The organism is Jatrophihabitans lederbergiae (genome assembly GCF_031845305.1).
Lineage (GTDB): Bacteria > Actinomycetota > Actinomycetes > Mycobacteriales > Jatrophihabitantaceae > Jatrophihabitans_A > Jatrophihabitans_A lederbergiae.
The window spans coordinates 1-115343 of the sequence record NZ_JAVREH010000006.1 but is presented as its reverse complement, the minus strand read 5'-3'; the positions used below and the strand labels follow the sequence as shown (position 1 = coordinate 115343).

105 protein-coding genes and 8 pseudogenes (1 of these 113 running past the window's edge) are annotated in these 115343 nt (G+C 69.3%); 62 read left to right on the top strand and 51 right to left on the bottom strand.

The annotated features are described in order from the left end of the window. The 5 genes from RM423_RS06995 to RM423_RS06975 all read left to right on the top strand — a co-directional run. Positions 1–121: the 3' end of a hypothetical protein gene (locus tag RM423_RS06995; protein WP_311422292.1), read on the top strand. It extends 158 nt beyond the left edge of the window; 121 of the gene's 279 nt are visible here — the last part of the coding sequence; its start codon lies beyond the left edge, outside the window; its stop codon occupies positions 119–121. A 61-nt stretch (positions 122–182) separates the two neighbouring features. Then, positions 183–2879, top strand: coding sequence for an alanine--tRNA ligase (gene alaS, locus RM423_RS06990; protein ID WP_311422291.1), 2697 nt, complete (start codon positions 183–185; stop codon positions 2877–2879). Positions 2880–2890: 11 nt separating this feature from the next. Beyond that, positions 2891–3364: a Holliday junction resolvase RuvX gene (ruvX, locus tag RM423_RS06985; protein WP_311422290.1), complete on the top strand. Its 474-nt coding sequence runs from the start codon at positions 2891–2893 to the stop codon at positions 3362–3364. Between the two features lie 114 nt (positions 3365–3478). Then, a complete protein-coding gene (mltG, locus tag RM423_RS06980; protein ID WP_311422289.1) occupies positions 3479–4669 on the top strand; it encodes an endolytic transglycosylase MltG in 1191 nt (396 codons plus the stop codon). Continuing rightward, positions 4666–5568 (top strand): shikimate dehydrogenase, encoded by a 903-nt coding sequence (locus RM423_RS06975; RefSeq protein ID WP_396327626.1) that lies wholly within the window; start codon positions 4666–4668, stop codon positions 5566–5568. The genes mltG and RM423_RS06975 overlap by 4 nt, the downstream gene beginning before the upstream one ends. Positions 5569–5701: 133 nt before the next feature. On the opposite strand, the pseudogene mobA reads toward RM423_RS06975, so the two are convergent. After that, positions 5702–6583 (bottom strand): annotated as a pseudogene (gene mobA / locus RM423_RS06970) (molybdenum cofactor guanylyltransferase); the annotation flags it as partial. A gap of 73 nt (positions 6584–6656) precedes the next feature. Here mobA and aroC point away from each other — a divergent pair. From aroC to RM423_RS06910, 12 genes and pseudogenes are all read left to right on the top strand, one after another. Continuing rightward, positions 6657–7862: a chorismate synthase gene (gene aroC / locus RM423_RS06965; protein ID WP_396327625.1), complete on the top strand. Its 1206-nt coding sequence runs from the start codon at positions 6657–6659 to the stop codon at positions 7860–7862. Next, positions 7862–8380, top strand: coding sequence for a shikimate kinase (locus tag RM423_RS06960; RefSeq protein WP_311422287.1), 519 nt, complete (start codon positions 7862–7864; stop codon positions 8378–8380). The genes aroC and RM423_RS06960 overlap by 1 nt, the downstream gene beginning before the upstream one ends. Beyond that, positions 8377–9462, top strand: coding sequence for a 3-dehydroquinate synthase (gene aroB, locus RM423_RS06955; protein ID WP_311422286.1), 1086 nt, complete (start codon positions 8377–8379; stop codon positions 9460–9462). The genes RM423_RS06960 and aroB overlap by 4 nt, the downstream gene beginning before the upstream one ends. 8 nt (positions 9463–9470) lie before the next feature. Continuing rightward, positions 9471–9962 (top strand): type II 3-dehydroquinate dehydratase, encoded by a 492-nt coding sequence (aroQ, locus tag RM423_RS06950; RefSeq protein WP_311422285.1) that lies wholly within the window; start codon positions 9471–9473, stop codon positions 9960–9962. 50 nt (positions 9963–10012) lie between these two features. Further along, positions 10013–10963, top strand: a complete 951-nt coding sequence (locus tag RM423_RS06945; RefSeq protein WP_311422284.1) for a bifunctional riboflavin kinase/FAD synthetase — start codon at positions 10013–10015, stop codon at positions 10961–10963. A gap of 129 nt (positions 10964–11092) precedes the next feature. After that, positions 11093–11362, top strand: a complete 270-nt coding sequence (rpsO, locus tag RM423_RS06940; protein ID WP_311422283.1) for a 30S ribosomal protein S15 — start codon at positions 11093–11095, stop codon at positions 11360–11362. 351 nt (positions 11363–11713) lie between these two features. After that, complete coding sequence (locus RM423_RS06935) at positions 11714–13981, top strand: polyribonucleotide nucleotidyltransferase (RefSeq protein WP_311422282.1); 2268 nt, start codon at positions 11714–11716, stop codon at positions 13979–13981. A gap of 240 nt (positions 13982–14221) precedes the next feature. Beyond that, positions 14222–14683 carry an RrF2 family transcriptional regulator gene (locus RM423_RS06930; RefSeq protein ID WP_311422281.1) on the top strand — a complete coding sequence of 154 codons (462 nt, stop codon included), beginning with the start codon at positions 14222–14224 and terminating at the stop codon, positions 14681–14683. Then, positions 14652–15041: pseudogene (locus RM423_RS06925) on the top strand (O-acetyl-ADP-ribose deacetylase); the annotation flags it as partial. The gene RM423_RS06930 and the pseudogene RM423_RS06925, both read left to right, overlap by 32 nt. Positions 15042–15124: 83 nt before the next feature. Next, a complete protein-coding gene (locus RM423_RS06920) occupies positions 15125–16435 on the top strand; it encodes a M16 family metallopeptidase (RefSeq protein ID WP_311422279.1) in 1311 nt (436 codons plus the stop codon). A gap of 90 nt (positions 16436–16525) precedes the next feature. After that, positions 16526–17278, top strand: a complete 753-nt coding sequence (gene dapB, locus RM423_RS06915; protein WP_311422278.1) for a 4-hydroxy-tetrahydrodipicolinate reductase — start codon at positions 16526–16528, stop codon at positions 17276–17278. Beyond that, the gene (locus RM423_RS06910) at positions 17275–17751 is read left to right on the top strand and encodes a tetratricopeptide repeat protein (protein ID WP_311422277.1); all 477 of its coding nucleotides are present in this window, start codon (positions 17275–17277) and stop codon (positions 17749–17751) included. The genes dapB and RM423_RS06910 overlap by 4 nt, the downstream gene beginning before the upstream one ends. A 77-nt stretch (positions 17752–17828) precedes the next feature. On the opposite strand, the gene RM423_RS06905 is transcribed toward RM423_RS06910, so the two are convergent. Further along, the gene (locus RM423_RS06905) at positions 17829–18479 is read right to left on the bottom strand and encodes a DUF2461 domain-containing protein (RefSeq protein WP_311422276.1); all 651 of its coding nucleotides are present in this window, start codon (positions 18477–18479) and stop codon (positions 17829–17831) included. Positions 18480–18495: 16 nt separating this feature from the next. After that, positions 18496–19035, bottom strand: a complete 540-nt coding sequence (locus RM423_RS06900) for a GNAT family N-acetyltransferase (RefSeq protein WP_311422275.1) — start codon at positions 19033–19035, stop codon at positions 18496–18498. A gap of 52 nt (positions 19036–19087) precedes the next feature. Here RM423_RS06900 and RM423_RS06895 point away from each other — a divergent pair, with 52 nt between their 5' ends. The 4 genes and pseudogenes from RM423_RS06895 to RM423_RS06880 form a co-directional block, all read left to right on the top strand. Beyond that, complete coding sequence (locus RM423_RS06895; RefSeq protein WP_396327624.1) at positions 19088–20323, top strand: winged helix-turn-helix domain-containing protein; 1236 nt, start codon at positions 19088–19090, stop codon at positions 20321–20323. A gap of 124 nt (positions 20324–20447) precedes the next feature. Continuing rightward, positions 20448–21101 (top strand): nucleoside/nucleotide kinase family protein, encoded by a 654-nt coding sequence (locus tag RM423_RS06890; RefSeq protein ID WP_311422273.1) that lies wholly within the window; start codon positions 20448–20450, stop codon positions 21099–21101. Between the two features lie 4 nt (positions 21102–21105). After that, entirely contained in the window at positions 21106–22008 is a 903-nt protein-coding gene (dapA, locus tag RM423_RS06885; protein WP_396327623.1) for a 4-hydroxy-tetrahydrodipicolinate synthase, read from the top strand. A gap of 72 nt (positions 22009–22080) precedes the next feature. Beyond that, positions 22081–24657, top strand: a pseudogene (locus tag RM423_RS06880) (DNA translocase FtsK 4TM domain-containing protein); the annotation flags it as partial. A 118-nt stretch (positions 24658–24775) separates the two neighbouring features. On the opposite strand, the gene RM423_RS06875 reads toward RM423_RS06880, so the two are convergent. Then, complete coding sequence (locus RM423_RS06875; RefSeq protein ID WP_311422270.1) at positions 24776–24925, bottom strand: hypothetical protein; 150 nt, start codon at positions 24923–24925, stop codon at positions 24776–24778. 73 nt (positions 24926–24998) lie between these two features. Continuing rightward, positions 24999–25523, bottom strand: a complete 525-nt coding sequence (locus tag RM423_RS06870; RefSeq protein ID WP_311422269.1) for an amino-acid N-acetyltransferase — start codon at positions 25521–25523, stop codon at positions 24999–25001. 170 nt (positions 25524–25693) lie between these two features. On the opposite strand from RM423_RS06870, the gene rimO reads away from it, so the two are divergent. From rimO to RM423_RS06840, 6 genes and pseudogenes are all read left to right on the top strand, one after another. Next, a complete protein-coding gene (gene rimO / locus RM423_RS06865; RefSeq protein ID WP_311422268.1) occupies positions 25694–27109 on the top strand; it encodes a 30S ribosomal protein S12 methylthiotransferase RimO in 1416 nt (471 codons plus the stop codon). Then, complete coding sequence (gene pgsA / locus RM423_RS06860) at positions 27106–27708, top strand: CDP-diacylglycerol--glycerol-3-phosphate 3-phosphatidyltransferase (RefSeq protein ID WP_311422267.1); 603 nt, start codon at positions 27106–27108, stop codon at positions 27706–27708. Before rimO ends, pgsA begins: the two co-directional genes overlap by 4 nt. Next, positions 27705–28287 (top strand): annotated as a pseudogene (locus RM423_RS25455) (CinA family protein). Before pgsA ends, RM423_RS25455 begins: the two are co-directional and overlap by 4 nt. A gap of 74 nt (positions 28288–28361) precedes the next feature. Next, a complete protein-coding gene (locus RM423_RS06850) occupies positions 28362–28709 on the top strand; it encodes a helix-turn-helix domain-containing protein (protein WP_311422266.1) in 348 nt (115 codons plus the stop codon). Positions 28710–28799: 90 nt separating this feature from the next. Continuing rightward, a complete protein-coding gene (locus tag RM423_RS06845) occupies positions 28800–29459 on the top strand; it encodes a TetR/AcrR family transcriptional regulator (protein ID WP_311422265.1) in 660 nt (219 codons plus the stop codon). Between the two features lie 99 nt (positions 29460–29558). Then, positions 29559–30398 carry a PspA/IM30 family protein gene (locus RM423_RS06840; RefSeq protein ID WP_311422264.1) on the top strand — a complete coding sequence of 280 codons (840 nt, stop codon included), beginning with the start codon at positions 29559–29561 and terminating at the stop codon, positions 30396–30398. Between the two features lie 27 nt (positions 30399–30425). Here the strand turns inward: RM423_RS06840 and RM423_RS06835 are convergent, their stop codons facing one another. The 3 genes from RM423_RS06835 to RM423_RS06825 form a co-directional block, all read right to left on the bottom strand. Next, positions 30426–31214, bottom strand: coding sequence for a DNA-formamidopyrimidine glycosylase family protein (locus tag RM423_RS06835; protein ID WP_311422263.1), 789 nt, complete (start codon positions 31212–31214; stop codon positions 30426–30428). 3 nt (positions 31215–31217) lie between these two features. Continuing rightward, a complete protein-coding gene (locus tag RM423_RS06830; RefSeq protein WP_311422262.1) occupies positions 31218–35876 on the bottom strand; it encodes an ATP-dependent helicase in 4659 nt (1552 codons plus the stop codon). 265 nt (positions 35877–36141) lie between these two features. After that, a complete protein-coding gene (locus RM423_RS06825) occupies positions 36142–36780 on the bottom strand; it encodes a GNAT family N-acetyltransferase (protein WP_311422261.1) in 639 nt (212 codons plus the stop codon). A 54-nt stretch (positions 36781–36834) separates the two neighbouring features. Between RM423_RS06825 and RM423_RS06820 the strand changes: the two genes are divergently transcribed. The 5 genes from RM423_RS06820 to miaB all read left to right on the top strand — a co-directional run bounded on the left by RM423_RS06820 (position 36835) and on the right by miaB (position 42500). Further along, positions 36835–37026, top strand: coding sequence for a DUF3046 domain-containing protein (locus tag RM423_RS06820; protein WP_311422260.1), 192 nt, complete (start codon positions 36835–36837; stop codon positions 37024–37026). Positions 37027–37245: 219 nt separating this feature from the next. Then, the gene (gene recA, locus RM423_RS06815; RefSeq protein ID WP_311422259.1) at positions 37246–38286 is read left to right on the top strand and encodes a recombinase RecA; all 1041 of its coding nucleotides are present in this window, start codon (positions 37246–37248) and stop codon (positions 38284–38286) included. A gap of 11 nt (positions 38287–38297) precedes the next feature. Continuing rightward, positions 38298–38894: a regulatory protein RecX gene (locus RM423_RS06810; RefSeq protein ID WP_311422258.1), complete on the top strand. Its 597-nt coding sequence runs from the start codon at positions 38298–38300 to the stop codon at positions 38892–38894. A 281-nt stretch (positions 38895–39175) separates the two neighbouring features. Then, complete coding sequence (rny, locus tag RM423_RS06805) at positions 39176–40903, top strand: ribonuclease Y (protein WP_311422257.1); 1728 nt, start codon at positions 39176–39178, stop codon at positions 40901–40903. A 127-nt stretch (positions 40904–41030) separates the two neighbouring features. Then, on the top strand, positions 41031–42500 hold the full coding sequence (gene miaB / locus RM423_RS06800; protein WP_311422256.1) for a tRNA (N6-isopentenyl adenosine(37)-C2)-methylthiotransferase MiaB: 1470 nt from the start codon (positions 41031–41033) through the stop codon (positions 42498–42500). Between the two features lie 22 nt (positions 42501–42522). Here the strand turns inward: miaB and RM423_RS06795 are convergent, their stop codons facing one another. Continuing rightward, complete coding sequence (locus RM423_RS06795; protein ID WP_311422255.1) at positions 42523–43707, bottom strand: DUF349 domain-containing protein; 1185 nt, start codon at positions 43705–43707, stop codon at positions 42523–42525. A gap of 58 nt (positions 43708–43765) precedes the next feature. Between RM423_RS06795 and miaA the strand changes: the two genes are divergently transcribed. From miaA to tatA, 4 genes are all read left to right on the top strand, one after another. After that, positions 43766–44710 (top strand): tRNA (adenosine(37)-N6)-dimethylallyltransferase MiaA, encoded by a 945-nt coding sequence (miaA, locus tag RM423_RS06790; protein ID WP_311422254.1) that lies wholly within the window; start codon positions 43766–43768, stop codon positions 44708–44710. Further along, positions 44707–45558, top strand: coding sequence for a diaminopimelate epimerase (gene dapF / locus RM423_RS06785; protein ID WP_311422253.1), 852 nt, complete (start codon positions 44707–44709; stop codon positions 45556–45558). Before miaA ends, dapF begins: the two co-directional genes overlap by 4 nt. A gap of 57 nt (positions 45559–45615) precedes the next feature. Next, positions 45616–47142: a GTPase HflX gene (gene hflX, locus RM423_RS06780; protein WP_311422252.1), complete on the top strand. Its 1527-nt coding sequence runs from the start codon at positions 45616–45618 to the stop codon at positions 47140–47142. Positions 47143–47252: 110 nt separating this feature from the next. Further along, the gene (gene tatA / locus RM423_RS06775; RefSeq protein WP_311422251.1) at positions 47253–47615 is read left to right on the top strand and encodes a Sec-independent protein translocase subunit TatA; all 363 of its coding nucleotides are present in this window, start codon (positions 47253–47255) and stop codon (positions 47613–47615) included. A gap of 29 nt (positions 47616–47644) precedes the next feature. On the opposite strand, the gene lexA is transcribed toward tatA, so the two are convergent. Continuing rightward, positions 47645–48463, bottom strand: a complete 819-nt coding sequence (gene lexA / locus RM423_RS06770; RefSeq protein ID WP_396327622.1) for a transcriptional repressor LexA — start codon at positions 48461–48463, stop codon at positions 47645–47647. A 1271-nt stretch (positions 48464–49734) separates the two neighbouring features. On the opposite strand from lexA, the gene nrdR reads away from it, so the two are divergent. Next, a complete protein-coding gene (gene nrdR / locus RM423_RS06765; RefSeq protein WP_311422249.1) occupies positions 49735–50229 on the top strand; it encodes a transcriptional regulator NrdR in 495 nt (164 codons plus the stop codon). Between the two features lie 272 nt (positions 50230–50501). Continuing rightward, a complete protein-coding gene (locus RM423_RS06760; protein WP_396327630.1) occupies positions 50502–53288 on the top strand; it encodes a vitamin B12-dependent ribonucleotide reductase in 2787 nt (928 codons plus the stop codon). A 231-nt stretch (positions 53289–53519) separates the two neighbouring features. Here the strand turns inward: RM423_RS06760 and RM423_RS06755 are convergent, their stop codons facing one another. The 3 genes and pseudogenes from RM423_RS06755 to RM423_RS06745 all read right to left on the bottom strand — a co-directional run bounded on the left by RM423_RS06755 (position 53520) and on the right by RM423_RS06745 (position 55383). Further along, positions 53520–54197 carry an MFS transporter gene (locus RM423_RS06755; RefSeq protein WP_311422247.1) on the bottom strand — a complete coding sequence of 226 codons (678 nt, stop codon included), beginning with the start codon at positions 54195–54197 and terminating at the stop codon, positions 53520–53522. 74 nt (positions 54198–54271) lie between these two features. Then, positions 54272–54808: pseudogene (locus tag RM423_RS06750) on the bottom strand (MFS transporter); the annotation flags it as partial. 110 nt (positions 54809–54918) lie between these two features. Next, positions 54919–55383 (bottom strand): rhodanese-like domain-containing protein, encoded by a 465-nt coding sequence (locus RM423_RS06745; protein WP_311422246.1) that lies wholly within the window; start codon positions 55381–55383, stop codon positions 54919–54921. Positions 55384–55454: 71 nt separating this feature from the next. Between RM423_RS06745 and RM423_RS06740 the strand changes: the two genes are divergently transcribed. The 5 genes from RM423_RS06740 (at position 55455) to RM423_RS06720 (ending at position 61512) form a co-directional block, all read left to right on the top strand. Further along, positions 55455–56414, top strand: a complete 960-nt coding sequence (locus tag RM423_RS06740; RefSeq protein ID WP_311422245.1) for a helix-turn-helix domain-containing protein — start codon at positions 55455–55457, stop codon at positions 56412–56414. 351 nt (positions 56415–56765) lie between these two features. Then, the gene (locus RM423_RS06735) at positions 56766–58397 is read left to right on the top strand and encodes a DUF3352 domain-containing protein (RefSeq protein WP_311422244.1); all 1632 of its coding nucleotides are present in this window, start codon (positions 56766–56768) and stop codon (positions 58395–58397) included. A 226-nt stretch (positions 58398–58623) separates the two neighbouring features. Beyond that, on the top strand, positions 58624–59742 hold the full coding sequence (locus RM423_RS06730; protein WP_311422243.1) for an LLM class flavin-dependent oxidoreductase: 1119 nt from the start codon (positions 58624–58626) through the stop codon (positions 59740–59742). A gap of 128 nt (positions 59743–59870) precedes the next feature. Continuing rightward, positions 59871–60698, top strand: coding sequence for a formate/nitrite transporter family protein (locus RM423_RS06725; RefSeq protein WP_311422242.1), 828 nt, complete (start codon positions 59871–59873; stop codon positions 60696–60698). 4 nt (positions 60699–60702) lie between these two features. After that, the gene (locus RM423_RS06720; RefSeq protein WP_311422241.1) at positions 60703–61512 is read left to right on the top strand and encodes an exodeoxyribonuclease III; all 810 of its coding nucleotides are present in this window, start codon (positions 60703–60705) and stop codon (positions 61510–61512) included. 16 nt (positions 61513–61528) lie between these two features. Here RM423_RS06720 and RM423_RS06715 read toward each other — a convergent pair whose 3' ends face one another. Further along, complete coding sequence (locus RM423_RS06715) at positions 61529–62851, bottom strand: FAD-dependent oxidoreductase (RefSeq protein ID WP_311422240.1); 1323 nt, start codon at positions 62849–62851, stop codon at positions 61529–61531. A 106-nt stretch (positions 62852–62957) separates the two neighbouring features. Here RM423_RS06715 and RM423_RS06710 point away from each other — a divergent pair, with 106 nt between their 5' ends. Beyond that, a complete protein-coding gene (locus RM423_RS06710) occupies positions 62958–63881 on the top strand; it encodes an aminoglycoside 6-adenylyltransferase (RefSeq protein ID WP_311422239.1) in 924 nt (307 codons plus the stop codon). Here RM423_RS06710 and RM423_RS06705 read toward each other — a convergent pair. The 9 genes from RM423_RS06705 to RM423_RS06665 form a co-directional block, all read right to left on the bottom strand. Continuing rightward, positions 63821–64630, bottom strand: coding sequence for a nucleotidyltransferase domain-containing protein (locus RM423_RS06705; protein WP_311422238.1), 810 nt, complete (start codon positions 64628–64630; stop codon positions 63821–63823). The genes RM423_RS06710 and RM423_RS06705 overlap by 61 nt on opposite strands. Beyond that, positions 64627–65832 carry a cytochrome P450 gene (locus RM423_RS06700; protein WP_311422237.1) on the bottom strand — a complete coding sequence of 402 codons (1206 nt, stop codon included), beginning with the start codon at positions 65830–65832 and terminating at the stop codon, positions 64627–64629. Before RM423_RS06700 ends, RM423_RS06705 begins: the two co-directional genes overlap by 4 nt. Continuing rightward, positions 65829–67058, bottom strand: a complete 1230-nt coding sequence (locus RM423_RS06695; protein ID WP_311422236.1) for a nucleotide disphospho-sugar-binding domain-containing protein — start codon at positions 67056–67058, stop codon at positions 65829–65831. Before RM423_RS06695 ends, RM423_RS06700 begins: the two co-directional genes overlap by 4 nt. Then, positions 67055–68116 carry a histidinol-phosphate transaminase gene (locus tag RM423_RS06690; protein WP_311422235.1) on the bottom strand — a complete coding sequence of 354 codons (1062 nt, stop codon included), beginning with the start codon at positions 68114–68116 and terminating at the stop codon, positions 67055–67057. Before RM423_RS06690 ends, RM423_RS06695 begins: the two co-directional genes overlap by 4 nt. Then, a complete protein-coding gene (locus RM423_RS06685) occupies positions 68113–69843 on the bottom strand; it encodes a prenyltransferase/squalene oxidase repeat-containing protein (RefSeq protein WP_311422234.1) in 1731 nt (576 codons plus the stop codon). The genes RM423_RS06690 and RM423_RS06685 overlap by 4 nt, the downstream gene beginning before the upstream one ends. Next, entirely contained in the window at positions 69836–70873 is a 1038-nt protein-coding gene (locus tag RM423_RS06680; RefSeq protein WP_311422233.1) for a UbiA family prenyltransferase, read from the bottom strand. Before RM423_RS06680 ends, RM423_RS06685 begins: the two co-directional genes overlap by 8 nt. A 2-nt stretch (positions 70874–70875) precedes the next feature. After that, positions 70876–71892, bottom strand: a complete 1017-nt coding sequence (locus RM423_RS06675; protein WP_311422232.1) for a polyprenyl synthetase family protein — start codon at positions 71890–71892, stop codon at positions 70876–70878. Beyond that, on the bottom strand, positions 71889–72650 hold the full coding sequence (locus RM423_RS06670) for a glycosyltransferase (protein ID WP_311422231.1): 762 nt from the start codon (positions 72648–72650) through the stop codon (positions 71889–71891). The genes RM423_RS06675 and RM423_RS06670 overlap by 4 nt, the downstream gene beginning before the upstream one ends. Positions 72651–73025: 375 nt before the next feature. After that, positions 73026–74099: a methyltransferase gene (locus RM423_RS06665; RefSeq protein ID WP_311422230.1), complete on the bottom strand. Its 1074-nt coding sequence runs from the start codon at positions 74097–74099 to the stop codon at positions 73026–73028. 126 nt (positions 74100–74225) lie between these two features. On the opposite strand from RM423_RS06665, the gene RM423_RS06660 reads away from it, so the two are divergent. Then, positions 74226–75095, top strand: a complete 870-nt coding sequence (locus RM423_RS06660; protein WP_311422229.1) for a TauD/TfdA dioxygenase family protein — start codon at positions 74226–74228, stop codon at positions 75093–75095. A gap of 36 nt (positions 75096–75131) precedes the next feature. On the opposite strand, the gene RM423_RS06655 is transcribed toward RM423_RS06660, so the two are convergent. Next, the gene (locus tag RM423_RS06655) at positions 75132–76355 is read right to left on the bottom strand and encodes a cytochrome P450 (RefSeq protein WP_311422228.1); all 1224 of its coding nucleotides are present in this window, start codon (positions 76353–76355) and stop codon (positions 75132–75134) included. Positions 76356–76507: 152 nt separating this feature from the next. Between RM423_RS06655 and idi the strand changes: the two genes are divergently transcribed. Together idi and RM423_RS06645 are read left to right on the top strand one after the other, a co-directional pair. Then, positions 76508–77047 carry an isopentenyl-diphosphate Delta-isomerase gene (idi, locus tag RM423_RS06650; RefSeq protein WP_311422227.1) on the top strand — a complete coding sequence of 180 codons (540 nt, stop codon included), beginning with the start codon at positions 76508–76510 and terminating at the stop codon, positions 77045–77047. A gap of 4 nt (positions 77048–77051) precedes the next feature. Further along, positions 77052–78080 (top strand): zinc-dependent alcohol dehydrogenase family protein, encoded by a 1029-nt coding sequence (locus tag RM423_RS06645; RefSeq protein WP_311422226.1) that lies wholly within the window; start codon positions 77052–77054, stop codon positions 78078–78080. A gap of 37 nt (positions 78081–78117) precedes the next feature. Here the strand turns inward: RM423_RS06645 and RM423_RS06640 are convergent, their stop codons facing one another. The 3 genes from RM423_RS06640 to RM423_RS06630 all read right to left on the bottom strand — a co-directional run bounded on the left by RM423_RS06640 (position 78118) and on the right by RM423_RS06630 (position 80408). Next, the gene (locus RM423_RS06640) at positions 78118–78765 is read right to left on the bottom strand and encodes a VOC family protein (protein ID WP_311422225.1); all 648 of its coding nucleotides are present in this window, start codon (positions 78763–78765) and stop codon (positions 78118–78120) included. Between the two features lie 108 nt (positions 78766–78873). After that, positions 78874–79665: a YaaA family protein gene (locus RM423_RS06635; protein ID WP_311422224.1), complete on the bottom strand. Its 792-nt coding sequence runs from the start codon at positions 79663–79665 to the stop codon at positions 78874–78876. A gap of 44 nt (positions 79666–79709) precedes the next feature. Continuing rightward, positions 79710–80408, bottom strand: coding sequence for an NUDIX hydrolase (locus RM423_RS06630; protein ID WP_311422223.1), 699 nt, complete (start codon positions 80406–80408; stop codon positions 79710–79712). Positions 80409–80661: 253 nt separating this feature from the next. Between RM423_RS06630 and RM423_RS06625 the strand changes: the two genes are divergently transcribed. Both RM423_RS06625 and RM423_RS06620 read left to right on the top strand, forming a co-directional pair. After that, positions 80662–81267: a hypothetical protein gene (locus tag RM423_RS06625; RefSeq protein WP_311422222.1), complete on the top strand. Its 606-nt coding sequence runs from the start codon at positions 80662–80664 to the stop codon at positions 81265–81267. Between the two features lie 97 nt (positions 81268–81364). Beyond that, positions 81365–82564 (top strand): DUF4192 domain-containing protein, encoded by a 1200-nt coding sequence (locus tag RM423_RS06620; protein WP_311422221.1) that lies wholly within the window; start codon positions 81365–81367, stop codon positions 82562–82564. 8 nt (positions 82565–82572) lie between these two features. On the opposite strand, the gene RM423_RS06615 is transcribed toward RM423_RS06620, so the two are convergent. Further along, the gene (locus RM423_RS06615; RefSeq protein ID WP_396327629.1) at positions 82573–83238 is read right to left on the bottom strand and encodes a metal-dependent transcriptional regulator; all 666 of its coding nucleotides are present in this window, start codon (positions 83236–83238) and stop codon (positions 82573–82575) included. A 134-nt stretch (positions 83239–83372) separates the two neighbouring features. Between RM423_RS06615 and RM423_RS06610 the strand changes: the two genes are divergently transcribed. Beyond that, positions 83373–84269, top strand: coding sequence for a sulfurtransferase (locus RM423_RS06610; protein WP_311422219.1), 897 nt, complete (start codon positions 83373–83375; stop codon positions 84267–84269). Between the two features lie 35 nt (positions 84270–84304). Here RM423_RS06610 and RM423_RS06605 read toward each other — a convergent pair whose 3' ends face one another. The 5 genes and pseudogenes from RM423_RS06605 to RM423_RS06585 form a co-directional block, all read right to left on the bottom strand. Beyond that, positions 84305–85312, bottom strand: coding sequence for a PHP domain-containing protein (locus RM423_RS06605; RefSeq protein ID WP_311422218.1), 1008 nt, complete (start codon positions 85310–85312; stop codon positions 84305–84307). A 154-nt stretch (positions 85313–85466) separates the two neighbouring features. After that, positions 85467–86468 (bottom strand): annotated as a pseudogene (locus RM423_RS06600) (RNA polymerase sigma factor); the annotation flags it as partial. Between the two features lie 271 nt (positions 86469–86739). Next, on the bottom strand, positions 86740–87174 hold the full coding sequence (dtd, locus tag RM423_RS06595; RefSeq protein ID WP_311422216.1) for a D-aminoacyl-tRNA deacylase: 435 nt from the start codon (positions 87172–87174) through the stop codon (positions 86740–86742). Between the two features lies 1 nt (position 87175). Further along, entirely contained in the window at positions 87176–88753 is a 1578-nt protein-coding gene (locus RM423_RS06590; RefSeq protein WP_311422215.1) for a DUF7782 domain-containing protein, read from the bottom strand. Positions 88754–88755: 2 nt separating this feature from the next. Then, a complete protein-coding gene (locus tag RM423_RS06585; RefSeq protein ID WP_311422214.1) occupies positions 88756–89532 on the bottom strand; it encodes an alpha/beta fold hydrolase in 777 nt (258 codons plus the stop codon). Between the two features lie 110 nt (positions 89533–89642). Here RM423_RS06585 and RM423_RS06580 point away from each other — a divergent pair, with 110 nt between their 5' ends. Beyond that, the gene (locus RM423_RS06580) at positions 89643–90053 is read left to right on the top strand and encodes a DUF3099 domain-containing protein (RefSeq protein ID WP_311422213.1); all 411 of its coding nucleotides are present in this window, start codon (positions 89643–89645) and stop codon (positions 90051–90053) included. A 34-nt stretch (positions 90054–90087) separates the two neighbouring features. Further along, positions 90088–90318, top strand: a complete 231-nt coding sequence (locus tag RM423_RS06575; RefSeq protein WP_311422212.1) for a DUF3039 domain-containing protein — start codon at positions 90088–90090, stop codon at positions 90316–90318. Here the strand turns inward: RM423_RS06575 and RM423_RS06570 are convergent. Then, positions 90285–91220, bottom strand: coding sequence for a YihY/virulence factor BrkB family protein (locus RM423_RS06570; protein ID WP_311422211.1), 936 nt, complete (start codon positions 91218–91220; stop codon positions 90285–90287). The genes RM423_RS06575 and RM423_RS06570 overlap by 34 nt on opposite strands. Continuing rightward, positions 91217–91345 carry a hypothetical protein gene (locus RM423_RS06565; protein ID WP_311422210.1) on the bottom strand — a complete coding sequence of 43 codons (129 nt, stop codon included), beginning with the start codon at positions 91343–91345 and terminating at the stop codon, positions 91217–91219. Before RM423_RS06565 ends, RM423_RS06570 begins: the two co-directional genes overlap by 4 nt. 142 nt (positions 91346–91487) lie before the next feature. Between RM423_RS06565 and RM423_RS06560 the strand changes: the two genes are divergently transcribed. Then, positions 91488–93251 (top strand): DEAD/DEAH box helicase, encoded by a 1764-nt coding sequence (locus RM423_RS06560; RefSeq protein ID WP_311422209.1) that lies wholly within the window; start codon positions 91488–91490, stop codon positions 93249–93251. A gap of 196 nt (positions 93252–93447) precedes the next feature. Continuing rightward, the gene (locus tag RM423_RS06555; protein WP_311422208.1) at positions 93448–93684 is read left to right on the top strand and encodes a DUF7455 domain-containing protein; all 237 of its coding nucleotides are present in this window, start codon (positions 93448–93450) and stop codon (positions 93682–93684) included. 195 nt (positions 93685–93879) lie between these two features. Here the strand turns inward: RM423_RS06555 and efeB are convergent, their stop codons facing one another. The 3 genes from efeB to efeU are packed head-to-tail and all read right to left on the bottom strand — an operon-like array spanning position 93880 to position 97256. After that, on the bottom strand, positions 93880–95112 hold the full coding sequence (gene efeB, locus RM423_RS06550; RefSeq protein ID WP_311422207.1) for an iron uptake transporter deferrochelatase/peroxidase subunit: 1233 nt from the start codon (positions 95110–95112) through the stop codon (positions 93880–93882). A 49-nt stretch (positions 95113–95161) separates the two neighbouring features. Next, on the bottom strand, positions 95162–96343 hold the full coding sequence (gene efeO / locus RM423_RS06545; RefSeq protein ID WP_311422206.1) for an iron uptake system protein EfeO: 1182 nt from the start codon (positions 96341–96343) through the stop codon (positions 95162–95164). Positions 96344–96383: 40 nt separating this feature from the next. Beyond that, positions 96384–97256 carry an iron uptake transporter permease EfeU gene (gene efeU, locus RM423_RS06540; protein WP_311422205.1) on the bottom strand — a complete coding sequence of 291 codons (873 nt, stop codon included), beginning with the start codon at positions 97254–97256 and terminating at the stop codon, positions 96384–96386. A gap of 282 nt (positions 97257–97538) precedes the next feature. Between efeU and RM423_RS25445 the strand changes: the two are divergent. From RM423_RS25445 to RM423_RS06500, 7 genes and pseudogenes are all read left to right on the top strand, one after another. Then, positions 97539–99616, top strand: a pseudogene (locus RM423_RS25445) (glutaminase domain-containing protein); the annotation flags it as partial. Between the two features lie 227 nt (positions 99617–99843). Beyond that, positions 99844–100944: a LamG domain-containing protein gene (locus RM423_RS06525; protein ID WP_311422203.1), complete on the top strand. Its 1101-nt coding sequence runs from the start codon at positions 99844–99846 to the stop codon at positions 100942–100944. Between the two features lie 109 nt (positions 100945–101053). Beyond that, on the top strand, positions 101054–101824 hold the full coding sequence (locus RM423_RS06520; protein ID WP_311422202.1) for a DeoR/GlpR family DNA-binding transcription regulator: 771 nt from the start codon (positions 101054–101056) through the stop codon (positions 101822–101824). A gap of 173 nt (positions 101825–101997) precedes the next feature. Further along, positions 101998–103098: an ABC transporter substrate-binding protein gene (locus tag RM423_RS06515; protein WP_311422201.1), complete on the top strand. Its 1101-nt coding sequence runs from the start codon at positions 101998–102000 to the stop codon at positions 103096–103098. 42 nt (positions 103099–103140) lie between these two features. Continuing rightward, entirely contained in the window at positions 103141–104706 is a 1566-nt protein-coding gene (locus RM423_RS06510) for a sugar ABC transporter ATP-binding protein (protein WP_311422200.1), read from the top strand. Further along, positions 104703–105665 carry an ABC transporter permease gene (locus tag RM423_RS06505; protein ID WP_311422199.1) on the top strand — a complete coding sequence of 321 codons (963 nt, stop codon included), beginning with the start codon at positions 104703–104705 and terminating at the stop codon, positions 105663–105665. The genes RM423_RS06510 and RM423_RS06505 overlap by 4 nt, the downstream gene beginning before the upstream one ends. Further along, positions 105662–106678 carry an ABC transporter permease gene (locus RM423_RS06500; protein ID WP_311422198.1) on the top strand — a complete coding sequence of 339 codons (1017 nt, stop codon included), beginning with the start codon at positions 105662–105664 and terminating at the stop codon, positions 106676–106678. The genes RM423_RS06505 and RM423_RS06500 overlap by 4 nt, the downstream gene beginning before the upstream one ends. Positions 106679–106699: 21 nt before the next feature. On the opposite strand, the gene RM423_RS06495 is transcribed toward RM423_RS06500, so the two are convergent. Both RM423_RS06495 and RM423_RS06490 read right to left on the bottom strand, forming a co-directional pair. Further along, positions 106700–107131 (bottom strand): SRPBCC family protein, encoded by a 432-nt coding sequence (locus RM423_RS06495; RefSeq protein ID WP_396327628.1) that lies wholly within the window; start codon positions 107129–107131, stop codon positions 106700–106702. Positions 107132–107268: 137 nt separating this feature from the next. Continuing rightward, a complete protein-coding gene (locus RM423_RS06490) occupies positions 107269–107640 on the bottom strand; it encodes an ArsR/SmtB family transcription factor (protein ID WP_311422197.1) in 372 nt (123 codons plus the stop codon). A gap of 218 nt (positions 107641–107858) precedes the next feature. Here RM423_RS06490 and RM423_RS06485 point away from each other — a divergent pair, with 218 nt between their 5' ends. Next, complete coding sequence (locus tag RM423_RS06485; protein WP_311422196.1) at positions 107859–108347, top strand: DUF1360 domain-containing protein; 489 nt, start codon at positions 107859–107861, stop codon at positions 108345–108347. 434 nt (positions 108348–108781) lie between these two features. Here the strand turns inward: RM423_RS06485 and RM423_RS25440 are convergent. The 11 genes and pseudogenes from RM423_RS25440 to RM423_RS06425 form a co-directional block, all read right to left on the bottom strand. Next, a pseudogene (locus tag RM423_RS25440) lies at positions 108782–109494 on the bottom strand (PIG-L deacetylase family protein). Then, complete coding sequence (locus tag RM423_RS06470; RefSeq protein WP_311422193.1) at positions 109491–110297, bottom strand: MFS transporter; 807 nt, start codon at positions 110295–110297, stop codon at positions 109491–109493. Before RM423_RS06470 ends, RM423_RS25440 begins: the two are co-directional and overlap by 4 nt. A gap of 5 nt (positions 110298–110302) precedes the next feature. Then, entirely contained in the window at positions 110303–110773 is a 471-nt protein-coding gene (locus tag RM423_RS06465) for an MFS transporter (protein WP_311422192.1), read from the bottom strand. After that, positions 110770–111654: a methyltransferase domain-containing protein gene (locus RM423_RS06460; RefSeq protein WP_311422191.1), complete on the bottom strand. Its 885-nt coding sequence runs from the start codon at positions 111652–111654 to the stop codon at positions 110770–110772. The genes RM423_RS06465 and RM423_RS06460 overlap by 4 nt, the downstream gene beginning before the upstream one ends. After that, positions 111618–112145: a DinB family protein gene (locus tag RM423_RS06455; RefSeq protein ID WP_311422190.1), complete on the bottom strand. Its 528-nt coding sequence runs from the start codon at positions 112143–112145 to the stop codon at positions 111618–111620. Before RM423_RS06455 ends, RM423_RS06460 begins: the two co-directional genes overlap by 37 nt. Beyond that, positions 112142–112672: a hypothetical protein gene (locus RM423_RS06450; RefSeq protein ID WP_311422189.1), complete on the bottom strand. Its 531-nt coding sequence runs from the start codon at positions 112670–112672 to the stop codon at positions 112142–112144. The genes RM423_RS06455 and RM423_RS06450 overlap by 4 nt, the downstream gene beginning before the upstream one ends. Before the next feature lie 164 nt (positions 112673–112836). Beyond that, complete coding sequence (locus RM423_RS06445) at positions 112837–113571, bottom strand: ATP-grasp domain-containing protein (protein WP_311422188.1); 735 nt, start codon at positions 113569–113571, stop codon at positions 112837–112839. A gap of 82 nt (positions 113572–113653) precedes the next feature. Further along, complete coding sequence (locus RM423_RS06440) at positions 113654–113860, bottom strand: hypothetical protein (RefSeq protein WP_311422187.1); 207 nt, start codon at positions 113858–113860, stop codon at positions 113654–113656. A 162-nt stretch (positions 113861–114022) separates the two neighbouring features. After that, positions 114023–114268 carry a hypothetical protein gene (locus RM423_RS06435; protein ID WP_311422186.1) on the bottom strand — a complete coding sequence of 82 codons (246 nt, stop codon included), beginning with the start codon at positions 114266–114268 and terminating at the stop codon, positions 114023–114025. Between the two features lie 238 nt (positions 114269–114506). Next, entirely contained in the window at positions 114507–114740 is a 234-nt protein-coding gene (locus tag RM423_RS06430) for a hypothetical protein (RefSeq protein ID WP_311422185.1), read from the bottom strand. After that, positions 114719–115237: a hypothetical protein gene (locus RM423_RS06425; protein ID WP_311422184.1), complete on the bottom strand. Its 519-nt coding sequence runs from the start codon at positions 115235–115237 to the stop codon at positions 114719–114721. Before RM423_RS06425 ends, RM423_RS06430 begins: the two co-directional genes overlap by 22 nt. Positions 115238–115343 lie beyond the last annotated feature (106 nt).

Genomic DNA, 115343 nt, shown 5'->3' with positions numbered 1-115343 from the left:
CGACGTGCGCTCGGCCATGTCGGCGCATGAGTCGGAGCTGCGCGCAGCCGCCGGCATCGATGCCCCCGCCGCAATCCTGGGCGACAGCTCGGCCGGCCGCGCGAGCGGCACCGCGGGCTGATCCCCGCGCAGCCGGCTCGGCAGCTCTCAGCACAGTCACCGAAGCGAGAAGGAGCACCACCATGCGCACGGCCGAGATCCGTCGGCGGTTCCTCGCGCATTTCGAGGCCCACGGCCACATCGTGGTTCCCAGCGCGCCGCTGCCCTTCGACGACCCGAACCTGCTGTTCGTCAACGCAGGCATGGTGCAGTTCGTGCCGTACTTCATCGGCCAGCAGGCGGCGCCCTGGCAGCGGGCCACCAGCGTGCAGAAGTGCATCCGTACCCAGGACATCGAAGAGGTCGGCAAGACCACCCGGCACGGCACCTTCTTCCAGATGAACGGCAACTTCTCCTTCGGCGACTACTTCAAGCTCGACGCCATCAAGCTGGCCTGGGAGCTGTCCACCAAGCCGATCGCAGACGGCGGCTTCGGCCTGGACCCGGAGCGCATCTGGCCCACCGTTTACCTCGACGACGACGAGGCATTCAGCATCTGGCGCGACGTGATCGGCGTGCCGGTCGAGCGGATCGTCCGGCGCGGCAAGGAAGACAACACCTGGGACATGGGCATCCCGGGACCGGCCGGCACCTGCAGTGAGCTGTTCTACGATCGGGGCCCCGAGTACGGTCCCGAGGGCGGTCCCGCCGTCGACGAGGACCGGTTCATGGAGTTCTGGAACCTGGTCTTCATGCAGTACGAGCGCGGCGCCTCGACCGGTCCGCACAAGGGCGACTACGAGATCCTGGGCGATCTGCCCAGCAAGAACATCGACACCGGCATGGGCCTGGAGCGGATGGCCACCCTGTTGCAGGGCGTCGACAACCTGTACGAGATCGACGAGACGCGTCCCATCCTCGAACGAGCGGCGACCCTCACCGGCAAGCGCTACGGCGAGCACTCCGGTCACGCCGCGACTCAGTCCCATCCCGATGATGTTCGGTTGCGGGTCATCGCCGATCACGTCCGCACCGCCCTGATGCTGATCGGGGACGGGGTGACGCCGTCCAACGAGGGCCGCGGTTATGTGCTGCGCCGGATCCTGCGGCGGGCGATCCGGTCGATGCGGCTGCTCGGCTGGGCAGACCGCGCGCTTCCCGAACTGCTGCCGGTAGCTCGGGACTGCATGTCCGAGTCCTATCCGGAGCTGGCGACCAATTTCGAGCGGATCGCCATGATCGCGTACTCGGAGGAGGACACCTTCCGGCGAACGCTGGAGTCCGGAACCACGATCTTCGAGAACGCCGTCGGGGCGATCAAGCGCGACAACGGCGCGGTGCTGCCCGGTGAGCAAGCCTTCAAGCTGCATGACACCTACGGCTTTCCGGTTGACCTGACCCTGGAGATGGCCGGCGAGCAGGGCCTGTCGGTGGACGTCGAGGGCTTCCACCGGCTGATGACCGAGCAGCGTGAGCGGGCCAAGGCCGACGCCCGGGCGAACAAGAGCGGGCACGGCAACTCCCCGGCGTACCGGCAGCTGCGCGATCTCGGCGAGACCGTCTTCATCGGTTACACCGACCTCAGCGGCGAGAGTGCGGTGCGCGGCATCGTGGCCGACGGCGAGCTGGCGAGCACTGCCCGGCAGGGCCAGATCGTCGAGGTCGTGCTGGACGAGACACCGTTCTATGCCGAGTCCGGCGGCCAGATCGCCGACGAGGGCGTGATCACCTCGGACGGCGCCCGGCTGCGGGTGCTGGACGTGCAGAAGCCGGTCAAGGGCCTGATCGTGCACCGGGTCGAGGTCATCGAGGGCGAGCTGGGCAGTGGCGCTGTCGTCCGGGCCGAAGTCGACCCGGAATGGCGGCGATCCGCGCGCCAGGCACACTCCGGAACCCACGTGGTGCACGCCGCTCTGCGAGAGGTGCTCGGCCCGACAGCCCTGCAGAGCGGCTCGTACAACCGTCCCGGCTACCTGCGGCTGGACTTCGCCTGGGGCTCGTCGCTGAACGAGGCCACCAAGCGGGACCTGGAAGAGGTCGCCAACCGGGCGCTGCGGGCGGACCTCGCGGTGTCGGTGCAGTACCTGCCGCTGGCCCGGGCCCGTGAGATCGGCGCGCTGGCGCTGTTCGGCGAGAACTACGACTCCGAGGTGCGGGTCGTCGAGATCGGCGGCCCCTGGTCGCGCGAGCTGTGCGGCGGCACCCACGTCGACCACTCCTCGCAGGTCGGCGCGATCACCCTGGTCGGCGAATTCTCGGTCGGTGCCGGTGTGCGCCGGGTCGAGGCCTACGTCGGCCTGGAAGCACTGCGCTACCTGGCCACCGAGCGGGCGCTGCTGAACTCGGTATCCGAGACGCTGAAGGTTCCCCCCGCCGAGGCTCCCGAGCGGGTGGCGGCCCTGGTGGAGCGGCTCCGAACCGTCGAGAAGGAGCTGGAGCGTGGCCGGGTCGCGGCCGTGCTGGCCGGAGCCGGACAGCTCGCGGCCCAGGCCGAGGACGTCAACGGCATCCAACTGGTAGCGGTCAACGCCCCGTCCGGGGTCTCCGGAAACGACTTGCGGACGCTGGCCATGGACGTCCGCGGCCGCTTGGACCAGGGGCGCCCGGGGGTGGTCGTGCTGCTGTCCGACGTCGACGGCAAGGCGGCCTTCGTGGCGAGCGTGAACGCGGCGGGTCAGCAGGCAGGGCTGTCGGCGGGCGCTCTGGTCAAGGAGTTCGCGCCGATCCTCGGTGCCCGCGGGGGTGGCAAGGCCGAGCTGGCGCAGGGCGCCGGCGGCGATCCGGCACGGTCGGCGGACGCTCTGCGAGCGGTGCTCCGGTCGGTGGCGAGCGCGGCTTGAGCGAGTCCGGTGTGAGCGAGTCGGGAACTACCGGTCCGCCGGTACTCGGCGTCTGGCTGGGAGTGGACGTGGGCTCGGTCCGGGTCGGGGTGGCCCGCAGCGATCCACGCGGGGTGCTGGCCTTTCCGGTCGAGACGGTGCGCAGGGACGCCCGCGAGCACACCGACCTCGACCGGCTGGGCACCCTGATGGCCGAGCACGAGGCGGTCGGGGTGGTCGTCGGCCTGCCCCGCACCCTGGCCGGCCGCGAGGGCCCCGCCGTCGTGGCCGCTCGCGAATTCGGCGACGGCCTGGCCGCCCGGATCGCTCCCGCCGAAGTGATCTTCGTCGATGAGCGGCTGACCACGGTGGTGGCGCAGCGTAATCTCAGCACGAGCGGAGTCCGGGGCAGGTCCAAACGAGCTGTGGTGGACCAGGCCGCCGCCGTCGAGATCTTGCAGTCGTTTCTGGACCGTGCCCGTGCGGACCGGCAGGGTCGCCCATGAGCCAGTCGCCGACGAAACAGTCGTCCGTGAGCCAGTCGCGGACGAAACAGTCGCCGATGAACGAATCGCTGATGAACCAATGCCGATGAGCCAATGCCGATGAACGAGTCGCCGATGAACGAGGAGAGGACACGCGAGGTGGAGGGTCCGTTCAGCGATCACCCGGATGACGACCATCCGCTGTTCGGCTCCGTGGAGCCCACCGCACAGGTGGCCGGCTCCCGTCAGCGGTCCCAGCGCCGGCAGAAGTCCCGCCGCAAGCGCCGCCACCGCATCGCGCCGCTGATCGCCTTTGTGGTGATCCTCGTTCTGATCGGGTCCAGCTATGCCCTCGTCCGTTCCATCCGCGCCGACTTCGTGACCCCCGACTACCAGGGTGCGGGCCAGGGTTCCACCAGGGTCAAGGTGGCACCGGGTGACGGTGCCGACGACATCGCCGCGACCATGCTGAAGGCCGGCGTCGTGAAGTCGACCCGCGCGTTCGTGAACGCGGCGAAGAAGTCCGGCCGGTCCAGTGACATCCAGCCGGGCGTCTACAAGGTGCCACTGCGGGCCTCCGGTGCCGCCGCCGTGACGGCTGTACTGAACCCGGCGAACAAGCTGGTGTCGCAGGTGACCATTCGCGAGGGGTTGTCCGAGACCCAGGTGCTCAGCCAGTTGGCGTCCAAGACCGGGCTGCCGCTGGCACAGCTGTCCGCGGCGGCGAAGCAGGTAGCCAACCTGGGCCTGCCCGCGGCGTACAAGCCGACCACGGCCGAGGGCTTCCTGTACCCCTCGACGTACGACATCGACCCCGGTACCAGTGCTGAGGCGGTGATTCAGACCCTGACCACCCAGTTCGGGGCCGAGGACGCCAGGCTCGGGTTCCAGGCGGCGGCGAAGGCGATCGGCCTAACGCCGTACCAAGCGCTGATCATCGCCTCGATCGTCGAGGGCGAGGCCAAGTTCGACGCGGACCGGGCGAAGGTCACCCGGGTGATCCTGAACCGCATCGCCAAGCACCGGCCGCTGCAGATCGACGCCACCAGCGTGTACGCGGCCAGGATCGCAGGCATCGACCCGGCCAAGGTCAACTTCGCCACGATCAACTCGCCGTACAACGGCTACACCCACGTCGGCCTGCCGCCCACGCCCATCAACAGTCCCGGTGCGACGTCGCTGCAGGCGGCAGTGCATCCGGCGGCCGGTTCCTGGCTGTTTTACGTCAACGGCGACGCGGCCGGGCACCTGAGCTTCTTCACTGACGAGGCTTCCTTCGTCGTCGCCGCCAACGTCTGCCGCGCGAAGGGCTGGGGCTGCGCTTGATCGGCACGCCCGGACCGGCGGGCGGACCCTCGGCAAGGCGGGGCGGGTTCCCAGTCGTCGGCCGGGCAGCCGTCCTCGGCCGACCGGTCAACCATTCGCTGTCACCGGTGCTGCACCAAGCCGCCTACGCCGCACTAGGGCTGGACGGCTGGCGCTACGAGGCGATCAAGTGTGACGAGTCCGGGCTCGCGCCCTTGCTCAACGCCAGCGGGCCCGAGGTCGTCGGATACTCCTGCACCATGCCGCTGAAGCGCGAGGTGCTGCGGGTCGCCGGCTCGGTGAGCGCCGAGGCAGCCGCGATCGGCGCCGGGAACACGCTGGTGCGCCATGCCGGACGTGCGCCGGGGTGGTTGGCCGACAACACCGACTGGATCGGAATCCGCGACGCGCTCGCCGCCCGCGGCATCTCGCCGGCCGGCCGGGTGGCGGTCCTCGGCGCGGGTGGAACGGCGCAGGCCGCGCTGGCCGCGCTCGCGGATGCGCACCGGGTGACGGTGCTGGTGCGGGATCCGTCCCGCGCCACCGACCTGGTGAACACCGCTGGACGGCTGAACCGGGACGTGCGCGTCGGCCGGTTCTCCGAGCCGGCTGACCTGGCCGCGCTGCGGGACGCGGACCTGGTGCTCTCGACCCTGCCGCCGGGTGCGGCGGACTTTCTCGCGACGGTGGTGGGGGAGCGGACGTGGGCACCCGGCCAGGCGTTGCTGGACGCCGTGTATGTCCCGTGGCCGACCGCGCTGGCCGGGGCGGCCGCCGCGGCCGGTGCCGCGATCGTCAGCGGCGCCTCGATGCTGCTCTACCAGGCGGTCCGTCAGGTAGAGCTGATGACGGGGCGTGCAGCGCCAGTCGAGGCCATGCGAGCGGCGTTGCTGGTAGCTGCCCCGGGGTGTGCCGCCTGATCCGCTCGTCCGCCACTTGCAGGTCCGCCGGCGTGTCGCAGTCGGCGCCGAGCGCGTCGAAGTCCGCCAGCAGTGTCACGTCCACGCCGTCGTACAGGCGCCGGACGGGGGCGTTCGCCGGGTTCCCGAGGAGTTCGAGCGCCCCGAACAGGGCGGCGGTCCGCCACACCGACGCGAGGTAGTTGACCCGTCCGGTGCTGTCCACCAGGACGGCCGCGTCCGTGCCGTCCATCGCGACACTGCGCCGGAGCTCGGGCAACGCCGCCGCGATGAACGGCAGGTCGGCGGCGAGCACCGCCACCACCGGCTGGCGCACTTGGGCCAGCCCGGCGTCGATGCCGGCCGCCGGCCCGGAGCCCGCCGGCTGCTCGCGGCAGAACACCGGGTCCGCCAGGCCGATCCGGGGTGGCCCCACCACGATCCGATGGCCGGCACCGCTCACCGCGAGCAGCACGTGGTCGACCAGCGGCCAGCCCGCCAGCGGAATCCCCGGCTTGCCCGGACCGCCCAGGCGCTGCCCGCGCCCGCCCGCGAGCACGATGGCGTCGTAGCCCAGCAGGACCCGGGTCCGGTTCAGGGCCGACTCGCTGCTCGCGATCAGGTGCTCGGCGGCGAAGCCTCGCCGCAGGGTCAGGGCCAGTTCGAAACTGGCCGCCGCCGCGTCGAGGTGGCCCTGGTCGAACTGCCGCTTGCCGATGTGCTGCAGGGTCGTGCCCTGGCGGTCCCGGCTGCCGCGGGTGTGCTTCCAGGCCAGGGACTGCGCCCGCTCCGCCGCCGCGAAGTCGCCGCGCCACCGGTGCAGGTCCGCGGTCAGCAGGAGCGTCCGCCACGGGTCCTCGGCGATGACCGGATCGGTGGCCAGGGTCGCGCTCTCGACCAGTCCCTGATCGACTTCGCCCAGCAACCGCAGCAGGAACAACCGTTCGACGGGTTCGGCGCAGGCCAGTTGTGCCTGGATCGCCGCCGGGTCGGTGACGACCTCGCGCAGCGTCTCCGGATCGATCGCCCAGCCCATCGGTTCGCGCACGCCGTCCATTCTGGCGGTCTCCTGCGAGAAGGTACCGGGCGGCATCTGCGAGAATCGTCGGGTGCTGCGTTGGATGACTGCTGGCGAGTCCCACGGCCCTGCCCTCGTGGCGATACTCGAGGGCCTCCCCGCCGGGGTCGAGATCAGCACGCCCGAGATCGGCGTCGACCTCGCGCGCCGGCGGCTGGGCTACGGCCGTGGCGCCCGGATGAAGTTCGAACAGGACGAGGTCGAGTTGACCGGCGGCGTCCGGCACGGCGTGTCGATGGGCGGCCCGATCGCCGTCCGGGTCGGCAACACCGAGTGGCCGAAGTGGCAGACCGTCATGGCGGCGGACCCGGTCGATCCCGAGGCGCTGGCCGCCCAGGCGCGTAACGAGGCGCTCACCCGGCCTCGTCCTGGCCACGCCGATCTGGTCGGCATGCAGAAGTACGACCTGGACGACGCCCGTCCGATCCTGGAGCGGGCCAGCGCCCGTGAGACGGCCGCCCGGGTTGCCTTGGGCACGGTCGCGAAGAAGTTCCTGCTGCAGAGCGTCGGCGCGCAGGTGCTCAGCCACGTGACCGCGATCGGCGCGGTCGCCGCCCCGGCGGGATCGATGCCCGTAGCCGCGGACCTGCCCCGGATCGACGCCTCGCCGGTGCGCTGCCTCGATGACGATGCCAGCGCGGCGATGGTCGCCCACATAGATGAGACCAAGCGGGCCGGCGACACCCTCGGGGGAGTGGTAGAGGTGGTCGTGCATCACCTGCCGCCCGGTCTGGGCAGCCACATCCAGTGGGACCGGCGGCTGGATTCGCGCCTCGCCGCCGCCTTGATGGGCATTCAGGCGATCAAGGGAGTCGAGGTCGGTGACGGCTTCGAGCTGGCCCGAACCCCCGGTTCGCTGGCCCACGACGAGATCGAGCGCGGCGAGGACGGCGTGATCCGGCGCCGGTCCCACCGGGCCGGCGGCGTCGAGGGCGGCATGTCCACCGGTGAGGTGCTGCGCGTCCGAGCCGCGATGAAACCGATCTCGACGGTGCCCCGCGCGCTGGCGACCATCGACGTGGCCACCGGCGAGAAGGCGGTCGCGATCAACCAGCGCTCGGACGTCTGCGCGGTTCCGGCGGCCGGCGTCGTGGCCGAGGCGATGGTCGCGCTGGTGCTGGCCGAGGCCGTCCTGGAGAAGTTCGGTGGCGATTCCGTCGCCGAGACCCGCCGCAACGTAGCAGGCTACCTGGCCCGGCTGACCGAGCGGAAGCTCGTCTCGGGCGACGCGTTCTGATGCCGCCCCGGGTGGTGCTCGTCGGCCTTCCCGGAGCGGGAAAGTCCGCCGTCGGCGCCGAGCTCGCCAGTCGGCTGGAAGTCGCGTTCGCCGATTCGGACGACCTCGTGGTCTGTGCCGCCGGCCGTTCGGTCGCGGCCGTCTTCGCCGACGACGGTGAGCGGGCGTTCCGCGTGATCGAGGCACGGGTCATAGCCGACGCGCTGGCCGGTTTCGACGGCGTGCTGGCGCTGGGCGGCGGGGCCGTGACCACCGAGTCCGTGCGCCGGGCGCTGGCCGCGGCGTCCATCCCGGTCGCGCTGTTGACGGCCCCGCAGCACGAGTTGCTCGGACGGATGGCGGGCACCGACCATCGGCCGCTGTTGACGGCCGATCCGGCGGCCCGGCTCGCCGAGCTGTCCGAGAGCCGTGATCCCCTGTACAGCGAGGTCGCGACGCTCACGATCGACACCGCCGGACGGTCCATCGCGGCCGTCGCCACCGAACTGCGCCACCAGCTGACAGGGGACATGTCGTGACCGAACCCGCCACCCGGATCCAGGTGACCGGTGCGCAGCCGTACGAGGTCGTTCTCGGGAGCGGCCTGCTCGGCGAGCTGCCGCCGCTGCTCGCCGGCGCCCAGCGGGTCGCCGTGCTGCATCCGCCGACCCTGCGCGCGACAGCCGAGGCGGTGCGGAAGGACCTCAACGACTCCGGCTTCGAGGCCCACGTCATCGAGCTTCCCGACGGCGAGGAGGCCAAGGCGCTCGCGGTTGCCGGGTTCTGCTTCGACGTGCTGGGCCAGATCGGCTTCACCCGCAGTGATGCCCTGGTCGGTCTCGGCGGCGGCGCCACCACGGACCTGGCCGGCTGGGTGGCCGCGTCCTGGCTGCGCGGTGTGCGGATCGTGCAGATCCCGACGACGCTGGCCGGCATGGTGGATGCGGCGATCGGTGGCAAGACCGGCATCAACACCGAGCGCGGCAAGAACCTGGTCGGTGCCTTCCACCCGCCGGTCGGGGTGCTGTGCGACCTGTCGGTGCTGTCGAGCCTGCCGGTGAACGACTACATCGCGGGGCTGGCCGAGGTCATCAAGTGCGGCTTCATCGCCGACCCTCGGATCCTGGAGCTCATCGAGGCCGACCCGGCCGCGGTCACCGTTCCCGGAAACCGGGTCGAAGGCGAGCTCGTGCGGCGCTCGGTGGCGGTCAAGGCCCGGGTCGTGTCGGAGGACCTGCGTGAGCAGGGGCTGCGCGAGATCCTGAACTACGGTCACACCCTCGGCCACGCCATCGAGAAGGCTGAGCGCTACACCTGGCGGCACGGGGCGGCGGTATCGATCGGGCTGGTGTACGCGGCGGAACTGTCCCGGGCGCTCGGCCGGCTGGACGACACGACGGCTGACCGGCACCGGGCGATCCTGACCTCGGTCAAGCTGCCGGTGAGCTACCGGGCCGGCGTGTTCCCGCAGTTGCTGGAGACCATGAAGGTGGACAAGAAGTCACGCGGCAACCGCCTGCGCTTCGTGCTGCTGGACGGCCTCGCCCGGCCGATCACGATCGACGATCCCGACCCCGCGCTGCTGGCCGCCGCCTACTCCGAGGTGTCCGATGACAACTGAGGTGTCCAATGACAACTAATGAGATGCTGCAGCGGGTGCTGGTGCTCAACGGCCCGAACCTCGGCCGGCTGGGCGCTCGCGAGCCCACCGTCTACGGCAGCACGACCTATCCCGAGCTCGTCGCGCTGTGCGTCCGCGGCGGTGCCGAGCTGGGCCTGGACGTCGACGTGCGCCAATCCGATTCCGAGGCCGAGCTGATCGGCTGGATCCACGAGGCGACGGACGAGGACCTGCCGGTCGTGCTCAACGCCGGAGCGCTCACCCACACCTCCATCGCGCTGCGTGACGCGGTTGCCGCCCGCACCGCGCCCCTGGTCGAGGTGCACATCTCGAACGTGCATGCCCGCGAGGACTTCCGGCACCACTCCTACCTGTCCGCGGTCGCGTCCGGCGTGATCGTCGGCCTGGGCGTCGAGGGGTACGTGCTGGCGCTGAGCTGGCTCTCGTCCACCTTGGCCGGCGAGGCCACAGCCGCCACCGCCAGCACCGCCGACCTATGACCGATCGCGACCGCCGGCGCCGAAAAAGAAGCAGCCCCTAGACTCCACCCGTGCAACGTTGGCGTGGGCTGGACGCGATCCCGACCGGCTGGGGCCGGTGCGTGGCGACGATCGGCGTCTTCGACGGCGTGCACCGCGGTCACCAGCAAATCATCGGCAGGGCGCGGAAGGTCGCGGACGAGCGCGGGCTGCCGACGGTGCTGGTCACCTTCACGCCGCACCCCTCCGAGGTGGTGCGTCCCGGCAGTCATCCGGCGCTGTTGAGCACGAACACCCGCAAGGCCGAGCTGGCCGAGGAACACGGCGTCGACGTCGTGGTGTTCGTCCCCTTCACCCCCAACTTCTCCAGGCTCAGCCCGCAGCAGTTCGTCCACGAGGCGGTGGTCGCCGACCTGCACGTGTCCTCGGTGGTGGTCGGTGAGAACTTCCGGTTCGGGCACAAGGCCGGTGGCGATGTCGCCGCCCTGGTCGAGCTCGGCCAGCGGTGGGGCTTCGACGCGGAAGGCGTCGAACTGCTCTCCGAGGGTGGCCGCCCGATCTCGTCCACCTACATCCGCTCCTGCGTGGCGTCCGGCGACCTGGCCGCGGCCAACCACGCGCTGGGGCGGCCGCACCGGGTGGACGGCGTGGTGATCAAGGGCGATCAGCGCGGCCGCGAGCTCGGGTACCCGACAGCAAACCTCCGTGCCGAGACGCTGGTGGCCGTGCCGGCGGACGGCGTCTACTCCGGGCGGGTGGTGAGCCTGGACGAGTGGGGCAACACCCGGACGGACGTGCCGGCACGCACCGCGGCTATCTCGATCGGCACGAATCCGACCTTCGACGGCAGGCACCGCTCGGTCGAGGCCTACCTCCTGGACTTCGAGGGCGACCTCTACGGCCAGAACCTCGGGGTGGAGTTCACCCATCGGCTGCGCGGCATGGTCAAGTTCGACTCCATCGCCGACCTCGTGGTGCAGATGGCCGCCGACGTCGACCGGACCCGCGAACTGCTCGACTGAGCGGCCAGTGGCTGCTGGTAGAGTGGCCGCCAGAGGTGCGGCTCAGCCACGCCCCAGCAGTGTGCGTTAACCACCCGGCGTGATTCAAACCGTCGGGGCGCGCCCGCAATGACCAACAGGAGAACCGTCGTGCCACTAACGAATGACGTCAAGAAGCAGCTCATCGTCGAATACGGCGCCTCCGAGACGGACACCGGTTCCGCCGAGGTCCAGATCGCGATGCTCAGCAGGCGGATCGCCGACCTGACCGAGCACCTCAAGCTGCACAAGCACGACCACCACAGCCGCCGCGGGCTGCTGCTGCTGGTGGGCCAGCGCCGCCGGTTGCTGAACTACCTCACCAAGACGGACGTCAACCGTTACCGCTCCATCATCGAGCGTCTCGGCCTTCGTCGATAACGCCATCGGGAGTGGTCCTTACCGGGACCGCTCCCGCTGTTGTTTCCGGCTGGCTTTCCACACCAGATGAAAGCCAGCAGCAATACCAGCAGCTAGACAACTGAATCCCTATCGCCGGAGCTGACACTCAGACAACGCAGGCACGTGTCGTGCCGAAGCAGTGCGGCTCAACGAGGTCGGTCCTCGGTAGTGGCGCCTGACAAGCCGGGTCTTCCCGTCGCCCGTCGTGCGCTTCGATCGAAGACCGGCACCGCACCGGCCGGCTCAAGTCGGCAGATCGACGTGCGTGCGCAGTGTTCCGCCCGGCTCCAGTAACAGCGCACAGCGCTGCCTACAGAGAGGCGGACTCCTATGTCCGAAACCGACGCCATCAGTGGCATCACCGAAACCGTGGCCGTGATCGACAACGGCTCGTTCGGAACCCGCACCATCCGATTCGAGACCGGCCGGCTGGCCAAGCAGGCCGCCGGGTCGGTCGTTGCCTACCTCGACGACGACACCATGCTGCTGTCGGCCACCACGGCCGGCAAGAGCCCGAAAGAACAGTTCGACTTCTTCCCGCTGACGGTGGACGTCGAAGAGCGGATGTACGCGGCCGGCCGCATCCCCGGGTCGTTCTTCCGCCGCGAGGGACGCCCGTCCGAGGACGCGATCCTGACCTGCCGGCTCATCGACCGCCCGCTGCGCCCCACGTTCATCAAGGGCCTGCGCAACGAGGTCCAGGTCGTCATCACCGTCATGGCGCTCAACCCCGACCACGCCTACGACGTGCTCGCGATCAACGCCGCGTCCGCGTCCACCCAGATCTCCGGCCTGCCGTTCAACGGCCCGATCGGCGGCACCCGCGTCGCGCTGATCGAGGGCCAATGGGTCGGCTTCCCGACGCAGACCGAGCTTGAGCGCGCCACCTTCGACATGGTCGTCGCCGGCCGCGTGGTCAAGGGCGCCGACGGCGCCGCCGACGAGGTCGCGATCATGATGGTCGAGGCCGAGGCCACCGAGAACACCATCGAGCTGGTCGCCGGTGGCGCGACCAAGCCGACCGAAGAGGTCGTCGCGGCCGGTCTCGAAGCCGCCAAGCCGTTCATCGCCGCGCTGTGCCGGGCCCAGTCCGAGCTGGCTGCCGCCGCGAAAGAGACCCGCGAGTTCCCGGTCTTCCTCGACTACCAGGACGACGTGTTCACCGCCGTCCAGGCCGGTTACAGCGAGCCGACGGCTGCGGCGCTCACCATCGCCGACAAGCAGGAGCGCGAGAACGAGCTCGACCGCATCAAGGAACTCGCCAAGGCTGAGCTGTCAGCTCAGTTCGCCGGCCGTGAGAAAGAGATCAGCGCCGCCTACCGGTCGCTGAACAAGAACCTGATCCGCCAGCGCGTGCTGCGCGACAAGGTGCGCATCGACGGCCGTGGCCTGACCGACATCCGGACGCTGTCCGCCGAGGTCGAGGTGCTGCCGCGGGTGCACGGCTCCGCGCTGTTCGAGCGTGGTGAGACCCAGATTCTGGGCGTCACCACGCTGAACATGCTGGGCCTGGAGCAGAAGCTCGACACCCTGAGCCCCACCCGCACCAAGCGCTACATGCACAACTACAACTTCCCGCCCTACTCCACCGGTGAGACCGGCCGGGTGGGTTCGCCCAAGCGCCGCGAGATCGGGCACGGCGCGCTCGCCGAGCGTGCGCTGATTCCGGTGCTGCCCAGCCGCGAGGAGTTCCCCTACGCGATCCGTCAGGTCTCCGAGGCCCTCGGCTCCAACGGCTCCACCTCGATGGGTTCGGTCTGCGCCTCGACGCTGGGCCTGCTGAACGCCGGTGTGCCGCTGAAGGCGCAGGTCGCCGGTATTGCGATGGGACTCATCTCTGACACGGTCGACGGGAAGACCGAGTACGTCGCGCTGACCGACATTCTCGGGGCCGAGGATGCCTTCGGTGACATGGACTTCAAGGTTGCCGGCACCAAGGACTTCGTGACCGCGCTGCAGCTGGACACCAAGCTCGACGGCATTCCGTCGGCGGTGCTCGCCGCCGCGCTGTCGCAGGCCCGCGACGCCCGGCTGCACATCCTGGACGTGATGGCCGAGGCGATCGACCGTCCGGACGAGATGAGCCCGTTCGCTCCCCGCGTCACCGTCGTGAAGATCCCGGTCGACAAGATCGGCGCGGTCATCGGCCCCAAGGGTCAGATGATCAACGCGATCCAGGATGAGACCGGCGCGCAGATCAGCATCGAGGATGACGGCACCATCTACGTCGGTGCCTCCGACGGCCCGTCGGCAGCCGCGGCGGTGGATCGCATCAACGCGATCGCCAACCCGCAGATGCCGAAGGTCGGCGAGCGCTTCCTCGGCACGGTCGTCAAGACCGCCGCCTTCGGCGCGTTCGTCTCGCTGCTTCCCGGCAAGGACGGCTTGGTGCACATCTCCAAGCTGGGCAACGGAAAGCGGATCGGCAAGGTCGAAGACGTGGTCAACGTCGGTGACAAGCTGCAGGTCGAGATCACCGAGATCGACCAGCGCGGAAAGATCAGCCTCGTCCCGGTCAGCGATGAGAACGCTGCCAGCGATGCGGATGCCACTCCCGTGGCTGCCGAACCCGCCGTCGCCGAGTCCGCCGCGGAGTAACGACGGGCCGGCTCGTCGGGTAAGACGACAGCTGGTCGATACGACAGCAGCTCGCGGGGCGGGCGTCCGGGTCTCTTTTCCGGGCGCCCGCCCTGCCGCATATCCGGGCGCCCGCCCTGCCGCATATCCGGCACTGTCCGGTCCGGCGCAGGTACTGCCGATAGGCCGCCCTGGCGCTCAGGGAGCCGCGCTGAGCCAGCTCCTTTCCACATTTCTCCCACGGTGCGGCAGGATGGCGCGGTGGAGATCTCAGCGAAGAGTGACTACGCGGTGCGGGCCCTGCTCGCCCTGGCGGCACAGGCGCCGAACCTGGTGAAGATCGACGTCGTCGTGGGGGAGCAGAAACTGCCGCGCAAGTTCGTCGAAGCCATCCTCGGGGACCTGCGCCGGGCCGGCATCGTCCGTTCGATGCGGGGCGCGGACGGTGGGTACGCCCTCGCGCGGCCGGCGACCGACATCTCCATCGGCTCGGTGATCCGCGCGGTCGACGGGCCGCTGGCCGAGGTGCGGGGACTGCGGCCCGACGAGATGAACTACTCCGGCCTCGCCGAGCACCTTCCCGGGCTGTGGGTGGCCGTGCGGGCGAGCCTGCGTGCGGTGCTGGACGAGACGTCGCTGCAGCAGTTGCTCACCGGCGAGCTTCCCGAGCACGTGCGCAAGATGGTCGACGATCCGCAGTCCTGGGCGCGCCGCACGCCGTAATGGACCTCGACTCGTCCTCGGCGACATCACCGGCCAGCAGGTCGACGCGATCGTCAACGCCGCCAACTCCAGCCTGCTCGGCGGTGGCGGCGTGGACGGCGCAATCCACCGTCGGGACGGTCCGGAGATCCTCGCCGGCTGCCGCGCGCTGCGGGCGGGGCAGTACCGCGACGGCCTGCCGACCGGTCAGGCGGTGACCACCGCTGCGGGCAAACTGCCGGCCCGCTGGGTGATCCATACCGTCGGACCGGTGTACGTCCAGCGCGAGGACCGGAGCCCGCTGCTGCGTTCGTGCTACCGGGAGTCGCTGCGGGTGGCCGCCGAATTGGGCGTCCGGTCGGTGGCGTTCCCGCGCATCATGGCTGAGCGCATCATGGCTGAACGGCGTCGGTGAGGGCTGCTGCGCAAGGGCTCCGGCGGGGTACCGCATAGGCTGAGCGGGTGACTTCACGCGCCTCGACCCGAACCCTGCCCAGCTCCGGCGGCGGAGTGATCAAGCGGACCGTCCTGCCCGGCGGCCTGCGCATCGTGACCGAGGCGATGCCGGGGGTGCGCTCGGCCAGCATCGGCATCTGGGTGGGCGTCGGGTCCCGCGACGAGTCGCCGTCCGTCGCGGGTGCCAGCCATTTCCTGGAGCACCTGCTCTTCAAGGGCACCCGCAACCGCTCGGCCCTGGAGATCGCCACGGCGATGGATGCGGTGGGCGGCGAGTTCAACGCGTTCACCGAGAAGGAGCACACCTGCTTCTACGCCACGGTGCTGGACCGTGAACTCGGCCTGGCGGTCGACATGATCTCCGACGTGGTGCTCAATGCCACCATCGCCGCGGCCGACGTCGACGTCGAGCGCACCGTCGTCCTCGAAGAGATCGCGATGCGCGATGACGACCCGTCCGACCTCGTGCACGACGAGTTCTCGCTGGCGGTGTTCGGCGACACCCCGCTGGGCCGGCCCATCCTGGGCACCGAGGATTCCATCAACACCATCAGCCGGACCCAGGTCAACGGCTACTACAGCCGGCGCTATCGGCCGTCCGAGATGGTGGTGTCGGTTGCGGGCAACATCGACCACGCCGAGGTGGTGCGCCTGGTCCGCAAGGCCTTCGACGGACGGCTGGACTCCACGGCCCAGGCGAACGGCCTGCGATCGGACCAGAGCCGGCACCGGGCGCCGGCCAAGCCGGTCCACATCGTCCCGGACGACACCGAGCAGGCCAACATCGTGCTGGGCTCGACGGGGCTGTCGCGCTTCGATGACCGCCGTTTCGTGCTGGGCGTGCTGGCCACCGCGATCGGCGGGGGAATGTCGTCGCGGTTGTTCCAGCAGATCCGTGAGCAGCGCGGCCTGGCGTACTCGACGTACTCCTTCACCTCTTCCTACGCCGGTGACGGGATGTTCGGCCTGTACGCGGGGTGCCAGCCGGGCAAGGCCGACGAGGTGGTCTCGATCATGAAGTCCGTCCTGGAGTCGGTGTCGGCCGACGGGATCGGCGCGGACGAGGTTCAGCGCGCCAAGGGTCAGTTGAGCGGCGGAATGGTGCTGGGCCTCGAAGATTCCGGCTCGCGGATGACGCGGATCGGCAAGGCCGAGCTGACCTACGGCGACGTGCTGGGCCTCGATGATCTGCTGGCCCTGGTGGACGCGGTCACCGCCGCCCAGGTGAACGACCTCGCGGCCGAGCTCACCGCACAGCCGAGTTGCCTCACGGTCGTGGGGCCCTTCGGCGAGCACGACTTCGATGCGGCCGTTTAGCCTTTCCCCACAACGAGAAGCCACCAGGCAGCGACTCCGACGAGCGCGTCCGAACAGACGGCGGGAACCCCGGCCGGGAAGAGAGCTGACATGACCGAGCCCATCCGGGTAGCTGTCCTCGGCGGTCGTGGTCGGATGGGCGAGCAGGTCTGCGGTGCCGTCCGCGGTGCCGACGGGCTGGAGTTGGCCGCCGTCGTGGATGCCGGCGACGAGCTGACGGCGGTAATCGATGCGCGCGCGCAGGTTGTCGTCGACTTCACCCATCCCGACGCCGTGCTGGACAACCTCGCGTTCGCCATCGAGCACGGCCTGCACGCGGTGGTAGGGACCACCGGGTTCACCGAGCAGCGGTTGAACACGGTTCGAGGGTGGCTTGCCGAGCACCCCGAGGTGGGCGTGGTGATAGCCCCGAACTTCGGAATCGGAGCGGTGCTCTCGATGAAGTTCGCCCAGCTCGCGGCGCCCCATTTCGAATCCGTCGAGATCATCGAACTGCACCATCCGGGCAAGGCCGACGCACCGTCGGGCACCGCGACCCACACCGCTGCGCTGATCGCCGAGGCGCGCAAGGACGCCGGCCTGGGTGCCGTTCCGGACGCCACCACCTCGGAGGTTCCCGGCGCCCGCGGCGCGAACCTCGACGGTGTTCGGGTGCACGCGGTGCGCGCCACCGGGCTCGTCGCTCACCAGGAGGTGCTGTTCGGCACCGAGGGCGAGACGCTGACCATCCGGCACGACTCCCTCAACCGCTCGTCGTTCATGCCCGGCGTCGTGCTGGCAGTGCGCGAGGTGGGTCACCGGCCGGGGCTCACGGTGGGCCTGGACCCGCTGCTCGGCCTGTGACCCGTCCGCAGCGGCAGGCGTCGGGGCGGCGCCGCGGCAACCCGCTCTACACGGTCGGGCTGCTGGTGTTCGCCATGGCGGTGTACTTCGCCCTGATCGGCTATCGCGGCGTCTACCTGATCAGCCAGCACCAGTGGACCCTGAAGGTGCTGGGTGCCGCCGTCCTGGTACTGCCGCTGATCGGGATCTGGGTGGTCGTTGCCGAGATCCGTTTCGGCATGGCGAGCGAGCGACTGGGCCGCCGGTTCCGGGAGTCGGGTGCGGCCGCTGACCTGCCGGAGCTGCCTCGGCTGCCGTCCGGTCGTCCGGATCGCAAGGCCGCCGACGCCTGGTTCGACCGGCAGCGGGCGGTCGTGGAGCGGGCGCCCGAGGACTGGCGCGGCTGGTTCCGGCTGGCGCAGGCCTATGACCTCGCCGGCGACCGCCAGCGCGCCCGGTCGGCGCTCCGAACGGCGATCAGCAAGGCTGGTTAGCTCGGCGCCGCGGTCGAGGCATGGAGCACCAAGATCGCCCAGCCATCCCATGAACCACTTCAGCGCCTGCGCCTGATTCAGCGTCCCTGCTGGAGAGGCGCGTCGGAGGCGCCGACGTGCTTGTCGAGCCAGTCGATCAGCGGGTCCATCGCACGCCAGGCCCGCACGATCTCCGCCTTCGCCTCGGCCGTGGGCAGCCAGTCCGGAAAGCCGAAGTCCCGGGTGGCCACCACCGACTTGCGGCGGAGTTCCTCCTGGCGCGGGTGATCCTTGGGATAACCGGACGGCACCCGGGTGAGCTGCTCACCACCCACGACGAGTCTCGCCTTCTCTGCCCTGCTGATCGCCGTGAGCAGCAAGGCGCCGGCAACGTCGTCGGCGACCGCTCGCCGGTAGCGCGGCACCTGGTCGGATTCCAGCTGGAACATGCCGCCGCTGACGTACAACCCCGCGGCGGAGACATGAAAGTAGCGGCGGGACTCGGCGAAGTAGACGCCCTGGTGATCCTTGTACGGCGTCTTGTCCTTGGCGAAGCGCACGTCGCGGTAGGGCCGGAAGAACTTCGGCGCACCGAACTCACGTTCCAGTTCAGCCGCCAGCGCGGTCAGCGGCGCCTTGACGTGCTCGTCGTACAGGTGCTTGTGCGCGGTCCAGAACGACTTGGAGTTGTCGGCCTCCAGATCCTCGTAGAAGTCCAGCGCCGCAAAGGGGATTCCGGTGAAGCTCATAGCGGTCCTCGACGGATCAGTCGGCCAGCGACGCGTGCAGGCGGAGCTCGGCGACCGTACCGGCGCCGGTGTCCAGCTCGCGGCGCAGGCCGTCGGACTCCCAGCCGGCGCTGCGGTAGAACTCCAGGGACGCGGTGTCACCGGCCGCCACCCACGCGACCAGCCGGGTGACGCCGTCGGCCCGCGCGAGGTCGACCACCGCGGCGAGCAGCCGCGAGCCGTGCCCGCGCCGGCCCCACCGGGGCTCCACCAGCAGCACGGTGATGGCCGCGGTCGTCTCGGGGTCGGGGTCCTCCGGCTGCAGGTCGGCATCGGGCCCGAAGGCGGCGAAGCCCACCCGGGACTCGCCCTCCATCGCGATTAGGATGTGATGACGCATCGACGGCGGCTCGCTGACCGAGGCCAGCCACTGCGCCGCGAAGGTGTCCTGGTCCAGCGAGGCGAGCACCTGCGCCGGCAGGATGGTCTGGTACGCCGTCCGCCAGGTCTCGAGCTGGATCCGCGCTATCTCCGGCGCGTCGGTCGGGGACGCCGGACGCACGCTCACATCAGCCACCCCGACAGCCTACGGACGCGGCCTGCCGGCCGAGCGCGGGTGTCGGCGGTCCATGGTCAAATGGCGCGTGCCCCGATCCGATCTCTCCGCCGCGGCCGCCCGACGCATCGCGCTGGCCGCGCAGGGTTTCGGGCTGCCCCCCCCGCCCGACCCCAACACCGCCAGGCAGCTCCGCAAGGTCGTGAACACCATGGGGCTGCTGCAGTTGGACTCGGTCAACGTGCTGATCCGCTCCCACTACCTGCCGGTGTACGCCCGGCTCGGCCCCTATCCCCGCGACGTGCTCGACCGGATGACCGCGCACACCGCCGGATCGTTCAAGCGTGAGTACGTCGAGTACTGGGCCCACGAGGCGTCCCTGATCCCGCTGGACACCCATCCACTGCTGCGGTGGCGGATGGCCCGGGCCGTCGACGAGGCCTGGGGCAGCATCCAGCGCATCGCCCGCGAGAAGCCACTGCTGCTCGACGAGGTGCGCCGCAGGGTCGCCCAGGACGGGCCGATCCGCAGCGCCGACCTGGGCATCGAGCGCGCCCCCAGGGCGCCGGGGCAGATGTGGAACTGGCACGACGGCAAGGTGGCGCTGGAGCACCTGTTCTGGGCCGGCGAGGTCGGAGCGGCCCGCCGGGTGAATTTCGAGCGTCACTACGACCTGATCGAGCGGGTGCTGCCGGCGGCCGTCCATCAGCGGCCGACGCCGGCCAGGGAGGACGCCCAGCGGGAGCTGGTCCGGATCGCCGCCAGGGCGTACGGCATCGCCACCGAGGACGACCTGGGCGACTACTTCAGGCTGTCCAGGACGGACTCCAAGCGCCGGGTCGCCGAACTGGTCGAGGCGGGGGAGCTGCACCCGGTGACGGTGGCGGGCTGGAGCGCGCCGGCGTACCTGCACCCGCCGGCGCGCCGGCCGCGCCGGGTGCACGCGCGTGCCCTGCTGAGCCCGTTCGACCCGCTGATCTGGTACCGCGACCGGGCTATGCGGCTGTTCGGGTTCCACTACCGGATCGAGATCTACACCCCGGCGGCGCAGCGGCGGCACGGCTACTACGTCCTGCCGTTCCTGCTCGGCGAGACGCTGGTGGCTCGGGTGGATCTCAAGGCTGACCGGCAGGCGGGTGTGCTGAGGGTGCAGTCGGCCTGGGCCGAGCCCGACGTCGACATCCGCTACGTCGCCGAGCAACTGGCCGAACAGCTGCGCGAGCTGGCCGGTTGGCTCGGTCTGGACGGCATCGACGTGACCGGGCGAGGTGACCTCTCACCCGCACTGGCCGCGGTTGTCAGCGGCTGAGGCCAGCGGCTGAGGGTGAGCGGCTGACGGTCATCGGTGACGACACTGGAACACTGGCTGCAGGACCAGGCAGCCGTCCGAAAAAGCTCGAGAGCGTCGCTGTGGACGCTGGTTCGGAGGCACGATGCTCACCACCTTCGCCGAGGCCGTCAGTTCCGCCAGCGCGCTGGCGGAACTGGGCGGCCGACGAATTCTCGGGCTCACCGGGCCACCTGGGGCGGGCAAGTCGACCCTGGCCGGCCGGCTGGCGGACGTGCTCGGCCCTGGCCGGGTTGCCCTCGTCGGCATGGACGGCTTCCACATCGCCGATCAGGAGCTGCGCCGAATCGGCCTGCGCGACCGCAAGGGCGCGCCGGAGACCTTCGACCGCGCCGGTTACGCCGCGCTGCTCCGGCGACTGCGTTCCGAGCCCGGCACCGTCTACGCGCCCGCCTTCGACCGGGACATCGAGGACTCCATCGCGGCGGCCGTCGCGGTTCCCGCCGAGGTGCCGCTGGTGATCACCGAGGGCAACTACCTGCTGCTGTGGCCCGAGCTGCGGCCCTCGCTGGATGAGGTCTGGTACCTCGACCCGCCGGCCGGTGAACGCCTCGACGCCCTCATCGCCCGGCACATCGCGTTCGGCAAGACTCCGGAGCAGGCGCGGGACTGGGTACTCGGCTCCGACGAGCGCAATTCCCAGCTGGTCGCCGGGCACCGCCGCGGAGCGGACCAGGTGCTCGGCTGGTTCGACACCAGCACGGCCGCGCTTGATGATCGCGACGGGGCACGACGGTAGCGTTATGGCCATGTCGACGACTGCCCCCTCACGTCCGCTGGGCCGCCTGCTCACCGCGATGGTCACGCCCTTCGACGTGGCCGGCGATCTCGACCTGGCGGCGGCCGTCGCGCTGGCCACGCACCTGGTCGACGAGCAGGGCAACGACGGGCTCGTGCTGAACGGGACGACCGGCGAGGCGCCCACCACCAGCGATGTGGAGAAGGCCGAGCTGGTGGCCGCGGTGGCCGACGCGGTGGGGGACCGGGCCGTCATCGTGGCGGGCGTCGGCACCTTCGACACCGTGCACTCGATGCACCTGGCCGACCAGGCCGCGAAGGCGGGGGCGCAGGCGCTGCTCGTCGTCGCGCCGTACTACTCCCGCCCGCCGCAGGACGGACTGCTCCGCCACTTCCGCGCCGTCGCGGACGCCACCGACCTGCCGGTGGCGATCTATGACATTCCGAAGCGGTCGGGCGTTGCGGTCGAGACCGAGACCATGATGGCCCTCGCGCAGCACGAGCGGATCGTGGCCGTGAAGGACGCCAAGGGCGATATCGCGGCCGCGGCCCGGGTGCTGGCCGAGACCGGCCTCGCGTACTACGCCGGCGACGACGCGATGGTGCTGCCGATGCTGTCGATCGGCGGAGCGGGCGTGATCGGCACCTCCACGCACTTCTCCGGTGCCGGCACCAAGGCGCTGATCGAGGCCTACGACCGCGGCGATGCCGCCGAGGCGCTCCGGCTGTACCGCGAGCTGCTGCCCATCTACACCGGCATCTTCCGTACCCAGGGGGTGATCCTGGTGAAGGCGGGGCTGACCCTGCGGGGGCGCTCGGCGGGACCGGTCCGGCTGCCGATGGTCGAGGCCACCGAGCACGAGCTGAGTCACCTGCGCCAGGATCTGGCCGACGCCGGGCTCGGATAGCCCCAGCAACCCGCGCCTGCCCGCGCCGGTGTCGTGGCTCCTCAACTTGGGGTTGAGCGTTACGGTTACCGGGTGGCAGGCACATCTGGAACCAAGACTCGTTCGTCGGCGCCGAAGAAGGCGCCGGCCGCTGGCCGTTCCCGGGGCGCGAGCACCCGCCCGCCCGCCGGCCGGTCCAGCCGCGGGGCGACCGCGGCAAAGCCCGGTCCCCGCAAGAAACAGCCACCACTGGCGGGTGTCGCCCGAGCCGTCAGCCAGGTGTGGCACGGCCTCGGCATGGCAGCCGGCACCCTGGCCCGCGCGGTCGGCAGGAATGCCGCCAGTGCCCGCGAGCTCGATCCGGCTCACCGCCGTGACGGTGCCGGCCTCGCTGTCTTCGCGCTGGCGCTGATCTCCGGCGTCGCCCTGTGGTTCCACGCAGCCGGCGCGTTGGGCGATGCCATCACCGGCCTGTTCCGCCTGATCATCGGCAATGCCGCGATGGTGCTGCCGCCACTGCTGCTGGCCTGGTCGATCCACCTGCTCCGTCAGCGCCCGCAACCGGAACGGCGCGGCCGGCTACTCGTCGGATGCGGCGCAATCCTGCTGACCCTTACCGGCATGCTGCACCTGTGGGCCGGTTCCCCGCAGCGCGAGGCCGGCTGGGCCCACGCCGGCGGCGTGATCGGCCTGCTGGCGGGTGAGCTGGAGCGGGTACTGCCGGCGAGCCTCGTCCTGCTGGTCCTGTTCCTGCTCGGGGCGTTCGGCACCCTGGTGGTCACCGCGACGCCCCTCAACCAGCTGCCCGAGATCGTCCGGGGACTGTTCGTCCACTCCGCCGGGAAAGGCGAGGACGCGCCCCACCAGAGCGTCGCGGAGCGGCTGCACCTCAAGCGGCACCCGGCTCAGGATCAGGACGAGCAGCCCGGCGACGATGCGGCCGACTCGGAGATCGACCCGTTCCTGGCGGACCCCTTCCCGGCCGCGGGTCGCCCCGCCACCAAGCGCCGTGCGGCCAAGGCCGCGCAGCAGGAGCAGGACCCGGCCGAGTTCGACGCCGCGACCGAGATCCTGCCGGACCCGGCCACCGCGGAGGTCGACGCCGAGGCCGCCCGCAAGCCGCGGCGCCCACGCGTCGTCAAGGCACCGGTCGAGGAGGACCTGCCCCCGATCAGCCGTCCCACCCAGCTGGAGCTCAACGGCGGGGCCGGGATGTACACGCTGCCCTCCGCCGACATCCTGGGCGCGGGCAGCCAGCACCTGGAGCACACCAGGGCGAACGACGAGGTCATCGCGGCGCTGTCCCAGGTCTTCGACGAGTTCAACGTCGACTGCGCGGTGACCGGTTTCAGCCGCGGCCCGACAGTGACCCGGTACGAGGTCGAACTCGGCCCCGGTGTGAAGGTCGAGCGGATCACCCAGCTCACCCGCAACATCGCCTACGCCGTCAAGAGCCCGGACGTCCGGATCATCAGCCCGATCCCCGGCAAGTCGGCGGTCGGCGTCGAGATCCCGAACACCGACCCCGAGATCGTCATGCTCGGTGACGTGCTGCGCTCCAACGTGGCGTTGCGTGACCACCACCCCATGCTGGCCGCGCTGGGCAAGGACGTCGAGGGCGGCTTCGTCGTCGCCAACCTGGCCAAGATGCCGCACCTGCTGGTGGCGGGAGCCACCGGAGCCGGAAAGTCGTCCTGCATCAACTCCCTGATCCTGTCGGTGCTGACCCGAGCCACGCCGGACCAGGTACGGATGGTGCTGATCGATCCCAAGCGGGTGGAGTTCGCCGCCTACCAGGGCATTCCGCACCTCGTCACCCCCGTGATCACCAATCCGAAGAAGGCCGCGGACGCGCTGGCCTGGGTCGTGCGCGAGATGGACATGCGCTACGAGGACATGGAAGCCTCCGCCGTCCGGCACATCGACGACTTCAACCGCAAGGTGCTCAACGGCGAACTCACCGCCCCGCCCGGCAGCGAGCGCGTCTACACGCCCTACCCCTACCTGCTGGTGATCATCGACGAGCTCGCCGACCTGATGATGGTCGCCCCGCGCGACGTGGAGGACGCCGTAGTCCGGATCACCCAGCTCGCCCGGGCCGCCGGCATCCACCTCGTCATCGCGACCCAGCGGCCCTCGGTCGACGTCGTCACGGGGCTGATCAAGGCGAACGTGCCGTCCCGGCTCGGCTTCAAGACCTCCTCGGTCACCGACTCCCGGGTCATCCTGGACCAGCCGGGTGCTGAGAAGCTGCTCGGCAAGGGGGACGGGCTGTTCCTGCCGATGGGCGCGTCGAAGCCGGCCCGGATCCAGGGCGCGTACGTCACCGACGCCGAGATCAACGCGATCGTCGCGCACTGCAGGGAGCAGTTGCAGCCGACCTACCGCGAGGACGTCACCGCACCGGTCGCGGCGAGCAAAGAGATCGACTCCGACATCGGCGACGACCTCGACGTGTTCCTGCAGGCGGTCGAGCTGGTGGTGTCGACCCAGTTCGGATCGACGTCGATGCTGCAGCGCAAGCTCCGCGTCGGTTTCGCCAAGGCCGGCCGACTGATGGACCTGATGGAGTCACGCTCCATCGTCGGCCCGTCTGAGGGCTCCAAGGCCCGGGACGTGCTGGTCAAGCCGGACGAGCTCGCCGGCCTGATGTACACCCTGCGCAACGGCGGTACGGCCGACGACCTGGTGGACGACGAGGGCGACGACCCGGACGAGGACGGATCCAGCGAGCCCGCGCCGTTCTGATAGCCGTTCTGATCAAGCCGTTCTGATCAAGCCGTTCTGATCAGCGGGCGAGGTGGCGTGCCAGGTAGCAGACCCGGCGCAGGGTGAGCCGGGCGCGCTGGGTGCAGGCGTGGCGGCCGACGCTTGCCCGTACCTTCGCGGGCTCCGTCCACCGTGCCGACTGCGGGCGGGTCAACTGGATCTCGGTCACTACCAACACCTCCGGGCCACACCGTAGCGGCACCGGTGTCCTCGGTCGCGTTCCGACGGCGGCGTGTCGCCGCTCAGAGCACCAGCAGCATCCGGGCGTTGCCGAGCGTGTTCGGCTTGACGTATTCCAGGTCCAGGAACTCCGCGATCCCGGCGTCGTAGGAGCGCCGGAGCTGGGAGTAGACCTCGGGCTCGACCGGCGTCCCCTCGATCTCGCAGAAGCCGTGCCGGGCGAAGAACCGGGTCTGGAACGTCAGCGCGAACAGCCGCTCCAGGCCCAGCTCGCGGGCGGTGGCGATGAGCTGGGACAGCAGCTGGTCACCGATCCGCTGGCCACGGCACTGCGGGGCGACGGCCAGCGTGCGGATCTCGGCGAGGTCCTGCCACAGCACGTGCAGCGCGCCGCAGCCGACCACCTCCCCGTCCAGCTCCGCGACGAGGAACTCCTGCACCATCTCGTACAGCGTGACGGTGTCCTTGGCGAGCAGCAGCCGCTGCCCGGTGTAGGTGTCGATGAGGCCCTTGACCGCCGGGATGTCGAGGGTGCGGGCGCGTCGCACCCGCACTCGCTCGGCGACGGGGACGCTGCTGTCGGGCATCACCGCACCATACTCAGCGGCGATCTTCACGGTCCCAGCCAGCCGATCCCAGCCGGCCGGTCCCAGCCGGCCGGTCCCAGCCAGCCGGTCTGTCGGCAGCCGCGCTCGCGATGAGATCGGAGTGCCGTAGCCGGACGGCGGCACGGCCAAGCCCAGGTAACCTCGTGTTTGTGTCTCATCCGCCCCCCGGGGTGCAACCCAGCAGCGTCGCCATCGTCACCCTCGGCTGTGCCCGAAACGAGGTCGACTCCGAGGAACTGGCCGGAACGCTGGCCGCCCGCGGCTGGCAGCTCAGCGAGTCCGAGCTGGCCGACGTGGTCGTCGTCAACACCTGCGGTTTCATCGACTCCGCGAAGAAGGACTCGATCGACACCCTGCTCGCCGCTGCCGAAGGCGGCAAGAAGGTGGTCGCGGTCGGCTGCCTGGCCGAGCGTTATGGCGAGAAGCTCGCCGACGCCCTGCCCGAGGCCGACGCCATCCTCGGCTTCGACTCCTACGCGAGGATCGACGAGCACCTGGACGACGTCCTCGCCGGGCGCGCGATCGCCCCGCACACCCCGGCGGATCGCCGCACGCTGTTGCCGATCAGCCCTGCGCAGCGTCCCCGGGCGGTGACCGAGGTAGCCGTTCCGGGGCATCAGTGGGGCCCGACCACGGCACGCAAGCGGCTGGACGACTCGCCGGTGGCCTATCTCAAACTGGCGTCCGGCTGTGACCGCCGCTGCACGTTCTGCGCCATCCCGTCCTTCCGTGGCGCGTTCGTCTCGCGGGCGCCGGAGGACATCCTGGGTGAGGCCAGCTGGCTGGCCGACCATGGCGTGCGTGAACTGGTGCTGGTGAGCGAGAACTCGACGTCCTACGGCAAGGACCTCGGCGACCTGCGTGCGCTGGAGTCGTTGCTGCCTCGACTGACGGCCGTTCCGGGCATCGAGTGGGTCCGGGTCTCCTACCTGCAACCGGCTGAGCTGCGGCCGTCCCTGCTGCAGGCTCTCGGCTCGACACCGGGCGTGGTGCCGTACTTCGACCTGTCCTTCCAGCATGCGTCCACCCCGGTGTTACGCCGGATGAAGCGCTTCGGTTCCACCGAGTCCTTCGTCGGCCTGCTGGACCAGGCGCGGGCACTGGCGCCGGCGGCCGGCTCACGCAGCAACGTCATCGTCGGCTTTCCCGGTGAGACGGAGGACGACGTCGCAGAGCTGGAGCGCTTTCTCACCCTCGCCCGCCTCGATGTCGTGGGTGTGTTCGGCTACTCCGACGAGGACGGCACCGAGGCCGAGCAGTTCGACGGCAAGCTGGCCGACGACGTCATCGCGTCGCGGGTGGAGCGGGTGGCCGCCCTCGCCGACGAGCTCGTCAACCAGCGTGCCGAGGACCGGATCGGCGAGACGGTCGAGGTTCTGGTCGAGCTGATCGAGGACGGTGAGGTGACCGGACGGGCCGCCCATCAAGCTCCTGAGACGGACGGCGCGGTGACGCTCACCGGAGCCACCGACGGGCTGCGGCGCGGGCAGCTGGTGAGCGCCGTGGTGGTGGACAGCGAAGGAGCTGACCTGATCGCCGACGTGGTGCCCGGCTCGGTGCGATGACTGGGGTCGATCCGGTGGCGGACCCGCTGGCGCTTCCGGCGACCACCGTGTCAGCGTGGAACATCGCCAACGGATTGACCATGCTGCGGCTGGTGCTGGTGCCCTTCTTCGCCGCGGCGCTGTTCCATTCGGGCGGCCGTTCCGAGGGCTGGCAGGTGATCGCCTGCGTCATCTTCGCGGTGGCCAGCCTCACCGACCGGATCGACGGCGATCTGGCCCGCAAGTACGGGCTCATCACCGAGTTCGGCAAGCTGGCCGACCCGATCGCCGACAAGGCGCTGATCGGCACGGCGCTGGTCGGCCTCTCCATGCTGGGCGAGGTGTCGTGGTTCGTGACCGTGGTCATCGTGGTCCGTGAGGTGGGCGTGACCCTGCTGCGATTCTGGGTGATCCGGCACGGGGTCATGCCGGCGAGCCGGGGTGGCAAGGTGAAGACGCTGGTGCAGGCGGTGGCGATCGGACTGCTGGTGCTGCCGCTCTCGGGCGGCTGGCACACGGCCGCCACCGGCGTGATGGTGGTGGCGGTGCTGCTCACGGTGATCACCGGCCTGGACTACGTCGCCCGCGCCCTGAAGATGCGCAAGGTGGTGCGCGCATGACGCCCGAGCAGTGGAGTGACCGGTTGGCCGAGCTGCATGCCGCGCTGTGGACCAGGCACCAGACGGTCGCCGTCGCTGAGTCGCTCACCGGCGGCCTGCTTGCCGGCGAGCTGACCCGGACGCCCGGCGCCAGCGCGTCGTTCCGGGGCGGGCTGGTCGTGTACGCGACCGACCTCAAGTCGCGGCTGGCCGGGGTGAGCGAGAGCCTGCTCGCCGAGTGCGGCGCGGTGGACCCGAAGGTGGCCTATCGAACTGGCCCGCGGCGTCCGGGAGCGGCTGTCCGCTACCTGGGGCGTCGGAGTCACCGGTGTGGCCGGTCCCGAGCCGCAGGACGGCCGTTCCGTGGGCACCGTGTTCGTCGGCATCGTCGGCCCCCGCGACGGTGCGCTTCACGAGTCGGTGTCCGAGCTGAATCTCGCGGGCGACCGGAACACCATCCGGTCCGAAACCGTTGAACAGGCAGTTGCTCTTCTGGGCGGCTTGGTTCTCGACCGCGCCGGAAGCTCGGCGAACTTTAGCGACGTTCGCTTTGAGCAAACTAATGAACTGGCCGAGCACCGACGCGGGTGCGCGGACTAGCATTGAGTCAGACGGCGAGCACTCGCCGTTTGTCTTTGACGGGCACGTGATCGACTGACGAAGGGGTTCGCGAGATGGCAGTTCTGCGCCATGTGGTTGGCGAGACCCTCCGTGCGGTCCGCCTTCGGCAGCGCCGCACGTTGCGCGAGGTGTCGGCGGCGGCTCGGGTGAGCCTTGGTTACCTGTCAGAGATCGAGCGTGGCCACAAGGAGCCATCGTCGGAGTTGCTCGCCGCGATCTGCGACGCGCTCGACGTGCCGCTGTCCGAGGTGTTCCTCTCGGTCTCCGACACGCTGCGCCGTCAAGAGCTCATGGCTGAGCGCGCGACCGTGCTGGGATCGCGCCGTGGCGCTCCGGTGCTCGCCCCCACGATCGGCTCAGACGGCCCGAAGGTCCGGTCGCTGCCGAACGTCGCCGCCTGACCTGGCGAAGTCTCAGGCGCGGGTCTAGACCCTGGGCGTGTCGCGCGTCGACCTACCCGGGCTGAGCTGCTATCCGCCTAACTTCGAGACATGGCATCCCAGAGCTCGTCCCACCGGCGGGACCCCATGGCCGACGCACTGTTCCCCACTACCGGCTCCGGAGTCGCTCCGCTCGGCGCACCGCCGCGATCGGCCGTCTCGCGGGTCGCCGCGTCCCGCGCCGTCGCGGGTGCGTCCCGCTCAGCTCATGCGATGGCCCGGAGCCGGACCGCGATCCTCGACGGAGCGCGCCAGGCGGTCGCTGCCGACGGCGGGAAGATCACCATGGCCCAGGTCGCGACCACCGCGGGTGTCGCCAAGGCCACCCTCTACAACCACTTCCGCACCCGTGAGGACGTGCTCACGGCCCTGCTGATGGACGAACTGCGGGGCCTGGCGGGCTCGCTGGCCGGCCTGGAGCTCGACGAGGCGCTGACGAAGGCCGCGACCGCTGTTTCGGAGCACCCGCTGCTCGAGGCGCTCGGTGGCCAGGACATGACCACGCTGGCCGCGCTCGCCCGGGTGGACGTGCGCACCCCTGGCTGGGCGCTGGTCGCCGAGGCGGTCGAGCGGATGCTCGTCGAGGCCGGTCGCGGCGGTACGCCGACGGTGCTGCGCTGGCTCTCGTCCTTCGTCATCGCCCCGGCTGAGGACCGCGATATCGCCGGTGACGTGGCGGTCCTGCTGGCCGGGTTGCCGTCCACCCGCTGAGCCTGAGCCGTAGGCTTTGGACCGTCGCCGCCCTCATGAGGCAAACTGGGTAGGCACGATCAATCGACATCGGGCTTGACTGGAAGGTCGAAGAGGACAATGGCAAACGGTTTCGCCAAAGCCTGGAACTACGTGGCTGCCTGGTTCGGCGCCAAGGTCGACGAGAAGGCCGACCCGAAGATCCAGATTCAGCAGGCCATCCAGGACGCCCAGCGCCAGCACGCCCGGCTCTCCCAGCAGGCGGCAGCGGTCATCGGCAACCAGCATCAGCTCGAGTTGAAGCTCGATCGCCAGCTCGCCCAGATCGAGGACCTGCAGGCGCAGGCGCGGCAGGCGCTGGTACTCGCTGACCGGGCTCGCGCCGGTGGGGACGAGGCCAAGGCGGCGGAGTTCGAGCAGACGGCGGGGGTGCTGGCCAACCAGCTGGTCACGGCGGAGTCCTCGGCGGCCGACCTGAAGCAGCTGCACGACCAGTCGATGGGCGCTGCCCAGCAGGCGCGCCAGGCGGTGCAGGACAACTCGATGCTGCTCCAGGAGAAGCTCTCCGAGCGGACGAAACTGCTCAGCCAGCTGGAGCAGGCCAAGATGCAGGAGCAGGTGTCGGCGTCGCTGAACTCCATGAGCGAGCTCGCGGCACCCTCGAACACCCCCTCGCTGGAGGATGTCCGGGACAAGATCGAGCGCCGGTACGCCAACGCGCTGGGCCAGGCCGATCTGGCGACCAACTCGGTGCAGGGCCGGATGCTGGAGGTCAAGAAGGCCACGACCAACATGGCCGGACAGGCGCGGCTGGAAGAGATCCGGGCCTCGCTGGCGGGCGGATCGGCGTCGGGAAACGCCGGCGCGGTACAGGCGGAGTCACAGCCGGCCATCGAGAACCACGGCACGGCGCCGGGTCAGAGCCAGTCGGCCGCCCAGCGGGCCGAGACCCAGGACTAGCCCCAGCTCACTCAGTGGGTCGCACGGTCAGCTCGGCGGTTGGCAGCTCGGGCAATAGAAGGTGATCCGCTCGGTGGCGGGATCGCGGCCCTGCTCCACCTGCACGATCGGCGTGCCACACCGTCGGCAGCCCTTGCCGCGCCGGCCGTACACCCAGTATTGCTGACCCGGCTGACGCCAACCGGTGGTGGAGCGGTTGTAATCGCCGAGGTTGCCGCGCAGCAGCCTGGCTGAATCGTCCAGCACCGTCCCCAGGTCGGGCACCTCGCCGACCGGCAGGTACGGGTTGATCTTGTTCAGGAACAGCACCTCGCTCTTGTAGACGTTGCCGATTCCGGCCGCGAGCCGCTGGTCGAGCAGGGCCTCGCCGATGGGCGCATCCGGCCGCTCCGCGAATCGGCGCAGCGCCTCGGCGCGGTCGAAGTCGGGCGTGACGAGGTCGGGTCCGAGGTGACCGACGAGCTCGTCCTCGGCTGAGGTCTGCACCAGTTTCAGGTCATGCAACCGGAATCCCGCGGCGAGCCATTGAGCGTTGCCGACCAGCGCGCGGATCTCGAAGTCCCTGCCCTTCGGACGGCTGCGTGCCGGACCGACCCGCCAACCGCCGTCCATCCTGAGGTGGCTGTGCAGCGTGCTGCCGTCGGAGAAGCGCATCAGCACGTGTTTGCCGCGCGGGGTCACGTCCAGGACGGTGGTGCCGACCCGATCCGCGAGGGCCAGCGTCGGCACGCGCAGATCGAACGTGGTGACGGCACGTCCGGCAAGCGCGGAGTGCAGCCGCCGGCAGGTGACAAAAACGGTATCGCCCTCGGGCACGGGTCAGGCCCGCATTCTCAGACCTCGGGGCGACGGCCGGAAGCCCGCGGCCTGCAGCGCCTCCCCCAGCGGGGACCCGGTGATCGGATCGCCGTTGTCGGATTCGACGTGCAGCCTGCCCAGCGCGCCGGCCCGGGCGCTCATCGCCAGGGCCTCGGCCGCCATGCTGAGGATCGAGGCGTCGGTGGTGAAGGACAACAGGGTCTTGGCGCCGCGTTCGACGTACAGCGCGCAGTCGCCGTCGACCAGGACCACAAGGGCACCGGCCTTGCGGGCCGGCTGGTGCCCCCGCTTGCCGGCGTCCAACTCGGGCTGGTGGACCCGCTCCGGCCAGTCCAGGGCGGCGCCGTACGGATTGGCGGGATCGGTCGCGGCCAGGACGATCGCCTCGCCGGGGGGACCGGAGCGCCGCTCGTGGGCCGCGACCAGGCCGCGCAGCCGGTCGATCGCCCCGGTCAGCCCGAACTGAGCCGCGCCCAGCCCCTCCACGAAGTACCCCCGCCGGTAGCGGCCGGCGTCCTCGGCTTGGCGCAGCACCGGGTACACGGCGGAGAACCCGCCGACCACACCTTCGGCCGCGACCTCGCCACGCGTCAGGATTCCGTAGCGGTCGAGCAGCACATCCGTGCGCATCACGGCGCGCCGGGTCTCATCGAGGGACCGCTCCGGCAGCCGCGACCACCGGCCGGGCAGCGCCGACGACGGTGGCCGGCTCTCCGGGACCGGCCCTGGCCCGGGTCGGCCCAGCCGGCCGTACCGGGACCGGGGCGCCGCCGGCCGCCGGTTGTGCGCGGTCTTGCCGCCACTCAGCCGGGCTCGCACCGGAGCCAGCGTGTCGTTGGTGACCGCGCCACAGAACACCAGGTCCCAGATGGCTCGGGCGATGTCGGCCTCCGAGGTCCGGCCCTGGCCATCGGCGTTATCCACTGTGAGGCTTGCTGTCCTGGAGGTCTCCGTCGTGTAGATTGCCGCCGTCGAGCGGATCGCTGTAGTCGAGCGGATCGCCGCGGTCGACCGGATCGGCGACGAGCTCGTCGCCGAAGGCTGGCCGGCTGCAGCGGAAGCCGCCACGCCCGCCGGCAGCTCGGCGCGGACCCGGTCGACCAGGGCCCGAAGGAACAGCGCCTGGTCACCCTCCAGGGCCGCCAGGATCGACTTGTGCAGCTCGGTGAGTTCGATGTCAACCACGGGAGGCAGCAGCTCGGCGGCGACGTCGGCCGGTGCCAGGGCGATCCAGCCGTCGTTTCCGGCCAGCGAACCGGCGCCTGACCACAGCACCTCACCGGAACTGGTCAGCTCATCGAGCATCGCGGGGGAGTAGTCGGCCACTCGTGCGGGCAGCACCAGGCTTTCCAGCGCACTGGCTGGTACCGCGACTCCGGCGAGCTGTTCGACCGCCCGGGCGAGGCCGTCGATGCCCCGGCTGCGGCGGCCGCCGCCCACACCCTGCCATTCCGGCAGGAACTGGGCCAGGACGGCCTGCGGGGCCGGCTCGACCTCGCGGCGCAGCGCGGCCAGCGAACGGCGCCGAATGGTGCGCAACATCGTGGCGCCACAGAACTGGCGACCCGCCTGTCCCGGGCTGAACTCACCGGCCATGACCTGGCCGGTCGCGACGAGCCGCTCGTAGCCGGCCTGGACTACGGCCGCGCCCAGGCCGAGTCGGGCCGCGGGCTCGGCTACGACGAACGGGCCGTGGGTCCGCGCGTACCGCGACAGCAGATCACCGAGCGGGTCGGCCACCAGTTCGGTGAACGCCTCGGGGATTCCGACGGGCAGGGCCACTCCAAGCGCGTCTCGGACCCGGCCCGCGTCTTCGATGGTGATCCACCGGGCTTCACCGGCGATGCGCACCTCGATGATCCGGCGGGCGGCCCTGAGCTGATCGAGGTCGGCCGGTGTGGCGCCCCGGGCGATCGCCTCGTCCGTGGTGAGGTCACCGACCTCGCGCAGCAGGTCGTGCGTCTGGTCGGGGCCGCTGACCCGCCTGGTCTCGCTGAGGCGCTGGGCGTCGGCAATGGACTCGGCGATGGCAGTCTCGTCCAACAGATCCCGCAGATCCGGCGAGCCCATCAGCTCGGCGAGTAGCGAGGTGTCCAGCGTCAGCGCCTGCGCCCGGCGCTCGGCCAGCGGGGCGTCGGTGTCGTACAGGAACATTCCGACGTAGCTGAACAGCAGCGACTGGGAGAACGGCGAGGGGGTGGACGTCTCGACCTCGACGACCCGGATCTGGCGAGACTCGATCTGGCGCATCAGCTCGGTCAGGCCGGGCAGGTCATAGACGTCCTGCAAGCACTCCCGCATGGCCTCGAGGACGACCGGGAACTGGCCGTAGTCACGCGCGACCTGCATCAGTGCATTGGCCCGCTGGCGCTGTTGCCAGAGCGGCGCGCGCCGGCGCGGGTCGCGTTTGGGCAGCAGCAGGGACCTCGCCGCGCACTCCCGGAAACGGGAGGCGAACACCGCGGAGTTGGTCACCTCGGCGGTGACCAGCGATGTGATCTCGCTCGGGTCGAACGCCGTGAGTTCCGCGCCGGGCGGCTCGGCGGTGGTGTCGGGCAGCCGCAGCACGATGCCGTCGTCGGAATGCATCGACTGCACGTCGAGACCGTGCCGCTCACGCAAAGAGGCTGAGATCGCCAGCGCCCACGGCGCGTTCACCGGCGCGCCGAAGGGGGAGTGCACGACCAGCCGCCAGTCACCGAGCTCGTCGCGGAACCGCTCGACCACGATGGTCCGGTCGGTCGGCAGGTGCCCCGTCGCGGCCCGTTGTTCGGCGAGGTAACCGACCAGATTGCCGGCGGCCCACTCGTCCAGCCCGGCGGCACGGGCACGGTCGATCGCCTGGTCCGGGGCGGCGCTGCCGAGCTCACGTACGAAGGCGCCCAGGGCCCGCCCGAGCTCCACCGGCCGGCCGAGCGAATCCCCTTTCCAGAACGGCATCTTGCCGGCCTGACCCGGTGCGGGGCTGACCAGCACCCGGTCGTGGGTGATGTCCTCGATCCGCCACGAGGAAGAGCCCAGCAGGAACACCTCGCCGACCCTGGACTCGTAGACCATCTCCTCGTCGAGCTCGCCGACCCGCCGGCCCGGCCCGTCCGCCGAGGCGAGGAAGACTCCGAACAGCCCGCGGTCGGGGATGGTGCCGCCGGAGGTCACCGCCAGGCGTTGGGCACCGGCCCGTCCGGTGAGGGCTCCCGTCACCCGATCCCACACCAGCCTGGGCCGGAGCTCGGCGAAGGCATCTGAGGGATACCGTCCGGCCAGCATGTCCAGCACCGCCTCGAGGGCCGAGCGGGGAAGGGTCGCGAACGAGGCGCTGCGGCGTACGAGCTGCTCGACCTCGTCGACGGTCACCGTGTCCAGGGCAACCATGGCGACGATGTGCTGGGCAAGGACGTCGAGTGGGTTGCGGGGGTAGCGCAACGACTCGATCTGGCCGCCGCGGATGCGTTCGGCGACGACCGCGCACTCCAGCAGATCACCGCGGTATTTGGGAAAGATGACGCCTCGCGACTCCGCCCCGACCTGGTGCCCGGCACGGCCCAGCCGCTGCATCCCCGCGGCCACGGACGGCGGCGATTCCACCTGAACCACCAGGTCGACGGCGCCCATGTCGATGCCCAGTTCCAGGGACGACGTCGCTACGACGGCGGGAATTGCACCGCTCTTCAGCTCTTCTTCGACGATCTGGCGCTGCTCGCGCGACACCGAGCCATGGTGGGCCCGGATGTTCGGCACGCGGTCCGGGTCCCGTTCGGCCGCGAGATCGTTCAGCCGGGCCGTCAATCGCTCGGCCAGCCGGCGGGAGTTGGCGAACACGATGGTGGAGTGGTGGGAGTCGATCAGGTCGAGCACCCGCTCTTCGACATGTGGCCAGATCGAGGACCGACGCTGCGGGTCCTCGGCCGGGTCGGGCTGGCCGTCGCCCAGTTGGCCGAGATCCTCGACGGGCACGACGACGGAAAGGTCGAGTCGCTTGACCGTCTTAGGTGCCACGATCGTGACGGGCCTGCCGCCGGCGAGGAACGTGGCGACCTCGTCGATCGGCCGGACTGTCGCGGAGAGTCCGATTCGTTGCGCCGGCCGATCGAGCAGCGCGTCCAGTCGCTCCAGCGTGACCGCCAGGTGCGCGCCTCGCTTCGTCGCGGCAACCGCGTGCACCTCGTCGATGATCACCGTCTCGACGCCGGCCAGCGCCTCACGGGCAGCGGACGTGAGCAGCAGGAACAGCGACTCAGGCGTGGTGATGAGGATGTCGGCGCCGTGCCGTGCGAACGCGCGCCGATCCTCCGGGGAGGTGTCTCCCGAACGGGTCGCGACCCTGATGTCGGGCTCGGCAAGATCCAGCCGCCGAGCGGCTTGGGAGATGCCGACGAGGGGTGAGCGGAGGTTGCGTTCGACATCCGCGGCGAGCGCCTTGAGCGGGCTGACGTACAGCGCCCGGCAACGGCGCCTGGGATCGTCGGGTACGGGCAGCGCGGCGAGCCGGTCGATGGCCGAAAGGAACGCGGCCAGTGTCTTGCCCGACCCGGTGGGAGCGACCACCAGCGTATGTTCGCCCTTGCCGATCGCCTGCCAGGCGCCAGTCTGGGCATCGGTCGGCCGATGAAAGGCGCCCTCGAACCAGGCGGCTGTGGCCGGGCCGAATAGAGCATCCATGTATCTAGTGTGCCCGCGCCCTATGACAACCCCTGCCAACCCTGCCAGCCCTGCCAAACCTGCCAACCGGCCAAACCTGCAAACCTGCCAACGGGCCAACCGGCCAACCGGCCAACCGGCCAACCGGCCAACCGGCCAAACCTGCAAACCTGCCGACCGGCCAACCGGCCAACCGGCCAACCGGCCAAACCTGCAAACCTGCCGACCGGCCAAACCTGCAAACCTGCCGACCTCGCCAACGTCGCCGACCTTGCCCCAGTACGGCTCAGCGCTGAAGTCGGGCGTGCAGTTGCTGCTTGACAGCCGGCCAGTCATCGTCGGTCATCGCGTACTGGGCGCTGTCGCGCCAGGTGCCGTTGGCTCGGATGCGGTGCTTGCGCAGCACCCCCTCGCTCGTCGCGCCCAGCCGCTCGATGGCTCGCCTGGAGCGTTCGTTGCGCACATCGGTGTGCCAGACGACACGAGCCGCGCCGAGCGCCTCGAAGGCTTCGGTGAGCATCAGCAGCTTCGATTCGGTGTTGTGCCCGGTGCGCCACCACGGCATGCCCAGCCAGGTGTAGCCGATCGCCAGCGCGCGGGCGGCGGGGTTCACCTCGTAGAAGCTGGTCGTTCCGATGAACTCTCCCGTGCTGGCGTCGAGCTGCGCGTAGGGCAGTCGCTCACCTCGGGACCGTGCCGCCAGAGCGAGCACGACCTCGGCCCGGGCCGCATCCTCCGTGGCGGCCGGGGCCGGACTGCCGAGCCACTGGTACACGGCTGCCGCGCCGTCCTGCGCGTGCAGTGCGGTACGAAAGCCGGCGGCGTGCTCGATCTGCAGCGGAACGAGTCTGACCTTGGTTCCGCTGAGACAGCTCTGGGCGTACCAGCGGGCGGGATCGGGGGCGGGCGAGGCGGGAACCGGCATGGTCGAATCCTGCCTCACCGCGGTGGCCGGGGGCACGCGCATTACCCTGGACCGGTGCGACTGAGTGATTTCTGGAAGCGGATGGAACAGCGCTTCGGTGATGGCTACGCCTCTTCGGTCGCGGCCGACTACCGGCTGAACGCTCTGGGAGCCACGGTCAACGAGGCCATCGAGCGCGGCGACTCGGCGAAGTCCGTGTGGCGCGCGGTGTGTGAAGAGTTCGACGTACCGCAACGCTTGCGCTGAACGTCTGACCGCTTGCGGTGAAAGACGGAGCGGTTGCGCCGACACGACGCCGCAGCTGCTTCATCTTCCGCGTGTCTAAACCCAATCGAACATGTGTTCGGCTATGCTGTGGATAAGCGCACGGTGGTCCACAGATCTGCTTGTCCGGCAAAACTGTCGGCGCCCAGCTCTAGCGTCGCAGTTACGTGATGAACACCGAAAACGAGAGAGGTACCAGACATGGCCACAGCATTTGACCGCGACAAGGCTCTTGAAGTCGCGCTGGGTCAGATTGACAAGCAATTCGGCAAGGGCTCGGTGATGCGGCTGGGCGAGCGACCATACGTCCCGATCGAGGTCATTCCCACCGGCTCCATCGCCCTCGACATCGCCCTGGGTATCGGGGGGCTCCCGCGTGGCCGAATCGTCGAGATCTATGGCCCGGAAAGCTCCGGTAAGACGACCGTCGCACTGCACGCCGTCGCCAATGCTCAGGCAGCCGGCGGCGTCGCCGCCTTCATCGACGCCGAGCACGCGCTCGACCCCGAGTACGCCCGGGCCTTGGGCGTAGACACCGACGCCCTGCTGGTAAGCCAGCCCGACACCGGCGAGCAGGCGCTCGAAATCATGGACATGCTGATCCGCTCGGGCGCACTGGACATCATCGTCGTCGACTCGGTGGCGGCTCTCGTTCCGCGCGCCGAAATCGAGGGCGAGATGGGTGACAGCCACGTGGGCCTGCAAGCGCGTCTGATGAGCCAGGCGTTGCGTAAGATCACGGGCGCCCTCAGCAACTCCGGCACCACCGCGATCTTCATCAACCAACTGCGCGAGAAGATCGGCGTCATGTTCGGGTCGCCCGAAACCACGACCGGTGGCAAGGCGCTGAAGTTTTACTCATCGATCCGGCTTGATGTCCGTCGCATCGAGACCTTGAAGGACGGCGGCGACGCAGTCGGCAACCGCACCAGGGTCAAGGTCGTGAAGAACAAGGTTGCGCCGCCGTTCAAGCAGGCCGAGTTCGACATTGTCTACGGCCAGGGCATCAGCCGCGAGGGTTCGCTGATCGACGTCGGTGTCGAGCAGGCGATCGTCCGTAAGTCCGGCGCTTGGTATACCTATGACGGTGATCAGCTCGGACAGGGCAAAGAGAACGTCCGCAACTTCCTCCGCGATAACCCCGACCTCGCTGATGAGATCGAGAAGAAAATCAAGGAGAAGTTGGGCGTCGGGGCGGTTGTGGCCGAAGATGCCGCACTGCCCGCGCCGGTCGACTTCTGAGAGGACGAGTGATGGGCCGACGAGCTTCAGCGGGCGGCAGGCCTCACCCGTCGCCCGCTGAAGCTCGGAGTAGACGTGCCGATGAAGCAGCTCGCCGCATAGCCGACGACCCAGACGAAGAGGCGCGCGCGATTTGCCTGCGCCTGTTGACGATGCGGGCTAGAACGCGGGCCGAGTTAAGCGACGCACTGACCTCGCGACAGGTTCCCGACGAGGTAGCTGCGCGAGTTCTTGATCGGCTCAGGTGGGTTGCTCTCATTGACGACGTAGCGTTTGCCGCCAGCTTTACGACCGCCGTGCACAGCTCCCGTGGGTTGGCGGCGAACGAGATCAAGCGGCAACTGCGCGCCAAGGGTGTCGACGACGACCTGGCCAAAACGGCGGTGATCGCCATCGATGCCGACCGCGAGCGAGAGACAGCGGCCAAGTTGGTGCAGCGCAAGGCCAAGTCGATGGGCAAGCTCGAACCCAACGTCAAGACCCGTCGGCTCGTGGGGATGCTTGCTCGCAAAGGCTATTCACCTGGCGTGGCATATCAGGTGGTCCGTGAGGTTTTAGGTGAGCTGTCGGCTGAAGTACCGAGCGACGACACTGCACGGCTTGCTTGACCCTGTGCCCGTTCGTTCATAGCCTCACATCATCAGGAGACAGGATGTGCTGCGCCCATGCCGCAGCTCACTGACATATAGCGCCGAGTGTTCGTCCGTTTGATCGTTGCCAGCCAAAGTCAGTCAGGCGGCCCGGTATCGCCCGCCTGTCTAGTCTGCGGTAGCGACACGGGTGGCCGAGCCATCGCCACTGGCGGCACGATGCGACGGATCCCACCTCCTGGGTGTGCTGTTGCGATGAGTCTTGACTGACGCGTCGCCTCCACGAGAGGAGGACGTAGATGAATCATTCGGTTCAATTGGTGGCGGTCGCCGCCGCATTCTTGTTACTCCTGGTCCTCGGGCTTCGGTTCCTGTCCGTGTACGCGAGCCACAAGGGCACTCCCGCCGCAGGCGGGGCAACCGTCGCAGAGGCGGCAGTTGCCGATCAGGGAGCTAATGCCCTTCGGGCCGCTGAGGCCGAGGCCGACGCCGTGCGTGAACGAACGCAGCGAGACGTTGAATCGGCGCGCCGGTCGCTGAACGTCGAGTTGGAATCGCTACGCCGGGCCGCCCAAACGGAAGCGGACGCGAACCGGGCGAGCGTTGAAGCGATGAAAGCTCGAGCGGAGGCGTCGGCCACGGATCTGCTGGCTGACGCGCGACGCAGCGCGGACCGCGAACTCCAGACCCGGACGGCCGCGGCCGAGGGAGTCGACGCAGATCTGAACGCACGTGGCGCCGACCTCGACCGGTGCGCTGAGGAGTTGGCGTCGGCCGGCGCCGAACTGGAACGGCGGCGAACCGGGCTTGACGCGGAGCAGCACTCTCTCGACGCGCTCCGCGCCGAACTAGAGACCGTTCGGGAACAGCTGGACGTAGACCGGGTGGCAGCACTGGAGCGCGTCGCCGGACTCAGCTCGGACGAGGCGAAAGCCGAACTGCTCGCCTCCGTCGAGTCCCATGCCCGCCGTGACGCCGCCACCCTGGTGCGCTCCATCGAGAACGAGGCACGCGCCGAAGGCACCGAGCGCGCCCGAGCCATTGTCGTGGACGCGGTGCAACGGGTCGCCAGCGAGCAGACCGCCGAAACCGTGGTCAGCGTGCTGCATCTGCCCAGTGACGAGATGAAGGGCCGCATCATCGGCCGCGAGGGCCGCAACATTCGCGCCTTCGAGTCGGTCACCGGTGTCAACGTGATCATCGACGACACCCCGGAGGCGGTGCTGCTGTCCTGCTTCGACCCGGTGCGGCGAGAGATCGGCCGGATCACTCTCGAGAAGCTGGTGCTCGACGGCCGGATCCACCCCCACCGCATCGAAGAGGTGTACGAGCAGGCGACCGTCGAGGTGGACGAGCTGTGTCTTCGGTCGGCTCGCGACGCACTCGCGGACGTGGGCATCACCGACCTCGATGAGCGTTTGATTCCGACGCTGGGGCGGTTGAAGTACCGCACCAGTTACGGCCAGAACGTGCTCGGCCACCTGGTTGAAACCGCCCACATCGCCGGAGTCATGGCCAGCGAACTCGGGCTCGAGCCGAGTTTGATCAAGCGGTCGGCGTTCCTGCACGACATCGGCAAGGCGCTCACGCATGCGGTCGAGGGCAGCCACGCAGTCATCGGAGCCGATCTGCTGCGTCGATACGGCGAAAGTGAGGCGGTCGCCCACGCCGTCGAGGCCCATCACAATGAGGTTCAGCCCAAGACCGTCGAAGCAGTGCTGACCCAGGCCGCCGACGCCTGCTCCGCGTCGCGCCCTGGGGCTCGGCGAGAATCACTCGAGGCCTACGTCAAGCGCCTGGAGCGAATCGAACAGATCGCGACCGCCCGGCCCGGTGTAGAGCGGGTGTTCGCCATGCAGTCCGGCCGCGAAGTCAGGGTCATGGTGCTGCCCAACGAGGTTGACGACCTCGGCGCCGGAGTGATTGCCCGCGAGGTGGCCAAGCAGATCGAGGACGAGCTCACCTATCCGGGGCAGATCCGTGTCACCGTGGTGCGGGAGTCTCGTGCTACCGAGGTCGCGCACTAGCCCGGGGCCTGTTCATCCGGCCGCGCGCTCGAGCGCTTGGTATGGCGGCACGGCGCAGGCTGACGCCAAGGGCGCGTGTCGGCCGGGCGGGTGGCCTCGTACTCTTGACCCCGATATGGATGCCTCGATGACCGCTGACCTCGCACCCGCCCCAAGCGGCGACAGCCAACGTACCTACGCGATCCGTACGTACGGCTGCCAGATGAACGTGCATGACTCCGAACGCCTGTCCGGTCTGCTCGAACAGGCCGGCTACGTGCGCGCCGACGATCAGAGCGGGCGCGAGGCCGACCTGGTGGTGTTCAACACCTGTGCGGTACGCGAGAACGCCGACAATCGGCTCTACGGCAACCTCAGCCAATTGGCGCCGATCAAGAAGACGCGACCGGGCATGCAGATCGCCGTCGGCGGCTGCCTGGCACAGAAGGACCAGGCAGCGGTGCTCACCAAGGCGCCCTGGGTGGATGTGGTGTTCGGTACCCACAACCTGGCGAGCCTGCCCGTCCTGCTCGAGCGTTCCAGGCACAACCACGAGGCCCAGGTCGAGATCCTGGACTCCCTCGCGAACTTTCCGTCCGACCTGCCCAGCCGTCGGGAATCGGCGTTCTCCGCGTGGGTCTCGGTCTCGGTGGGATGCGACAACACCTGCACGTTCTGCATCGTGCCGAGCCTGCGGGGTAAAGAAACCGACCGACGGCCGGGAGATGTGCTCGCCGAGGTCGAGGCGCTGGTGGCGCAGGGCGTGACCGAGGTGACTCTGCTCGGTCAGAACGTCAACTCCTACGGTCGCTCGTTCGGTGACCCGCTCGCCTTCGGCAAGCTGCTGCGAGCCTGCGGTCGGATCGATGGGCTGGACCGGGTGCGGTTCACCAGCCCGCACCCGCGCGACTTCACCGACGATGTCATCGCCGCCATGGCCGAGACGCCGAATGTGTGCCCGCAGCTGCACATGCCGATGCAGTCGGGGTCCGACGCGGTCCTGCGGGCGATGCGTCGCTCGTACCGGCAGAGCCGCTACCTGCAGATCATCGACTCGGTCCGGGCCGCGATGCCGCACGCCGCCATCACCACCGACATCATCGTCGGCTTTCCCGGCGAGACGGAGGCGGATTTCGCCGAGACGCTCCGGGTGGTCGAGCAGGCGCGCTTTGCCAGCGCCTTCACCTTCCAGTACTCGCCGCGGCCCGGAACTCCGGCCGCGATGATGGACGGCCAGATTGCGAAGGCCGTCGTCCAGGAACGTTACGACCGGCTGATCGAGCTACAGGAGCGGATCAGCTGGGATGAGAACAAGCGGCTGGTCGGCACCGATGTCGAGGTCCTGGTGAGCTCGTTCGAGGGCAAGAAGGACCACGCCAACCTGCGCACCTCTGGACGGGCGCGGGACGGCCGGCTGGTGCACGTTCTCGCCGGGAACGTCGCGGTGTCACCCGGTGATCTGGTGACCGCGCGGATCACCTACGCGGCCCCGCACCACTTCGTCGCCGACGGCGGAATCAGCGCGCACCGGCCCTGGCGGGGTACGGCCTCGCCTGCGCACCAGGCGCCGTCGGCACCGACGAAGCCGCTGCTCAGCATCGGCCGCCGGCCGGCCTGACTGGTCGGCTTCGTCGGTAGCGCTACTCGGGGAGAAGCGCCTTCCGGCTGGCCACATCAGCCTCGGCCTTGGCGATCCGGCCGGCGTCACCGGAGGCCTGGGCCCTGGCCAGCTTTGCCTCAGCCTCGGCCAGTCGCTCACGCAGCTGCGCCAGGAAAGGGTTGGACTCCGTGGCTCCGCGCTTCCACTCGGCGTCCAGGGCCTCGCGCACCCGCTGCTCGGCGGCGCGCATCCGTGCTTCCACTCGGGGCATCGCGTCCCGGGGCACGTGCCCGATCGCCTCGAGCCGCTCCTGCAGGTCACGCAGCGCTACCTGCGCGTGGCGCGGGTCCGACACGTCGAGCGCCACCGCCTCGGCGATGATGGCGTCCTTCTCCTTCAGGTTCTGCACCTGCTCGGCGTCCCGCTCGGCGAATACTCCCGAGCGCCGTTCGAAGAAGGCGTCTTGAGCCGCGCGAAACCTCTTCCAGAGCGCGTCCTCGGTGCTGCGGTTGGCCCGCGGAGCGCTCTTCCACTGGCCCATCAGATCCTTGAGGGCATCAGCGGTCTCGCGCCAGTCGTCCGAAACGGACAGCGCCTCGGCCTCGGCTACCAGGCGCTCCTTGATGGACTTGGCCGTCTCACGCTCGGTGTCCAGATTGGCGAAGTGGCTGCCCCGCCGCTTGCCGAACGCGTCGCGGGCCGCCGCGAAGCGCTTCCACAGCGTGTCATCGGTCTTGCGGTCGATGCCCTTGATCAGTTTCCACTCGTCCACGATGGTGCGCAGCCGGTCGCCCGCTGCCTTCCACTGGGTCGACGTCTCGGCGATTGCCTCGGCTTCGGCGGCCAGTGCCTCTTTCTTCGCGATCGCGCCGGCCTTGGCCGCCTCACGCGCTTCAGCCTGCTCACCCATCTTGGCGTCGGCGGCGGTGATCAGTGCGACGAGCTGGGTGTCCAGCGCCGCCAGGTTTCCGACTGCGGCGACTGTCGGCAACGAGGCGTGCAGAGTCATGGCCTGCGACTTGGTCGCCTTCGCATCGCCCGCACCGGACTGCAGCCGCTTGGTCAGCAGCGCTACTTCGGTCTGCAGGTCTTCATAGCGGCGGATGTAGTAGGCCAGCCCCGCTTCGGGGTCTCCGGCCTGCCACGAGCCGACCTCTCGCTCGCCGTCCGCGGTCTTCACGAACACCGTGCCGGCGTCGTCAATACGTCCCCACTCCGAACTCATATCGAGCATTAGACACGACTGCGGAGGGTGGCGGTGCAGCCGGTTAGCCTGTTGCAACGTGACTGTCACCGATTCCGCACCAGCCGGACCGCCTGTCGTTGCGGTGATCGGACCGACGGCAACCGGCAAATCCGACCTCGCGGTGGCCCTCGCGCGGCGGATGGACGCCGAGATCGTCAACGCCGACTCCATGCAGCTGTACGAGGGTATGGACATCGGCTCGGCGAAGCTCGTCGAGGACCAGCGCGGCGGAATCCGCCACCATCTGCTGGACGTTTGGCCGCTGGACAAGTCGGCGGCGGTGGCCGAATACCAGACGCTGGCTCGGGCGGCGATCGATGACATCCGCGATCGGGGCAAGGTGGCCGTGCTGGTGGGAGGCTCCGGCCTCTACATCCGCGGCGCGCTCGATCGGCTGGACTTTCCGGGGGAGTCGCCGCCGGTGCGCGCCCGGCTGACCGCTGAGCTGGAGTCAGTGGGCGCCGCCACGCTGCACCGCCGGCTGGCAGCCCTGGACCCGGCGGCTGCCGCGGCGATCCTGCCCTCCAACGGACGGCGGATCGTCCGCGCGCTCGAAGTCATCGAGATCACCGGCAAGCCGTTCGTCGCGGCGATGCCGGCATTCGAATCGATCTATCCAACAGTCCAGCTAGCCCTTGATCGTCCGGATCTCGATGATCGCGTGCGGCTGCGGGTGCCGCGCATGATGGAGCAGGGGCTGCTCGATGAGGTCCGTCGGTTGCTGCCGCTGGGACTGCGCGACAGCCCCACGGCGTCCAAGGCGCTCGGCTACCAGCAGCTGCTGGCGGTACTGGACGACGACGGCGCCGTGCGGGGCGACCTGGACGAGGCGCTCGAGTCCACGATACGGGGGACGCTGCGATTCGTCCGACGGCAGCGCTCGTGGTTCCGCCGGGACCCGCGGCTGCACTGGTTGGACTCATCAACACCGGATCTGATCGATACCGCCGTGACGGTGCTGCCGCCTATGCTGGTCCGATGACGCACACTTTGACCGCTCTGAAGGGTCACGGCACCGAGAACGACTTCGTCGTGCTGCCGGATCTGGATGCGCACCTGTCGCTCTCGCCATCACTGGTGCGGGCGCTCTGTGACCGGCACGCGGGCTTGGGCGCGGACGGCGTGCTGCGCGTGGTGCGCACCGAACTGGCCACCGAGCCTGATGTGCGCAAGCAGGCCGGCGAGGCGGAGTTCTTCATGGATTACCACAACGCCGACGGGTCCATCGCCGAAATGTGCGGCAATGGCGTCCGGGTGTTCGGGTGGTATTTGCGGCAGGCAGGCCTGATCGAGGGGACCACGACCATCGCGACCCGCGGCGGCCCGAAGACGCTGAGCTTCGACGGATCGAACGTCAGCGTCGACATGGGGATGGCGAGCCCCCGCCCGGAGCGTCCGACCGTCCGGGTGACCGGTCTGGCCGAGGTGTTCGGGTCCATCGCGATCGACCTGCCCAATCCACACGTCGTCGTCGAACTGGACTCGGTGCAGGATCTTTCGGTGCTCGATCTGACGCAGCCGCCGACGGTTGAGCCGGGCCTGCCCGACGGGCAGAACGTGGAGTTTGCCGTCCGTACCGGCCCGCGGCGCATCCGGATGCGGGTGCACGAGCGCGGCGTGGGTGAGACCCGATCCTGCGGCACCGGCATCTGTGCGGCCGTGGTCGCGGTGGCGGGGGACAGCGCCGGGACCGACGAGTGGCTGGTCGATGTGCCAGGAGGCCAGTGCCGGGTGTCCTGGCGTGACACCGGTGAGGTGGTGCTGTCCGGGCCGGCGGTCCTGATGGCAACGGTCGAGATCGGCGCGGACTGGCTCGCCGAGCACCGTTAGTGCTCTGAGTGAAATTGCGTCGCATTCAGGGGCGCCCTGGTGTCACCATGGAAGACGATGACTGCTGACCAACGAACAGATGCCGGCAAGGGCGCCACGGCGCCGGTTGCTGAAGAAGCGACTCACGACCTCACGGTGGCCTCCGACGGGCACAGCTCCTCGGGCAGCCAGTCGGGTGTTCGGCGATTCACCACTGACTCCGCTGACGGCCCTGACTTCACGCTCGGCGAGTACGACCTGTCCGAACGCGCGGCGCTGCGCCGCGTCGCCGGCCTGTCGACAGAGCTCACCGACATCACCGAGGTCGAATACCGGCAACTTCGCCTCGAACGCGTCGTGCTCGTGGGCGTGTGGACCACCGGAACTCTGGCCCAGGCCGAGAACTCGATGCGCGAGCTGGCCCGGCTGGCCGAGACGGCTGGCTCCGAGGTTCTGGACGGGCTCGTGCAGCGCAGGGACCGCCCGGACCCCGCAACCTACATCGGCTCGGGTAAGGCCAAGGAGCTCCGTGATGTCGTTGATACGACCGGCGCGGACACCGTCATCTGTGACGGTGAGCTGGCCCCTGGCCAGCTCAGGCAGCTGGAAGGGGTCGTGAAGGTGAAGGTGGTCGACCGGACCGCGCTGATTCTGGACATCTTCGCCCAGCACGCCCGGTCCCGCGAGGGCAAGGCCCAGGTGGAACTGGCCCAGCTGCAGTACCTGGTACCGCGTCTGCGCGGTTGGGGTGAGTCGCTCTCGCGGCAGGTCGGTGGACGGGCCGCGAACGGTGTCGGCATCGGTGGCCGTGGCCCCGGTGAGACCAAGCTCGAGATCGACCGGCGCCGCATCACCGCGCGGATGTCGAAACTGCGCAAAGAGATTTCCGGCATGAAGACCGCCCGCGACGTCAAGCGCTCCCGTCGCGACAACAACCAGGTTCCCTCCGTGGTCCTGGCCGGCTATACCAACGCGGGCAAGTCCTCGCTGCTCAATCGGCTCACCGGTGCCGGTGTCCTGGTCGAGAACGCGCTGTTCGCCACGCTGGATCCGACGGTCCGCCGCGCGGAGACCTCCGACGGCCGGGTGTACACACTGTCGGACACGGTCGGTTTCGTCCGGCACCTTCCGCACCAACTCGTCGAGGCTTTTCGGTCCACCCTGGAGGAGGTCGCCGCCGCGGATCTGATCCTGCATGTCGTGGACGCCTCCGACGAGGACCCGGAAGCACAGATCAAGGCCGTGCGCGAGGTGCTTGCCGACATCGAGGCGCTCGACGTGCCGGAGCAGATTATCTTCAACAAGGTCGATGACGCCGACGCCGAGACCCAGCTGCGCCTGCGCAGCCTGGTGCCCAGCGCGCTGTTCGTCTCGGCCCGCACCGGATTCGGCCTGGACGACCTCCGGCAGCTCATCGAGGAGCGCTTGCCGCGGCCGGATCGCTCGGTGGTGGCGCTCATCCCGTACACCCGTGGCGATCTGCTCGCCCGGATCCACTCCGACGGTGAAGTGGTCTCCGAGGACCACACGAACGATGGGACGCTGATCAGCGCGCGGGTTCGTCCCGATCTGGCCGCGACGCTGGAAGAGTTCGCCACGGTGTAGGCGCCGCGCGCGGTATCGAATCCGCTGCACTCCGCGCTCCGCACCGCTCTGGTTCGGCCCGTGCCGCGTAGGCTGAGTGATGTTGCTGCCGTCGACAGGGAGACAAAGGCATGCCTGGTTTGGAAGCGCCGTCGCACTGGGTGATTCTCGCCCTCGTAGTGCTGGTCCTGTTTGGGTACAAGAAGCTGCCGGAGATGTCGAGGTCGGTTGGTCGCTCGCTTCGCATCTTCAAGACTGAGATGAAGGGCATGGGCGAGGACGACTCCAGCCGCGACGCGGCAGACACCCACGCTGGCCCGCCGGTAGCAGGGACGCCGGTTGTCCCCACTGCGCCGGTCAGCCCGACAGCGCCCGTGGTGCCGGTCGTTCCGCCGGTGGCCACGGTGGTGTCGCCGGTGCCGGACTCGACGCAGACCGAGCCCGCCGCCGGGGCGCCACGGGAAGCACCTCAGCAGCAGGCCCAGGCCCAGTAGGACAGACGCAGCGACAGGACGCCGCTGCGTCATACCTTGCGCAGAACCGCCACGACGCGGCCGAGGATGGTCGCGTTATCGGCGGGGATGGGCGAGTAGGCCTCGTTGTGCGGAAGCAGCCAGGCGTGCCCATCGCGACGCCGGAATGTTTTCACCGTCGCCTCTCCGTCGATCATCGCGGCCACAATCTCGCCGTTGTCGGCGTCGGGCTGCTGGCGCACGACCACCCAGTCGCCGTCGGTGATCGCCGCGTCGATCATCGAGTCGCCCTGGACCTTGAGCATGTAGAGCGTGCCCTCGCCCACCAGGGTTCGCGGTAGCGGAAAGACGTCTTCTACGACCTGCTCGGCCAGGATGGGTCCGCCGGCAGCGATGCGCCCGATCACCGGAACGAGCACCGGGGTAGGCGAACCGGCATTGAGAGCGTCGTCCGCGACCGGATGTAACCGGGGCTGAGTAGAGGCGGACTCCTCGTGTTCGTCGGGGGAGCGGACGTCCAGGGCCCGCGGCTTGTTGGGGTCCCGACGAATGAAGCCCTTGTGCTCTAGCACCGCCAGCTGATGGCTCACGCTGGACGTCGACTGCAGGCCGGCCGCATCGCCGATCTCTCGCATGCTCGGTGGAAAGCCGCGATTCTGCACCGAGTCCCGGATGACATTCAGAATGACGCGCTGCCGGGCGGTGAGGCCGTCTCCGGTGTCGTTGTCGGGCAGTTCGGCCAATGTGCTGTTCTTCGGTCGTCCGGGACCCCGGCGGGGCGGCGTCGTGGGTGTCTTGGGCACCGGGAGTCTCGCTTTCTCGTCTCTGGCCGGCGTGGCCGGCACGGCAGCGGCTGTGGCAGTCCGCAACCGTTCGCTGCTGTCGTTCCGCTCGCCCGCTGATGCCCGACCGCGCTGGTCACACAGCGGATGAAGTGCCCTGAAGATAGCGCGGTGGCAGCACTTATTTCAAACGTCCGTTCGATTCGGCGTGTCGGATCCCTAGCTTCTGTCGGACCCTTGTAGTAGACATTCGGAGAGGCGTTCGATCGAAAGTATGTTCGAACCGGAGGCGGGCTTGGTGCCCGACGAATGAGGAGGACGGCCATGTCAGTCGCTAGCGAGTTCGCCCCCGAGGTTTCCATCCCAGCGCGTGCCCGCGGGCGCAGCCGAGCGGTCGCGAAGCCTGCTCGCGCGCTGCGCCTGGTCACGCCTTCCCGCGAGGCGATGTGGTCAGCGGTTCCCCGGCCTGCGGTGACCATCTTGCCCAGCGCGTCACCGGACGCACGGGCGCTTCTCCCGCGCCGCGGTCCTCGTGCCGCCGTCAGCGGGTCGTCGGTGCGCCTGCTCCGCGCAGGCGCCCCGGCTCGCGCGCTGACGTGTCCGGCACCGCGTCCGGCCGTGAGCCCTGCCGTGCCGACGCTCCGCGCCGCCCCCTTGGCCTCAGCCCGCCGGTCAGCAGTGCGGCTTACCCGTCGGGGCACGGTCGTGCTTTCGGTGGCTGTGCTGGGCCTGGGGACGTTGATGCTGCTGGTAGCGCATCTCTCGCTCGGGTCCGCCGATGCCGGGGCTCCGCCTGTGAGCGCCGCACCGGTGACAGTGCAGGCAGGCGACACCCTGTGGTCGATAGCGCAGCGCGTGGCGCCCAACCGTGACCCGCGGCCGGTTGTGTCGCGACTGCGGAGTGTCAACCACCTCGGCACCGTCGCCTTGACGCCTGGCCAAACCCTAAAGCTCGGCTAGAGGTACAGCTCTGTTGCCATGGCCGTCGGCGCCCTGACCGACCGGGTTGGTATGCCAGTGAGCCGCCATGACCACCTGAGCACATACCAACCCGCACGCAGAAAGAGCGAGCAGCCGCCATGTCAGCGAGCGCCGCAGCTCAAGATCATCGCCGGACAGCGACACGCGCGGGTCAGCCCACAGCTTGCGGAAGCTTCGATCACCATCTAGCGTTCACCCCTAGATGTAGTAGTTACATGCATGTCGTTCGTCCACAGGTTGATTTTTCCGTCCACAGGCGTCCACAGGTAGAACCGCCCCATCCACCGGCGGTCCCCACCTTGTGCACACCCGTCTGGGGATGGTCCTGCGGGGGATGCGGCCGAAACCAGCACGGCTGAACCGAGGGAGTAGCCCGCATGCGGTGCCCGTACTGCCGTCATCCTGACTCACGGGTGACCGACTCCCGCGAGCAGGACGAGGGCCAGGTCATCCGTCGGCGCCGTAGCTGTCCCGAGTGCGGCAAGCGCTTCACCACGGTCGAGGAGGCAACCCTGGCAGTCATCAAGCGCAGCGGGGTGACCGAGCCCTTCAGCCGTCAAAAGGTCATCAGTGGCGTCCGGCGCGCCTGCCAGGGGCGTCCGGTCGACGAGGACGCACTGGCACAGCTGGCACAGACCGTCGAAGAGGCGATTCGAGCCACCGGCTGTGCCGAGATTCCGGCGCCCGAAGTCGGACTGGCGATCCTCGGCCCGCTGAGGGCGCTGGACGAGGTCGCCTACCTGCGGTTCGCGAGTGTGTACCAGGCCTTCAGCTCCATCGACGACTTCGAGAAGGCAATCAGCGAGCTGCGCGGCGAGCATCGCGATGCGACGGCTGAACAGAGCACGGCGACGGCCGAACTGAGCACCTGATGCCGCCGAACTAAGCACCTAGTAAGGCGATGCCACCGGGGTTGGCATCGCAACCGAGCGACACCACCAGCACCAGCACCAGCATGAGCATGGGCACCAGCCAGTCACACGGGAATCAGAGAAAAGGGGAACAGCCGGCTATGACCGAGGTTGTCGAAGGCGGATCCACCGGAAGTTCAGCATCGGGTGCCAAGGGCGCCGGCAAGTCGGCGGCCAATGCCAAGCACTCAGGCGAGGCCCGCACGGTCAAGGCGAGCGCCAAGTCGCAGCCGGTGTATCCCTCGAACGGCCTTGCCGTCGAGCGGGTCTACACCACCGAGGGCACCCACCCCTACGACGAGGTGGACTGGGAGCGTCGGGACGTCGTCATGACGAACTGGCGCGACGGATCGATCAACTTCGAGCAGCGTGGCGTCGAGTTCCCGGTGTCCTGGTCGGTCAATGCCGCCAACATCGTGACGACGAAGTACTTCCGCGGCGCGGTCGGGACCAGTCAGCGTGAGTGGTCGCTGAAGCAGCTGATCAACCGCGTCGTCCACACCTACCGCACGGCCGGCGAGGAGTACGGGTACTTCCGCTCCGCTCAGGACGCCGAGGTGTTCGAGCACGAGCTCACCTGGATGCTGCTGCACCAGGTCTTCAGCTTCAACTCGCCGGTGTGGTTCAACGTGGGCACGACCTCGCCCCAGCAGGTCAGCGCCTGCTTCATCCTCGCGGTCGACGACAAGATGGACTCGATCCTGAACTGGTACCGCGAAGAGGGCCTGATCTTCAAGGGCGGGTCGGGCGCGGGGCTGAACCTGTCCCGGATCCGCTCATCCAAGGAGCTGCTGTCCTCCGGCGGTACCGCGTCCGGACCGGTCAGCTTCATGCGGGGCGCCGACGCCTCCGCGGGCACGATCAAGTCCGGCGGCGCGACCCGACGCGCGGCGAAGATGGTCGTGCTCGACATCGACCACCCCGACATCGTCGAGTTCGTCGAGACCAAGGCCCGTGAAGAGGACAAGATCCGGGTGCTCCGCGACGCCGGGTTCGACATGGACCTCGGTGGCGCCGACATCACCTCGGTCCAGTACCAGAACGCCAACAACTCCGTCCGGGTTTCGGACGAGTTCATGCGCGCCGTCGAAGAGGGTGGCCAGTTCGGGCTGCGTGCTCGTACGACGCACGAGGTCATCGAGACCGTCGATGCCAAGGGCCTCTTCAACAAGGTCGCCAAGGCCGCGTGGGAGTGCGCCGACCCGGGCATCCAGTACGACGACACCATCAACGACTGGCACACGAACCCGGAGTCGGGCCGGATCACCGCCTCGAACCCGTGCTCGGAGTACATGAGCCTGGACAACACGTCCTGCAACCTCGCCTCGCTGAACCTGATGAAGTTCCTGGGCGAGGGCAACAGCTTCGACTCGGAGAAGTTCGTCCAGGCCGTCGAGCTGATCATCACGGCGATGGATATCTCGATCTGCTTCGCCGACTTCCCGACGGAGTCCATCGGCATCAACACCCGCGCCTACCGGCAGCTCGGTATCGGTTACGCCAACCTCGGCGCGCTGCTGATGGCCTCGGGCCTGGCGTATGACTCGGACGCAGGCCGCGCGATGGCCGGCGCCATCACCTCGCTGATGACCGGTACCGCATACCGCCGCTCCGCGGAGCTGGCCGGCGTGGTCGGCCCGTACGACGGCTTCGCCCGCAATGCCGAGGGCCACGCCCGGGTGATGCGCAAGCACGCGGCCGCCAACGACTCGGTCCGGTTCTTCCACGAGACCGACAAGTCGGTGCTCGCGCACGCTACCGCCGAGTGGGCCAAGTGCCTCAAGATCGGTGCCGACAACGGCTGGCGCAACGCCCAGGCGTCGGTGCTCGCCCCCACCGGGACCATCGGCCTGATGATGGACTGCGACACGACCGGGATCGAGCCGGACCTGGCGCTGGTCAAGTTCAAGAAGCTGGTCGGCGGCGGCTCGATGCAGATCGTCAACCAGACGGTGCCGCGGGCGCTCAAGGCACTCGGCTACCAGCAGGAGCAGATCGAGGCGATCGTCGAGTTCATCGGCGAGCACGGACACGTGCAGGACGCGCCGGGCCTCAGGCCGGAGCACTACGACGTCTTCGACTGCGCGATGGGCGCCCGGGCGATCCGCGCGATGGGTCACGTGCGCATGATGGCCGCCACCCAGCCGTTCCTCTCCGGGGCGATCTCGAAGACCGTCAACCTGCCGGAGTCGGCCACCGTCGAGGACATCGCCGACGTCTACTACCAGGGCTGGAAGCTCGGGCTGAAGGCGCTCGCGGTCTACCGCGACAACTGCAAGGTCGGTCAGCCGCTGTCAGCCGGCAAGGGCGCCAAGCAGGACGCCGTCGCGACCCCCGAGGCTGCTCCGGTTGTCGAGTACCACCCGGTTCGCCGGCGGCTCCCCAAGTCCCGTCCGTCCCAGACCGTGTCCTTCGCTGTCGGCGGGGCAGAGGGCTACCTGACCGCCGGCTCGTACCCCGACGACGGCCTGGGCGAGGTGTTCCTCAAGCTGGGCAAGCAGGGGTCGACGCTGGCCGGCGTGATGGACGCCTTCTCCATCGCCATCTCGATCGCCCTGCAGCATGGCGTTCCGCTGGAGACCTACGTCTCGAAGTTCACGAACATGCGCTTCGAGCCGGCCGGTTTGACCGATGACCCGGACATCCGGATGGCGCAGTCGATCGTGGACTACATCTTCCGGCGGCTGGCGCTGGACTACCTGCCCTTCGACACCCGGTCGGCACTCGGCATCTACACCGCAGAGGAGCGGTCCCGCCAGCTCGACACCGGCAGCTACGCGCCGACCAGCGAGACCGAGGACGACCTCGAGGCCTTGGCCCAGTCGGTGCCGGTGACCGAGCGCAAGCCGCAGGTCACGGCCGAGGTGAAGTCGGACGTGCACAGCTCCACCGAGCTGCTGGAGTCCATCATCGGCGTGTCGGCCGACGCGCCGCTCTGCATGAACTGCGGGACGAAGATGCGCCCGGCCGGTTCCTGCTTCGTCTGCGAGGGGTGCGGCAGCACATCTGGCTGCAGCTGATGGACGTGTCACCGAAATGTGAGGCAGAAACGGTTACTAAGTGTCACGCGAGCTCACGATTTTGCCCGTGGTCATGAGTGAGAACGTGAGCCGCCCCGGCCCTCTTGAGGAGGGCCGGGGCGGCTGTTCGTTCAGGACGTGCTTGCCGAGGTCCTTCGCCTCTGAACATGCACACCGGTGTCAAGGAACGGACCGCCTTCGGGTCGACTTCGTGGTTTCCGACCCCGCTCGTCAGGGCTGGCTGCTGTGGGCGTGAGCGGACAGGCATAGCCGACACCGCTTCGACGCCTCGTCATGGCCGGGTATCAGTGATCCGCAGCGGGGACCGAAGCAGCGGGAGGAAGCAGAGGGTGGCGACGAAGGCCGCGGTGAGCATCGCGGCGCGGAGCCCGAAGTGCGCGCCGATGAGCCCCGCGCCGAGTGATCCGATCGGCAACGCCCCCATGAGAGAAAGCGATGTACCGACGTCGCCTGCGCGCGCATCGCCGGGTCGGAGTTGCGCGGGCGCAGAGTGATGGCGTTGACGGCGAAACACCCCTGGCCGAGGCCGACGAGCAGTGTTCCGACGGCGAGCGGAAGCTGCGGGTGGCGTTCGGCTGCGAGCGCTCCGGCGACAGACGGTACGGCGGCCCAGATCAGCGACGGTCCCATGCCCAGGCGTGCACTGGCGTACTTCGACAGGACCGAGCCGATGGGAAAGCCGATGGCTCCGAGGCCGATGACGATACCGAGTTCGGCCGGCGACATGTGCAGGGTGCGGACGGCGAAGACCACGATCAACGTCTCGTACATGGCGGAGCCGAGGTTGTAGGAGGCACCGGCCCACATGATCGCGTTGAGAACCGGGTTGCGGCGCACGTAGCGGATGCCGTCGGTGATCTGTGCCCGCAATGATCGCCTCGGTGGCACGGGGACAGCCGGCACGTCGAGTGCCTGCACACTTCGCGGGGTGAGAACGATGGCGAGCAGGCCGTGACGCTGAGCCCATAGGTGAGGGCGTCGACAGCGAGCGCGCCCGTGGGGGAGAGCGCGGCGACGGCCATCCCGCCGACTGCCGGTCCGGCGAACAGCGCGCTCGATTCGGACAGTGACAGGCGAGTGTTCGCGGCATGCCAGTAGTCGTCGTTGGCGATGAGTTCGGGGACGACAGACTGGTAGGCGACCTGGAAGAACACGGTGCCGACGCCCAGGCTCAGCGCTGCGACGAAGAGCACGCCGAGGTTGTGCACGCCGAGTACGAGGACAGTGGGAAGCACGGCGACGGTGACGCCGCGGAGCACGTCTGCGGCGAGCATTGACCGCAGCAGCCCGTGCCGAGCTACCCACACACCCGCGGGCAGGCCGAGGACGAGGAACGGAAAGCGGAGGCAGACGCCGAGGACCCCGATGCTCAACGTTCCGGCGTGCAGGTGTTGAGCGGCGGCCAGGGGGAGCGCGAGCAGCGTGATCTGGTCGCCCACGAGGCTGAACGACTGACCCGCCCACAACAGATGGAACTGGTGGCCGAGGTACCGCGCCACGCGTCGTCGCCCGGCGATCGGTGCCGGCCGCTGCACCGCGGCCGGATCCGGTGCGGGCGGAACCCGGTCACATGGGTGGGCGTCGTGGGGCGAGTGTGTAGCGTTGTCGGTCAACTCCGCTCCGGCGAGACCAGCGAGACCGGCAACCCCTGCGAGACCGGCAACCCCTGCGAGGCCTCGACCGGGAGACCCTCGCGGAGCCAGCCGTCCATGCCACCCGGCATCTCTTTGACGCGCCTACCGAGAGCGGCGAAGCGAACCGCTCCTCGCGTCGAGGCGTTGCAGTGGGGGCCGTTGCAGTAGGTCACGATCACCGCCGACTCGTCGCTGATGAGTTCCGCGATGGTGGCGGCGGTGATGCGGCGGTGAGGGATGTTGATCGCGCCGGGGACATGGCCGCCCGCGAACAGTTCGGGGCCGCGGCAGTCGACGACGACGAACCCGGTCACCCCTGCCGCGATATCCGCCCCCACGTCGGAACAGTCGGTTTCGAACGCCAGTCGGCCGCCGAAGTGAGTCACTGCCGCCTGCTGGTCCGCGGCGTCGTATTCGAGGACGTTGGAGCGAATGCGCATACGAACGATCGTCGGCGCTCCAGCGCTCGGCGGCGAGTGGCTGTAAGGACAAGGTTCGATAAGATGCAGCCATGATCCGACTGGCGCCGCACCGTATTGTTACGTTGGGCTACCGCGGCATGTCCCCGTTCGAGCTGAGCATCGTCATCGAGGTGTTCGGACTTTCTCGCCCGGAACTCGACGTCCGGCGGTGGTACTCGGTGGATGTGTGCGCCGTCGACCCCGGCGTCCAGCCAGCCGTCGGTGGCATCTCGATCACCGTGCCGTACGGCATCGCAGCAATCGACGATGCCGACACCGTGATCGTGCCCGGTTGGCCCGTGTACAGCGACGTCCCGGAGATCCTCATCGATGCGATCCGGCGAGCCCATTCCCGAGGCGCGCGCATCGTTTCGATCTGCTCGGGCGCGTTCGTCCTCGCTGCCGCGGGAATTCTGGAGCGACGTGAGGTCGCGACGCACTGGCTGCACGCGGACCTGCTTGCCGCGCGGTACCCGAACCTCACGGTCAACCGGGACGTGCTCTACACCGACGAGGCAAATCTGTTGACCTCAGCCGGATCCGCGGCAGGCATAGACCTGTGCCTGCACCTTGTCCGCCGGGATCACGGCGCGGCCGTCGCCAACCAAGTCGCCCGACGGCTCGTCGTGCCGGCCCACCGCGAGGGTGGCCAGACACAGTTCATCGAACGCCCCGTTGCGGTCGACGGAGAAACCACCGTCCACGACATTGTCGACTGGATGGACCGCAACCTCTCCACCCCGATGACCGTGACGGTCCTCGCCCGCCGCGCGCACATGTCCGAACGCCACTTCACCCGCCGCTTCCGGGAGATCACCGGAGAAAGCCCCGTCCACTGGCTCATCGGCCGCCGCGTCGACGCGTCGCTGGAATTGCTCGAACACGGCGCCACCGCCATCGAAGACGTCGCCAGGACGATCGGCTTCGCCAACGCGATCACCTACCGGCATCACTTCCGCTCGCGGATGCACACCACCCCGATGGCCTACCGACGCGCCTTCCGTGCATGAGCACCGTGGTCGACCGGCTCACCGGCCGGCCCCTGCTCAGATTCCGGCGGTGGGCAACTTGGCCTGGGCGCGGTGGCAGCGACCTTCGCCATCGGGCACGTGATCCCGAACCCCGCGGCCTGATCACGGGTGTCCTGCCATTCGACGAATTAACTTGCTTTTCACATGGAGATCATGCAGTCTGGCGTTCTTGTCGAAGCGTGCCGCCGACTGCTCGTGGCTCCACGAACCCATGATCGCACTGACTGAAACCGTACGACTAAACCGTACGACCGGTTTGAGGGTGACCGGGCGCAGTTTCAGCTCGAACGTCCTTCCCCGAAGAGAATGTGTAGAGAAACGAGCCCGGCCATGAGTGACGACACACCGTTTCCCCCGGCGTCTGACGACGCCGGTGGCGCCCCACACCAGCCGGCGTACACGCCGGTGCCGAATCCGGTGACCCAACCGGTCTACGGTGCGCCCGGCGCCGACTGGAGCGCTCCGGACGCCACCTACCTGGCGGTTCCCGAGCCGGAGAAGAAGAAGCGCACGGCCCGGACGCTGGTCGGGGCCGGGGTGGCCGCGGTCGTGGTGCTCGGCGCGGGCGGTGGCGCCTATGCCTATTCGGCGCTGGCAAGTCACGGAACACAGCCTGAGACCGTGGTTCCGGCCACCGCCGTCGCCTTCGCCAAACTCGATCTCGACCCGGCGGCGGATCAGAAAATCGCTGTGTTCCAGTTGACACGCAAGTTTCCCGACCTCGCCAAAACCTTCACCGACAAGAACAAGGTGAAGGACTCCAGCCTCGCCAAGCTGTTCTCCGACAAGCCCGGCGGCCTGAACTACGACCATGACATCAAGCCGTGGCTGGGTAGCCGGATCGCGGTGGCCTACGTTCCGGACGCGGCCAATCCGGCCGGTGCTGACACGGTGCTCGTGGCGGGTTACACCGACGAGGCCAAGATGAAGGCCTCGCTGGCGCGCTACCAGGCCACCGCCGCCCAGAAGATCGGCTACACCACCCGCAAGGGATACGTGCTGATCAGCGACACCCAGGCGCATGCCGACGCGGTCGCGTCCGCCGACAATGCCGGAACGCTGAGCTCCAACAACACCTATCGATCCGACACGCGTGCGCTGCGCGGCAACCAGATCGCCGTGGCATGGGTCGACGTCGCTGCCGTGGCGAAGCTGGCGGCCAAGCAGCTGCACACCTCCAGCGCCTCGTCGATAGGCGCGTTGACCGCGATGGGAGGCGGCGGCCGGATCGCGATGGGCATCCACGCCGACTCCAGCTACGTGGAGCTGAGCGGCGCCACCTTCGGTACGGCCAAGACTGCCACCGTCCCGGTTGCCCGCAGCATCTCCGCGCTGCCTGCAGACACCGCTGGCGCGCTGGAGATCAGCGGCTTGAGCGGCCAACAGACCAAGAGCTGGAGCAAGCTGCCCCAAGCCCAGCAGGACGAGATCAACCGGCAGTTCGACGGGCTGGGACTGCACCTGCCCGAGGACTTCAGTGCCCTTCTCGGCAGCGACATCACCGTGTCGGCCGGCCCGCGTACGGGTGCCGGAACCACGCCGGTGGCGGCGCAGGTCGTCACCGACGGCGGAGCTCGCGCGGTCTCGATCCTGCGGACCTTCATCGACGGCTTCAACCGGTACGGGCGGCAATCCGGTGCGGGCCAATCCGGTGGGGGCTCCTTGCCGGTGACGGTGCTTGCCACCAGCAAGGGCTACGCCATCGCCAACGACCCGACGTATGTCAAGAGCCTGCAAACACCCAGCAGTGCGACGCTGGGCTCCACGTCCCTGTTCAAGGACGCCGTACCGCACGCCGACGGCGCCCAGATCGTCGGCTTCCTCAATGTCGGCTCGCTGCTGAACGCTCCCGGCGTCACCGACGAGGACCGGCGCACCCTGTCCCACATCGGGGCGCTCGGCCTGAGCGCTACCCAGAACGCCGGCGCCGGCAGCTTCGACCTGCGGGTGATGATCAAGTAGCCCCTGGCTAGCCTGGCACCGTGGCGAGCGTGGCCTGGTCACCGAGTTGCACCAGCGGGCCTTGCGCCGGTTCGGACCGGTGGACGCCGAACTGCTCGGGGTCGGCTATCTGGATGAGCTGGCGGGCCGGCAGCTGCGGTGGCAGGACGTCGCCGGCCCCGCGTGAGGAACGGAATACGAACCTCGGGCAAACGGTTGCATAGACAACTAGATCTGAGGAGTAACCATGCAGTTCGGTATTTTCACCGTCGGCGACGTCACCACCGACCCCACCACCGGTCGCACCCCGACCGAGCATGAGCGCATCAAGGCGATGGTGGCTATTGCCCGCAAGGCCGAAGAGGTAGGCCTGGACGTCTTCGCCACGGGAGAGCACCACAACCCGCCGTTCGTCCCGTCCTCACCCACGACGATGCTCGGCTACCTCGCGGGGCAGACCGAGAAGCTGATCCTCTCGACATCGACCACCCTGATCACCACGAACGACCCGGTGAAGATCGCCGAGGACTTCGCGATGTTGCAGCACCTCGCGGACGGCCGGGTGGACCTGATGCTGGGGCGTGGCAACACCGGCCCGGTCTACCCGTGGTTCGGGCAGGACATCCGCCAGGGAATTCCGCTGGCGATCGAGAACTACGCGCTGCTGCACCGGTTGTGGCGTGAGGAGGTCGTCGACTGGGAGGGCCAGTTCCGTACCCCGCTGCAGTCCTTCACCTCGACCCCGCGCCCGCTGGACGACGTGCCGCCGTTCGTCTGGCACGGCTCCATCCGCAGTCCGGAGATCGCCGAGCAGGCCGCCTATTACGGTGACGGCTTCTTCGCCAACCACATCTTCTGGCCGAAGGAGCACTTTCTCCGGCTGATCGACTTCTACCGGCAGCGCTTCGCCCACTACGGCCACGGCACCCCGGAACAGGCCATCGTCGGGCTCGGCGGCCAGGTGTTTCTCCGCCCGAACTCCCAGGACGCCGTTGCTGAGTTCCGCCCGTACTTCGACAACGCCCCGGTCTACGGCCACGGCCCGTCGCTGGAGGAGTTCACCGAGCAGACCCCGCTCACCGTGGGCAGCCCGCAGGAGGTCATCGACAAGACGCTCACCTTCCGCGAGCACTTCGGCGACTACCAGCGTCAGCTGTTCCTGATGGACCACGCCGGCCTGCCGCTGAAGACCGTGCTGGAGCAGCTGGACCTGCTCGGGGCTGAGGTGATTCCGGTGCTGCGCAAGGAACTCGACGCGATGCGCCCCGCGACCGTGCCGGACGGTCCCACCCACCAGTCGCTGCTCGCCGCTCAGCAGACCGCTGAGAAATCGGGCACCGAAGAAATGGAAGCCAGCCGGGCATGACCGAACGCACCCTCGTCGCCGTGACGGCGCAACCGCCGGCCGGCTATCGCTAGACTTTCGTGGGGCTTTGCGCCGCCGGGCGTGAGAGCACACGCCGCGTCCGCGCCCGGCGTCCCCGAGGAGTAACCGTGACCCGATCCGATGATCCGGTGCGTTCACTGACCTCGCCGGTCGGTGCGCGTGATGAGCCGGAAATCGAAGAGGCCTTCGATCGGCTGATGCAAGAGGGCGACGACCGGCTCAACCGGCCGCTGCTGCCCTTGCTCGCGATCGGATTCCTCGGCGGGGTCGATGTCGGGGTCGGTGTGCTGGCCTACCTGGTCGTGCGCAGCGAGACCGGCAACAGCCTGCTGGGCGCGCTGGCGTTCACGATCGGCTTCGTGGCGCTGCTGATGGCGCGCAGCGAGCTCTTCACCGAGAACTTCCTGGTGCCGGTGACCGCGGCCGTGGCGGGCGCCGGATCGGTGTCGAAGCTGCTGCGGCTCTGGGTCGTCACCCTCTTCTTCAACCTGGTCGCCGGACTGGCGATGGCCGGGATGATCGTAGTCGCGCTGCCCAGCGTCCAGCCGGTCGCGCGGGAGGCGGGTTCGCACTACGCCCACCTCGGCGTCTCGTGGCGGTCATTCTTCCTCGCCGTGCTGGCCGGTGCGGTGATCACGCTGCTGACCCGGATGCAGCACGCCACCGACGATCTCGGGGTGAAGATCGTCCCCGCGATCCTGATGTCCTTCGTCCTGGTGGGCGCGCAGCTCTTCCATTCCGTCCTCGACTCGATCCTGATGTTCGCCGGCCTCTTCAGCGGCGGCGTCGACTACACCTGGTGGAACTGGCTCGGCGCGCTCGGCTGGTCGGCCTTCGGCAACCTGCTCGGCGGCCTGGTGCTCGTGACATCGGTGCGGTTGCTGCGGGTGCCGCATCGGGTGGCCGAGGAGCGATCCAACCGCGAGGATGATTGAGCGCATGCGCGTCGTCACCTGGAACGTCAACTCGATGAAGGCGCGGCTGCCGCGGTTCCTCAGCTGGGCTGCCGAGCGGCAGCCCGACGTGGTGCTGATGCAAGAGACCAAGACTGACGACGCGAGCTGGCCGGCCCCAGTGTTCGCAGACCTCGGCTACGAGTCGGCGCATCTGGGCACGGGCCGCTGGAACGGCGTGGCGGTGCTCTCGCGGGTCGGTCTGGAGGATGTCAGCTACGGCCTGGACGACCAGCCCGAGTTCGACGGCGTGGCCGAAGCCCGCGCGCTGGGTGCGACCGTCGGCGGAGTGCGGCTCTGGTCGCTCTACGTGCCCAACGGCCGGGGCGTCGGCGTGCCGCACTACGAGTACAAGCTGGAGTTCCTGCAGGCGGTACGCGCCCAGGCCCGGGCGGAGCTGCTGCAGCTGGGGCCGACGACGCCGTTCGGCGTGCTCGGTGACTTCAATGTCGCCCCGCACGACGACGACGTCTGGGACATCGGCGCGTTCGGCGGCTCCACCCACGTCTCGGCGCCCGAGCGAGCCGCGATCGAGGCCATCCGGTACGACGGCCCGGACGAGGTGCTCAGCGACCTGATGCCGCGCGCCTCGATCGATCCCGCCGACACCCGGCACCCGTACACGTTCTGGGAGATGCGGATGCTGGGCTTTCAGAAGGGCCGCGGCATGCGGATCGACCTGGTGCTGGCCAACGCCGCGCTGGCCGAGCGTGTCAAGTCGGTCTGGGTCGATCGCGACACCCGCAAGGGGCAGGGGCCCTCCGATCACGCGCCGCTGGTGCTGGACCTGAGCTGAGCCGGAGCCCTGGGGGTCAGCGCGGTGCCTGTCGCGCCGCCCGCAGCACCTTGACCATCATCGCCGGCTTTCTCAGCGCCGCCGGGTCCATGATCAGGTGCTGCACGGACGTGAACACCCGCCGGATCTCGGGATCCACCATCGAGGCCTGCTGCACCCGCCGGGCATAGCCGTTGAGAAACCGGATGCCGTGCGGGCGCGGTCCTACCGTCTCGGGATAGCAGAAGTCACCGCCCGCGGCGAACTGCCACGGCGTCGCCACGATCTTCCCGGCTCGGGAGTAGTACTCCGCGGACAGCGCTGTGCCGGTGCGCCGGTGCCGGTCCAGCAGCTCCGCCAGGGCCACCGCCTCCAGCGCCGCACAGGTCATTCCCTGGCCGTAGATGGGGTTGAAACTGCAGATGGCGTCACCCAGGGCTAGGTAACCGGCAGGCACCGTGGCGAGGTCCTCGAAGTGCCTGCGGCGGCTGGCGGGATACTGGCACAGCACCAGGTCGGTCAGCGGTTCGCAGGTCTCGACCAGCCTTGCGATGGCCGGATGTGGCAGCGCCCGGGCATGCCGGTCGAAGGCCTCGGCGTCGCGCGGAAACGAGTCGTGCCAGCCACCGAGCGAGATCAGCCAGCGGTTCCCCTCGATGGGCAGCGCCAGGCCTGCCCGCTTCTCCACCGGCGGGCTGGGCAGGCAGAACACCGCCGAGCCCTCGGGAAGGTCGCTGGGACGGCGGCGGTACAGCCGAGTGGCATACCCGACGCCAACCTTCACTTCGGTAACGGCCGGTGCCGGTACGCCGAGAGCACCCAGCCAGGAATTGGACCGCCCGCCCCGGCCGGTGCAGTCGACCACCAGGTCGCTGGGAATCACCTCGCCGTCGTCCAGGCGGACTCCCGTGATCCGATCGGCGGCGCCGAGCAGGGCCGACACCGCCGTCTGATCCCGGAACTCCACATTGGCCAGCGCCTGGACGCGGCGGCGGACGGTGAGTTCGAGCAACGGACGGCTGAAGGTCACCAGCCGCAGCTCGGACTCCATGCGGGGCCAGATCGCACCGAAGCGGTAGAACGACAGGTCGGTGCCGGGGTCGAAACGCACTCCGCCGGCGTCCACGAGCTCATCCAGCAGGCCCGGAAAGAGCCCGTCCAGCGCCCGCTGACCGGCAACCAGCAGGACGTGACCGTGCCCGCTCTGGGTCACGCCCCGGCGCGGCGTGGCGTCCTGGCCCAGCTCGTCCCGGTCCAGCACCAGCACCCGTTCGAAGCGGTCGGCCAGCGTCCGGGCGGCGCACAGGCCCGCGATGCCGGCTCCGATGACCACGGCGGTCTGTCCTGCCAGATTGCTCATCCGGTCATGCTAGGCATAGTCCGCGCCGGATCGTCAGCTATCCCCGCGAACGGGCGTTGTGGGAGGTATTTTGGGGACCCTGACCATTTCGTGGAAGGCACCATCGATGAGCCATCCGGACATGCTGGAGCGCATCGTGGACTGGGCCCGGGCAAGGCCCGAGGTGCGCGCACTGGTGCTGACCGGGTCCAAGGCGCAGCCGGGCGCCAGCATCGACTCGCTGTCTGACATCGACATCGAAGTAGTGGTCGCCGATGTTCAGGAGTTCATGGCCGGCGGGCAGTGGTGGAACGAGCTGGGCGAGGTGTGGACGACCCAGGTGGTTCCGGCGCTGGCGGCCGCTGCCACCCAGACCTATCCGATGGTGGGCGTCATCTATGCCGGTGCCACGACCGTGGATTTCACCGTGATCGACGCCCAGCGGTTGTCCGACATGGCTGAAGGCGGCGAGCTCGACCGGGTCTACGCGCCCGGCTACCGGGTGTTGTTGGATCCTGACGGCCTCACCGACGCGCTCCCGAAGCCGTCGGGCGGGGGCGTGGAGCCCGCCGTGCTGACCCCGGACGGATTCCGCGCGGTGGCTGATGCGTTCTGGTTCGAGGCGTTGCGGGTGCCGAAGTACCTGATCCGCGGCGAGCTGTGGGAGGCCAAGTCCCGCGAGTGGACGATGAAGCAGCACCTGTTGGTGATGGTCGAATGGCACGCGGTGGTGACAGCCGGCTACCCGTTCGACGGTTATCACAAGGGCCGGCATCTGAGCCGTTGGGTCGACGCGCGTACCTGGCAGCAGGCGCACGAGGTGTTCGGCCGATTCGAGGCCGCGGACGCGTGGCGAGCCCTCGAGGCCAGCGTCAGGCTGTTCGACCGGCTGGCCTGCGAGGCCGCCCGCGAGTGGGGACTGCAATATCCGACCGCGGCGGACGAGGCCATCGCCGCTCACCTGCGCACGCTGGCGGACGAGCACTCGGCTCAGACGTCACCGAGAATCATGCCCAACTCGCTGGTCAAAAGCTTTCCAACCGCCCGGTAGAGCGGCTCGGGAAAATCCGCTCCGCACAGCTGCCGGGCCAGCGGCACGAACAATCGCAGGCACTCCACCTGGTAATCCCTCGCTGAAACAAGGGTGTTCTCGACGGCGGGCAGGGCCAGCAGCGCGTCGCGGCGGTCCGCGGACAGCGCCCGGTACTGGTGCCCGGCCCCACCGGGATCTGCCAGCCGCAGGTCGGTGAGCATCAACTCGATCAGCATCAGCCGGGTCAATTGTGCTGCTGATACGGCGTAGAGCGGATCGCCGCGATGCAGCACCGCGGGCAGATTGCCCAATCTTCGTAGGAATTCTACGGTCAGAGCGCGTGCCTTCGCGACGTCCAGCGGTGCCGGGGTGGCGCGCGGCTGCAGTCGCTGTGCCAGGCCGGCCCGGTCGAACAGCAGCCGGACGGTGTCCGCGCCCCGGCGCGGCACCCCGTCGGGGAAGCTGACCCACAGGTCGTAGTGCGTCCAGTCCGCCAGGATGCAGCGGATGGCGGGCTGGCCGCGGATCGGCTCCGTCAGCACCACCTCGCCCAGCTCGCCGGCCAGGGTCGGCCAGTCGGCGAGCAGGCCGTCGACGTCCTCGGTCACCACCCACACGTCCAGGTCGCTGTACTCGTCGGCGTCGCCCCGGCCGTGGCTGCCATACAGCCAGGCGGCAAGCACCCGGGGTTCGGCTCGCAGCAGCTCGACGATGCGGAGCAGCAGCGCGGAAACGACCGCACTGCGATCAGGAGCTGGGGTGGTCATCGCAGGCGCGCTTCTCCGCTCCAGGTCAGTGGCAGTTCCTCCAGGCGGCGCACCACCAGCCCCTGGGTGAAGCGCAGGTCCGACTCGGGGACCGCCAGCCGCAGGTCGGGCAGCCGTCCGAGCAGGCCGCGCAGCGCCTCTTGCAGCTCCATCCGCGCCAGCTGCGCACCCAGGCAGTGGTGCACGCCGGCTCCGAAGCCCAGATGCGGATTGGCCGGCCGCCGCAAGTTCAGCGTGTCGGGCTCCTCAAACACGGCCGGGTCGCGGTTCGCCGCCATGAACGCCGGCAGGACGGTCGCCCCGGCAGGCACCAGCACGCCGCTCAGTTCGATCGCCTCGGTCGCGATTCGGGGGAGCATCACGCCGGTCTCGCCGAGCTGGATGAACCGGGTCAGCTCCTCGACGGCCTGCGGAATGCGGCTCTGGTCGGCCAGCAGCCGGGCCAGCTGCTCCGGATACCGCAGGAGGGTGAGCACGAACAGGTTGATCTGGTTGGTCGTCGTCTCGTGTCCGCCGATCATCACCCCGATGCTGACCATCAGCAGCTCGCGCTCGGTCAACCGGTCGTGATCGTCATGGGCTGAGATCAAGGCGCTGATCAGGTCGTCACCGGGCTCGGAACGCCGGGATTCGATCAGCTCGGAGAAGCCTTGGACGGCCGCCTCGGTGCCCTCCGGATCCTGCTGCCAGTCACCCATCATGGTGTCCGACCATTCCTTGCACTTGTGGCGGTCGGCCTCCGGAATCCCGAACAGCTCGCTGATCACCTGTACGGGCAAGGGTGTTGAGAAGTGTTCAACCAGATCCACCGGCCGGGGGAGCGCCGTCATCGTGTCGATCAGCTCCGCCACCAGGCTTGCCACCCGCGGCCGCAGTTCCTCGATCCTGCGCGGGGTGAAGGCGTGGGCCACGATCCGCCGGAGCCGGGTGTGCTCGGGCGGATCCATCCCGATCAGCGACTGGGTCTCGAGGTCACCCAGCTCCTTCGCCGGGGCGCCGGGGCCGGCCGTCGCCGCGCGGCTGAAGCGCTGGTCGACCAGGATCTGGCGGACGTCCTCATAGCGCGACACCAACCATGCCTCGGTGCCGTCGGCCATCCGGACCTGCACCACCGGCTGGTTCTGCTGGTATTCCAGCAACTCCGGCAGCGGATGGTAGATCGTGGGCGGTGACGGCAGCGGATAGCTGATCTCAACGGTCATGAACGCGCTCCTGACATCGATTCCGAACGTGCTGTGTTTGCAAGCTCTTCCAGCACCGGAACCACTTCGGCCGGTGCTGGAAGCAGCTGATGGGAGGCTTGCAGCTCGGCCGCGCGGCTGCGTTGCAGGCCGTCGCCGAGCAGTTGTGCCAGCAGCCGGCGCACCACGGCGCTGTAGGTATCACTGTCGGCATCGGCTTCGGGAATGCTGAGCCCCGCCCCGGTGGCGACCAGCCGCTCGGCGTTGAAGTGCTGGTCACTGACCTGGGGCAGCACCAGTTGCGGCACTCCCGCCGCCAACGCCGTCATCAGCGTGCCGGCCCCGCCCTGGGAGATGATCGCCCGGCAACTGGGCAGCAGCAGCTGCAGCGCCAGCGGCTGCTCCGGAAACACAACCGTGGCAGGGAGCGTGCCGAGCCGCTCGCGCTGTGCCGGGTCCAGCGCCAGCACCAGCTCGACATCCAGGCTCGCCACCGCGGCGATCACGGCGGCCAGGTCCACGCCGGCAGCCGGGCCGCTGTCGAGCCCGAGGGAAGCCATCATCGTGCCCCAGGTAAGGCAGACCCGGGGGCGGACGGGCTCGTTCCAGAGCCAGCGGGGCAGGACGGCGGCGCCGTTGTAGGGCACGAACCGGACCGGCTTGCTGGGGCCGGCGAGCGGCACCTGCATCCCGGGCGGGCAGGGGTCCAGCGTCAGGTCACCGGCCAGTCGCACGTCGGCCACCGGAACCGAGTGGCGCCCGGCCAGCGGGCCCAGCACCGATTCCCGGTCCAGGTCGAGCTGGGTGGTCTCGTCCGGGCCCCACAACTGGCGGACCGCGGGTACACCGAGCGCAGCCGCGGCGATCGGTACCGCCAGGTTCTGCGGCTCGAACACCATCAGGTCCGGTGCGAACTGCCGGCCGAAGGCGACCAGCTCGTCCAGCATGGCGTCGGCGTAGCGCACCACGCCGCCGTCCGCGGTCACGGCCGGCGCTATCCCGGCTGGTTGTGAGGCTGCCCGTTCGGCTCTGGTCGCCACCCGGCCGACCCGGTTTCCGAAGACCTCAGCGAAGTCCAGCGCGGGACCGACCGGCACCCCCGGCAGGCCGGCTCCGGTGATGGCCTCCATCATGCCCGGCTGGCTGGCGACCCGGACATCGTGACCGGCGCTGCGCAGCGCCCAGGCCAGCGGAACCAGCGGGTAGAAGTGCGAGCGCCAGCCCCAGGTGCTGACCAGCACTCTCACCCGGCGCTCGCCACTGCCAGCAGGCGTTCATTGGCTTCGGCGGAGCCGATCGTGATCCGGACCCCCAGACCCGGATAGGGCCGCACCAGGATGCCAGCCGCGCGGCAGCGAGCAGCGAGGTTCTCCGCCTCGGCACCGATGGGTGCCCACAGGAAGTTCGTCTGCGAGGGCGCCACCGGCAGCCCCAGCGCACGCAGGCTCTCGGCCAGCCTCGTCCGGGCCTCGGCGTTGGCGGCGCACCGGGTGAGCAGCTCCTGGTCGACCTCCGGACGTAGCGACGCGGTCGCTGCCACCTGGCCGAGACCGCCCGGATAGAACACCAGCCCGGTCATCCGGGCCCGCTGCGCCACCGCGGCCGGGGCGAGGGCATAACCCACCCGCAGGGTCGCGAGACCGTAAGCCTTGGAGAACGTCCGCAGCACGCAGACGTTGTCGCGGCCCTGTCGCAGCGCCAGACCGTCTGCGGCCTCCGGATCGGTGACGTATTCGCGGTACGCCTCGTCGATGATCACCAGCACCTCGGACGGAATGCGGTCCAGAAAGGCGGCAAGCTGCTCGGTGCGCAGAACATCCCCGGTCGGGTTGTTGGGATTGCACACCAGAACGCAGCGGGTGTCCTCGGTGACGGCCGCGGCCATCGCATCCAGGTCGTGGGCGTAGCCGGTCAGCGGCACCGGTACCGGCTGGCTGCCGGTGTTGAACACCATCAGCGGATAGGCCTCGAAGGACAGCTCGGGATAGACCACCTGGCGGCGCTGCGGGCCGAGGGACTGGATCAGGTTCTGGCAGAGACCGGCCGAGCCCGGTCCGACGAGAATCTCTTCCGCCGGCGCGTCCAACCGCTGCGCGAGCGCGGTGACGAGCCCGGCCGCGGTGTGCGGGGGATAGCGGTGCAGCTGTGCCACCGCCTTCTCGACCACGGCCTGGACGCTGGGCAGCGGGGCGTAGGGCGACTCGTTCATCGACAGGTCGATCAGCTCTGCCGGTTCGGCCAGCGGGGCCAGTTCGGCCAGGTCTGCTGAGTCGGCCAGGTCGAAGGTGTCGGACGGGTTGCTCATCGGGCGGCCTCCGCCGGGTCGGTAGTGGACGAGGTTTCCCGGCTGCGCTCGGCGTACAGACCGAGCGCCCGCAGCGCCAGCCCGCGCGCGATGGCGCCGTTGGGATAGTTCATGTGGTGCCGGATGTAGACGCAGACCCTGCTTGGCTGCCAGCTTCCGTCGGGCAACTGAGCCTCGATCAGCCACGTGATGCCGCGGCGGACCGGCTCGGACTCGACCGGGACGCCCGCCTCGATCAAGGCGTGCAGCGCCCAGGCCGTCTCTTCCACCGACGCCTCGACTGGGCCGATGTTCGCGGCGCGGGCGTCGGCTTGCTGAGGCCCTGGTCCCCAGCCGCCGTCGGCCAGCTGGCTGTCCAAGAGCCACTGCCGCGCGCGCTGGGCTACCGGATGGCCGGGATACCCGGCCCGGGCGAGGGCCGCCAGCGCCACCGCGGTGCCGGTGGTGAAATCGCGGTACCAGAGGTTCTCGAACGTCCCGTCCGGGCGCTGCTGGGTGAGCAGCCAGCTCGCCGCTGTCTGCACCGCTGCGTCGGAGCTGGGCCGCCCGGCATCGAGCAGCGCGGTGATGCCCTGGCTGGTGATGCCGGGACACGGACCGTCGTTGGCCAGTTTGGTGTCGCGCACCCACAGGCTCCACGAGCCCCGGCTGTCCTGGCGTCCGGTCAGCCAGTCCAGGCCGGTGCTCAGCGACTCGTTCCGCTCTGAGCCGGGCAGGCCGGCGAGGGCGGACAGGATCTCGGCGGACTCCAGGGTGACCGGCCAGCCGCGGGCGCCGGAGAAGCTCCAACCGCCGGGCGGGCAGTCCAGCACGGTGAAGGCCTCGGACTGCTGGCAGCGGTGGAACAGCTCCCGGGTCCGTTGCAGGCGGAGGTCCCCGGCATAGCCAGCGGCGATCAGGCCGGTGGCCGCGAACGAGGACCGGGTGAGGTCGAGGTTGCTGACGGCGTCCCAGGACCCGTCCGGACGCACCGATCGGCGCAGGTAACCGGCGCTGGCCGCCACCAGCTCCGGGGCGAGGGCGGCCCGGGCCAGGCTCAGGCATACCAGCGCAGCCGGCCATGGATCCTCGCTGAAGTTCCCGGTGCGGCCCTCGTGCTCGTAGATGTCGGTGAGCAGCCGCAACGCCTTGCCGCGGGCCAGCCGCGAGGTGACCCGCCGGAGCCCGGTCGCCGGGTCGGTGACCGACTGGGCGAGCGCCATCGCGGCGAACGGAGCCGTCCGGAACGAGATGTTCTGCCGCCGCACCTTGTCCAGCAGCACCACCTCGAGCGGCAGCCGGCGCAGATCGCCCGGTTGCAGAAATCCTGCCAGCATCAGGAAGAGCTTGCACAGCAGCTGCACCGCGGGGTCGGTGACCGACTCCACCCCGCCGAAGTCCGCCAGCCTGCCGCGGCCGGCCGCAACCGCCGAGACGCTGTCCGCCGCGGCGGTGATCTGCAGCGCAGACAGCGCCACCGAGGTTGCCACCGGCTCGCTGCCGGCTCCGACCACGCCGCCCCAGCCGCCGTCGGGTAACTGCGCCTCGCGCAGCCATGCCGCGCCGGCCGAGATCAGGCTCGCCGAGCCGGCGGGGTCCGCGGCGTGCAGCGCGGTGATCGCACCCGCGGTGCCGAGGATCGAGCTGGGCGGGGAGTCGCCGAACGCGCCGTCATCGTGCTGCCGGGCGAACAGCTCCTCGGCTCCGCGCCGGACGGCGTCGGCGACCTGGTCGGACAGCTCAGGCATACGTGGTTCCTTTGGGTCGGGGGGCGGTGGCTGAAGCGGTGCCGAGCTCGTACCAGGTGCGCAACCGGCGCTGGGTCCACCAGGTCAGCAGCAGCGCCGGGATCAGCAGGGCGAGGGCGGGTACGGCGCCGAGCCGAAGTCCGATGACGGCGGCGGCCAGGGCGAGGCGTTCCAGCACGAGCACCTCGTGGGCGTGCAGCGCGATCCGCACCGGAAGCAGCCGCCGTTGGGTGACCAGGGGCACCAGGGCCATCAGCCCGACTCCGGCCACGCCGGCCAGGCACAGCAGGTACCAGAGCCGGGTGGTGCCATGGCCTACCGTGGCCCCGATCGCGGCTGCCGCGATGGCGCCGGCGTACAGGCCTGCGGCCGTCCACACCCCAACCACGCTGCCGTGGCTGACCGGCAACGTCCGGTACCCGCCGGCCCGGTCGCCGTCGATGTCGCGCAGCGTGCCCACCAGGTTCGAGGCGGTGTCGTGCAGCAGGAACGCGACCAGGAAGGGCACCAGCGTCCAGCCCAGCGGCGCGACGATCACGGCGCCGTAGAGCAGGGCCAGCGCTCCGAGGGCGCCGCGGACCAGGTTGCCGGCGATGCCCAGGGCCTTCAGCCGCAGGCCGTAGGACAGCACCGCGGCGACCGACAGCACCGCGACCAGACTGGTCCGCCAGCCGGTGAGCACCGCCAGGACGGCGACCGCGAGCATCAACAGCACGCCGCAGCTCAGCGCCATCGACGCGGGCAGCCGGCCGGAGGGGATGGGGCGATGCGGCTTGGCGATGCCGTCGAGGTGGCGGTCGAAGTAGTCGCTGAGGTAGTGCCCACCCAGCCAGCCCAGCGTGGGCGTGGACCAGGCCGCCAGCAGCCGCCAGCCGCTGTGCGAGCCGTCGCTGAGGGCCGCGCCCGCCAGGCCCAGGAAGCCGACGTACCAGAGCGTGTACGGGCGCCAGGTCTGGACGTGCGCCATCACCGTGGCGGCGGCTGAACTGGCGGACCTGGCGGAACAGTCAGACCTGGCGGAATCAGTCACGGTCACGGCTCCGTGGTGACGGCCCAGCGGACGATCTCGGTGAGAACGTCGACACTGCCGGACGGCTCCAGGCCGGCGAGCCCCTGGATGGCGCGCTGCCCGTAGGCTCCGGCGGTCTCATGGCAGCGGGCCACCGCACCGGTGTCGATCAGCGCCCGGCGGAACTCCTCGAACTCCGGTGCGTTGGCCGACCGGCGGGCCAGTGCCGAGCTGAGCGCCTGCCTTCGCGCGACATCGGCGGCCTCGTAGGCCATCAGCACCGGCAGCGTCGGACGGCCGTTGACCAGGTCGCTGGTGGTGGGCTTGTCGACGGTGCCGGCGGGGTCGGCGAACACGATCAGGTCGTCGCGGATCTGGAACGCGACGCCGAGGTCCTCGCCGTAGCCGGCCAGGGCCGCGGCCTGGGTTTCCTCGGCTCCGCCCAGCAGCGCGCCGATGTGGCAGACCGCGCGGAACAGCGCACCGGTCTTCAGCCGCGCCATCTCCAGGTATTTGCCGACACCGGCGGTCAGGTCGTCGACGAGTTCGGCCTCGAGTATCTGGCCGCGGCAGAGATCCGAGCCTGCCTCGGCCAGCACGGCGATGGACTCGGCGACGGCTCGGGAACCGCTTGCCCGGCTCGCGGTGATGGCGGCGAACGCCGAGAAGATCAGGTAGTCACCGGTGACGATGGCCTCGGACATCCCGTAGGCCACATGCACGGTCGGACGGCCGCGGCGGACGGTGTCCCCGTCGATGATGTCGTCGTGGGTGAGGGTCGCGACGTGCAGGTACTCCATGGCCAGGGCGGCCGGTACGACATCCTCGGGGTTTCCGCCGACCGCCTCCGCGACCGTCAGCGCCATCACCGGACGCAGGAACTTGCCGGCCGGCACCATGGCGTAACGAGCGATGGCGTCGAGGGAGTCCGCAGTCTCGGGCCAGCGCGCGGAGAGCTCGTGGTGCAGCAGCTCGCCGCTGCGGCTGCGACTCAGCTCGTTGAGCAGCCCGGGTGGTACCGGTCCGGTGAGTGTGGTCATGACGCTTGGCCTCCTCCGGAGCAGGCACACAGGGCGGTTGTTGCCGCGACCGGTTGCAGCGACTCCAGGTCGGTGACGAGGTGGTCGAAGCCGGGCTGCCCCAACAGCAGTCGCTGCAGTTGCCGGACCCGTCGACGCGGTCCGGGTGTGGTCAGCGTCCGGATGCAGGCGGCGCTGAGATCCTCGGCAGTCAACCGGTCGAGGTCCAGGCGTTCACCGAGGCCGAGGGCGACGATCCGTTCGGCGTTGAGCGGCTGGTCGGCGAAGGACGGCAGTGCCACCATCGGCACCCCGGCGGCGATGGCCTCGGCGAAGGCGTTGAAGCCGGCGTGGGTGACGAACAGGTCGCAGGCGCCGAGCAGTGAGCGTTGCGGGGTGAACTCCGTGACGTGGACGTTGGCCGGTAGCGGGCCGAGTTCGCCGGCCAGGTCCGCACGACCACCGAGGGTCAGCACCGCCTCGCAGTCGAGGGCGGCAAGACCCTCGACGAGGGTCGGCAGCACCCGCGCCATCCCGGGAAGGGTCAGCGCGAGTGAGCCCAGGCTGGCCAGCACCAGCGGCCGGTCCGCGGGCAGGGCCGCGATGTCGGCGTCCAGTGCCGGCTCGCGAACCGGGCCGGGAGTGCGGTAGTACCGGCTGGTCGCCGAGGCCAGTTCCGGCGGATAGCACTGCTCGGGCAGCACACCCGCCCGTAGGTACCGATGTGGATCGCTCACCTCGGGGTTCAGGCCCAGCGCCGCCCGCTGCGCCGCCAGCACGTCGGTGATGTCGGCCAGTTCGGCTCCGGCGGCCGGGTTGTAGTCCAGTGTCGCGTGCGGGATTGCCCACCACTCGGCGGCAAGGTAACCGCCCCATTCGGTCGGCTCGCGTACCAGGACGTCGGGCTGCCAGTCGGAGGCGATCAGATCGCGCGCGAAATCCTGGGCGAGCAGGCCCGCGTGCGCCCGGCTGATCGGTGCGCAGCTCCCGCTGCCCCGTCACCGACGGCAGCGGCAGGTGCGCCACGCCGTGTCCGGCCAGTTCCGAACCCATCGATGCCGCCGTGGCGACGGCAACCTCGTGCCCCATCGCCTGGGCGGTCCGGGCAAGCGGGATCAGGCCGGGAACGAGGTGGGACGTGATGGGGTGGCTGGTCAGGAGGAGCCGCATGCGCATTCCAGCAGCACCAGCCCGTCGGCGCCCCGCAGGGTGCGGGTGACCGCGAGACCAGCGGTTGCCGCCAATGCCTCGAAGTCGGCCAGCGTCCGTTCACGCCCGCCCACGGTCACCAGCATCTGCAGGTCGAAGGCGGTCGCATAGGGAACCTGCGGGTCGGTGGGCAGCACCTCGACGATCAGGATCCTGCCCTCGGCACCCGCCGCGTCGCCGCACCGGCGAAGGATGGTGCTCGCGGCCTGGTCGGGCCAGTCACTCAGCGCCCGCGACACCACATAGACGTCAGAACCAGCCGGTAGCTGCTCGAAGAAGTTGCCGGCGACAATCTCGGCCCGGTCCTGTACCCCGCGCTCGGCGAAGGTGCGCCGGGCCACGCCTGGCGCGTTGGGCAGGTCCACCAGCACACCACGCAGGTGCGGATGGCGGAGGAGAACCTCTGCCAGCAGACCGCCACTGCCGCCGCCGATGTCGACTACGGCGCTGACCTGCTGCCAGTCATAGAGGTCGGCCACCTGCGGCGCGGTGCGCAATTGCTGGCTGAGCATCAGGTCATCGAAGTAACGCCTGGAATCAGCGTCGGCGTCGAGTTCCTGCCACAGGCTGGCGCCGTACACCGTGGCGTACGCGGCCTCACCGGTGCGGATGGAGTGCAGCAGCCCGGTGTAGGCAAGGTCCATCCGGCCGCCGAGGCCTTCCAGGTCCAGCCAGTTGCGCTGGCCGTCGTCGCCGCGGGCAATGAGCAGCCGGCCGGTGTCGGTCAGGTCGAAGAAGCCTTCTTTGTCCTCGGTGAACACATCGCGGTGCGTCAGGTAGCGCAGCAGCCGGCCAAGGGCACCGGCGTCGGCACCGACCGCGATGGCCAGCGCGTCCAGGTCCTGCACGCCGGCGGCCAGTTGCTCGGCCACGCCGAGCGTCGCGGCGACCCGGACGGCGAAGGGAGTGGCCAGGTCGGTGAGGGCACCGAGGTGCTCGACCGGGTTCTGCCAGGCGCCTGCTTGCTCCGAGCCCACCGGCACATCTCCCTCGTCGACGTCTGAATGAACGTTGCGCATTCTGACAGATGGTGCGGGTGTGCAGACACTAAGTCAAGGGGCCGGAAACCGTGTCTTTCGCGAGATAATGGCGTGCAATGATGCGGGGCGTCAGCTCTGGAAGAAGGCCCGTGATCGGAGTAGTCGATGTCCGTTTCTCCCACGTCACAGCTCGTGGTCAAGCCAGTGGCCGGAGCGCTGGGTGCCGAGCTCCACGGCATCGATCTGGAGCACCTGACCGACGAGGTCTTCGCCGAGATCCACCAGGCCCTGCTCGACTACCTGGTCGTGTTCATCGTCGGGCAGCAGGGGCTCAGCCCGCAGGCGCACATCGCCTTCGGCCGGCGATTCGGCGAGGTGGAGCTGCACCCTTACCTGCCACGGCTGGACGGCCATCCCGAGATCGTGCTGATCGACTCCGAGCGCGGCGGCAAGGTGGATGTCTGGCACACCGACATGACCTTTCACCAGAGCCCTCCACAGGCCTCCATCCTTCGCATGATCACCTGCCCGAGCCGTGGCGGTGACACCATGTGGACGAACCAGTACCTCGCCTACGAGCAGCTGTCGGCGCCGCTTCGCGACATGCTGGACGGGTTGACGGCCGTGCACCGGATCCGGATCGGCGACGAGTTCACCAGCCGCGCCGAGCACCCGGTGGTCCGGGTCCATCCCGAAACCGGACGTCGATCGCTCTACGTCAACCGGCTCTTCACCTCGCACATCCCACAGCTCACCCGCAACGAGAGCGACACGCTGCTGCAGCACCTGTTCGAGTTCTCGGTTGCGCCGCAGTTCAGCTGCCGGTTCTCCTGGCGCCCCGGCGACGTGGCCGTGTGGGACAACCGCGTGACCCAGCACTACGCGCTCAACGACTACGCCGAGCCGCGACTCGGGCAGCGGGTGACCGTGTTGGGCGACCATCCCGAGGGAGATCCGGCTCGGTGGCCCGACTACCGGGCTGCCCCGGGGGAGCGGTACTGGCCGGCCACCGTCAATGCCGTCGAGAACTACTGACGCGCAGTTCCTGGCTCGCGGTCACCAGGTGGCGGGTCACCAGGTGACCGGGAACTCGGCAAGGCCACAGTTGATCCGCTCGTCCCGCCAGGGCAACTCGTCCAGCGGGACGGCCGGCGCGAGGTTCGGCAGGCGGCGCAGCAGGGTGCCGATCGCAATCTCGACCTGCAACCGGCCCAACGCCGCACCGAGGCAGAAGTGCGGGCCCAGGCCGAAGGTCAGGTGCGGGTTCTGGAGGCGGTCGAGGTTGAATTCCGCAGGCTCGGGAAACGGCGCCGGATGCCGGTTCGCGGCCCACGGCACCGCCATCACGCCATCACCGGCACGCATCGCGACGCCGCCCAGTTCCAGCTCCTCGGTGACCGTCTGCACCAGGAACATCGGGCTGACCGAGGTGTAGCGCAGGATCTCTTCCACCGCCGCGGGTAGCAGAACCGGGTCCGCGTGCAGCCGGGCCAGCGCCTCAGGATTCTGGAACAGCGCGCGAATTCCGGCGCTGGTGGAGCTGATCTCGCGACCGCCGATCAGCACGGCGATCGCCAGTCCGACGATCTCGGTGTCGGTGAGCTCGTCCGAACCGGTCTGCGCGGCGATCCAGGACGACAGCAGGTCCTCACCGGGGTTGACCCGCTTCTCGGCCAACCGCTCGGTCAGGTACTCCCGCAGCTCGGCGTCGGCCCGGGCCGTGTCGGCCATGCCGTGCGCGGTCAGGGCCAGCAGCGCGTTGCCCCAGGCCGCGAACTTGTCCCGGTCGGCAACCGGCACGCCGAGCACCTCGCAGACCACCATCGCCGGTAGCGGCACCACCAGTCCGGACACCAGATCCGCGGGCTGGCCGGTGGCCACCATGTCGTCGATCAACCGATCGGTGATCGCCTGGACCCGGGGCCGGTAGGCCTCGATCCGGCGGGCGGTGAAGGCCCGGGCGGCGAGGCGGCGCAGGTCGGTGTGCGGCTTGCCGTCCATGCTGAGATCACGCGCGCGGACCGGGCAACCCGCCGCCGGGTCGGTTCGGGCGGCGATCGGCTCGCCGGCCTGCTCGCACGAGCCGGCTTCGGGCCGGCCGTGCCGGGTGAAGCGTGGATCGGCAAGCACGGTAGCGGCCTCGTCGTAGCCCACGACCAGCCAGACCACCCTGCCGTCGGGCAGCCGCACCCGGCTGACCGGCTGTGTCCGGACCATGTCGAGCAGCTCGTCGGGCAGGTCGCCCCGGAACGGCTCGAACGGATAGTTTCGGATCTTCTCCTCGGCGATGGTCATCGCGTACCTCACTCTGCCGTTCGATCGTGATACCCGATCACAATAGGGTGTTGAGGGCATTCGACGGCTATCACTACCTTTATGGCTGCCGGCGGATTCTTCCGGCAGCCGCGAACCGGATGCCCTGACGCGCGAGAACCGAAGGAGCCGAGATGACCGAGCTGATCGTGCTGGTGGACGAGAAGGGAACTCCGGTCGGCACCGCGCCGAAAGGGACGGTCCACCATGACAGCACGCCGCTGCACCTGGCATTCTCGGCGTATGTCTTCGACTCCAACGGCCGGTTCCTGTTGACCCGGCGCGCCCTGTCCAAGGTGACCTGGCCCGGTACCTGGACGAACAGTTGCTGTGGCCATCCGCTGCCGGCCGAGTCCTTTCGCGACGCGCTGCGCCGCAGGCTGGACTTCGAACTCGGTCTCACCGCCGACGAGATCATCGACCTGCTGCCCGACTTCCGCTACCGCGCGGAGCTCGACGGCATCGTCGAGAACGAGATCTGCCCGGTGTTCGGGGTTCGGGTGAGTGGCGAGCCTGCTGCCGAACCCACCGAGGTGGCGGACTACCTGTGGACCGACTTCGCCGCCGTACTGGCAGGTGAGACGCCGGCTCCGCTGTCGCCGTGGTGTCTGTTGCAGCTACAGGCGCTCGCCGGTCATCCCGACATCGCGCGCCTGCGCCAACCGGTCGGCTGAGCCGATGCGCGCTGTGCTGATAACGCAATTCGGCGTCGTACCGACGATCGCCGAGGTGGCCCCACCATCGGCTGCCGCGGGCGGTGTGGTCCTGCGGGTTGAGGCGAGCGGGCTGTGCCGCAGCGACTGGCATGCCTGGCAGGGTCACGACTCCGACGTCTCGCTGCCGCACGTACCCGGTCACGAGCTGGCGGGCGTCATCGCCGAAGTGGGTTCCGGCGTGCACGGCTGGCGGGTGGGGGAGCGGGTGGTCGTGCCGTTCATCTGCGCCTGCGGGCGGTGCGAGCAGTGCCGCGCCGGCCAGCACCAGGTCTGCACCGAGCAGCAGCAGCCCGGCTTCAACTACTGGGGCTCCTTCGCCGAGTACGTCGCCGTCCCGAACGCCGAGGTGAACCTGGTCCGGTTGCCCGACGAACTCGACTTCGACACCGCCGCGGGCCTGGGCTGCCGGTTCGCCACCGCGCACCGGGCGGTGACGGCGGTGGCCGACGTGCGTCCCGGCGAGTGGGTCACCGTCTTCGGCTGCGGCGGGGTCGGCCTGTCGGCCACCATGATCGCCGCCGCGACCGGCGCTCGGGTCATCGCGGTGGATGTCAACCCCGCGGCCCTCGAACTCGCCGCCGAGCACGGTGCCAGCCATACGCTGCTCGCGGGCGACACGGTGGTGGAGCGGATCCGCGAGCTGACCGGCGGCGGAACCCAGGTGAGCATCGATGCCATCGGATCGCAGTCGGTGGTCCAGTCGGCGTTGCTGGCGTTGCGACCGCGCGGCCGGCATGTGCAGCTCGGCCTGCTGGTGGAACCGCTCACGCTGGACCTGTCCGTGCTGGCGTTCCGGGAGCTTGCCTGGCTCGGCAGTCACGGCATGGCGGCGCACAGCTATCCGGCGATGCTGGAGCTGGTCCGCTCCGGAGCCGTGCGACCCGACCGGCTCGTCACCACCAGGATCGGTCTCGGGAGCGCTCCGGCCGCGTTGGCCGCGATGAGCACCGGCAGCCCGACCGGCATCACGGTCATCCACCCGGGCGGATAGATCGGTTCCGGCACCGTCGGTGGCGCCCGGCGGAAAGTCAGTCGATGACGACGACGCCGCGCGCGGTGGTGAAGTGTGCCGCGACAATCCCGGGCTCGCCGTCATGGTCCTCGAGCGGAAGCCATTTGACGTTCAGGTCGTGCAACTCCTTGGTCGCGGCCTCGCCCAGGTAACCGGCCACGGTGTCGCGGTCACCGGCGATGTCGAGTCGTTCGAGGTTCACCGTGCCGCCCCGCGCGGCCGGGTGCTGTTCCTTGTCGGACTCCCAGTGGATGAACCACGGCAGCTCCGGGTCGTTGGCGGTGTCCATGATGCCGATCTGCTTCCAGCGCAGGTCATAGCCGTCCGGTCGCCGGCGATGTCCCGGGGCCGCGCCGCGGCCGAGTCGCTGCTCCACCGTGGGAAGGTCGGCCACCCCGACGACCCAGCCGAGCCAGCCACCGCCGGCTTGCGAACGGGCCTTGACCGCGCGCCCGAAGGGGGCGGCGTCGACGGCCGGGTGGTCCAGCGCCTCGACGACCTCGAGGTACACGCCGCCGGACAGCGGCAGGACGAAGTTGCGCGTTCCGAAGCGGGGGTGCAGGCCACCGTCGCTGAAACCGGCGCCGAGCTGAGAACCGAGCCGCTGTACACACGAGGCAAGGCCTTCTGATCCCGCTGCGTAGGAGAGATGGTCCAATCGCATGGGTCGATACTGGCTCAGGGGTAAACCGGTCCGCCCACCGGGGTGCGACCGATGCCGGGTGGTGGCCGGTTCGTGACTCGATCGTTACAGGCCAGCCTCAGGCGCCGATCAGGCGATCAAATCCAGGGTGGTTCCCGCCCCCATCGTGCGTGGAATCACGTCCTTGCCGCCGACCGATGCCCAGGCTGCTGCGACATCGGCCGGGTCCTCGACGCGGCCACCGGCGGCCCGTCGCTCCAACAGGGCAGCGGCCAGCTTGCCCTTGGCGAGCTTGGAGTTGTACGAGATGACGCCCAGCGTGCCGTCCGGCTTGGTGGACAGCACCCGGACGCTGACCGTGCGGGTGGCGGGCTCCGGGCTCCGTCCGGGCTGCCACATGGCCGCGTAGTCGCTGGAGCGCAGATCGACCACCAACCCCCGCCGCCGCTTGCCCAGTAGCGGCGGGATCAAGTCGGGAAGGTGCCGGCGCCAGAAGGTGGCCAGTACGCCGATGCCAGGCAGGCTTGCCTTCGCCGGCACCCGGTAGGCCGGGATCGGATCGTTGCCGCGGAGCACGCCGAACAGGCCGGAGAAGATGAGGACCTCGCGACCGGCGGTGGCACGCGCCGCCTCGCTGAGCCCGCTCAGCGCCAGCCCGTGGTAGACCACGCCGCTGTAGCGCTCGATTGCGGGCATGGTCGCGCTGCGCAGGATGCTGCGATTGGCGGCGAGGGCGTGGCCGGCGGACGAGAGCGGCAGCAGCAGTGCTGCCGGGGCGCCGTCCGTGTCGAGCAGGTCGGCCAGCCGGGCGTAGACGAGGTCGCGGACGTCGTCGAGCGGGGTCCGCCGGCTGCGGCCGGCCAGCGCACGCCCGCGGCCGCCGGGATTCTTGGCCTCACTGGGCGGCAGCAGGATTCGCACCGGACAACGCTAGCCGGTGCGCGCGCCGTGATGGGCGGCGGGCATCACACGAGCCGGCTCAGCTCCTCGCGTCCGCGCACCAGCAGGACCTGACCGCGGGACGTGTGGGCGTCGGCGACCGCGGCGGCATCCTCGGCATCACCGACGCGGACGATCCTGGGCAGCAGCCGGCTCAGCCCGCCACCGCGCACGCCGTCGGGAAGCCGCTGGGCCGAGACACCGGACCGGGGCAGCTGACTCAGCAGCGGATCGGACCCGGCCACGCTCGTCACGATCAGGTACAGCGGTGGCGGGACGTCCTTCAGGTGCGTCCAGGTCGCGGCGAAGCCCCGGTGCAGCGGAAGCCGGTCCACCGTCGCGACGGGGTGCCAGCGCATCGACAGGCTTTCGGTGTTGGCGGCGACCGGCGTCAGCGTCCTGGTCGGCCGGGCGACGACCGTCGTGTAGGACCAGCCGACGTGATCATCGATGTAGAGGCCGAGTGGATCGACATCGGAGGGATCGAGGTCAGCCTCTTCCTTGGCCTCCCGAAGCGCGGCGGTCACGGCGTCCTCGTCCCTGTCGCGGGCCCCGCCGGGAACGCCCCAGCTGTCGCCTTCATGCGTCCATGGCGCGCGGTGCTGCAGCACGACCTCGGTCACTCCGGCGGCGGTCCGGCCGGTGACGAGCAGGCCGGCCGCTCCGAACAGGCCCCAGTGGCGATGTCCCGCGCCGCAGGTCGTCCAGCCGTCGCCCGAACTCATCTGCCTGCCCATCATCGAGCTGCCCATCGGTAGAGCTGCCCATCATCGAGCGCAGAGGTCCGCTCAGCGCAGAATAAAGTGACGCCGACCCGCCAGGTCGCCTCACGGCAAACGGCCGCTCGTGGCGGCAAATGTGGGACCGGGGGCCATGGATCGGGCCGACGCCGATACCTAGTTTACCGACAACTGAGCGCTCTTTCGACCCCTGCGCGGCGCTGGGGACGCTGTCGCCGGTTCCCTTTACCCTGGACCCGTGTCCGAATTCGATCGTCCGCACCGTCCGATCAGGCGACCCGATCTGGCTGCCCTCGCCGGAGCCGCCGCCGAGGTCGAGCCGTTCGCGCGCGCGGAGCTCGCGGCGGCGACCGCGGCTGCCGTGATCACGCACGGCCGCTCCGGGCAGGGCGACTCGTTGGTGGACCTGGCCGACCGGGTGGGCCTGGACACCCTCGCCGAGTTATGGCGCCAGGAACAGCCGTCCAGTCTTCCCGGCGCGCTGTGGGCGCTGTACCTGCTGCGCCGCTGGTGTCAGAGCAACGGTGATGAGGTAACCCGGCTGTGGCGAGCCGGCCGGCACTACGCGCCGGTGGACGAGGTGGTGGCCGGCGTTTCGGAGGCGGCCGATCCGGCGGCGATCGAGGCACTGGCGGACGCGGTGCTGCACGGTGCCTATGTGGGCGACTTCGCGGTCGCGCTGGAGCGCGCGGCAGCCTTCTTCCGGGTGATCGCCACCGGACGGCGCGAGACCGCTGAGCCGGGCCGGGACGGGGATCGCGAGCGCAGCCTGGCCGAGCGCAACGAGGAGACGGCCGACGGGCTCACCATGACCGCCCAGACCTGGCGGCAGAACCCACTCTGAGGGCGGCCTGTTCCTGCGGCTGTGGACGACGCCCTTGCTGTCCACAAGTTGGTTCACATGGAGCCACCGGGGGAGTAGCGCGCAGAGGCTGGTCCGCATGACCTTCTGTGACGTACCGCAAATCCGGATCAGCGATCCTGGAGACCTGATCGAGACCGTTCCGTACCTGATCGGCTTTCATCCGGTCGAGAGCCTCGTCCTGATCGGCTTCACCGATCCCGAAGGCGCCGGCCGGCCGCAGCGCGTGCAGGTGACCATGCGCGTCGACCTGCCCCAGTCGCCGGTTGATGCCGAGGTGTTCGAGCCGCTGGTGGAGTCGCTCAGGCACGCCGATGCGACCTCGGCGGCCGTCGTGGTGTTCACCCACTGCACCGGCGATCCTCGTGACAGCGGCGAGCTGCAGGCCCTGGCCGCCGCCGTGTCCACCGTGCTGCGCGCCGCCGCCATCATGGTGCTCGACGTGCTGGTCGCCTCGGACGAGCACTGGTGGTCGCTGTGCTGTGACAAGCCGAGCTGCTGCCCGCCGGAGGGAACCCGGCGCGCGCTCGGCTGCTCCCCGTCCGCGGCGCAGGCCACCTTCGCCGGCCTGGTGGCGCTGCCCGATCGGGCAGCGGTCTCGGCGACGCTGGCCGGCCTGAGCCCGGACGAACGGGCCGCCGTGGAACCGGACCTTGCCGAAGCCGAGCACCGGGTCGCGCGGGCGGCGTTGGCGCACGGGCTGGGCCGGCTGCGGAAGTCCGACACCGCCGCGTTCCGCACGGCGGCCGAGCGCGCACGTCAGCGCGCGTGGACCGATGAACCAGCGCCGGACGAACCAGCGCCGGACGAACCAGCGCCGGACGAACCAGCGCCGGACCGATCAGCCGCGGAAGGAATGGCGCCGGGCGCATCCTCGGCGGTGGCTCCCTCAGCAGCCACTCCTGGGCGGCGGCGTACCACCGTCCGGCCGCTGTCGCACAAGCAGCTCGCCCGTTTCGGCGTGGCGCTGAGCGACCTGGGGGTGCGGGACGCCATGTGGCTGGCGATCGATGACCAGTCCCTCGACGCCACCGAGCTGCTGCACGAGCTGCACATCCGGCTGCCTGCGCCCTACGACGCCGCGCCGCTGTTCCTCTACGGCTGGGCCCAGTGGCGCGCCGGCAACGGGACGCTGGCCGTGATGGCCGCCGAGCGGGCGCTCGAGTCAGACCCGAACTACTCCGCCGCGCTGTTGCTGGTCACCGCCGTGCAGCGGGGCATGGATCCGCGGAGCACCCCGGCGCTGCGCGACCCCGACCTGCTGGGTGCACAGCAATGACCTCGCGATCAGACAGGAATCGACACGAAGATGTGTTCGGCCACCTCGTCGAGCACGAGCGTCGACTCCGGACCGCCGGACACCGACAGCCCGGTGGGCCCCCGGGTCACCGCCACCGACAGGCCCGGGGTGAGTCCCGCCGCCGACAGCCGTCGCATCAGGGCGGCATCGGGCTGCAGCAGCTCGCTGATCCGCTCCACCCGGACCGTGGTGACGGCGACGGTGGCGCTGGCCGCCAGCGTCGGCAGCAGCTCCGCGGCCGAGTCGTCGTTCCCGACCGACACGCCAAGGTCCGCCAGGCCAGGAATGGGGTTTCCGTGCGGGCAGACGAGCGGCCCGTCCAGCATCGCCACGATCCGGCGCTCCACGTCGTCACTCATGACGTGTTCCCAGCGGCAGGCCTCGATGTGCAACTGGTCCCACTCAAGGCCGATCACGTCGTGCAGCAGCCGCTCGGCGATCCGGTGCTTGCGCATCACGGACACGGCCAGCTGCCTGCCGTGCGGGGTCAGCTGCAGGTGTCGGTCGGTCTCGACGTGCACCAGCCCGTCCCGCTCCATCCGCGCCACGGTCTGGCTCACGGTGGGACCGGACTGGCTCAGTCGCTCGGCGATCCGGGCTCGCAGCGGAGTGACCCCCTCTTCTTCGAGCTCGTAGATGGTGCGCAGGTACATCTCTGTCGTGTCGATCAAGTCGCTATGGTGGTGGTTCACGTGCCGACCTCTCCACTGCCGCCGGTGCGCGTCGCGCTCGTGCCGGATGGACGCCGCCCGAGCGTGCTGCCGCAGTCCATGTTAGAACCGTGGGCATGAGCGAAGATTCCCACCGAGCCCTGCTGAGCGCGCAACAGTTGATCGGGCTGCAAGCCAACGCTGACAATCTGGTCCTACTGGACGTGCGGTGGCAGCTGGGCGGCCCGTCGCAGTACCCGGCCTACCTGACCGGTCGTATCCCCGGCGCTCGGTGGTGCGACCTGGACGCCGACCTGGCTGACTCGCCGGGTGACGGTGGCAGGCACCCGCTGCCGGATCCCGCGCGCCTGCAGTCCCGCTTCACTGACTGGGGCATCACACCGCGGTCCGAGGTGGTCGTCTATGACGGCGGCTCCTCGGTCGCGGCGGCACGGGCGTGGTGGGTGCTGCGCTGGGCGGGCGTGCGGCAGGTGCGCGTCCTCGACGGTGGGTTCACCGCCTGGGTCGAGGCCGACCAGCCGGTCGAGACCGAACTCCCTGGAGCCCAGGCCGGCACCCGAGCAGGCACCGACAACGAGGCCGACAGTCGGCAGGACGCTCACCGGCCAGAGCCGATGACGGTGCGGCCAGGGACGCTGCCGGTGCTCGACGCCGACACCGCGCGGGCCTGGGCCGAGCAGGGAAGGCTGGTCGACGTCCGTGCCCCGGAGCGCTTCCGGGGCGACGTCGAGCCGATGGACCCGGTGGCCGGGCACATCCCTGGCGCGCTGAACGTGCCGACGACCGGCAACGCGATGAGCTCCGGGCGTTTCAAGCCGGCCGCGGCGCTGCGGCGGCGTTTCGGCGAGGCGGGCATCGACGGCCAGGCTCCGGTGGGGGTCTACTGCGGCTCCGGGGTGAACGCCGCTCACACCGCGCTGGCGATGGAGCTGGCCGGCATCGAGGCGGTCCTGTATCCGGGTTCGTGGAGCGAGTGGATCACCGACCCGGAGCGACCTGTCGCCACCGGCTGAAACTCGAGGGCCGGGCTGGAACATGACCTCGCGGACTATCGCGCCCACTCCAGCAGCCGGTCCACCGGCCAGCTGTTGACGATACGGTCCATCGGCACGCCGCAGGCGGCGGCCCGCTCACAGCCGAAGGCCTGCCAGTCCAGCTGGCCGGGCGCGTGGGCGTCGGTGTCCACGCTGAACAGGCACCCCGCGGCCACCGCCCGGCCCAGCAGCTCGGTGGGCGGGTCCAAGCGCTCCGGACGGCAATTGATCTCGACGGCGACCCCATGCTCGGCGCAGGCGGCGAACACGGCGTCGGCGTCGAAGGTGCTCTGGGCACGCTTCTTACCGCCGAGCAGCCGCCCCGTGCAGTGGCCGAGAATGTTCGTCCGGGGATTGCGCACCGCCTGGATCATCCGCCCGGTCATGGTGTCCGGGTCCATAGCGAGCTTCGAGTGCACCGACGCGACCACGATGTCCAGCCGACCGAGCAGCTCGTCGGTCTGGTCCAGACCGCCGTCATCGAGGATGTCGACCTCGATGCCGCTGAGCAGCCGGAACCCACCGAGCCTTGGAGCGAGTGCGGCCAGCACATCGAGCTGGTTGATCAACCGGTCGGCCGTCAACCCGCGGGCCACCGTCAGCCGGGGCGAATGATCGGTCAGCGCGAGATACTGGTGCCCCAGCTCCAGGGCGGTCACGGCCATCTCTTCGATCGGGCTGCCGCCGTCGCTCCAGTCGGAGTGGCTGTGCAGGTCACCGGCCAGGGCGGCCAGCAAGATCTGCCCCTGCTCGCCGAGCGGCGTCACCTCGCCGGCACCGGCTTCCAGGGCGGCGAGATAGTCGGGTGTCGCGCCGCCGACCGCCTCGGTGATGACCGTGCCGGTGACCGCGCCGATGCCGGTCAGCTCCGACAGCGTGCCGGCGAGAACCCGATCCTCGAGCTCGCCGGCGTGCTCCAGTACGACTCTTGCCGCCGTCCGGAACGCCTTGACGCGGTAGGTCGGCGCCTGGGAGCGCTCCAGCAGAAAGGCTATGCGGCGCAGCGCCGAGACAGGGTCCACGTCCTCTACCGTAGGCGCGTCTCTACCGCAGGCACGGCGAAGCGCCCCGGCGTGGTGCTCGTGCCGGGGCGTTTCGCCGTGTCGCAATGGATGTGGCTGTGTCCTATACATCAGGTGGCGCGGATCGTGCGGTCGCAGGTCAGGCGGTCGCAGGTCACGCGTCCAGGTAGTCGCGGAGCGACTGCGCACGAGACGGGTGCCGCAACTTGGCCATCGTCTCGCGCTCGATCTGGCGGATCCGCTCTCGGGACAGGCTGAACTTGCGGGCAATGTCGTCCAGGGTGTGCGGGTTGCCGTCGGCCAGGCCGTACCGCAACCGGACCACGGCTGCCTCCCGCGGCTCGAGAGAGTTGAGGATCTCGGCCAGCTGGCGCCGCATCAGGTCGAACTCGACCGCCTCGGTGGGCTTGGTGGCCTCACTGTCGGCGATGAAGTCACCCAGCGAGGAGTCCTCGTCGGTGCCGACCGTCTGATCGAGGCTGACCAGGTCGCGGGCGTGGTCGACGAGTTCGTGCAGCCGCTCGACCGTCACGTCCAGCTCGCTCGCGAGCTCGGCGTCGGTGGCGTCGCGGCCCAAGCTCTGACCGAGTTCGCGACGCATCCGCTGCATCTTGTTGATCTGCTCGACCAGGTGGACGGGGAGCCGGATCGTCCGGGACTGGTCGGCCATGGCCCGGCTGATTGCCTGCCGGATCCACCAGGTCGCGTACGTCGAGAACTTGAAGCCCTTGGTGTAGTCGAACTTCTCGACTGCCCGGATCAGGCCCAGGTTGCCCTCCTGGATGAGGTCCAGGAACGGCATGCCGCGACCGGTGTAGCGCTTCGCGAGCGACACCACCAGCCGGAGGTTCGCTCGGAGCAGCAAGTCCTTGGCACGCTCGCCGTCGGCCACCAGGGCCTGCAGCTCACGGCGCTGACCCAGCGGTATTCGCTTGCTCTCGGAAATCAAGTGCGAAGCATAGAGGCCGGCCTCGATCCGCTTGGAGAGCTCGACCTCTTCGACGGCGGTGAGCAGCGATACCTTGCCGATCTCGTTCAGGTAGGACCGGACCAGGTCGGCGGCCTGCACAACCTCGTCGAGGTCGGCGGTCGCCTCTACCGGGTTGGTCTCTTCGACCTGTCCGCCGGTGAGCGCGTCCATGTCCAGCGGTGCTGCTGACGTGCTGGTTGCTCCAACCGTGGAGCGCGTGGCCCGGTGGCCAGGAAGGGTATGTGAAGCCGAGGTCCGGCGCTTCGAAGTGGTGGTGGTTTTCGCTGCTGGCTGCGTCACGATGGTTCCCGTCCGCTGATGGGGATATTTTCTCCCAACTGCTATAACGATTCGTTCCCGGGGTTGTTCCCTGATGGGATGTGCGCCAGCTTTGAATCGGCGGCGCATTGCCGCAAAGGGTCCAAGATCCCCCGGAGCCGGATAAAGAGCCGCGTGATCAAACTTCCAGCAGCAGGGTCATCGGCCCGTCGTTGACGCTCCGCACGGCCATCAGGGCACCGAATCGGCCGGTTCGGACCGTCAGGCCACGGCCCCGCAGGGCCCCGACGAAGCTGTCCACCAGCGGTTCGGCGACCGATCCGGGTGCCGCGGCCTGCCAGCTGGGCCGCCGTCCGGACGTCGTGTCGCCGTACAGCGTGAATTGGCTGATCACCAGCAACGGTGCCCCGATGACCTCGGCGGCGGTCTCGTCCCGGTATCCGTCGCGCAGAATCCGCAGACCCGCCACCTTGCGCGCGAGCGCGCCGGCACGTTGATCGTCGTCGCTGTGGGTGACCCCCACCAGCACCAGCAGGCCGCCCCCGATCCCGCCGAGCACGACCCCGTCCACGGACACCGACGCCTCGCTGACCCGCTGCACCAACGCACGCATCTCAGCCCTGAACCGCCGGGAGATGATCCAGCGCTGTCAACGGTTCCGGCGTCGGAAGATCATTGGGAGCGACAAAACCGCGCTCGATCAGGTCGACCACGACCGGTGTCAGGGCGGTGATCACATCGGCGAGAGGAGCAGACACGGCGGAGGCGATCACGCTCAGCAGCACACCGAGAGTCGCGGTGCCGTCGCAGGCCGCGACCAGGCCGGACACCGCCTCGTCCACCTCCAGTTCCCAGCGCATGCCGTGCGAGCGCCGGAGCTGCACCAGCGCCGGCTGCCAGCCCTCAGCGCCGATCAGCGCGTGCGTGGTCTGGATCAGGTCGGCGTCCACCCGTAGCCGGGCGCCGAGCAGACCGTCCCGGCCGGAGCCCCGCAACCAGAACCTGCGCGCGAACCAGCCCTCGATCTCGGCACCGGCCGGCCGCTCGTACGGTTGCGGCACGTCCTCGCACACCACCTCGGTGCGTGCGGCACCGGTGCGGCGCATGCTTACGAGGCCCATGCCGACACCGAGCACGCCCGCATCGGTGAACCAATCCAGCCACCGGTCATAGCGCGCCCGCCAGCTCTCGGTGCCGGGACGCTCGCCGGCGTCGCGCAGCCACAGCGACACGTACTCACCCGGGTCCGTGACCTCCCGTTGCCACACCCACGCCTCGCAACCGGTGCCGGGCAGCCAGCCGGCGAGGCGGTCCTGCCAGGGTTCGTCCCCGGTGAGCGCCCAGTTGGCCAACAACTGCGCGGTGCCACCCTCGGTCAGCAACCCGGGCAGCCTCCGGACCAGCCACGCCGACACCGAGTCGGCCGCCATCCCGCTGTCGCGGTAGGTGTAGCCGTCCCGGCCGGGGGCGAACCCGGGGCCGACGATGAAGGGCGGGTTGGACACGATCAGGTCGAAGCGCTCACCGGCGACCGGCTCCAGCAGCGAGCCCTGCCGAAGGTCCCAGGCCAGCTCGTTGAGCGCGGCGGTGGTGGCCGCGAGGCCCAGCGCGCGGGTGCTGAGATCGGTGGCCGTAACCGCGCCGCTGTGCCGGGACAGGTGCAGCGCCTGAACCCCGCAGCCGGTGCCGATGTCCAGCGCGCGGGCGACCGGAGAGCGGACGGTGCACTGGGCCAGCGTGGTGGCCGCCGAGCCGATGCCCAGGACGTGCTCGGGGTCGAGCCGGCCGGGCCGGACGTCGGAGCCGAGGTCTGACACCACCCACCAGTCCGGGCCGTCCACCTCGGAGTACGGCCGGACATCCAGGGCCGCGCGCACGCGGTCGTTCGAGCCGGCCGTTTCCGTGACGGGCTCCAGCAGGCCAGCGGCCAGCGCCGCCTCGACGCTCAACGGACGCAGCGCCGCACCGGCGTCGTCGGTGGACACCGGCAGGCCCAGCACGAACAGCCGGATCCAGGTCTCGGTCGGCGAGCCGCCGCGGGTCAGCCGATTGACGGCGCTGAGGTCGCTCCGGGACAGCGCTGCCTCGCCGCCCGTTCCGAGGGCTTCGGCGACCGCCGCGGAGCCGAAGTCCCGGCGCAGTGCCTGGCGCAGTGCGGCGATCACGTCGGGCGCGAACACGGGCTGGGTCATGCTCACTCCAGCAGCTCGGTGACGAACGGGGCCATGGCTTCGGCGACCGCGATGGGCCGGCGCAGCTGCAGGTCGTGGGCGCCCTCGATGCGCACGGCGACCGCGTCGGGGATCGCGTCCACCAGGGCGATGGGGGTGCGCTCGGGAATCATGGAATCCGCGGTGCCGCTGAAGACCTGGGTGGGCACCTTGATGCGGCCGAGGCAGGAATTGATGGTGGCGAGCTCGCGCATCAACGCCCGCTGCTCGGTGAGAAAACTGCGCCAGACGGGACGCTTGCCCATGGCCAGCCCACTCGCCCGGGCGTACGGGCGGTCGGCCTCGTCCTGCCCCCGGAGGATGACGGAGGCGACCTTGCGCTTCACCAGCGGCTGTGCAAGCCCGAGAGTGGCGTAGGCGAGCACCTCGCCGAGGACGGGAAAGGCGAGGATCGGGTCGCTGGTGATCAGACAGCCGGGTCCGACCGAGGCCATCAGGACCAGCCCGCGCACCCGGTCCTCATCCGGTTCGGCCGCGGCGAGCGCGGCCATCCCGCCGGCCCAGCTGTGCCCGGCCAGCACCACCGGCCCCGCGTCGATCTCGTCCAGCCAGCGCCTCAGCCACCGGACGTTGCCCGCGAAATCTGTCGCGGAGGCCGGGTTGGCGCCATAGCCGGGACGGTCCGGGGCAACGATCCGGACGGTGGCGGGAAGCCGGGCGGTCAGCTCGCGCCGCAGCGACCAGAAGCTCGCCGAGGAGTCCGGCTGGCCATGCAAAAGCACGAGCGTGGGTACGGGCACGGCTCTATCGTGCCCGAGTCCGCACGGCAGGCGAACCGACGGCTGGCCGGTCGCGCTCCAGGCTTGTGCGGGGCACAGCAAACCGGGCCCAACGGTGGCACCATGGTCACGTGCTCCCTTCGAGACACCCTGACGATCGGCCCGTCCTCATCACCGAGGCGCCGGTCAACGTGGATGACGAGTTCGACCACCGGCGCAAGCGCTACCTGGTGATGATGACCCTGCGCGCGGCATGCATCGTCGGCGCGGCGAGCACCTTTCAGCTGTCCGGCTGGCTGGCGGCTGCCTTCGTCGCCGCGGCCGCCGTGCTCCCGTGGGCGGCGGTGTTGATCGCCAATGACCGGCCGCCGAAGAAGGAGCTACAGTTCCGCAGGTTCGTCCAGGGTGGCGACGCCCAGCGGGAGCTACTGCCCGGCAGCACCGCCCAGCAAGATCCGGGCGCGCCGCCCCGGCCCGGGCAGCAGCGGGACGCCGAGAACTCCACGGGCCGGCCGCCGGAACCGACGATCATCGACATCTAGTCCGCGCCGGACACCGGGTGGCACAATTGCAGGCGTGACTACGCAGACCCTTGACGCCCCGAAGACGGCCGACTCCGATTCCGACGAGCAGGTCTTTCACTACGTGCGCAAGAACAAGGTCGCCGAGAGCGCCGTCCTCGGCACCATGGTCGAAGCGCTGTGCGGCGAGGTCTTTCCGGTGACCCGAGCCGCGAAGCCGGGTTCGCCCGTGTGCCCGCAATGCAAGGAGATCTACGAGTCGATACCGGCCGGCGGCGGTTCCTGACCGTCCTCGAGCCGCTGCCAGCCCCGGGCCCGGCCGCGGGTTGCTCGCGTCGTCGGTGAGCTCTTCTCGATCTCGGCATTGAACTCCGCGCCGAGCAGCACGCCCAGCGCCAGCAGGAAGAAGAACAGCAGCGCGGCGATCGGGGCGGCCAGCGTTCCGTACGCGTGGTTGTGCGCCACGATGAACGAGATGTACTCACGTAGCCCCGCCGAGCCGGCCAGGAAGATCACCATGGCCAACAGCGCTCCCGGTACCCCCCGGCGCCACGGCAGCCGGCGTGGCGGCGCCAGGTGGTACAGGCTGGTCAGCCCGAGCAACAGCAGCAGCATCACCGCGGGCCAGTAGGCGTCGCTGATCACCCGGTCCGCGGCGTGTCGCGCCTGGGCCGGAAACAGCCGGGGCAGCACCGTCGGGCCCAGTACGAGTGCCGGCAGGACGATGACGCCGACCAGGATAGAGCCGAGGTAGATCCCGAGCGCCAGCAACCGGCTGCGCACCGCCCCGCGCAGGTCCCGCATGCCGTACGCGATGGTGATGGTGTTGACGAACGTGGCCGTCGCCGACGAACCGGCCCATAGGGCGAGCACGAAACCGACCGAGATGACGTCGGCGCGGCCTTCCCGGAGAACTTGGTTGACCACCGGCGCGATGAGCTGGTCCACCACCTGCGGGCTGAACGCGCGGGAGAAGCCGGTGAGCAGGTTCTCGCGGACCCGGCCGACGGCGTCGGGTCCCACCCACTCCGAGAAGTAGCCCAGCGCGGCGAGCATCCCGAGGAACAGCGAGGGCAGCGACAGCAGTTGCCAGAACGCAGCCTCCGCCGACAGCCCCAGCACCCGGTGGTTCCACGCGCTGGAGACGGTGCGGATGGCCAGCCTTCCCACCCCGCGCTGGCTGATCACAGGATGAGAGTCTGCCCAGCGAAGCTGTGCGGCCGCACCTGGGACACGCCGTCGCGGTGGAACGTGACGACATCGGCACCGGCGGCCCCGATCTTGAGGATCAGGTCGGTGGTCGAGTCGACCACGCCGACGCGCCGGGGGCAATCTCACACCCGAGCGGGTTGATCCGGTGGACTGTCGGCGGCGGCGGTTAACCTGGCTGAACCGGTCGCCAGTCAGTACGGCGGGGGATCGCACGGAACTGAACGTTGAAGGGGGCGGCGTCGAGTGTCAGAACGACGCCCGGGTACTACCCGGCTGCGCCTGTGGCAGCGTGAGGCGCTGGCCAAGTACGAGACCGAGACGCACCGCGACTTCCTGGTCACAGCCACGCCCGGGGCGGGCAAGACGACGTTCGCGCTGAGCCTGGCGGTGGGTCTGCTGAGCCGTCGAGCCATCGACCGGCTCATCGTGGTAGCTCCCACGGACCACCTGCGCAGCCAGTGGGCCGAAGCCGCGGAACGGGTCGGTATCGCCCTCGACCCGACGCTGAGCAATGCGGTCGGCCCCGTTCCGGCTGACCTGCACGGCTACGTCACCACCTACGCCCAGGTCGCGGGCAAGCCCACCCTGCATGCCGCCCGGGCGACCGCGAGACGGAGCCTGGTGATTCTCGACGAGATCCACCACGCCGGGGACGGGCTGTCCTGGGGCGACGCGGTCGGCTTCGCGTTCGACAGCGTCAGCCGCCGGCTGTGCCTCACCGGCACGCCGTTCCGTACCCAGGTCGGCGAGCGCATCCCGTTCGTCCGGTACGAGCCGGACGGCGAGGGCGGCCTGGTGTCCACCGCGGACTTCAGCTACGGCTACCGCGAGGCGCTGCGCGACCAGGTGGTCCGGCCGGTGGTGTTCGCCGCCTATACCGGGGTTTCGCGATGGCGGAACTCGGCCGGTGAGGTGATCGCGGCGTCGCTGACCGAGGCCGGCACCAAGTCCACCGAGCAGGCCGCCTGGCGGACCGCGCTGGACCCCAAGGGCGACTGGGTTCCGCACGTCATCGCGGCGATGGACGAGCGGCTCACCCAGCTGCGGGAATCGGGCATGCCGGACGCGGCCGGGCTGGTGCTCGCCTCTGACCAGGAGGACGCGCGTGCCTACGCCGCCATCGTGGAACGGGTGACCGGCGAGAAGCCGTACCTGATCCTGTCCGATGATCCCAAGGCCAGCAAGAGGATTGCCGAGTTCGGTGCCGGTGGCGCGCGCATCGCGGTCTGCGTCCGGATGGTGTCCGAGGGCGTCGACGTGCCGCGAGCCGCCTGCCTGGCCTGGCTCACCAGCTATCGCACGCCCCTGTTCTTCGCCCAGGCGGTAGGCCGGGTGGTGCGCGCCCGCGGCCGGCACGAGTCCGCGACGGTGTTCCTGCCCGCCGTACGACCGCTGCTCACGCTCGCCGCCGAGCTGGAGAACGACCGCAACCACGTGCTGCCGCCACCGGCCCAGTCCTCGGAGTCCCTGGACCTCGTCGACGAGCTGCCCGAGGAGCAACCCGAGCGGGCCGAGTCGGTGCTGCTGCAGGAATGGGAGGCGCTCGAGGCCGAGGCCCAGTTCGCCCATGTGCTGCACGGCGGCAAGGCGGTCACTCCGGACGCCACCCCCGTTCCTGGCGCCGAGGACGAGGACTTCCTGGGTCTGCCGGGCCTGCTGTCACCCGAGCAGATGGCCGCGCTGCTGGCCCAGCGCGACGGCGAGCTGCGCAAGCGGGCGACCCGATCACGGCGACTAGAGCCGGTCACTCCGCTGCCGATGGACGTCGGCCCGGTCGATGACATGGCCGCCCGCTCAGGCATCGCCAACGGTGGTGGCGGTTGGCGAGCGGCTGCCGATCTGAGGCGCGAGGTCAACCGGCTCATCTCGGTGCTGTCGGCCCGCACCGGCAAGCCCCACGGCGTGCTGCACGCCGAGCTGCGCAGCGCCGTGCCGGGCCCCCCGTCGGCGTCGGCGTCGATCGAGCTGCTCGAGGCTCGTCGCGAGCGGCTGATGGCCATGCTGTGACCGTCGTCGCTCCGCTCTGGTCGGCGGAGGCTATGCCGTTCGCTCCCGGCGAAATAGTGGTCAATTGAAGCCGTGCAGGAACTACGGCGCGCCTCAGCTGGTTGTATGTAACGAGCGGACACGATAAGTCTCTGAACCGGTTGAGACCCCGAGCCCGTGCGACGATCGCGAGCACTTCGCAGAAAACGAGGGACGAGTGACAAGCACCTTGACCGTCGAGCCACTGACCGCAGTGGATCGCTGCGACCGCTGTGGCGCGCAGGCATATGTGCGCGTCACCCTGCCGGCCGGCAGTGAGCTGCTGTTCTGTGCTCACCACGGCCGCGAGTACGCGCCCAAGCTCCGTGAGCTTGACGCCGCAATCCTGGACGAGTCGGAGCGGTTGGACGAGAGCCAGCCCACTCCCGGCGCCGCCGCGGGACTGCCTGACTGAGCAACACCACCGCACAGCGAGACCGGCGCGCAAGCCGGCCGGCTGCACATAGCGAAGAAGACCGGTCCGATTCGGGCCGGTCTTCTTGCATGTGTGAGTGGTTTTTTCGTGTGTGGGTGGTTTTCGTGCCATCCGCTCATGCCTGTCTCGCTCAGTGCGGAGGAGGTCCGGTGGTGCGCCTTGCGGTCGGTACAGCTAACTGAACAGCCGCTGGCCCCAGTACTCGCCGGCGGCCGCTCCGGGTGGACAGGCGAAGACCCCGCTCGACATGTGCTTGATGTACTCGTTGAGCGCGTCAGTACCCAGGTTGCGCTGCACCGGGACGAAACCCGTCGCCGGGTCCGACTGGAAGCAGATGAAGAACAGCCCAGCGTCCAGCTGACCGGTCAGCGGGTCCACCCCGTCGGTGAAGGAGTACCCGCGCCGCAGGATCTTCACGCCGCCGTTGGAGTCGGGCGACGCGAGCCGGATGTGGGCGTGCGCCGGGATCACCGGGGTGCCGTCGGCGGCCTTCGCGGCCAGGTCGGGGACGTCGTGCTCGCGCTTGCCGGTGAGCGGGGCGCCCTCGACCTTCGTCCGTCCGAAGACGGCCTCCTGGTCACCGATCCGGTCGCGGTCCCAGGACTCGATGCCCATCCGGATCTTGCGGCTGACCAGGTAGCTGCCGCCGCTCATCCATGCCTGGTCGGTATCGGAGCCGACCCAGACGTGCTCGTTCAGATCGCGCGCGTCGTCACCGTTGACGTTCTTGGTGCCGTCTTTGAAGCCGAGCAGATTGCGGGGCGTCTGCTGGCTCGTGGTCGTGGATGAGGTGCGCCCGAAGCCCAGCTGGAACCAGCGCATCGCGGTGACCCCGAAGCCCATCCGGTTCAGGTTGCGCACGGCGTGGAAGGCAACCTGGGGATCATCAGCACACGCCTGGATGCAGAGGTCACCACCGCTGATGGGCGGCACCAGTTCGTCACCCTTGAACGCGGGCAGTTCCCGGAGCGCCTCGGGACGGCGGCCCGCAAGACCGAAGCGGTCGTCGAACAGACCAGGGCCGAATCCGATGGTGATGGTGAGGTTCGCGGCCGCCAGCCCGGTGGCCTCGCCGGTGTCGGCGGGCACCGACTCCTCGATTCCCTCGACCGACCCCACCGGCTCGCCGCGGGTCATCTTCTCCGCGGCCGCGGTCCAGCGCTGGAGCAGGTCGATCAGGTCCGCGCGCCGCGTCGTGGTCACGTCGAAGGCGGCGAAGGCGAGCCGATCCTGAGCCGGCGTCGCGATGCCGGCCTGATGAGCGCCGCGGAACTGTACGACAGCGGGTGCGGGCGCGGCGGCCTTGGACGAGGACTCGCAGCCGGTCAGCGCCGCGCCCGTGCCTGCGGCGGCGACGGTACCCAGCGCTCCGGCGAGGAAGCCTCTGCGGGAGAAACCCTTGGACAAGGACCCGTTCCTTCTCGGTCGATGCGGCGTGATCCCGGCTGGCTGAGCGCTACCGAATCGAGACGATCTTCTCGCCGACCCGGGACAGCGGCTCCGCCAGAGCGTCCACCGCCACCATCAACGCACGTACCTCGGCCGGGGTCAGCCGGGTGTAGAGCCGGAAGCCGCCCTTGCCGTCGGACTGCTTCTTCATCAGGGTGCTGACGTCGGCGAACCGGTTCTGGATCGTGGAGACCAGTGTCGGGTCCGAGGTCTTCAGTGCCGGGACGAGCAGGTCGAATGCGGCACGTGAGCCCTCGAGGTTCGCGTTGATATCGCTGAGGTCCGTCCGGGAGTACCGCTCTTCTTCACCGGTGAGCTTGTTCTTGCCGACCTCGGTGAGCAGCTCAGTCGCTCCGTTGGCCAGATCGGCCGGCTGGTAGGTGCTCGTCTTGATCATGGCGACGAGCGTCTTGACGTCCGAGAGCAACTCGTCCGCCACCGGTGCCATGCCTGTGGCGCTGTTCTTCATCCACAGCTGCTGCTCGATGCGGTGGTAGCCGCCCCAGCTCGCGGCCGGGACATCACCGGCGCGAGCGTCGATGCCGGGGTCGAGGTCGCCGAAGGACTCGGCCACCGGCTCGATCGCCTCGTACGGCGCTCGGGCGTTGGCGTAGAGCGACTTGGCCTTTGCCACGTCCCCGGCCTTGACGGCTGCCGCGAACGCCGCGGTCAGGCCGACGAATTCGGTGGCCTTGCCCAGGACATAGTCGCGGTAACCACTGGTCGCCGGCTTGAGCAACGCGGCCGCGCCGGACGTCGCGCTGCCCGAACCGGTGACCATGAAGGTGCTGCGCTCGGTCTTGGCGTGCGGGCAGTACATCTCGTACCTGCCTGGCTTGAGGTCGAGGGAGAACTTGCCGGACAGCCCCGGGGTCAGGCCCTCCTTCTCGCCCAGGATCTTCGTGCCGAGCACGAGTTCGGCCTCTGACACCGATGAGCCGCCGTCGTTCTTCAGGGTGAACGTGACCGGGCCGGCCGAGATGGTGGCGGGATCGGCGGTGCACCCGTCGTTGCTCAGGATGACCCGGACGGTGCGTGCGTCGGTGCGGCCGCCGGCCGCGTCCTTGCCGCCGGCCGCGTCCTTGCTGGTGGCCGACTTGCTGGTGGCCGAGGAGCACCCGGTGAGCGCGAGGCCCAGCGAGACGGCGCCGGCGACGGCGAGGTGGCGGGCACGGGGAGCTGAGGGCATGCTGACGGCCTTTCGGAAACGGTGGTTCGGGCGGTGGTGGTCACGCCTGGCTGCGGACGCCGCCGGCCGGCGAGACCGTGTCGGCGGCGCGCGACGGCGTGCCGGTGCGAGAGGTGCGGGACGGGCCGAACAGGTACAGCGCCATCGGGATCAGGTAGGCCAGCCAGCCGATCACCTCGATCACCACCGGCTTCGGCTGGATGCCGAGCACACCGGTGAACAGCGAGGACCGGACGGAGCCCGGGGCCACGATCGAGCTGAGATCCAGCGCCTGGGCCTGGCCGAACAGGATCCAGCCGGCCTCGTGGGCGGTGTGCAGAGCGGTCATCACCAGCCCCGCGGAGACCACTATCAGCATGGCGCCGGTGAACTTGAAGAACTTGGCCAGGTTCAGCTTCACGCCGCCGCGGTAGCTGCCGTAGCCGATCGCGAGGGCCGTCACCAGGCCGAGGAGGGCGCCGGTGAGCCCGGCTCCCTGGTCGTCGCTGGCGTTGAGCAGCGCGGTGAGGAAGACGGCCGACTCGAAGCCTTCGCGGAGCACCGCCAGGAATCCCATGGCGACCAGCGCCCACTGCGATCCCGAGGCCAGCGCGGAACCAGCCGAGCTGCGCAGGGTTCCGGAGAGGTCCCGTGCGTGCCGCTTCATGAAGACGACCAGGTAGGTGACCATGACGACCGCGATGGTGCCGACCACGGTCTCGAGCATCTCTTGCTGGCGCTGGGGGAGATCCTGGGACAGCACGTGCAGCGTGACACCGGCCGCCACGCAGAGCAGGGTCGCCACTGACACGCCCAGCCACATCTGGCGCAGTGCCTGGCGCGCGCCCTGCTTGGACAGGAACGCCGCCACGATGCCGATGATCAGCGTCGCCTCGACACCCTCCCGCAGCATCACGACAAAAGTGGGGAGCACGGTGCCTCCAGGTTGACTCAGCATGCAACTTAGGTTTGCCTTACCTACACAGACCCTAGCGGGGTAAGGGCGCCCTAACAAAACCGGCGGCCGAGGTCACAGCCGCGAGCCGGCGGCCGTGGCCACCCGGAGGAGGCCAGTCGGTACGCCCAACCGATCAACAACGATCAACTCTTGACAATCATCGTTCGGACCGCGTCAATTGCACCCAAGGTGTCACACGACACATTGCTGTCATAACGGGTCACCAGGCTCGCGCGGCGGCCGATCGCGGAGGCACCGATGACCCACGTCCCGTCCGTTCCAGCCGACAGCAGTCCGAATCGCGAGATCAGCCGACGATCGCTGCTGCAGTGGAGCGGAGCCGCCGGCCTGGCCGGGATGCTGGCGACGTTGCTGCCGCCGTCGACCCGGGAGGCGTTCGCGCAGCTCACCGAGACGGTCGGCGGCTCCTCCTTCACCCCGATCCGGCCGCCCGCGGTGTCACTGGCCGTCCGGTCGATGTACCTGTCCACCTGGTCACCGTCGAACAACCTGGCCGGGACCTGGCCGATGTTCTGGAACGGCCACACCACAGCCCTGACCGGGATCGTCCGGGTGGACGGCACCGCCTACGTCTTCTGCGGCGCGCCGAATGGCGGTTATCCACTCGCCACCCAGACCGCGTTCACACTGACGTCCACTCGCTCGACCTATGTCCAAACCGCCGGGCCGGTGACTCTGACGGTCGCCTTCCTGTCGCCGGTGGACCCTGACAACCTGCAGCGGCAGTGCGTTCCGTTGAGCTACCTCACCGTCGACGCGGCCAGCAACGACGGTGGCAGCCATTCGGTCAGCGTGTACCTGGACATCTCAGGTGAGTGGGCGCACGGTGACACGAGCCAGCAGCTGACCTGGGCCGAGCAGACCGTGGGCAACCAGGTCGTGCTCACCAGCCAGCCCGCGAATCCCACCGTCCTCGGCGAGTACGGAGACCAGGCATCCTGGGGCACCGTGGTGTGGTCCACCGACAATGTGGCGGGCACGACGTGGCAGACGGGCGCCGACAGCGTGGTCCGCGCGAACGGGGCGGCCGGCTCACTGCCCAACACCGACGACCCGAACTTCCGTGCCATCAACAACAACTGGCCGGTGTTCGGGCTCAACCGCGCGCTCGCTCGGTCGGCCCGTCCGGCGCCCAGGCGGTGTTCGTCCTCAGCCACGTCCGGACGCCGGCGGTGTCCTATCTCGGCACCAGCTACAACGCCTGGTGGAGCAAGTACTGGACCGGCTGGCAGGCCATGCTGACCTGGTTCCGCAACGATCTTCTCACCGCGTCCGAGGTGTGCGCCGCGACCGACAACCAGGTGAACGCCTGGGCGACGGAGGCGGTCGGCGGTGGGGCGGTGGGGGACCAGTACGCCGCGATCTGCGCGCTGGCACTGCGGCAGGCCTTCGCCGGAACGGAGCTGATCAACCACAACGGAACGCCGTGGGCGCTGCTGAAAGAGATCTCCAGCGACGGCAACGTGTCCACCCTGGACGTGATCTACCCGGCGTTCCCCGCCTACCTGCAGCTCAGCCCGCAGTACCTGCAGCTGTTGCTCGCCCCGATCTTCGACTACGTCGAGAACCATCCGTACCCCAAGACCTGGGCGCCACACGACATCGGATCCGGCTATCCGAACGCGACCGGGCACCTCAACGGCAGCGGCGAGGAGGACATGCCGGTCGAAGAGACCGCGAACATCCTCATCATGACCGCCGCCCTCGTCCAGCGGCTGCCGGCCGGTGCGGCGACGGCCTACGCCCAGGCGCATTACCCGATCCTGCTGCAGTGGGCCAAGTACCTGGTGAGCGCGCTGCCGGACCCGGGCAACCAGAACCAGACCGATGACTTCACCGGCTTCATCGCGCACAGCTCCAACCTGGCGCTCAAGGGGATCGTCGGCATCGCCGCCATGGGGCAGCTCGCGCAGCTCTCCGGCAACACCGCCGACGCGACGAGTTACCCGGCGACCGCGAAGAGCTACATCGCGACCTGGCTCTCGAGCAGCCAGGACGGCCAGCACCTGCGCCTTGCCTACGACCAGCCCGGCACCTGGAGCCTGAAGTACAACGGCTTTCCGGACCGGCTGCTCAACACCAACCTGGTGTCGCCGGCCGTCCAGGCGGAGGAGGCGGCCTGGTACACCAGCCAGGCCGGCGGGTACGGCGTGCTGCTCGACCCGCGCAACGATTACACCAAGACGGACTGGGAGATCTGGACCGCGGCATTCCTGCAGGCGCAGCCCGCGGCGCGGAACATGCTCGTCGCCGACGTCTACAACTTCGCCAATGTCACGGCCAACCGGGTGCCACTCACCGACTGGTACGTGGTGAGCAGCGCGGCCCAGCGCGGCTTCGCCGACCGTCCGGTCGTCGGTGGGCTGTTCAGCCTGCAGACACTGCGCTACACCGCGAACGGCCTCGTCGGGTACTGGCCCTTCGACGGCTCGACCAGCTATGACAACAGTGGCAACTTCCAGGACGGCGTGCTCAACGGCGGGGCCGGCTACACCGCGGGCAAGCAGGGCGGCGCGATCTCGCTGAACGGAACCACGGCTGCGTGTCGTCCCAGCGGCCGGTGGTCCGGACCGACGGCAGCTTCACGATCACCGCGTGGGCAAACCTCAGCAGTGCCAGCACATTCCGCACCGTCGCGAGCCAGGACGGCGACCAGGCAAGCGGTTTCTTCCTGCAGTACAGCGCGGCCGACAACCGGTGGGCGATGGCGATGGCCAGCGCGGACGTGGCCAACGCGGCCTCGACCAGGGTGCTGTCCAGCGCGGCGCCGGCCGTGGGAGCCTGGGTGCATCTGGCCGGAGTCCGCGATGCCGCGGCCGGGGTCATCAAGCTGTACGCGAACGGCGTTCTACAGCAAAATGTTGCCTATTCCGGATCCTGGCAGGCCAACGGGGCACTGCAGATAGGGTGCGGCAAGTGGAACGGCGCCCCGGCGGACTTCTTCGCCGGCGCGGTCGACGAGGTGCGTGCCTTCGATCACGCGCTGACCGACGCGGAGATCGCGGCCTCGGCGAACCTGACGAGCGGACTGGTCGCCGGCTACGGCGTGGACGAGGGAACCGGCGCCACCACCGCCGACGCGGTCAACGGCCATACCCTCACGCTGACCAACGCCGGTTGGGGCGGCGGGTACGCCGGCCCGGGGCTGGCGCTGAACGGCACCAGTGGCTTCGCCAGCGGTGCCGCGCTGGTGAACACCGCATCGAGCTTCTCGGTGTCGGCCTGGGTGTCGCTCACCGACACCACCGGGTTCCACACGGTGGCCAGCCAGGACGGGGCGAGTGTCAGCGGGTTCTTCCTGCAGTACAGCGGGCAGGACAACGCCTGGGCGATGGCGATGCTGGGCTCGGACTCCGCCTCGGCCGCGACGGCCCGGGCCACCTCGCAGTTCGCGCCGCGGGTGGGGGACTGGACTCATCTGGTCGGCGTCCGGGACACCGCGGCCGGCCAGATGCGGCTCTACGTCAACGGCAGGCTGGGCGGCACCGCAGCCTGCGGCGCGGCCTGGAACGCGAGCGGCAGCTTCACGCTCGGCCGTGGCAGGTTCAATGCCGCCGCGGTGGACTATTTCCCCGGTGACATCGACCAGGTGCGGGTGTGGAGCCGGGCGCTGTCCGACGCCGACGTCCGCGCGCTGGTGTGATCGAGGGCGAACCGACCGAACTTCGGTGAACGAAATTGATCGAACGGTTGGTAAAGGGTTTGCTTCATCGCTACCGTTACCGGTCACGACCGATCGGAGCGGTGGCGCGATGTTTGCAGCGGAGCGGCGGCAGGCCATTCTGGAGCTGGTGCGGGCGAGTGGCGCCGTCTCACTGCGCGAGCTCGCGGATGCCCTGAAGACCTCGGACGTCACCATCCGTCGGGACGTCCGAGAGTTGCAGGAGCAGGGGTTGCTCGACCGCCGCCATGGCGGCGTGATGCGTCCGGGCGGCCTGTCGCGCGAGGCCAGCTACTCGCAGAAGGCTCGGGTGGCGGCCGGTGCGAAGGCGGCGATCGGCGCGTGTGCGGCGTCCATGGTCCGCGAGGGCGAGGCCATTCTGATCGGGCCGGGCAGCACCACGCAGGAGCTCGCGCGCCGGCTGGCGCGGCTGAGCGACCTCACGGTGGTGACCAACTCGATCCTGGTCGCCGAAGCATTGGCCCACGCGCCGGCCGAGGTGCTGGTGGCCGGTGGGTCGCTGCGCGGCTCGACGTATGCCCTGGTGGGCAGCAGCGTCGAGCAGGCGTTGTCGGGCCTGCGGGTTCGGTACGCGTTCATCTCGGGGAACGGCCTGACCCCGACGCGTGGGCTGTCCACTCCGAACGTGCAGTCGGCCGGCGTAGACCGCGCGATGGTCGCCGCGGCGCAGTCCGTGATCGTGCTGGCCGATCACACGAAGCTCGGTGTGGACACCATGTGCCAGACGGTGCCGGTGGAGCAGATCGCGGAGGTCATCACCGACTCGGCGGCCGATCCGCAAGTCGTTGCCGATCTGCGAGCCCAGGACGTGACGGTGCAATTGGCCCCGGATGTCGGGTGAGGATGTCGGCTGTAACTATTTGGCGTGGTTTTGCGGTAACTATTGACCGTAAGTGAACGAGGTTGTTCAATAACGACCGTCTGGCGTCACGTTCTCCGAAGCGCAATCTCCAGTCGCGCCCCAGACCCATTGATCCTCGTGCTCCGGCACCCGTCCCTAGGGGGAACTCGCTCATGGCTTCACTGATCACGCGGCGCGCGACGACCGTGACCGCGGCGGCACTGCTGGCGGGGCTCGCGCTCGCCGGTTGCGCCAAGAGCTCGAAGACCGACAGCGGCAGTGGCGGCACCAGTTCGGTGAACAAGTCCGCCGCGGTGCAGCAGGTCTCGTCCTCGTCCGGGTCGACCGGCGGCGGCTGCACAGCCACCAAGTACGGCGCCCCCAAGCTCGACCTGAAGAGCGTCACCGTCGGGTTCTCCCAGTCCGAGGCGACCAGCAACCCCTTCCGCGACACCGAGACCAAGTCGATCACCGAGCAGGCGAAGACCCTCGGTGTCAAGCTGATCCAGCGCAACGCCAACGCCAACGTGGCGCAGCAGAACACCGACATCGAGGGCATGATCGCCCAGGGCGCCAAGGCCCTGATCGTCGCTCCGGAGAACTCCAACGGCCTGGCGGCGTCCTTCGCCAAGGCCAAGGCCGCGCACATCCCGATCCTGACGATCGACCGCACGGTCACCGGCACGGCATGCTCGGACTTCATCGGCTTCATCGGCTCGAACTTCCTCGGCCAGGCCAAGATCGCCGCCGACGACCTCGGGCAGGCGATGGGCGGCAAGGGCAGTGTCGCCGTCCTGCAGGGCACCTCTGGTAACAACGTGGCGGCCGACCGTACGAACGGCTTCAACACCCAGCTCGCGGCGAAGTATCCGGGCATCAAGATCGTCGCCTCGCAGACCGCCAACTTCGACCAGGCCACCGGCCAGAAGGTCACGGAGCAGCTGCTGCAGAGCAACCCGAACATCACCGGTATCTACGCCGAGAACGACGGCATGGCCTTCGGTGCGATCCAGGCCATCAAGGCGGCTGGCAAGACGCCGGGCAAGGACATCAAGATCGTGTCCATCGACGGCACCCAGCAGGCTGTCCAGGACGTGGTTGCCGGCACGATGGTTGCCGACGTGGAAACCAACCCCCGGTTCGGCCCGCTCGCCTTCCAGAGCCTGCAGGACTTCTACAGCGGCAAGGGCGTCGCGACCACGGTCATCATCACCGACCACCACTTCACCGCCGACAACGCCAAGCAGGCGCTGGCCGACGGCGACGTCTACTAGCCGCTCCGGCATCGCGTCGCGGCGATGAGGGGAACGCGGTACATGAGCGAGCAGAACGTCGAAGCGGTGCTTGAGGTGCGCAACGTCGACAAGCATTTTCCGGGAGTGCATGCCCTGCAGGGGATCGACTTCACCCTGCGGGCGGGTGAGGTGCACGCGCTGGTGGGCGAGAACGGCGCCGGAAAGTCCACCCTGATCAAGGTCATCACCGGCGTCTACAAGGCCGACTCCGGCGAGATCCGGTATCGCGGCAACCCGGTGGAGTTCACCAGCCCGCTCGACGCCCAGCACGGCGGCATCTCGACGATCTATCAGGAGATCAACCTGATCCCGCTGATGAGCGTCGCGCGCAACCTGTTCCTGAACCGGGAGCCGCGGCGGTTCGGCCTGATCGACTCCCGCCGGTTGCGCCGGGACGCGACGCGGATCTTGGCCGAGTACGGCGTGGACGTCAACGTCGCCAAGCCGCTGCGCTCGATGGGCCTGGGCGCCCAGCAGATGGTCGCCATCGCCCGCGCGGTTCAGGTCGACGCGCGCGTGGTGATCATGGACGAGCCCACCTCGTCGCTGGAGCACCGCGAGGTCGAGAAGCTGCTCGACGTCGTGCGCAAGCTCCGCGACGCCGGCGTCGCCATCGTCTACGTGTCACACCGCCTCGACGAGCTGTTCCGGATCTGCGACCGGGTCACGGTGATGCGCGACGGCCGCGTCGTCGCCGTCCGCGCGATCTCCGAACTGGATCGCCTCAGCCTGATCTCGCTGATGCTCGGCCGCGACATGGGCGAGGTCCGCCGCGACGGCGTCACCGCCTTCGACTCCCACCGCGCCGAGGCCGACGGCACCGCCGCCGCTGACGAGCGGCCGGTGGTGCTGCGGGCCACCGGCCTCGCGCGCCGCCATCAGCTGGAGGACGTGTCCCTGGAGATCCGGGCCGGTGAGGTCGTGGGCCTGGGCGGCCTGCTCGGCGCCGGCCGCAGCGAGACCGCCAAGGGCATCGCGGGCGCGCTGAAGCTGGATGCCGGCACGGTCGAGGTCGCCGGTGTGCCGCTGTCGCGCAACTCGACGCCGGCCGCCATCCGGGCCGGTGTGGTGATGCTGCCCGAGGACCGCAAGTCCGAGGGAGTGGTGCCCAACCTCTCGGTGCGCGAGAACATCGTGCTGGCGGCGCTGCCCGGGCTGTCGCGCGGCGGCCTGGTCAACAAGGCCAAGCAGGACGAGGTCGTCCAGTTCTTCATGAAGCGCCTGCAGATCAAGGCGTCCGGGCCCGAACAGAAGGTTGCCGAGCTCTCCGGCGGCAACCAGCAGAAGGTGATGCTCGCGCGCTGGCTGTGCCTGAACCCGAAGGCGCTGCTGCTGGACGAGCCGACCCGCGGCATCGATGTCGGAGCCAAGGCGGAGTTGCAGTCGCTGATCGACGAGCTGGCCTCCGACGGGCTGGCGGTGCTGCTCATCTCCTCCGAACTGGAGGAACTCATCGAGGGATCGGACCGGATCGTCGTGTTGAAAGAGGGGCAGGTGGTGGGTGAGCTACAGGGCGACGACGTCAGCGAGAGCGCCCTGATGGCGACGCTGGCCACCGGCCCCACCGCCGAAGGGCTCAGCGAATGACGGGCCTGACGATCCGGCGCCCGGCGTCGCCGGACCGGGTGCTCGGGCTGCTGCAGGACTACGGCTTGTACGCCGCGATCGTGCTGCTGATCGTCATCGACACCGTGCTGTCCTCGAGCTTCTTCAGCCTGGCGAACCTCAAAGTGCAGCTGTTCCAGGTCGTTCCGGTTCTGCTAGTGGCGCTCGGTATGGCGCTGGTCATCGGAACCGGTGGCATCGACCTGTCCGTCGGCGCCGTCATCGCGCTCGCGTCGGCGTTCATCCCGTTGTATCTCGGCTACAGCTCCTGGGTGGCCATCACGGTCTGCCTGATCGCCGGGGCGGTGTCGGGCATGGTCGCGGGAAGCATGATCGCGCTGGCCAACGTCCAGCCCATCGTCGCCACGCTGGCACTGATGATCGGCCTGCGCGGCTTCGCCGTGATCCTCAACGGCGCGTCCGCCAAGCCGGTCAACGACCCGACCGTTCTCGGCCTGGGCATCGACCAGGTGCTCGGGGTTCCCAAGATGGCGTGGGTGGCGCTGGTGCTGGTGCTACTGACCGGATTCGTCATCAGGCGTACCACGTTCGGCCGCCAGCTCGTCGCCATCGGGGACAACCGCGCGGCCAGCCAGCTCGCCGGGCTCCCGGTGCGCCGGGTGGTGCTGTCGGTCTATGTTATTTCCGGAGTCCTCGCGGCCATCGCCGGCATCCTGATCGTCGGCCACGGGGCCGAGGCCGACCCGTCCAACTACGGACTGAACTACGAGCTCTCGGCCATCACGGCCGTGGTAGTCGGCGGAACGCCACTGACCGGCGGCAAGGTCCGGGTGCTGGGAACAGTCGCCGGGGCGCTGCTCATGCAACTGATCGCAGCCACCCTGGTTCAGCACAACGTCGCGAACTCCTACGCCCAGCTGGTCGAGGCGGCCATCATCATCGTCGCGGTGTACGCCGCTCGGGGAAGGCAGACGCGATGACCCAGCAGCAGCTGAGCGACCCGGTCGGCCAGGACACCGCCAGCCAGCCGGTGCAGGCACCGGGCGGTCGGGCCGACCAGGTCAGCGGGCTCGTCCAGCGGCACGGTGGCCTCGCCGTACTGGTCGTGGTCGCGCTCGCCGCGTCCGTCTTCTCCCAGGGATTCGCCACCAGCGGCAACTGGCAGAGCATCCTGGTCGGCAACGCCTACACCTCGCTGCTCGCGCTGGGCATGACCTTCGTCATCATCACCGGGGGCATCGACCTGTCCGTCGGTTCGGTGTTCGCGCTCGGCGGCGTGCTCGCCGGCTGGGGCGTGAACCACGGCGGGATCGTGGTGGCCGTCCTGCTGCCCTTGCTGGTGTGCGGGCTGTGGGGCCTGGTGCAGGGCCTGCTGATCGCCCGTGCCGGCCTGGCGCCGTTCGTGGTGACGCTCGCCGGGCTGCTCGGTGCTCGCGGCCTGCTGCAGGCGATCTCCGGGGAGGGCACCAAGACCTACCTGGTGCCGCACGGGTCGGCGTTCCTGGCGATCGGAGACGGGACCTGGCGCCCGATCATCGCGGCGGTCGTGCTGTTCGCCCTCGGCGGCCTGGTGCTGCAGCGCAGCCGCTTCGGCCAGTCCCTGTTCGCGATCGGCGGCAGCGAGAACGCCGCGCTGCTGATGGGCATTCCGGTGCTGCGCAGCAAGACCCTGGTGTACGTCCTGTCGGGCACGCTGGCCGGCGGGGCGGGAATGCTGAACGCCTCCCGGCTGCAGTCCGGCGTCACGAACATCGGGGTCGGATACGAGCTCACCGCCATCGCGGCCGTCGTCATCGGTGGCACCCTGCTCGTCGGCGGGGCCGGCTCGATGGCAGGCACCGCGGCCGGCGTGCTGCTGGTGGCGATCATCCAGAACCTGATCGGAGTGCACCTCTCGCAGTACGGCTCGTCCGCCTCAGACGCCGTCAATGGGGGAGTGCTGGCCCTGGTCGTGCTGCTGCAGACCTACCTGAGCCGGGTCCGGCGCCTGTGACCGGCTCGTCCGGATAGGCGGTCAGCGTCGCTTGTCCGCCTCGATCAGTTCGGCCAGTGCGCTCATGCTCTGATCGATCGCCGGGCCGTACTGCGGCAGCGTGTGCAGCATGGTGGCGTCGACGTCCGGTGCCAGCGTCCCGCTCAGGTGTTCGCCGAGGGTCACCAGGCGCGGGCCGTAGCCGCCGCCCATGCAGTACACCGCGTCGTACAGTTGGCCGCCGATCTCGTGTGAGTCGAGAGTGGTCGCGTGCTCGAACTCCAGGACGGTGCCGTCATCCGGTGTCGAGCTCAGGCGCAGCTCGATCTCGTCCGGAGCCGGATCACCGCCCAGCGCGACCGTCAGCAGCCGGGGTGCCTCGCACCGGGTGATCCGGCCGGAGCCGAAGTCGCCCTGGGTGAACGTTCCGCCGACCCGCAGGTCGCCTGCGACCGGGGCGTACCAGCGAGCCAGCCGCTCCGGGTCGGTGCAGGCGTCCCAGACCTCCTCGATCGACGCGTCGTAGCTGCGCCGGAACAGCGCGCAGCGAGCCTCGCCGGCCGCGATCTGCCGGCGGCGGAACTCGTGCTGGGTCTGATCGGTTCCTGCCGTCAGGGCGTGCCCTCCTGCTTGCGTCGATGTGACGGGTCCAGTTGTGTTGCCCGGCTCCGCTTGCCGCGTGCCAGCTCGGTGGCGAGGGCGTCCAGGCGCTGGGTCCAGAAGCGCCGGTACGGGTCGAGCCACTCGTCCACCTCGCGCAGCGGGGCCGCGTCCACCGCATAGAGCCGGCGGGCACCCTCGCTGCGGACGGTGGCGAAGCCGTTGTCGCGCAGTACCCGCAGGTGCTGTGACACGGCCGGCTGCGAGATGCCGAACTGCTGTTGTACCGCGGCGACGATCTCGCCGGCGGAGCGCTCACCATCGGCGAGCAGTTCGAGGATGCGTCGCCGCACCGGGTCGCCGAGGATGTCGAATGCGTGCATGAGCCAACGTTATGCTCTGCCACTTATATAAGCAAGCACTTATCTTTGCTGCGCCAGCGCGTTGGTGTTCCACCGTGCGTCGCACTGACCTCGGGGCAGGCTTAGTACAAAGCCGCCGCAGCCTTCGGGCAGCTCCGGCATGGCCGTTCGGCCTCTCACGCAGCGCGTGCCAGAGATGCCCGAGGCGAGAAGTCGTTGAGAGGCAGCCGATCATGGCTATGAATACATCAGTCAAAAAGGTGGCCAGCTGGTACAACCGCCAGGCCAGCGAATACCGCGCGGGCGAGGACCGTCCGATCGGCGGCTACATCCGGGCACTCAGTGTCTACAGCGGCGTCACGGCGGCCACCGTGGGCGCGGCTAGACTGACCGGACGCCGGGCTCCGGCCCGGATCACCCCATGGGACGTCGTACTGCTGGGCACGGCAACTCACAAGCTGACCAGGATCCTTGCCAAGGATGCGGTGACGTCTCCGTTGCGGGCGCCGTTCGTGCAATACAAAGGTGCGTCCGGCGAGTCCGAGCTGGCCGAAGAGGTGCGCGAGCACGGTGGCACCAAGCATGCCGTCGGAGAGTTGCTGACCTGCCCGTTCTGCCTCGCCCAGTGGGTGGCCACCACCTTCGTCGCGGGCTGGGTGTTCGCACCGGGGCTGACCCGGCTGGCCACCTCCACCTTTGCCGGCGTGGCGCTGTCGGACTTCCTGTAGCTGGCGTACGTAACCCTGCAGCGGACCGCCGAAGGCGACTGAGCATCCGCCGTTGTAGGACCGAACGGCCAGTAAGACGAGAACGGGGCGCCCCGAAGGACGCCCCGTTCTGTTGGCCGCAGTGCGGGTTAGCCGCAGGGGTGGTTAGCGAGCCTGCACCAGGAAGCTGTGGGTGGCAGGCCGTTCGCGTCTGAGGTGACGTAGAAGCGGTAGTTGGGATTGATTTGAGGACGTTCTGCTGGGGGCCGCCGGCCACGTAGACCTAGCCCGACGTGTCGAAGTCCAGGCCGCCCGGATTGGACAGCGCGTCGTACACCGTCGTGCTGCCGTAGGTGTCTGCCGACGCCGACGCGGCCATCCCCAGAAGGGTGCCCGACGCTACCGATACCACTGCCACGACCGCGCAGATCCTGCGCCGGCCCGAAACGACCATCTCAGTCCGTGCGTACCAGGAAGAAGCTCTCCGCGCTCCGGCCGTCGGCAAGACCGGCCTCATAGCCAATTGCAGCCAATCGTGCCCGCAGCACCGCCGCGAAATCCTGGCGGTGACCGACCTGACTGTGATGAGCCAGGATCGCGGCGATCTTGAGCTCGAGCACGTCCGTGATGTCGACGTAGTGGTTGGACGTCGGGCCGCCTCGCAGCCACACCTGCTCAACGGTCCACTCGGTCAGGTTTTCACGGGTGAACAGCTCCGGAAAGGCGTAGCGGTTCCGCGCGTCGGGATAGACGGCGTCGAGCGTCGCGGTACCGACCGCCCGATGGTCGGGGTGACTGGAGGCTATCCGGTGGTAATTGCGTTCGGGGCTGTGCGTCAGTACCCGCTGGGGACGGACCAGCGGATGATTCGCGTGATGGCGCGGCGCAGCTCCAGTCCCTCGACCAACGCGCCATCCGGGTATCCGAGAAAGCGGACGTCCGACACCCCCACCAGAGCGGCTGCCGTCTGCTGCTCGGCGCGCCTGATCTCGGCGAGGCTGGCACCGTCGACCTCCGCCTGCTGACCACCGGTATCGCCGTCGGTCACCATGCAATACGTGACCTGCACGCCGGCGCGAACCCACAGTGCCACGGTGCCCGCCGCCGCGAAGTCGACGTTGTCCGGATGGGCGAAGACGACCAGTGCGCGTTCGGGGTACTCGCTCATGAGGCCACCCGGGTTTCGGCTCCGGGGCGAGCCGCAACGAGCAGCCAGCAGCCGGCACCGCCTGCGAGCACCACCGCAGCGAGGTAGGCCCAACCGGCAGAATTCTGCGACAGCACGTAACGCGCCAGCAGCCAGGGCGCCAGAATCGCCTGGGCCGAGGTACCGAGCTGGAAGGTGGACAAGTATTGCGAACGGCGATCCGGCCGGGCCATCAGATACGAGATGGACCAGCCACTGGCCGACTGCCACATCTCGCCGAAGGTGAGCGCGACGGTCGCCAGCACCGCAACCGCGAGCGCTGGCCACAGCGTCTGTAGACGTGCCAGGACCACCACGGAGACACCGAAGGCGACCAGTGACCCGACCGCCAGCAGGGCGCAGACGCCGGCGCCGGCGAGCGTCTCTGCGCGCCGCGACATTCGCGATTGCAGCAGGATCGCCAGCACGGTGTTGAGCGCATACAGGCCGCCGTAGTACCCGACCGAAACCGATGTGTGTTGAGAGATCCACAGCGGAAAGGCGAAGGGCAGCAACGTCAGGTGCACCGCGAGGATGCCGTTGCAGGCCGCGGCGAGCAGGTAGCGGGCGTCTGTGACAACCTTCCGACGCGCGACGACGGCGCCGATGTCGGGCATGGAGGTGAACCGGCCTGCCACCAGTAACCGTGCGGCCACGGCGAAGGAAACAGCGTTGACCAGCAGAACCACGACAAAGGCAGCGCGTGACCCGGCGCTGACGGCGACGGTGGACGACAACGCACCCAGGCCGTAGCCGACGTTGCGAACGGACCGGACCCGCGCCATGTTCTTCAGCCGGTTCTCATCCGTCGATGCGGCGCCGACACTGCCTGATTGATCGGCGAGGCCGACGTCTCCACCAGTCCCACAGCACATGCGATGACCAGAAAGGTGGTGAACCGATCACAGAAGCAGTAAGCGATGTAACACCCGGCCCGCCAGAGGTTCATCACCACGTAAACCCGGCCGGCTCCCCAATGATCGGCGAGCATGCCGATCGGCACGGTCGCCAGGAAGCCGAGCACGCCCGCGATCGACAGCCCCAGCCCGACCGCCGCCGCATGTAGGCCCACGACCTTGGTGAAGTAGACCGCTGAGCCCGCGAGGAACATGCCGGAGCCGAATGCGTCGATCGCCGACAGCGCGGCGAGCCGGACCCCGGACGGTCCCTGTGGCAGCACCGTAGCCGCAGCCAGCCGGCGGGCTCGGCCTGCCGGTGGACGAACCGTCGAATCGCCGGCCTTCGATCCCAGCGGGCTCACGGTGTTGGCTCTATTTCCGCCCTGCGGCCGACGGCGACGTAGTAGTTGATGCTGGAGTAGAAGCGTTCATAACCCGCTGACGGCGACAGCCGGCCCACCCAGCGGTCGTACTCGGCGGTGCTGAGCGCCCCTTCGGTCCGGGCAGACTCGGCAATGCGCAAGGCCATCCCGTGCAGGTAACTGCCCGGTGCGGTGTCAACGTGGGTGAGCACGTCCACTTGCACATCGATGAAGCCCGCCTCGGCAAGAAGTCGGCTCAGCCTGCGTCCGGTCCAGCCGTCGGCATACCGGAAGTCGCTGTTGAAGGCGATGATCCGGCGCGTCAGCTCGCGGTCGGGATGATCGATGATCCAGGTGTCGCCGTCCTGGTCCGCGCTCACCCAGCGGCCGCCCGGTCGAAGGGCGGGCAGTGCGCGGGCAAGGGTGTCCAGGATCAGGAACTGTGGGAGATGAATGAAAACCGTCTGCTCGATGACGGCGTGCAGACTCGCCGGCTCCAGCTCGAGGTCGGCGGCGCCGGCACGCACGACCTCGATATTGGCGCCCGCGCCCGCTGCCGCCACCGCCTCTTGGGCTGCGGCGGCTAGATTGTGCTGCGGCTCGTAACCTGTCACCCGCCCGCCGGGACCCACCGCCTCCGCGAGATCCAGCAGCAGCGCGCCGGTGCCACAGCCGATCTCTGCCATCTGATCACCCGGCCGCAAGCCAGCCAGTTCGACGATCCGGCGGCGCAGCCGTCGCTGATCCACGCCGGCCGTCCGAAGTCGCAAGGCGGTGGCCCACGACTCGGCAAACTTGGGGCTCCAGCTGTCCAGGTTGCCGAACGGGTCGTGCTTGCCCAGGGTCATCCGCTCGTGCGGCCGGTGGAGTCGTTGCCCCACACGGTGAGAATCTCGTCGACGCTCGCCAAGTGCTCATCCACATGGCCGACCTCGAAGACCAGAAGCTGATCGATGGTGAGCACCTCCGTCGGCAACTTGAGGTAATTCATCGCCGGGTTCGGCTGGCGGCCGGTTCTGCTCAACTCATCCGACCCCAGCGGACGGACCAGCGAGACGAAGGCCGCGACATGCTTGTCGAGCGCCTGCAAGGCCTCGTCGAAGGGACGCTCCTGGTAACGACGCTCCGCAGCCCATTCGTCGGCGTCGAAACGCAGCAGCTGGGGGCAGTCCGAACTCAGCATGGCATTGACTCGATGGATGCTCGCTTCGAAGGCGTCGCCGAGGTGGAAGGTGTTCTGCTTCACCGACCAGACGCCGGGTGCGGGTTGCCGGTCGAGCAGTTGAGGCGGACGGTCGGCACAGCGTTCGTGCCACAGCCGCAACCGCGATTCGATGTCGTCCAGCAGGTGCTGGCTCTGAGGCTCACTCATCGGACATTCGCATCCGCTGATAAGGGAAAGGTGTCCAGACCTCGGGCGTCGGAGTCCACGTCCACCCCCAACGTCGCAAGCAGCCCCTCGATGGTGAGGTCCAGTCGGCTGGTCTTGTGGTACACGAGGTGTGCCGCACCGGTCAGCTCCATACCGGCAGACAGGCTTAAGGCAACCGCCGCAAGGGCGGGGACGAGTGTGGGCACGTCGACCGCGTCGAGGTACACCCGAGCGGTGGATCGTTCTCCGGAGCTTATGTTCATGCCATCGGCGGTGTGCTGGGTGAGCGCGATGCCGGCTGCGGGAACCTTCAGCAGTCGAGCGACTTTGGCCTGAGCCTCACTGGTGATTGCGGCCGAGGCAGCGCGCGCGGCTCGACCCATCCGGCCGTTTTCGCACTCCCGCCAGGTTACCTCGTCGGCCGCGGTCCGGGCGGCCGAGCAGAGCGGGCCAGTGTAGCCGCCGTTGAAGTAGCAACCCCGCTGGATCGCAGGTACCTGGGAGCGGACGATGTCCAGCTCTGTCATCAACGGCTCGCATTCGGGTCGGCGTAGGTGAGGGAGATTTGCTGGACGAGCTCCTCGGCCGCCAGCTGAGCAGCCACCGGCTCCGGTGCGCTGGCGATGAGGTAGGTAGGAACTGCGGTCCATCGATGAGCCGATCTCACCGATGGTGGATCCGGCCGCCAGGCTCAGCAACCCCTCCATGAACCGGGGGTTTCGCTGGACTGCTGCCCAGTTGTCGACAGCCGCCAACCTGCCGGGCGCGGGCATGAGGAACCGACGGCGGCGGCTCCCGACGCGGTACCGGTCCCCAACTCGGGCCGCCGCCCGAGCATCTGATCGAAGATGCTGCCGTGCAATTCGACCCCGATCACGACCTGGGTGAGGACGTAGATGTAGTCACCACCGAGACTCACATGCAGCTCACCGAGCACGATCGGCGATGGATAAGCCCCGCCGTCCGAATTAGTGCTGCCGCTGGTGGCTGCGCCCCGGCGGGCGCCGCAACCCAGAATTTGACGTGGAAGACACCCCCAACGTAGGCCCACAGTCACCAGCACAGCCGCGACCTGCTCCCGCGCGGCTCGCGCGATTTCGGGTGACAGTGGAGTCGGCAGCACATGACCGGTCTCTATGAAATGCGGCGGCCCGGTGGTCGCCTTGGCCGTGAGCGCGAGGACCCTGGTCCGGCCGTCGACGAAGATGCCCTCGGCGCTGTACTCGCTGCCCTGCTGATACTCCTCGATCAGAATTCCGGCCGGCCGGAATGCTTCAGGCCGAATGGGGATGCCCTGTGACTGCAGTTCCTGCTCCAGCCGCAGTACCCCCTCGCTCGCGTGCCCGGCAGCGGCCGGCACTCGTCCCGGTGCGCAATCACGCTCACGCTGGCGCTGCCTCGTCCGACCAGCGGCTTCACCACCCATGGGCCGTCGGGATGCTCATCGAGGAATTGGCTGGCGCCCTGCTTGTCGGAGCAGTGTGCTGATGCCGGCTGCCGGAAGCCGGCTAGTCGAAGTGCCTCTCGGCACGGTGCTTGTTTCGTACCAGCTCCACCGACTCCGGAAGGTTCCCCGCCTGTTCCAGCGCGCGCGCCACCTCGGCGACTGTCTGCACAGCGGTCTCGCGGAATCCGTACACGCCGCAGAAGCGGTTGGACTGCCGAAGCGCCCACTCGGCGCAGGCGCGGCTGTCGGTGTAATCCAGGGCCACCACCCGGTGCGCCGGCTCGGTGAGCTCGGGTGTCGAGCGCAGGTTCTGTGCTGTATCGACAAGGCAGACCCGCAGCGCGCCGCAGCCTGAGTAAGGCTGTCAGAACCGGGCCGCGCGCTCGCGCCACCGATCAAAAGCAACTCGTCGGGGTGGGGCGAGTGCTCCTCAGGCGATGTCATAGGACATCGCCCCGATGGCTTGATCGGCCAGGTGTGCCGCGGTATCGCCATCTGCGGCACAACTGATCGCGTAGGCCAGGCGCGCGTCGAAGTAGCTGTCGGGCGGTAGCCGCACCCGGTCGCCGGGGACCTTGTTCTGGCCAAGCTTGACGATGCCAGGCAATGCCGCCGCGGCTTGCACACCAGAGACGGACACCACGACGCCGTCTCGCTCCGCGACGAGGAACCGCACGCAGGCCGCGCCTGGCCAGCCGGGTGCAGGTCGGGATTCTCGCCTACGGCGACCTTGAGGGACGCCGCCATCAGGTCGGTGGCCGATGCCAGCGGTACCAGATGGGAGGCGATGAAGTCTGCGCCCAGGCGGCCGTTCACCTCGACGATGACCGGGCCCTGCGGCGACAGCATCACCTCGACGTGAAGACCGCAATTGTCGATGCCGGTGGCCCGCACTGCCTCGGCGGCCAGCTGGCTCACGAGGGCCGTGTCCATTTGATCCAGCGCGGCCGGAAGACATGCCGCGATTCGATGAAGGTGCCCGGCGTCAGAGATTTGGCGGTCACGCCCACGCAGCGCACCCGGCCCCGGGCGACCACGCCTTCGACGCTGACCTCGGGTCTGGACACGAACTGCTCAAGGACGAACTGCTCGGGATAGTAGGCGAAGAATTGGTCGTTCTCCGAGGTCAGCTTGGTCTCGGCGACCACTCGAGCGGCTGGCAGTTTCCGCCGCCGGCGCGACGTACTGCATGCCCGCGCTGCCGGCGCCGCCGCTTGGCTTGTAGATCGTAGATCGCCGGAAATCCGACCAGCAGGGCGGCTTCGCCGAGCGAGGTGGCGTCACTGACCCGGGCGTAGCGCGGCTGTGCAACGCTGGCGGCCACCAGTGCGTCGCGGCTGACGGCCTTGTTCCTGACACGTTCGGCTGCAGCCGGCGACATGGCGGGCAGCCCCAGGGCCGTTCCGATCGCGGCGCAGGCGACGACGCCGTGATCCCAGTACGTGACCACCCCGCCGAACGGGTCGTGGGCGTGAGGTTGCGCGAGAAGCCGCACGGTGTCCGTCAGCACCGGCGCGTCGGTGTCGGCAGCGATGTAGGCATCGACGAATGGTGCCGCCCAATCGGGCAGCTCCAGCCCGACGACCGTAACCCGGTAACCCAGCCGCCTAGGGACTGTCCTGAAAACGGCACCTCTCTGTGTCAAGCGGCTGGCGACAGAGAGGAAACCAACTTGTTGAATCTGGACGGGGTTCGTGACCTGCAGCCATGATCTTCAAGGCTGTGGTCGGGGTCGCTCGGGAAACACCTGT

Coding starts and splice junctions, on each gene's coding strand:
- alaS (WP_311422291.1), top strand. CDS start 183: ATGCGCACGGCCGAGATCCGTCGGCGGTTCCTCGCGCATTTCGAGGCC.
- mltG (WP_311422289.1), top strand. CDS start 3,479: ATGAACGAGGAGAGGACACGCGAGGTGGAGGGTCCGTTCAGCGATCAC.
- RM423_RS06960 (WP_311422287.1), top strand. CDS start 7,862: ATGCCGCCCCGGGTGGTGCTCGTCGGCCTTCCCGGAGCGGGAAAGTCC.
- aroQ (WP_311422285.1), top strand. CDS start 9,471: ATGACAACTAATGAGATGCTGCAGCGGGTGCTGGTGCTCAACGGCCCG.
- RM423_RS06935 (WP_311422282.1), top strand. CDS start 11,714: ATGTCCGAAACCGACGCCATCAGTGGCATCACCGAAACCGTGGCCGTG.
- dapB (WP_311422278.1), top strand. CDS start 16,526: ATGACCGAGCCCATCCGGGTAGCTGTCCTCGGCGGTCGTGGTCGGATG.
- RM423_RS06905 (WP_311422276.1), bottom strand. CDS start 18,479: ATGAGCTTCACCGGAATCCCCTTTGCGGCGCTGGACTTCTACGAGGAT.
- RM423_RS06895 (WP_396327624.1), top strand. CDS start 19,088: ATGGTCAAATGGCGCGTGCCCCGATCCGATCTCTCCGCCGCGGCCGCC.
- RM423_RS06890 (WP_311422273.1), top strand. CDS start 20,448: ATGCTCACCACCTTCGCCGAGGCCGTCAGTTCCGCCAGCGCGCTGGCG.
- dapA (WP_396327623.1), top strand. CDS start 21,106: ATGGCCATGTCGACGACTGCCCCCTCACGTCCGCTGGGCCGCCTGCTC.
- RM423_RS06870 (WP_311422269.1), bottom strand. CDS start 25,523: ATGCCCGACAGCAGCGTCCCCGTCGCCGAGCGAGTGCGGGTGCGACGC.
- pgsA (WP_311422267.1), top strand. CDS start 27,106: ATGACTGGGGTCGATCCGGTGGCGGACCCGCTGGCGCTTCCGGCGACC.
- RM423_RS06850 (WP_311422266.1), top strand. CDS start 28,362: ATGGCAGTTCTGCGCCATGTGGTTGGCGAGACCCTCCGTGCGGTCCGC.
- RM423_RS06845 (WP_311422265.1), top strand. CDS start 28,800: ATGGCATCCCAGAGCTCGTCCCACCGGCGGGACCCCATGGCCGACGCA.
- RM423_RS06840 (WP_311422264.1), top strand. CDS start 29,559: ATGGCAAACGGTTTCGCCAAAGCCTGGAACTACGTGGCTGCCTGGTTC.
- RM423_RS06830 (WP_311422262.1), bottom strand. CDS start 35,876: ATGGATGCTCTATTCGGCCCGGCCACAGCCGCCTGGTTCGAGGGCGCC.
- RM423_RS06825 (WP_311422261.1), bottom strand. CDS start 36,780: ATGCCGGTTCCCGCCTCGCCCGCCCCCGATCCCGCCCGCTGGTACGCC.
- recA (WP_311422259.1), top strand. CDS start 37,246: ATGGCCACAGCATTTGACCGCGACAAGGCTCTTGAAGTCGCGCTGGGT.
- RM423_RS06810 (WP_311422258.1), top strand. CDS start 38,298: ATGGGCCGACGAGCTTCAGCGGGCGGCAGGCCTCACCCGTCGCCCGCT.
- rny (WP_311422257.1), top strand. CDS start 39,176: ATGAATCATTCGGTTCAATTGGTGGCGGTCGCCGCCGCATTCTTGTTA.
- miaB (WP_311422256.1), top strand. CDS start 41,031: ATGACCGCTGACCTCGCACCCGCCCCAAGCGGCGACAGCCAACGTACC.
- RM423_RS06795 (WP_311422255.1), bottom strand. CDS start 43,707: ATGAGTTCGGAGTGGGGACGTATTGACGACGCCGGCACGGTGTTCGTG.
- dapF (WP_311422253.1), top strand. CDS start 44,707: ATGACGCACACTTTGACCGCTCTGAAGGGTCACGGCACCGAGAACGAC.
- hflX (WP_311422252.1), top strand. CDS start 45,616: ATGACTGCTGACCAACGAACAGATGCCGGCAAGGGCGCCACGGCGCCG.
- tatA (WP_311422251.1), top strand. CDS start 47,253: ATGCCTGGTTTGGAAGCGCCGTCGCACTGGGTGATTCTCGCCCTCGTA.
- nrdR (WP_311422249.1), top strand. CDS start 49,735: ATGCGGTGCCCGTACTGCCGTCATCCTGACTCACGGGTGACCGACTCC.
- RM423_RS06745 (WP_311422246.1), bottom strand. CDS start 55,383: ATGCGCATTCGCTCCAACGTCCTCGAATACGACGCCGCGGACCAGCAG.
- RM423_RS06740 (WP_311422245.1), top strand. CDS start 55,455: ATGATCCGACTGGCGCCGCACCGTATTGTTACGTTGGGCTACCGCGGC.
- RM423_RS06735 (WP_311422244.1), top strand. CDS start 56,766: ATGAGTGACGACACACCGTTTCCCCCGGCGTCTGACGACGCCGGTGGC.
- RM423_RS06730 (WP_311422243.1), top strand. CDS start 58,624: ATGCAGTTCGGTATTTTCACCGTCGGCGACGTCACCACCGACCCCACC.
- RM423_RS06720 (WP_311422241.1), top strand. CDS start 60,703: ATGCGCGTCGTCACCTGGAACGTCAACTCGATGAAGGCGCGGCTGCCG.
- RM423_RS06715 (WP_311422240.1), bottom strand. CDS start 62,851: ATGAGCAATCTGGCAGGACAGACCGCCGTGGTCATCGGAGCCGGCATC.
- RM423_RS06710 (WP_311422239.1), top strand. CDS start 62,958: ATGAGCCATCCGGACATGCTGGAGCGCATCGTGGACTGGGCCCGGGCA.
- RM423_RS06705 (WP_311422238.1), bottom strand. CDS start 64,630: ATGACCACCCCAGCTCCTGATCGCAGTGCGGTCGTTTCCGCGCTGCTG.
- RM423_RS06700 (WP_311422237.1), bottom strand. CDS start 65,832: ATGACCGTTGAGATCAGCTATCCGCTGCCGTCACCGCCCACGATCTAC.
- RM423_RS06690 (WP_311422235.1), bottom strand. CDS start 68,116: ATGAGCAACCCGTCCGACACCTTCGACCTGGCCGACTCAGCAGACCTG.
- RM423_RS06685 (WP_311422234.1), bottom strand. CDS start 69,843: ATGCCTGAGCTGTCCGACCAGGTCGCCGACGCCGTCCGGCGCGGAGCC.
- RM423_RS06675 (WP_311422232.1), bottom strand. CDS start 71,892: ATGACCACACTCACCGGACCGGTACCACCCGGGCTGCTCAACGAGCTG.
- RM423_RS06665 (WP_311422230.1), bottom strand. CDS start 74,099: ATGCGCAACGTTCATTCAGACGTCGACGAGGGAGATGTGCCGGTGGGC.
- RM423_RS06660 (WP_311422229.1), top strand. CDS start 74,226: ATGTCCGTTTCTCCCACGTCACAGCTCGTGGTCAAGCCAGTGGCCGGA.
- RM423_RS06655 (WP_311422228.1), bottom strand. CDS start 76,355: ATGACCATCGCCGAGGAGAAGATCCGAAACTATCCGTTCGAGCCGTTC.
- idi (WP_311422227.1), top strand. CDS start 76,508: ATGACCGAGCTGATCGTGCTGGTGGACGAGAAGGGAACTCCGGTCGGC.
- RM423_RS06645 (WP_311422226.1), top strand. CDS start 77,052: ATGCGCGCTGTGCTGATAACGCAATTCGGCGTCGTACCGACGATCGCC.
- RM423_RS06640 (WP_311422225.1), bottom strand. CDS start 78,765: ATGCGATTGGACCATCTCTCCTACGCAGCGGGATCAGAAGGCCTTGCC.
- RM423_RS06630 (WP_311422223.1), bottom strand. CDS start 80,408: ATGAGTTCGGGCGACGGCTGGACGACCTGCGGCGCGGGACATCGCCAC.
- RM423_RS06620 (WP_311422221.1), top strand. CDS start 81,365: ATGACCTTCTGTGACGTACCGCAAATCCGGATCAGCGATCCTGGAGAC.
- RM423_RS06615 (WP_396327629.1), bottom strand. CDS start 83,238: ATGTACCTGCGCACCATCTACGAGCTCGAAGAAGAGGGGGTCACTCCG.
- RM423_RS06610 (WP_311422219.1), top strand. CDS start 83,373: ATGAGCGAAGATTCCCACCGAGCCCTGCTGAGCGCGCAACAGTTGATC.
- dtd (WP_311422216.1), bottom strand. CDS start 87,174: ATGCGTGCGTTGGTGCAGCGGGTCAGCGAGGCGTCGGTGTCCGTGGAC.
- RM423_RS06590 (WP_311422215.1), bottom strand. CDS start 88,753: ATGACCCAGCCCGTGTTCGCGCCCGACGTGATCGCCGCACTGCGCCAG.
- efeO (WP_311422206.1), bottom strand. CDS start 96,343: ATGCCCTCAGCTCCCCGTGCCCGCCACCTCGCCGTCGCCGGCGCCGTC.
- RM423_RS06520 (WP_311422202.1), top strand. CDS start 101,054: ATGTTTGCAGCGGAGCGGCGGCAGGCCATTCTGGAGCTGGTGCGGGCG.
- RM423_RS06515 (WP_311422201.1), top strand. CDS start 101,998: ATGGCTTCACTGATCACGCGGCGCGCGACGACCGTGACCGCGGCGGCA.
- RM423_RS06510 (WP_311422200.1), top strand. CDS start 103,141: ATGAGCGAGCAGAACGTCGAAGCGGTGCTTGAGGTGCGCAACGTCGAC.
- RM423_RS06505 (WP_311422199.1), top strand. CDS start 104,703: ATGACGGGCCTGACGATCCGGCGCCCGGCGTCGCCGGACCGGGTGCTC.
- RM423_RS06500 (WP_311422198.1), top strand. CDS start 105,662: ATGACCCAGCAGCAGCTGAGCGACCCGGTCGGCCAGGACACCGCCAGC.
- RM423_RS06490 (WP_311422197.1), bottom strand. CDS start 107,640: ATGCACGCATTCGACATCCTCGGCGACCCGGTGCGGCGACGCATCCTC.
- RM423_RS06485 (WP_311422196.1), top strand. CDS start 107,859: ATGAATACATCAGTCAAAAAGGTGGCCAGCTGGTACAACCGCCAGGCC.
- RM423_RS06470 (WP_311422193.1), bottom strand. CDS start 110,297: ATGGCGCGGGTCCGGTCCGTTCGCAACGTCGGCTACGGCCTGGGTGCG.
- RM423_RS06455 (WP_311422190.1), bottom strand. CDS start 112,145: ATGAGTGAGCCTCAGAGCCAGCACCTGCTGGACGACATCGAATCGCGG.
- RM423_RS06450 (WP_311422189.1), bottom strand. CDS start 112,672: ATGACAGAGCTGGACATCGTCCGCTCCCAGGTACCTGCGATCCAGCGG.
- RM423_RS06445 (WP_311422188.1), bottom strand. CDS start 113,571: ATGGGTGGTGAAGCCGCTGGTCGGACGAGGCAGCGCCAGCGTGAGCGT.